This window comes from Nocardioides sp. Bht2, from assembly GCF_047308515.1.
Classification (GTDB): Bacteria; Actinomycetota; Actinomycetes; order Propionibacteriales; family Nocardioidaceae; genus Nocardioides.
The window spans coordinates 56,017-171,359 of sequence record NZ_JBLBWI010000002.1 but is presented as its reverse complement, the minus strand read 5'-3'; the positions used below and the strand labels follow the sequence as shown (position 1 = coordinate 171,359).

Here is a 115,343-nt window from a genome sequence, read left to right as displayed (position 1 = left end):
GAGGTGCGGGCCCGCCTTTCGTTGTGCTCCCTACCGCGCTATCGCGCTGGCTCGAACGGATGCCCGAGGGCCAGCGGTCGCTTCGACCGTGCTCCCAGTACCGCCAGGGAGACCAGGGCCAGCAGATACGGCGAGGCTGCCAACAGCTCCGGCGACACCGAGTAACCGATGGCGGGCAGAGCAAGCTGGAGACCCTGCGCGATCCCGAACGCGAAGCAGGCTCCGATCAGTCCACGCAGCATCCAGCCACCGAAGATGACCGCGGCGATCACGATGTAGCCGCGCCCTGCAGTCATCCCCGAGGTGAACGAACCCGACTGATAGACCGACAGGTAGGCGCCACCGACGCCGGAGCAGACGCCACAGAACATCAGGGCGAGGCGCCGGCGGGCGTTGACGTCGATACCGGTCAGATCGCCTGCCACCGGGTCGTCGCCGGCCGCCCGGATCTCGAGGCCCAGGCGCGACCTGCGCACCCGCCAGATCCCGATCACCAACAGGGGCAGGAGATAGACGATCCAGGGGTGGATGAAGAACGCCTTGCCGACGATCGGAAGATCGGCGAGCAGCGGGATCCGCATGGTCCCCGTGGCGGGGATGTCCAGCACCGTCGTCGACAACATGTAGTTGGTGACGCCGAGCACCAGGATGTTGAGGGAGAGCCCCACGACATAGGTGTTCAACTGCAGTCGGTGACTCAGATTGGCGTGCACGAAGGCGACCGCCAATCCGGCCGCGATACCGCAGAGCAGTCCGACGATCGGCGACCCCGAGGCGGAGGCCCCGTAGGCGGCGGCGAAAGCACCGCTGAGCATCATCCCCTCCACCGACAGGTTGAAGGTGCCCGCGCGTTGTGCGACGTACTCCCCCAGGCCGGCGAAGAGCAACGGCACCGTCAGCGGCACCGACGCGGTGAGGATCGTCTCGAGGTCCATTGCGACGCTCATCTCAGGCCACCTCCACGGCACGACGGATCCGGCGCCGACGGACGGCGGCCAGTAGAACGGGCGGACACAACAGCGCGACGATGATCGAGCCGGTGATCACGTTGACGATGTCCACCGGGACACCGCTGCCACCGAGCAGACCGCCACCGGCGACCATGGCACCGAAGACCAGCGCCAGGAGCACACTGACCGCGGCGTTCGTGCGGGCGGCGAGGGCGATGAGCAGTCCGCTCCAGCCGATGCCGCTCGCCGTGGTCGGGTGCAGCTGGAAGGTCTGACCGAGCAGGATCACGGCACCCGCGGCACCCGCGAAGGCTCCGGAGGCAGCGATCGCCATCGTGCCCAGACGCGGGGCGCTGACACCGATGGTCCGCGCCACGACCGGGCTCTGCCCGAGGATCCGCAACCGGTAGCCGGCCTGGGTGGACCGGATGAACCAGGCCACCAGCACAGCCGCGACGATCGCCAGCAGGAAGGCCGCCGGCACGTCGACCCCGAGGATCTTGACCGACGGGAGGATCGCGTCCTCCGGCACGCGCGGCGACTGGGACGCCGTCCCCGCACCGAGCCCGCCGTCCCCCTTCTCGTGGAGCGGCCCGTTGCCGCTGATCAACCCGACCAGCAACTCCTCGGCAAGGAAGACCAACATCATCGAGGTGACCACGATGTCGACCCCGCGCCCGAACTTCAGCAAGGCGGAGATGCCGGCCCACAACGCTCCGGCAGCAGCGGCCGCCGCAAAGGCGAGCGGGATCACCGTCCAGGACGAGCCTTCGATGTTGAAGACCACGAAACCTGCGCCGATAGCACCGAGCGTGACCTGCCCCTCCTGGCCGATGTTGAACTGGCCGGCCCGCATGCAGATCACCGCACCGAGCGCGACCAGGATCAGCGGCGCTGCGGCGGTCAGGGTGTAGCCGATCGAGATGCTGTCGCCCAGGCTGCCCTCGAAGAGGTCGCCGAGGATCATCCCCGGCGAGTGCCCGGTGGCCCAGGCCAGCGCCAGCCCGACGCTCAACCCCAGGGAGAGGAACGCCAGGAAGGCAAGGACCTGCTCACCAGCGGGCACCGCGTTCGATCGCAGCGAACCGATCAGTCCGCCGACAGCACGGTCGACGCCCAGGCCGGCCCGCGGTGGATCAGGTCGATCCTCCACCTGCGGCGGCTCCGAGACTTCCGTTCTGCTCACGCGCTCACACCTCCCATCAGTAGTCCAAGTCGCTCGGGGTCGGCCTCCGCACGAGGCAGCACGCCCTGGATCCGGCCACGGTGCATCACCGCGATCCGGTCGGAGAGCTGCAGGATCTCGTTCAGGTCCGAGGAGATCAGCAGCACCGCGACCCCGGATGCAGCCGCGTCGCGCACCCGCTGGTGCAGGTCCGCCACCGCGCCGACGTCCAACCCGCGGGTCGGTTGCGCCAACACCAGGACCGCCGGCTCGGCCGACATCTCGCGCGCCAGGACGACCTTCTGCTGGTTGCCGCCGGAGAGCGAACGCATCGGCTGGTCGATCGAGGCGACCGCGATGTCGAACTCCTTGACCAGACCCTCAGCAAGCCGATTCAGCCGCCGCCGCGACACCACGCCCGCTCGCGACAGCGAGCCCAGCGCAGCCAGCGACAGGTTGTCGGCGACCGACATGTCCAGGATGCAGCCGGACTCCCGGCGATCCTCGGGGACAACGCCGATCCCGGCCGCCCGGGCAGACCCCGGGCGGCCAACGGCGACCCGGACGCCGTTGACCTGCACTTCGCCCTGGCGGGGCTTGAAGGCCCCAGCCAGCAGCGCCGACAGGCTCTGCTGGCCGTTGCCCTCGACCCCGGCGACGCCGACGATCTCACCAGGACGGATCTCCAGGCTGAGGTCATCGAGCGCCGCGGTTCCGTCGTGCGATCCGGAGACACCGACCACGCTGAGCACCGGGCGGGCCGAGGTCTCCGCCACGCTGCTCTCGGTCGACGCCTGCGCCGTCTCCATACCGATCACCGCAGCGATATCCGGCGTCGCCGGAAGATCGCGGCCGATCATGTGCCGGGCAAGGTCGGTTACCTCGGTCGTCTTGGGGACGACCTGGGAGACCACCCGGCCACCCCGCATCACGGTGGCACGGTCGGCCACCGCTTTGATCTCGGCGAGGTTGTGGCTGATCATCACCACCGAGCAGTTGTCCTGCGCGGTGAGGCTGGCCAGCATCCGGAACAGCGAGCGCGACTCCTGTCGGGTCAGCACCGCTGTCGGTTCGTCCAACACCAGCAGGCGCGGACGGTCCATCAAGCAGGTGACGAGCTCGACGCGTTGCTGCTCCCCCACGCTCAGGTCGCCGACCATCGCCGAGGCGTTGACCGCGAGGCCGAAGCGCTCGCTGACCTCCTCGATCTGGGTGATGGTCTTCTCCCTGTCCACCGCTCCGCTCGAGCTGAGCACTACGTTCTCCCACACCGTGAGCGTGGGAATCAGGCTGTAGTGCTGGTGCACCATGCGTACGCCCAGGTCCCGGGCATGGTTCGGGTCGCGGACCGTGACGAGCTCGCCCCCGAGGGCGACCTCTCCACGATCCGACCGGACCAGGCCGAGCAGGATGTTCATCAGCGTCGACTTGCCGGCGCCGTTCTGCCCGAGGAGACCGTGGATCTCCCCGGCGGCGACCTCGAAGTCCACATCCACGCAGGCCGGAGACCCGTTGAAGTGCTTGGTGATACCTGCCATGCGGAGCGTGGGCGCAGTCATCTCCACCTCTGGTTTCGAAACCGCACTCATCGCTTCCTCACTTGACTGACGCGAGAGCGAACAGGTCGACCTTGCCGCTGTTCACGTCCGCCTGAGCCTGGGTCACCGCGGCGGTCATCTCGTCCTCACCGGTGCCAAGGCCCTTGCAGGCGGAGACGGCCGGCACCGGGTCGACGCCCAAGCGCCAGTTCCGGGTGACGCCGAGCTCCAGCTTGCCGTCGGCGAAGGCGTCCAGCATCGGTGCCAGGTAGTAGCCGGGCGCGAAGATGACTTCACCGATGAACGAACCCTCGGAGCCGCCACAGAGACCCTTCGGCGAACCCAGAACCGGGATCTTCGCCTCGTTGGCCTTCTTCGCGACCGCGAGCCCCGGCGCACCGAAGTAGGGATAGATCGCACCGATCCCCTGCGACACCTGGGCGTTGAAGCCCTCGACAGCCTTACCGACGTCGATCTGGTTGCCGGTGTAGGTCTCGATCACCTTGGCGTCGGGCACCTGGGTCAGCACGCCCGCCTTGAAGACCGCACCGATCGTGGTGTTGAACGGAGCGGCGATGCCGGAGAGGAATCCGGTCTTCTCGATGTCGTTCGCCTTCATGTACGCGCCCATCGCCACGCCGGCCACGTAGGCGTAGCTGAGGCCGACGTCGTAGGACTGGGTGAAGGTCTCGTCCTGCTCCGGCGAACCGTAGCCGCCCTGCAGGTAGAAGAACGTGTCCTTGCAGAGCGGGTTGGAGGCCGCGGTGACCGCCTGGGCCAGCTGCCCGTCGCCGATCACGATCATGTCGGCCTTCTGCCGACATAGGTTCTCGGCAGCGGTGACCGCCTGGGTCAACGGCACCATGCCCTGCACGGTGTACTTCCAGTCGTGCTGGTCCGCGGCGAAGGCCACGGCGTCCGCAACGCTCTGGTAGTACGTGCCGTCGTTGGTGTCGCCTGAAGTGATGACGCCGATCGACACTTTGCCGTCGCCGTTCTGGTCCGGCTGTCCCTTCGGAACCGCACCAGTACCGGCCCATTGGGGCGCGGTAGCCGTACCCGGCTCGCCGATCGTTGCACCGCGTGCAACAGCGAACGGGTCCGGACCATCGAAGCCCTTGTCGGACTCCGCTGATGACGACGAGCCACAGGCCGCCGTCGTAAGCAATGCTGCGGCCAGTCCAGCCGCGTAGAACTTCTTGATTCGCATGTGTATCCGCCCTCGATCCGTTCGAGTGTTTGACGTGATTTGCGGGTTCTACCGAGCAACTCCGAGTGCCTGTCGGCCGATCCCCGGACCGGCTCAGCATGCACCAGCCCGTATCGCAATGCAATACATCATCTTGACTTAGGAGATTCAACGGGTCGAAAATGTTCCTGTGAACCCCCTTGAGACGACCTCCGCAGTAGCAGCGCCAACGGGCGATCACCCCGGCACTTTCGTCGGTGGCGAATGGCTCGACCAAGGTCCTGCGTTCCCCTCGATCGATCCCGCTACCGGCGAGACCTACGGCCAGATCCAGGCCAGCACCGTCGACGACGTCGACCGTGCCGTCGCCGAGGCACGGAAGGCCGCGCGCCAGTGGGCGCGGACCTCCCCGTCCGAACGAGGAGCCATCCTCGGGCGCTGGGCCGGCCTGATCTTCCAGCACGCGCATCGACTTGCTGCGATCGAAGCCCGCAACGTCGGCAAGCCGCTCTCCGCAGGCCTGTTGAACGTCCACATCGCCGGATCGATCATGCAGTACACGGCCGGCGCCGCCGACAAACTCACCGGCGCGACGCTGCCGGTCCGCGATCCCGCCTACTTCGGCTTCACCCAGCGCGAGCCGCACGGCGTCTGCGCGATCGTGCTCCCCTGGAACGTGCCCGCCGTCCTCTGCGCCGCGAACCTCGCGCCCGCACTGGCAGCCGGCAACACCGTCATCCTCAAGCCGTCGGAAGTCGCTCCACTGGTCATCCACGCGCTGGTCGAGCTCGGCGTGGAGGCGGGTATTCCGCCCGGCGTGGTCAACGTTCTGACCGGCGTCGGCGCCGAACTCGGCTCCACCCTGGTCAGTCACCGCGGCGTGAACCACATCAGCTTCGTCGGTTCGGTGGCCACCGGGCGCCTGGTGATGCAGGCAGCTGCCCAGAACCTCACGCCGCTCAAGGTCGAACTCGGCGGCAAGTCGCCGAACATCGTCTTCGCCGACGCCGACCTCGACGTCGCGGTGCCCGCGATCGTCCGCTCGATCACCGAGAACGCCGGCCAGAACTGCAACGCCGGCTCGCGCCTGCTCGTGCACGCCGACGTCGCCGACGAGGTCCGCACCCGAGTGGTCGACTCGATGGCCGCGCTGCGGATCGGCGCCTGGCACGAGGACCTCGACATGGGGCCCCTGGTCAGCCAGCTCCAACACGACCGGGTCAGCCAGCTGATCGACTCCGCACTCGGCGACGGCGTCGACCTGCTGCTCGGCGGCAGCCGACCCGGCGGCCGCGACGAGGGCCACTTCCTCTCCCCCACGGTGCTGGCCGTCTCCGACCGCAACGCACCCATCGTGGCCCAGGAGATCTTCGGCCCGGTGCTCACCGTGGAGACCTTCACCGACGAGGCCGATGCCCTCGCCCTGGCCAACGGAACCGACTTCGGGCTCCTGGCCTGCCTCTGGACCAACGACGTCTCCCGAGCGCTGCGGATGTCGTCGGAGATCGGGGCCGGCCAGATCTCCGTCAACCAGTTCTCCGACGCCGGCGTGATCGGTCTGCCGTTCAACATGTACAAGCACAGCGGTTTCTCCTCCGGCAACGGCTACCGCGGCCTCTACGAGTTCACCCGCGAGAAGGCTGTCGCGATCAAGCTCCTGGGCTGAGCCCCAACCTGCGCCGATAGCCCGAACCTGCAGCAACTGCCGCAAGTTCGGGCTTTCGGCGATTGAGCCTGTCGAGATCAAGACCGCACTGCCAACGGTCTCGACAAGCTCGACCAACAGGCGAGCGGCGATAGTCACGACACGCCCAAGCCACCGGCGATCGAGCCTGTCGAGATCAAGACCGCGATAGCCGACACGCCCGGGCCACCGGCGATCGAGCCTGTCGAGATCAAGACCGCGATGGTCTCGACAAGCTCGACCAACAGGCGAGCCGCAATGGCCACGACACGCCCGGGCCACCGGCGATCGAGCCTGTCGAGATCAAGACCGCGATGGCCACGACACGTTCGGGCTATCGGCGATCGAGCCTGTCGAGATCGAGGCCCCACTGCCAATGGCCACGACAAGCTCGACCAACGGACTATCGGCCTGGGACTTTTGGGGACGCCGTACGGTCAAAGCCCCCACCCCCACGCAACTAGGACGTCACGCGGGGGTGGGGGCTTGCGGAAAGGTCAGCCGCAGCTGTGCGGGTTACTACCGCCGACGGCGGCCTCGACCTGCTCCAGGATCGGGCGGACCTCCTCGAACTTGGCCAGGCGGGCCGGCAGGGTGGTCCAGATCCGCTCGGCGATCTCGGCAGCCTCGGCCCGGATCGCCGACTCGTCGACCGTGGTCGCCTTGCGGTCCCGGAGCAGCGCCTTGCCGTCGACGTAGACGTCGCGGACGCTCATCCCCAGCTCGCCGTAGGCCAACTGCTGGCGCAGCTGCTCGGCGGGGGCGGGCCAGATCCAGCCCTTGTCGAGGACAGTGACGTCGCCACGCGCACCGGCGGCGAGGCGGCCGATGTCGGCACCCATCGCGGCAGCACCGTTGGTCCAGCACATGGAGAGCCCGTCCATCGCCGTCGGCCAGGTCTCCTGCGGGCCGTGCACCCGGTGCAGGATCGTGGAGAGCTTCAGCGTCTCGAACATGTTCTGGGTGTCGTTGCTGCTCGCGCCATCGGCGCCGATGGCGACCTTCGCCCCGGCCTTCAACAGCTTCGGGATCGGCGCCACGCCGGCACCCAGTTTGAGGTTGCTGGCCGGGTTGTGCACGGCCACCGCGTCGGTCTGGGCGAACAGGTCGATCTCGACGTCGTCCAACCAGATCGCGTGGGCGAACGACGCCCAGTCCTCCAGAGCGCCCATCTTGTCGAGGAACTCGACGGTCCGCATGCCGTAGCGGTGCTGTGCCATCTCGATCTGCGACGCCGCGGAGAGCAGGTGCGTCTGCAGCCGGACGCCGCGACTCTTCGCCAGCTCCACACTCGCCTCGAACAGCTCCGTGGAGCACCGCGGCAATGAGGAGGGGCCGAGGATCGCCTGGACCCTGGCGTCCCCGCCCGGCCAGCGGTCCACGAACCGGTTGGCTGCCGCGAGCACCTTGTCCGGGGTGTTGACCGGGGGCTTGCGCAGCGCCTCGCCACCCTCGACGAGGTGGATCGGGATCGAGGTGAAGAAGTCGAGGTCGGAGTACTGGATCGCGACGTTGGCGCGCATCCCCAGATCCACGTAGGCCTGCATGATCGCGTCCATGCCTTCGTCGACCCACTCCACGTCAGCACGCGAGCAGTCCAGCACCGCGGTAGCGCCGCTGCGGATCATCTCCAGGCCGCCCACCATCGCCGAGACGTAGAGGTCGCGCGGCGAGAGCCGAGCGCCGGCACCGCCGTAGCTGGCCAGGACCATCCAGGCGTCCAACGGCAGGGCGTCGCAGAGCCCCTTCTCGATGGTCTGGTTGGAGTGGGTGTGGGAGTTGATCAGGCCCGGGACCACGATGTCACCGGCAACGTCCACCTCCTCCACTCCGGGACCGGCGACCGCACCGGCCAGGAAGCGATCGCCCGCTCCGGGTCCGACATCGGTGATGGTGCCGTCGACGATCACGACATCGCCGATCTCCCCGCCGAGCTCGGTGTCCAGCAGTCTGCCGTTACGCACAATCAAGGTACTCATTTGCCCGTCCTCTTCTTCTCCCAGTCGGCCAGCTCGCGCTGGAACAGCACCTTCGCCTCGGCACCCGAGTGCTCTCCTGGCCCGCCATAGGGCGAGGCCTCCTCGTCGACCTGCGCGACCAGCACGGCGGGCGCCGGGCCGTCGAGCAGGTCGCGCACGGCAGCGGCCACCTCCTCGTCGCTGGCGTCAGCAGCCAGGTTCAGCGTCCGCGGCCAACCGGCGCCGGCCGCGATCGCGGCCAGGTCAGCCCGCGCCGCGCCGGCCAGCGGCTGACCGCCGCCGGTCTCGTAGCGGCCGTTGTTGAAGACCACCATCCGCAGGTTGTCCGGTGCCGCATCGGCGATCGCCAACAGCGACCCCAGGTTCATCACCAGGTCGCCGTCGCCCTCGAGCAGCACGAACTCCAGGTCCGGGCGGGCCAACGCAGCGCCCAGGGCGAGCCCCGGCGCCGCGCCCATCGGGTCAGAACCGTAGAAGGTGGGGTTGTCGCCACCGAAGTCACGCCAGGCCCGTCCCGCGGTGCCCAGGCTGGTGATCACCACATGTTCCGGCGCCGCGGCGGCGATCGCCTCCGCGAGGATCCGGCGCTTCATGCCGCGCTCCCGAGTAGGGCGTCACGGGAGCAGAGCAGCACCACCGGACGGCGTTGCAGCCAAGCCTGTTCACTGGCGCGTTCGAAGAGCCAGTCATCCTCGGGACCGTTCACGTGGTGCACGGTGAGCCCGATCGCCGCAGCGACGTCGGCGCTGACCTGCCCCTTGTACATCTGGTAGTAGAAGCCGTCGTTCGCCTCACCTCGGGCCGCGGCCACGATCACCAACGGCAACTGGTGGTGCAGTGCGAACGCAGCAAGCACATTGGCGCTGAGCAGCATGCCCGCGTTCTGACAGAGCACCGCCGCCCGCTTGCCCATCAGAGCTGCCCCGCCGGCCACCGCCATCGCATCGTCCTCACGGCTGACCCGGACATGGGTGATCGCGGGATCATCGATGACCTGATCGATCAACGGCGTCAGCCAGCTGTCCGGCAGGTATGCGGCGACTTCGACTCCACCAGCGCGGAGCCGGTCGGTGATCGCCCGAGCACGCTCACTCATGACCGGCCTCCAGCACCCGGCCGGTGACCCGCGCGGCCATACCGACGGCGGCGTCCAACTTCCAACGGTTTCCAGGCAAAGGATGTGCCTCCCATTCAAGTTCCTTGTCGAGCAGATGCGTGACCTCATCCGGGCTCGGGCGTCGTCCCACCACGCCGGAGTTGAGGTTCTCCGAGGTCCACGGCCGGGCGGACAGGCCGCCGAAGGTGTAGCGCGCCGAGGCCCAACCGCCCTCGGCGTCGGGCCGCACGACCAACGCCACCGAGACCAGGGCGAAGTCGCCCTCGGTCTGCTGCAGCTTGTCGAAGGCACCGACAACGCCGGCGACGTCGGCGGGCAGGACCACCGCCTCGATCACCTCGCCCACGCGCAGGTCGAGCTCCCCCGGCCCGGAGTAGAGCTCCGCGACGGTGACCTCGCGGGCCCCGCTGGGCGAGACCAACCGGATCCTCGCTTGAAGCGCGTCGAAGACGGTGGCCAGGTCGGACGGGGTGACCGCCTGACACCGGTGCGCCCCGATCACGGCATGGTGCAAGCGGTGATCGCCCTCGATCGCGTAACAGGGACAGCTGACGCCACCCCGCTTGTAGCAGTCGAAGTTGTTGCGGAAGAACCAGCACCGCTTCTCCTGCCCCAGGTTCCCGGCGACCGTGGCGACCTGCCGGATCTGGGCGGAGGCGATGGTGGCGACCGCGGTCGCCAGGATCGGCACCCGGCCCTCGGCCCAGTCGGCCAGTTCGGTCATGGTCACTGCCGCGCCGATCTCGGTGCGCCCACCGTCGATCTCCCGGATCTGGCGCATCGAGACGACCTTGCTGGTGCCGATCACGAACAGCGGAGCCTTCAGGCCCTGGTCCCGCTGTGCCATCAGGTCGGTGCCGCCACCGATCACCGCGACGTCGGCCGCAGGCTGCGCGGCGGCCTGAGCAACAAGGTCAGCGACAGTCTCGGGCAGCGTCACGCTGGCGATCTCGCGAGGCGCGACCCGGCGCGCCCAACGGACCCCGAACTGGTGCAGCAACCGGTGGATGCCCCACGGGTAGAGCCGGCGGAACGCCTCGATCTGCCACCGCGAAGGACGACGGGCGAGGTGGTGGCGCCGTGGCTGTTCGCCCGCCTTCTCCCGCAAGGCCGCCAGCACGACGTCGGGGCTCAACGGCAACGACCGGAACCGAATCCCGGTGGCGTCGTAGACAGCGTTCAGCAGGGCCGGCGCGGCTGGGATCAACGCGATCTCGCCGACGCTCTTGGCGTCGAACGGACCGGCGGGTTCCGGGCCCTCGATCAGCTCCACCTCGAAGACCGGAACCGTGGTGGAGCGCGGCATCGGGTAGTGCAGGTAGGAGGGGTTGACCACCTGACCGCCCTCCAGATGAAGGCTCTCCCCCAGCGCGGCTCCCAACCCCTGCAGGGCTCCGCCGATGATCTGGCCCTCCACCATGGCGGGGTTGATGGCGCGACCGATGTCATGGACCGCGGCGTACTTGACCACCTTGATCACCCCGGTGACCGGGTCGACCTCGACCTCCAGCGCATGCGCACCGTAGGCGTAGGTAGCGGAGATGTTGGGACGCTCGATCCCGGTCCAGTAGGGCTGCATCTTGGGCTCGACGTACTCGGTGTCGATCCGCAGCGAACCGCCCTCGGCCTCGGCTGCAGCGGCGACGAGCTCGCCGATCTTCACCCCGCCCGACGGCGAGGAGACGGTTCCGTCGGTGAGCGTGACGTCGACCGAGCCCAGGTGCTCAGCTCCCAGCTCCAGCAGGCGCGCGGCCATCGCCTCGGCACCTGTCCGGGCAGCCTGGCCGCCCATATGGGTGCCGCGGCTCGACCAGGCGCCCATGTCCGGCGGCGTCTGGTCCCAGTCGGTCATGATCACGCTGACCCGATCGAAGTCGACGTCGAGGACCTCGGCGACGATCTGGCCCAGGATGGTGCGCTGACCGGTCCCTGCGTCCGCACCACCGAAGCGGACGACGACGTCGCCGTTCTCCTTCACCTCGACCCCGCAGGCGCTGGTGTTGCCGCCCGGGTAGGCATACGAGCCGGAGGCGTGCATCCCCGACGAGACCCCGACCCCACGGAGCAGCCCATCTGCCTGTGGGCCTCGGACCGACGAGCGGCGGGTGTCCCATTCGATCTTCCCGCGGACGGCGGCCAGACATTCACGTAGTCGGTTGGAGCCGATCTGGGAGCCGGAGAGCTGCGTGGTGTCGGGCAGGCCGGAGTTCTGGATCCGGAACTCGATCGGGTCGACCCCGCACTGCTCGGCCAGTTCGTCCATCAGGGTCTCCAGCCCGATCGCCGTCTGCGGCTGGCCGTAGCCGCGGAACTGGCCGCCGGGCGTCAGGTTGGTGTCCACCAACCGCGCGTCCCAACGCACCGCGTCGGGGCGGTACATCGAGCCCAGCTGCTTGATCCCGGCCCGCATCACCGAAGGGCCGTAGTGGTTGTAGGCGCCGTTGTCGACGTCGACCTTGGCGTCCAGGAAGCACAACCGGCCCGCGGCATCCGCGTGGGCGCTGAGCGTGGTGGTGAAGGCGTGCCGGGGTTTCGTGAAGGCGAACTCCTCGGCGCGGGTCAGTTCGATCAGGACGGGCAGGCCGCACTGCATCGAGAGCCGGGCAGCCAGGGCCTCGTGCTCGCTGATCTTCGACTTGGAGCCGAAGCCACCACCGACCGAGACGTCGCGACAGACCACCTGGTCGACCTCCAGGCCGAAGAGCTGCGCCAGCTCGTGCACCACGAAGTGCGGCGCCTGCGAGGAGGTCCACATCTCCAGGCGGTTCTCGTGCCACCAGGCGACGGTCGTGTTCTGCTCCATGCAGACGTGGGTCGACTTGGGGTAGTGGAAGGTGCCACCGGCCCGGTAGCGGCTGTTGGCGTTGGCCAGCTTCACATCGCCCCAGGCGTCAGCGGTGGCGACGGCGACGTTGCCGCCGTGCTCCCGCTCGTGCAGTTGGGGCGCTCCGGGTCGCAGGGCGTCGGGGACGCTCAGTACCGGCTTCAGCCGGCGGTATCGGACCTTGATCGCAGCGATCCCGGCCTCAGCCGCCTGGACGGTGTCGGCGGCGACAGCCGCGACTTCGTGGCCGACGTAGAGGACCCGGTCCACCGCCATCGGCGGACGATCCGAGTAGGGCGCGCCGGAGTGTTCGTAGAGCCGTCCCGGCTCGAAGTCGGCGGCGGTGATCACGGCCCGCACCCCGGGCACCTTCCAAGCACCCGAGACGTCGATCGAGCGGATCCGCGCATGGGGCAACGGCGAACGGAGCACCTTGGCCACCAGAGTGTCGGCCGGAGCCTGATCGGCGGCGTATCGAGCCGTGCCGGTGGTTTTCTCGACCCAGTCCAACGGTCGTACGGACCGCCCGATCGCACTCATTGGTCCACCTCGTCGCGTCCCGTCGGGCAACCGGTACCGGCCGCCGAGCAGCGCTGTGCCGCCACGTCGCAGACGGCGTCGATGATCTGCCGATACCCGGTGCAGCGGCAGATGTTGCCGGCCATCGCCGCGATGATCTCCTCGCGGCTACGGGCCGGGTTCTCACGTAGGACGGCTTCGGCCCGGACCACCTGGCCCGGAGTACAGAACCCGCATTGGAAGCCGAGCCGGTCGGCGAACGCCTGACGCAGGTCGTCGGAGCCGGGCAGGCCGGCCGCCGTGGTCACCGGTTCGGTAACCAGGGCCGCCAGCATGGTGCAGCTCATCACTGCGGCGTCCCCGACCAGGACCGTGCAGGCACCACACTCGCCCCGGCGACAGGCCCCTTTCGGAGCCTCGTGGCCGGAGCCCCGGAGCACCTCGAGCAAGGTGGCTCCGGGACTCGGAACGGCAAGGGTGGCGCCGTCGGCCGTGATGGTGCCCTCGCTGCTAGCCATCGAGGGCGGCGGTCAACCCGTTCAGGTCGGTCACGACTCCGTGGAACCGCTCGATGCTCGCCAGGGTCGCGGCATGGGCGGCGTCGTCGGAGTCGGCGACGCAGTCGGCCGGCACCACGACGTCGAAGTCCCGGGCGTAGGCATCCCGGATCGTCGAGTCGACGCAGAAGCTGGTCGTCGTGCCGAGCACGACGAGCACCTGGACGTCGCGCATCCGGAGCTCACCTTCCAGCGTGGTCTGGAAGAACGCGCTGGAACGGTGCTTGACGACGACCTCGTCGCGATCCTCTTTGATCGCCTTCATCTCGTCGAGCAGCTCGGCGTCCCAGGTGCCTCGGCGGCACAGCTCCAGCTTCACGCCACGGCGCTCGAGGTGCGACGGGATCCGGCGGCGGCCGCGGGTGACGTCCTCGTTGTAGTGCACCTGCTGGGTGAACCACACCGGGATGTCGAGGCGGTGCGCCAGGTCGACGGCGCCGAGCACCGACGGGATGATCGCCCGCGGGTTCGCGACGGAGTCGGGGCCGAAGGCCTGACCGCGCGAGCCTTCGGGGTGGCAGAAGCCGTTCTGCATGTCGACCACCAGGACCCCCACATCACGGGGGTCGAGCTTCACATCAAGCGGCATGCCAGTTCCTCTCCTTGTTCTCGGGCTCGGGCTTGGTGACCACCTGGCCACTGCCTGGTTCGGCGAGCACTTCGCCGTCTCGGTAGATCACGTCACCGCGCCGCATGGTCAGCGTCGGCCAACCCCGCAGCGGGACGCCTTCGAAGGCGCTGACGAACTCGCTCTGGGTGACGTCGGGGCCGACGACCTTCTCGGTCTCCATGTCGACGATGACCAGATCCGCATCGGCACCGACCTGCAGAGCGCCCTTGCGTGGGGCCAGACCGAAGAGTCGCGCCGGGTTGTAGCACATCGTCTCGACGACCTTCTCGATCTCGATCCGCCCCTTGAGGACGCCCTCGGTCAGGACGACGGGGAGCATGGTGGCCAGACCGGCGAAACCGGGAGCCTCCTCCCAGATCCCCTTGCCAGACTTGGGAATCGGCACGTGGTCCGATCCGATCGTCGCGATCCAGCCTTCGCGCAGTCCACGCCAGAGCTCCGCCTGGTGCTCGGCGTTGCGCAGTGCCGGGGCGACCTTGCCGACGCCGGAGCCGGCAAGGCGGGCGTCGTCAGCGGTCAGGGCCAGGTAGTGCGGGCAGGTCTCCAGCACCACGACCCGGCCCTTACGGCGCGACTCGGCGGCGGCGTCGACCGCCATCCCCACGGTGGTGTGCGGAACGTAGAGCGGGCAGTCCTGGAGGTCGGCGAGCCAGATCGCGCGGAGCAGGTCCTGCTCCTCGACGAAGTCGGGCCGGGACGCCGAGTAGGCGGCCAGGTCGTTGCCGCCGGCCTCCTTCACCTTGTGGGTCAGGTGGCAGACCAACGAGTCGTCCTCGCAGTGCACCATCGTCCAGGCGTGCGGCCCGAGTTCGCGGATCTTCTCCATCGCCGCGTAGAGCACGGCGTCGTTGACGGAGACCAGCCCGATCGGGTTCCCCGGCTCGTAGCCACCCATGTAGAACTTGAAGCTGGTGACGCCGAACTCCTTGGCGATCCGCGGGATCTCCTCCACCTGCTCCATCGTGGAGATGATGAAGTGGAACTGGGTGTCGACCAGCATCCGGGTCTTGGCCAGCTCGAGTTCCGCAGGGAACGTGTCGAAGAAACTCGACGGGGAGCGACGGTACTGGAGCACCGTGGTCACCCCACCCACCGCCGCGCAGGCGGTCTCCGAAGCGAAGATCTCGCCCAGCGGCCGTCCGCCGCCGAGGTGTACGTGCGGGTCCACGATGCCGGGCAGCACGTACTTGCCGCCGGCGTCGATCCGCTGGTCCGCCTCGGGGAGCACGTCCTCGTCGGCGATCGCCACGATCCGGCCGTCCTTGACCGCGATCGCTGCGTCGGTGACCCCACTGGGGCTGACGATCCGTCCTCCGACGACGATGGTGTCCACGCGCATATCGCCTCCGCATCTCCGCTCTCGATGGAGCGATCCTGGCCTCACTGGACACACTGCGAGCGGCAACGGGTGGCTGTCGGCGCACACCCGGCGCACAGTGCGTCAGGGTTGTCATCCCTCCCCTTTCGGGAGTGATGCCGACCACACGATGCTAGGTTGATCGCGTCACCCTGGTCAATAGATTGTGAGATGACATCTTGCAATGCAAGATGCCTAATTCATCCCTCAGTGGTCGTGAACGTGCTCGTGGAGGTCGTCTCCACTGAGCAGCAGCTCATAGAGCCGCTGGTAGCGAGCGAGCACCGCCAGGTCCACCACGTCACGCCGCGGGTCGACCGCACTCCGCTCGCTCTGCGGGCCCACCCGGACGGTGTCGATGCCGTACTCACGCAGCACCACGCCGTCGGTCGATCCGGTCCACCCGACGATGTCGAGGGGCGCCTCGTCGAAGACGTGGGCCCAGGCATGCTCGGCGGCCTTGACGATCGGCGCCCGCTCCTCGGTCACCTGCGCGTCATGCAACCACTCCACCTCCACATGCGCCGAGCAACCCTCCAACGGCCCTCCGGCAAGAACTGCGTGCAACGTGGCGGTCAGCTCGGTCGCCAACCGGGAGCCACGCTCACCGGGCACCGTGATCACATAGAGATCGAGCAGGAGCTCGGCGGGCAGCAGGTCAGGCTTCTCGGTCCAACCGGCGCGGATCGCCCCGACTCCCGCCTGGGCGCCCACCCTGCCGAACGGCGCCCGGCTGGCCAGGTACCGCTCCCGCCAGGTCTCGACGGCGTCCAGCACCAGGCCGGCGTGACGCACGATCCCGCCGACCGGCACCGCCGTCGCCGGCAGCATCGCCACCCCGGGCCGACCGGTGATCCGGACCTTGAGGAAGGCCGCACCGGGCTCCTCGGTGATCAGCGCCGGCGGACCGCCCTTGGCCACGATCGCCGCCGGCGGCAGGCTCGGCGCCGAGGCCAGGTACGCCCGCACACCCTCGCCATGACCTCCGCGACGATGAGTACCACTGCCCGCGATCAGCAACGTGCCCTGCCGGGCGTTGGCGAAGGCGGCCACCGCTGCCGCCACCGGAGCCCGGGCCACACCGAGGCAGAATCCCTCGGCGACGCCATCGGTGACCACCAGCGGGCCGGGCGCGTCCTCGCGGCCGGTCACCTCGGGTGCGGCGCGTCCATCCCCGTCCAGGGAGGTGTCCAAGTGCGAGTAGAGCAGCGGCCCCGGACCGCACGTCGCCACCAGATTGGCGCCCTCGGCACCGTAGGGCTGGACCTTCCACTCGATCTCCGGCCATCGGGCCGAGCAGAACGCCGCCAGGCCCGTGGCCGCGAGAAGTTCGCGGCCACGGGGAGCTGGCGTCTGGTCGAGCACGCCCAGGAGCTCGACCAGGTCCTCGGTCAGAAACGACCCCAGTCGTCCGAGGCGGGACGCCAGACGTCGATGTTGCGGGGGTCGGCGGGCATCTTGCGCGCCCGGTGGGTCTCGTGCTCCTCCGGGGTGAAGACCCGGTGGCTGTCACAGAGCTCGAAGCGCGGACCGAACTTCGTGTCGTGCAGGTAGAACGCGATCGACGTCGACGCCGAGTGGTTCACGATGTCGGAGGCGATCGGCGCTCCCTTGTAGAGGGCCCGGGCGCGCATCCGCATCACGTGGTCGAGGCTCTTCATCGCGAAGCAGAGGTGCGCCACGTAGTGCTCGTCGTTCTTCTGGATCGCCAGGCTGTGGTGGTACCGGTCCTCGCAGCGCAGGAAGGTGGCCGACCCGACGATGTGGTCCGAGGCGATGAAGCCCAGGACGTCACCGTAGAAGGCGAGCATCTCTTCGTAGCGGGTGGTGGCGAGGAACGGGTGCACCAGGTCCAGCGGACGGATCTCGATCGACGGCGGCTCGGCGTACTCCTGGAAACCGGTGATCAGCTCCACGATCAGACCGTCGGGGTCCTTGACCGCGAATCCGTTGTCGCACAGGGCCGCCTGGCGCTCCTGGAGCGGAAGGACCTCGATCCCGGCCGCGACGACGCGGGCACGGATCTGCTCGAGCACCTCCTCGCTCTCCACGCTGAAACCGATCGCCGTGGTCCAGCCGTCCTCGCGCTCGGGGGCGCTGATCAGCTCGATCGCGTGGTGCTCGATGTCCGAACGCAGGTAGGCGTACTCGTCGGTGCGCTGCTCCAACTGCAGACCGACGTGGTACTCGAGGAAGTCGATGGTCGCCTGCATGTCCGGAACTTCGATCCGGGCGTACTCCATGCCGTACGGCCCGCGCGGGCGCTGGTTCTGCACGATCTGTCCTTCCCCTCCATCAGCGGCCGACGGCCGTGGCGTGTACTCGTAGGCGACGATCGACTGCTCGGCGATCACCGGCCTCCACTTCTCGCGCACGAACTGCTCGTGCGTGTCGCTGTTCAGGTAGCTGAGCAGCGCCTCTTCGTCCTCGAAATCGATCGACATCCCGTGACTCAGCCGCTGGTCGCGGCTGGACACGTTGGTACCCAACGACCAGTTCTGCATCTGTGGGTAGACGTCGGGGAAGGTCTTCAGCTCTGCGAGGATCGCTTCGCGGGCCGTCTCTGAGACGTCGCCCTTGAACGCGAACAGCAGGGTGTGTCGGATCATCTGCCGTCCTCCCCTCAGAGAATGAAGCTGAGTCGGGCGCCCAACTGCAACGCCTCGTGCACCAGCACGGTGCGCCGCAGCCGGAACTTGAAGCCGCCGTCGCCGGCCACCAGGACGTGCTCGTAGCGACCCATGTAGGAGTCGAAGTGCCCGTCGCGGGCCCGGGAGACGATGAAGTTGGCCGCCACGTTGAGCGTGCCCTCCTCCTCGCCGGGGCTGAGGCGCACGTTGGAGATCATCCGGTGGGTACGCGAGTGCGGGTTCTCGGCGTGCGCCTTGCGCGACTTGAGTCGCTTGACGCGCGCCTGGATCAGCTCCCAGTCGTCGTCCACGAAGGATCCGGCCCGGTGCAGCGACCATCCGGCGTAGTCCGTGGTGGGGATCTCATAGCGGGCCCCCTCCTCGAACAGAGCCAGCCAGCCGTCGTAGTCCCAGACGTCCAGAATGGCGGCCTCGGCGTAGAGGAAGTCCTCCACCTCGGGGCGGGTCACCGTGCTCAGGTCACGGCCGAGGTTCTGTGCGGTGGCGCTCACGGCATCTCACGTCCTTCCAGGAACGTCGCGGGGCGTTCGCCGGTGACCTCCAGGCCGGCGTCGAGCACCTGCTCCCAGTGCCGCCAGAAACCACGCATGGCGCCCTCATCGATGGAGCGCCCCTGGACGCCCTTGACCTCGTCGGTCAGGCCACGCGACATGTCGCTGTAGTCGAGGTCTCCGGCACCGCGAGTGGCCTCGATGCCACGCTGCACCGCCTCGTACGCCTCGATGTCGTCAGGAGTGGCCAGGCCACCGGGGCCGACGAAGCTGACCACGGTCTTCATCCGCAGGGCGGTGGACTCGGGGTCCTCCTCGCGCGGCACCAGCTGCCACGCCCGCACGTCGGTATGACCGGGGGCGACCGGCTCGAGCTGACGGATCGAGAGACCCTCGATGTCGAAGAGCAGCAGGTTGGGGAAGACGAAGAGGATGTGGCTCTCGTCGGCTACATAGTGGGCGCGCTTCTCGCCGAGCCGCTCCACCATCTCGGCACGGTGCGCCTCGGTGCGAGCCTTCTCGGCCTCGCCGAAACGGGGCTCCCAGATCATGCTGATCCGGCCGCCGTGTCCGGTGAGGACCAGCAGGGAGTGGCCGTTGCCGAGGTTGTAGGCGTACTGACCCTCGTCGGTGACCGCGAAACCGTTCTCGCGCAGGTAGCCCACGAAGGTGTTGTGGGTGGGGCTGAAGTGGTAGCCGTCCATGGCGTTCTCGACGGCCAGCTTCCAGTTGCCGCGGACGCTGTACTTCTGGATGCCCGGGAGCGTGGTGACGCCGCTGGCGTGCTGCTCCTCGATCATCGTCATGTAGTCGGCGGCCTCGCCCAGGTGCTCCAACAACGGCGGCACGTCGGCACTGAAGGAGACGAAGACGTAGCCTTCGTGGATCTCCATCCGCGCCACCGACCGCAGGTTCATGCTGCGGCGCATCTCTTCGACGTCCTGGTAGGCCTCGTCGTCGGGGATGGCGGCCACCGAGCCGTCGTTGTTGAACGTCCAGGCGTGGTAGAAGCACTGGAACCGGCGCTGACTGCCCTCGTTCTCCCGGCACAGCACCGTGCCGCGGTGCGGGCAGGAGTTCAGCCACACCCGGATCTCACCCTCGGTGTCGCGGCAGAAGATCAGCGGGCGACCGGCCAGGGTGCGCACCTTGAAGTCGTTCTTCTCGGGGATCTCGGTGACGTGGCCCAGGTAGAGCCAGGTCTTCAACCAGATGTTGACACGTTCCTTGGCGAACATCTCGGGAGAGCGATATGCCTCCCGGTTCACCCGGAACGTGAGACGCTCCCAGTCCTCGACGAGCATGGGGGCCACCCGTTCGGACGTTTCGCTTGCCATGCCGTTGCTCCTCATCACACGATTTGATGCGCCTGCTAGTAGCGCTATGCGATACGGCGTCTCGCATTGCGATGAATGCTTCCGTCAATCCGGATCCCTGTCAAGGGTTCACTGTGACTCCCCCCACAGCCTTGACAGCTGGTTCGGCCCTGTCTCATTCTGATCACGTATTACGAGATGGTCTCTTGCAATGTGAACCGAAGGAGTGGGTCGTGCCCTATGTGGTGACCGCCGCGTGCATCGACGTGATGGACAAGGCTTGTGTTGAGGAATGTCCGGTCGACTCCATCTACGAGGGCGATCGGATGCTCTACATCCAACCCGACGAGTGCGTGGAGTGCGCACGCTGCGAACCTGTCTGTCCGTCGGTCTCGATCTATCACCACGAGGACCTACCCCCCGAATCTCGCGACTACGAGCGGATCAACGCCGAGTTCTTCGCCGAGCTCGGCTCCCCCGGTGGCGCCCGCAAGGTCGGCCGCACCGGCACCGACCACCCGGACGTGCCATGACCAGCCCGACCACCCACCACGAGGTGGACCTGGCCATCGTCGGCGCCGGACCCTCCGGCCTCTACGCCACCTACTACGCCGGCTTCCGTGAGCTCTCGGTGGCCCTCATCGACGCCCTCCCCCAGGTCGGCGGCCAGGTGGCCGCGCTCTATCCCGAGAAGGCGATCCACGACGTCGCCGCGGTGCCGGGCATCCGCGGCCAGCAGATGATCGACGCCCTGGCCGAGCAGGCCGCCAGCGCCGATCCGGTGATGCTGCTGGGCCGCTCGGCCCTCACCTTGGTCGAGGACGACGAGTCGGTGACGCTGACCCTGGACACCGGCGAGACGGTGCGCGCGAAGGCGTTGCTGATCACCGCCGGCATCGGCAGCTTCACCCCACGGGAGCTGCCGGTCGGCTCGGAGTACCTCGACCGCGGCCTGCGCTACTTCGTGCCGCGGCTGGCCGAACTCGCCGACCAGGACGTGCTGGTCGTCGGCGGCGGCGACTCCGCCCTGGACTGGGCACTCGGACTCGAGCCGATCGCCCGCAGCGTCACCTTGGCCCACCGGCGTCCGCAGTTCCGGGCCCACGAGCGCAGCGTCGCCGATCTTGGCACCTCCTCTGTCGAGGTGCTGACCCCCTTCGAAGTGGTCGAGATCAACGGCGACGACGTGATCGAGGACGTCGTCGTGGAGTCGAAGGACGGCGAACGTCGCACTCTGAAGGTGCAGGCCGTGGTGGCCGCATTGGGATTCATCGCCGACCTCGGACCGATGGACGACTGGGGACTGGAGCAGCAGCGTCGCCGCATCCTGGTGGACCGCACCATGCGCACCAACCGGAAACGGGTCTTCGCTGCCGGTGACCTCGCGCATTACGAGGGGAAGGTACAGCTGATCTCCATCGGGTTCGGCGAAGCCGCCCTGGCCGTCAACCACATCACCGCCCTGGTCCGACCGGGTTCGGCACTCACTCCGGGCCACTCGTCCGACCAGTGATCTGCCCCTCCCGCTCGTCGTGACACACCCACGCGCGGTCGCCGCCCGTGCGATACTCCCGTGAGCACCCGTGCCGATTCGAGGTCAGATGAGTCCCAGCAAGAGTTCCAGCAATGAGCCTGGCGAGGCGGCAGCAACACCCACCATCCAGACGGTGGAACGCGCAGCCGCTGTTCTCGCTTCGTTCACGGTCACCAAGCCGTACCTGAGTCTCAACGAGCTCACCGCGTCGTTGGGCACCAGCAAGGCGACCGCCCACCGCTACACCAAGGCACTCCGCGCCGCCCATCTGCTGCGCTACGACGAGAGGGCCGCGCTCTACTCGCTCGGCCCCCAGGTGCTGACCCTCGCCGCGACGGCGCGAGCCGGCCTGCCGATCGTTGCGGCCGCCGAGCCGTACATGGAGTCGCTGTTGCACGAGGTCGACGAGACCGTCGTCCTCAGTGTCTGGGACGGCGAGACCCCGACGGTGGTGCGTTCGGTGGACAACACCGACCACATCATCCGGATCAGCGTCCGCGCCGGCGCGCGGCTGGATCTGGTCGACTCGGCGCAGGGGCGGGTCTTCTGCGCCTTCCTCCCGCCGGAGCAGATCCCGGGCCTGAAGGGGATCCTGCGCCGCTCCCCCGAGCTGGCCGAGGAGTTCGAGACGATCCGCAGCACGGGGTTGTCCTTGAACTCGCCCGACATCAACGGCGTGCGTACCATCGCCGCGCCGATCATGGAGGGTGGTTCGATCGTCGCCGCGATGGCGATCGTCGGCACCGCGGTCTCCGTCTCCGCCGACGTCGACAACCCGATGGCGGGCGCACTGCTGCGCACCACCCGGGAGCTCTCCCAGGGCCTCGGCGGCCCTAACTGACCGCTGACGGTCCGCCGGCGAGGAGGGCCTCGAAGCCCTCCTCGTCGAGGATAGTCAGACCGAGCTCGGCGGCCTTGTCGGCCTTCGACCCGGCGTTGTCGCCGACGACCACGAAGTCGGTCTTCTTCGAGACCGAGCCCGACGCCTTGCCGCCACGGACGATGATCGCTTCCTTGACCGAGTCGCGGGTGTAGTTCACCAGCGAGCCGGTGACCACCACGGTCAGGCCCTCCAACGTGCGCTCGATCCCTTCGTCGCGCTCGTCGGCCATCCGCACGCCCGACGCCGTCCACTTGTCGACGATCTCGCGGTGCCAGCCCGACTCCGGGCCGTCGAACCATTCACGCAGCGAGGTGGCGATCACGCCGCCCACTCCTTCGGTCGCCGCCAGGGCCTCGACGTCGGCCGCCCGGATCGCCTCCATCGAGCCGAAGGCGGTGGCGAGCGCACGGGCCGCGGACGGACCGACGTGGCGCACCGAGAGCGCGACCAGCACCCGCCAGAGCGGAACGTCCTTGCGGGTCTGGAGATTGGCCAACAACTTCTGGCCGTTCGCGGTCAGCTGTCGCCCCTCCTCCCCCTTCTTCGCGGCGCGGGTGAAGAGCGCGGTCTGGAGCAGGTCGTCCTCGGTGAGCGAGAAGATGTCGCCCTCGTCGCTCAGCACCCCGGCCTCCAGGAGTGCCGCAGCCGCTTCGCTACCCAGGCCTTCGATGTCGAACGCACCGCGCCCGGCGACGAAGAAGACCCGCTCCAACAACTGCGCCGGACAGGAGCGGTGGTTGGGGCAGCGGCGATCCTTGTCGCCCTCCTTCTGCTCCACCAACTCGGTGCCGCAGGAGGGGCAGTGCGTCGGCGCCTCCCACTCCGGCAGCCCCTCGGGTCGCAGATCCATCACTGCGCCGAGGATCTCCGGGATGACGTCGCCGGCCTTGCGCAGGATCACCGTGTCGCCGGGGCGGACATCCTTCCGCTTCACCTCGTAGAAGTTGTGCAGCGTGGCCCGCTCGACCGTGGATCCGGCCACCTTGGTCGGCTCCATCACGCCGAACGGGGTGACCCGCCCGGTCCGGCCGGTGTTGACCTCGATCGCCAAGAGCTTGGCGTTGACCTCTTCTGGTGGGTACTTGTACGCGATCGCCCACCGCGGGGCCCGACTCGTCGAGCCGAGCCGGCGCTGCAGGGTGACGTCGTCGACCTTGACCACGACCCCGTCGATCTCATGCTCGACGTCGTGCCGGTGCTCACCGTAGTACTCGATGAACTCCCGGACCTCGGCCAAGGAGGCCAGCACCTTGACCCGCTCGGAGGTGTGCAGACCCCAGGCCTGCAACGCCTGATAGGCCTGCGACTGCGACGCCGGCTCGAAGCCTTCGCGGAATCCGATGCCGTGACAGACCATGTCGAGCGCCCGGCTCGCGGTGATCTCCGCGTTCTTCTGACGCAACGAACCCGCTGCCGCGTTGCGCGGATTGGCGAAGACCGGCTTGCCGGCGTCGAGCTGCTGTTCGTTGAGCCGTTCGAAGGCCGCGACCGGAAGGTAGACCTCGCCGCGCACCTCCACTCGGGCCGGCACCGGGAACTCGGCGGTGGCGGCCAACTGGTGCGGGATCGAGGCGATCGTCTTCACGTTGGCGGTGACGTCCTCGCCGGTGGAACCGTCGCCGCGGGTGAGCGCCCGGACCAGGACGCCGTCCTCGTAGAGGATGTTGATCGCCAGGCCGTCGACCTTCAGCTCGCACAACAGTTCGGGGCGCTCGATCCCGTCACGGCCTAGCCGGGCGTACCAGGCATCGAGCTCGTCGTAGGAGAAGGCGTTGTCGAGGCTCTCCATCCGCTGCAGGTGGTCGAAGGAGGCGAACCCGGCAGCGACCACGCCACCGACCTTCTGAGTCGGCGAATCCGGGGTCCGCAGTTCGGGGAACTCCTCCTCCAGTGCTTCCAGCTCCCGCATCGCGGCGTCGAACTGCCCGTCGTCCATCGTCGGAGAATCGTCGCCGTAGTAGCGCTGACGCGCCTCCTCGATCCGCTGACTCAACTCCGCGTGCTGGCTACGAACCTCATCCGTCGCGGAGCGCACCTCGTCACTGCTCATGGCACTATCTTGCCGGTTGCCGCCGACAGCGGAACCGGTTGCCACCACTGACACAATCGCAGTGTGACCTCTGTCAGCCTGAACCGCCGCGACGTCGCGGGGCAACGCGCCCTGATCCTGATGCTCCACGGCGGCCAGGAGATCTCCCGCGATCCCGTCGAACAGTCCAGCGGACCCTGGCGACGGAGCCTGGTGATGCAGCACCAGATAACCCCCCAAGCCCATGCCGCCGGAGTCGGAACCTGGCTGCTCCGGTACCAGGAACGCGGCTGGAACGACGACGACGCGCCGTCCCCGGTACCGGACGCGCGCTGGGCACTCGATCAGGTTCGCCAGCAACTCGGCGAGCTCCCCGTCGTGCTGATCGGCCATTCGATGGGCGCTCGCACCTCGGTCCGGGTCGCCGACGACCCACTCGTCCAGGGCGTCGTGGCTCTCGCGCCGTGGCTCCCCGCCGAGGATCCCGTCACGCCCTTGGCCGGAAAGGTCCTGGCCGCCGCCCACGGAAGCACCGACAAGATCACGTCGGCGAAGGCGACCGCGCGCTTCGTCGATCGGGCCAGAACCGCAGGTGCGAAGGCCGGGTTCCACGACATGGGGCCGGTCGGCCACTACATGCTGCGTCGGGTCCGCGCCTGGAACAGGTTCGCGATCAGCCGCGCGCTGGAGATGGTCCCGACCTAAAGCGGATACGTCTGGTCCAGTCGCGGGCCTGCGCAAAGGGATCCAGATAGCACATGTTCCGCAAGCGCCGGTGACTCAGCGGGAAAAATTTGGCCTTCAGGCATTTCTAAACTTTGTTCATCTTCTGCCGATGGTGACGGCGACCGTCCACGTGTAGCTCGGAACACATCCACCCGGACGCCCGCTGTCCGCCTCCGAGGAGACCCCCGTTGCACCCGATCCGAACCATCGCCCGCGGCCTGGCCCTGACCCTGGCCGCCAGCGGTGCCGTCGCCGCACTTGCCACCAGCCCTACTGCCCAGGCGGCCGAAGCGCCGGGCGCCACCGGAACCAACATCGTCGAGAACTTCGACACCGTGCCGGCTCCCGGTTGGACGACCACCAACAACAGCACCCCGGTCGGCTCGATCTCGTGGTTCCAGGGAACCGCCACCGACGCCACACCGACGCCTGGCCCGTTCAACTCGCATGAGGGCGCGAACAACGCCTACATCGGCGCGAACTTCAACTCGACGGGCAGCACCGGAACTATCAGCAACTGGCTGATCACCCCGATGATCACCGGCCTCAGTGCTGGCGACACCTGGTCGTTCTACACCCGGAAGCCCACGGTCGGCGGCGGCCAGACCGACTACCCGGACCGCCTCGAGGTCCGACTGGCCAAGGGCGGCTCCTGCAACCCCGGCACCGGCGCAGCCTCGGTCGGCGACTTCACCACGCTCCTGGTCTCGGTCAACCCCACCCTGGTCGCCAACGTCTACCCGCAGTCCTGGACCCAGTACTCGGGTGTCATCCCTCAGGGTGCTCCTACCAGCGGCTGCCTGGCATTCCGCTACTTCGTGACCGGCGCCGGCTCGCTCGGCAGCAACAGCGACTACATCGGCATCGACACCTTCCGCTACACCCACGGCGAGGACCCCGTCGTCCCCGACACCACGATCACCGAGTTCACCGGCGCTCCCGGTGCCACCGTCAGCGCGAGCTTCACGGGCTCTCCCGACTACGCGATCTCCGGCTACGAGTGCCGACTCGACGGCGCCACGTGGGCAGCCTGCACCAGCCCCGTCACGTACCCCGATCTCGCCGAAGGGCCACACGAGTTCGCGGTCCGCGCCAAGGCCTACAGCGGGAACGTCGACACAAGTCCCGCCGTCCGGACGTTCACGGTCGACACCATCGCACCGAGCGCCGTCATCGACAGCGCACCTGTCGGCACGATCACCACGACCGAGGCATCTGTCTCCTTCTCCAGTGACGACGTGGACGCCACCTACGAGTGTCGTCTCGACGATGGTGGCTGGGAGGAGTGCGCCAGTCCGGCCAGCTTCACCGGCCTCCCCGACGGCGACCACACGATCGCGGTGCGCGCCACCGACACGGCGGGCAACCTCGGAGCCGCGGACAGCACCAGCTTCTCCGTGGACGTGACCGCACCCGAGCCGAGCATCACCCAGGCCCCGCTCAGCCCCAGCACCGATGGCAGCGCCACCCTCGAGTTCTCCAGTGACGACGAGGACGCCACCTACGAATGTCGCCTCGACGACGGCGACTGGGCCACCTGCACCAGCCCGGCCACCTTCACCGACCTCCCCGACGGCGACCACACCATCTCCATCCGCGCCACCGACCGCCACGGCAACACCAGCACCGCAACCAGCACCACCTTCACCGTCGAACGCCCCGTCGTCACCCCGACCGGACCGAAGCTGACCAAGATCAGGCTCACCGCACCCAAGAAGGTCCGCAGCACCAAGAAGTTCAAGGCCACCCTCACCGGCCTCGTCCCCGGCGCCAAGGTCACCGTCCGCTGGGCCGGAAAGACCAAACGGATCACCGTGCCCGCCGGTAGGACGAAACTGACCGTCACCCTCAAGGCCCCCAAGGTCAAGAAGAACAAGAAGGTGAAGCTCACCGCCACGGCCACGGCAAACGGCAAGAAGCTCACCGCCACCAAGAAGGTCAAGGTCCGCGCCAAGCGCTGACCAGACCTGGCACACCCGGCTGTGCGCCGCTCGGAAACCTCGAGCGGCGCACAGCTGATTTTTCAGCCAGCGACCGCACGCCCTCTCCGGCAAGGATCCCGAGAATTAGGGGTTGCTGCTCCGGCCCGCCTCGCCCTACCCTGTATGAAACGAAACCGTTTCGTTCTAATCAGAGCAGGAGCCATGTCACCCGCACCCGGTCAGTTCAGCAAGGCCCCTGCCACCCGTCCTCGGGTCGAGGGCGATCGGGAGCAGGAGATCCTGACCGCGACCCTGCAGGTGCTGGTCGACGTCGGCTACGACCGACTCACCATGGACGCCGTCGCCCAAGCCGCGAAGGCCTCCAAGGCGACGCTCTACCGACGCTGGGAGAGCAAGGCCACCCTGGTCATCGACGCGCTGTTGGCACAGAAGGGTGTCGAGCACTTCGAACCCGCCGACACCGGCAGTCTGCGCGGCGACCTGCTGGCGATGTTCTGTGGCTTCGGCGGTATCACCGACGAGCGGCCGATCGCCCTGCTGGCCGGCGTCCTCACCGCGATCCACCGCGACCAGGAGCTGGGCAGCCAGTTCCGCGAGCGGTTCATCGGCCCCAAGATCGCCGCCTCACACATCATCTACGAGCGAGCCCAAGCCCGCGGCGAGCTCCACGACGACATCGACCTCGACCTACTGGCGCCTGCTCTGGCCGGCATCGTCCTGCATCGCGTCTACCTCCTGGGCGACCGGCCCACTCCCGACCTGGTCGCCGCCGTCGTCGACCAGATCATCCTTCCCGCAGCACTGAAGCAACCTCGACAGGAACCCTGATGACCGAGAACCCCACCACCGAGCGGTCCAGCGCCGAGGGCACCCGCCTCGGCTGGGCCCTCGTACTGATCTGCGTGGCCCAACTGATGGTCGTGCTGGACGGCACCATCGCCAACATCGCCCTCCCCTACATCGGCGAGGACCTCCACTTCAGCGACTCCAGCCTGCAGTGGATCGTCACCGGCTACGCCCTCACCTTCGGCGGCATGCTGCTCCTGGGTGGCCGGCTCGGTGACCTGTACGGACGTCGGCTGATCTTCACCGTCGGCCTCACGGTCTTCGCCCTCGCGTCCCTGCTCGGCGGGGTCGCGGCCAACGAGGCGATGCTGCTCGGCTCCCGAGGCCTCCAGGGCCTCGGCGCAGCGATGGCCGCACCGTCCGCGCTGGCACTGATCACCACGACCTTCCCGGCCGGCCCCCAGCGCGGCCGGGCCTTCGCCGTCTACGCCGCGATGTCCGGCGTGGGTGCAGCCACCGGTCTGATCCTCGGCGGTTGGCTCACCGGCTCCGGCTTCGACGCCTTCGGCACCCACATCGACGGCTGGCGGTTGACCTTCCTGATCAACGTGCCGATCGGTGCCGCCGCGGCGCTGCTCGCCCCGCGGATCCTCAAGGAGTCCGAGCGGCACACCGGCTGGCTCGACGTCCCGGGCGCGGTCACCGCTACCTCGGGTCTGCTCGCCATCGTCTATGGTCTCTCCCGCGCCAGCGAGCCGGCCCACGGGTGGAGCGACACCTGGACCCGGACCAGCCTTGTCGTCGGTGTCCTGCTGCTGGTCGCCTTCGTCCTGATCGAACGTCGCCAGGAGCACCCGCTGCTGCCGTTCCGGGTGCTGGCCAACCGGACCCGCGCGACCAGTTTCGCCGCGATGTTCCTGCTGCCCTCGGCGATGTTCGCGATGTTCTTCTTCCTCAGCCTCTTCGTGCAGAACGTGATGGGCTACACGCCGATCAAGGCCGGTCTCGCCTTCCTGCCGTTCGCCTTCGCCATGGTCTTCGCCGCCGCCACCGCCTCGACCCTGGTGAACCGGATCGACCCGCGCTTCATCGCCGGCTCCGGCACCCTGCTGGCTGCTTTCTCGCTCTTCATGTTCTCCCGGATCGAGGTCAACGACGACGCCGGTCACCTCGCCAACGTCGCAGCAAGCGGTGGCACCCTCGGGGACGACGTGAACTACTGGACGTCGATCTTCCCGTGGGTGATCACCATGGCGCTGGGCATGGGTGCCACCTTCGTCACCGTCACCCTGACCGCGGTTCACCACCTCCGCGCCGAAGACTCCGGCATCGGCTCCGGCGTGCTCAACACCGTGCAGCAGGTGGGCGGCGCCCTGGGGCTCGCGGCGCTGAGCACGGTGGCGTTCCACGTCCGCAACGACTGGACGCCGAGCGGCGATGTCGGCGTCGGCGGGAACCTCGACCCCGCCATGCAGGAGCGGATGGGCCAGGTCTTCGGCCTCGCCGCCTTCACCGACGGCGCCACCACAGCGTTCCTCGTCGGCGCCGGGATGGCACTGGTCGGCTCCGTGATCATCTGGCTCTTCCTCAGCGTGAAGCACCAGGAACTCGCTGCCGACGGCCCGCCGGTGGCTGGCGGCCACTGAGCCCCACCGGTCCGCTGGCAGTCCACCCTCCCCCGGCCTGATCGGCCGTCGTGCGGGGTGCACTGCCAGCGGATACGTAACCGGCCGTCGACACGCGTCGTTGACCGTCCATGCGTCGGATCGCCGTCACCCTGCTGACCCTGCTCGCTCTGCTACTCGGGCTCACCTCGAGCCCCGCTGTCGCCGAGGAGAAGCTGCCCGTTCCCTGGAGCTTCCTACCCACCGCGGTCACCGGCGGCGCGTCCCTGAGCTTCAGTGCGCCGGGCACCAACGACTGGTCCTGCAAGCCGAGCAAGGCGCACCCCCGCCCGGTGGTACTGGTCCACGGCACCTTCGGCAACGGCAACACCAACTGGCAGACCTACGGCCCGCTGCTGAAGAACGCGGGCTACTGCGTCTACGCGCTGACCTACGGCCAACTCAGCAAGGCCCTGCCGCTCAGCATCCTCGGTGGCTTCGGCAGCATGAAGGCCTCCGCACGCCAGCTCAAGCGGTTCGTGGCCAAGGTCCGCCGCCACACCGGCGCCGCCAAGGTCGACCTGGTCGGCCACTCCCAGGGCACGCTGATGCCCCAGTACTGGGTGCGCTACCTGGGCGGGCGCAAGCACGTGCGCAACTACGTCTCCCTGGCTCCGCTGTGGCACGGCACCCAGGTCGCCGACGTCACCGCTCTGCTCAACCCGGTCTTCGGCGGCGAGGACTCGTTCCCGGCCTGCACCGCCTGTGCTCAGTTCGGCACCGGCTCGGCGTTCATGAAGAAGATCCGTAAGGGCAAGGTCGCCAGCAAGGGCATCCGCTACACCAATATCATGACGCGCTACGACGAGTTGGTGATCCCGTACAGCAGCGGCCGCCAGAAGGGGATGCGCAACCTGGTCGTCCAGGACTACTGCGCCACCGACTTCTCCGAACACTTCGAGATCGCCGCCGACCCGATCGCAGCTCGGTTGGTGCTCAACACACTCGACCCGAAGCGCGCCAAGAAGGTCGGCTGCACGGTGGTGCTGCCGTTCATCGGCCCGCTCGGCGCCAACGCCGAGTAGCCGCTCAATGTGACCTCAGCGCTCGCGACACGGAGTGTCGCGAGCGCTGAGGTCACATTGAGCTAGAAGGTTGCGGCGGCCTCGCGGCAGGCCCGGAGCGACTCACGGACCCAGGTCGGGTCGGCTCCGGCCAACCCGCAGGTCGGCGTGATCGCCATCGATTCGATCGGGTCCAGGCCGAGCATGTCCAGGAACCGGCTGACCCGCTCCACCGCTTGGCTCTTGGTCGCGGCAGGGCCGGTCGAGGTGGAACCGACGGCGCCGAGCAGCACCCGCTCCCCTGCCTCGATCGCCTCGGCGACCTGGTCGGCGCGGACGGCGTCCAGCTGGGTCAGGTCGACGGCGACACCGCGAGCTCCCGCACCCCGGACCAACTCGACCGGGAACTCGGGCGCACAGCAGTGCACGATCGGCACCGCTCCCGCGGCCGAGACGGCGCCCAGTACCTGCTCCAGCGCGGCCGACGCCTCCGGCGGATGAACCGCCCGGTGCCGGCCGTAGCCGGACGCTGTCGGGATCTGCCCGGCCAGCACCGCGGGCAGCGCCGGCTCGTCGATCTGCACGATCAGCTCACGCGCCGACGGCAGCCGACGACGCAGGTCGGCGACGTGGTCGGTCAACCCCTCGGCCAAGGACTCGGCGAGCTCGCGCCGCGCGCCGTGGTCGGAGAGCACCTTGTCGCCGCGAGGCTTCTCCACGGTGGCAGCAAGCGTCCACGGGCCGATCAGCTGGACCTTGAAGGCACCGTCATAGTCCTGGGCGAGCTCCTCCAGGATGTCGAGGTCGCGCGCCAACAACGATCGGGCCCGGCGCTGGTCGATGCCGGGGCTGGAGGTCAACCGCCAGCCGGCCGGCTGCAGATCGGCAGCCAGCTCCGCCAGCACGGCAACCCCACGGCCGGTCATCGAGGCGATCGCGCCACGACCGGGAAGCTCGGGAAGGTGCGCCAGGTCGGGCAACTCCCCCAGGACCACCCGCAACGCCTCGGTGAACGCGACCGCGTTCTCCTCCTCCGCGGCCAGCGGCTCACCGCCCGGCATCGATCCGATACCGGTCGCCACCACCAGGCTCACCCCAGTGCCTCGCTCCGCGCCGTTGCCGAGATCGTCGCCGATCCGACCACCCGGGTGCCGTCGTAGATGACCGCGGCCTGGCCAGGGGCGATCCCTTCGGCCGGGTCGAGCAGCTCGATCTCCACGGTGCCGGCCCCGGCGTCGGTCACGGTGACCTTCGCCCGGTGCTCGTCGCCATGGGCACGGAGCTGGACGGTGCCGGTCAGCACCTCGGGAACGGTGCCGCACCAGCGGGCGCGGATGCCACTGATCCGGTCGATCCGCAACGCCTCGCGCGGCCCGACCGCGATCGTCCCGGAGACCGGTTCGATGGAGAGCACGAAGCGCGGCTTGCCGTCCGGAGCCGGACGGCCGATCGCCAACCCCTTGCGCTGTCCGATCGTGTAGGCCGTGGTTCCGCGGTGGGTGCCCAGCACCTCGCCGCTCTCGGCGTCGACGATGTCGCCGCTGTGGTTCGGCATCCGCTCGCCCAGCTTCTCCTCCAGCCAACCGGCGTTGTCGCCGTCGGCGATGAAACAGATGTCGTGCGAGTCCGGCTTGTTCGCCACCATCAGGCCTCGGCGCTCGGCCTCGGCGCGGATCTCCGGCTTGGTGGTGTCGCCCAGCGGGAAGAGCGAGTGGGCCAACTGCGCCTGGCTCAACACGCCGAGCACGTAGGACTGGTCCTTACCGTGATCGATGCCGCGGTGCATCTCGATCAAGCCGTCGTCGCCGGTGCTCAACTGGGCGTAGTGACCGGTCACCACGGCGTCGAAGCCCAGTGCCAAAGCCTTGTCCAGGACAGCGGCGAACTTGATCTTCTCGTTGCAGCGCAGGCACGGGTTCGGGGTACGCCCGGCGGCGTACTCGCTCATGAAGTCCTCGACCACGTCGTCGTGGAAGCGGTCGCTGAAGTCCCATACGTAGAAGGGAATCCCGATCACGTCGGCAGCACGTCGTGCGTCGTTGCTGTCCTCGATGGTGCAGCAGCCGCGGGCGCCGGTCCGGTACGACTTCGGGTTGCGCGACAGCGCCAGGTGGATGCCGGTGACGTCGTGACCGGCATCGACCGCACGGGCCGCGGCGACCGCTGAGTCGACGCCGCCCGACATCGCAGCGAGAACGCGCATCACCAACCACCCATCGCGCCACGGGCCTCGCTGGCGGCACGGGCCCGCTCCACGACCGGCACGATCGCCTCTACCAACGCGTCGACGTCGGCAGCCGTGGTGGTGTGCCCGAGGCTGAACCGCAGGGAGCTGCGAGCGTCGGCCTCGGTGCAGCCCATCGCCAACAGCACATGGGAGGCCTGCGGGACACCTGCGTTGCAGGCCGACCCTGTGGAGCACTCGACGCCGCGGGCATCCAGCAGCATCAACAGCGAATCCCCTTCGCAGCCCGGGAAACGCAGGTGCGCGTGGCCGGGCAGGAGCTCGGCGTCACGCCCACTGACCTCGACGTTGGGAACGGCGGCGACGACGCGCTGAACCAGGTCGTCGCGGAGTGCCGCGATCCGGGCGGCGTAGTCGGCCTGGGTCTTGACGCTCTCCTCGACCGCGACCGCGAAGCCCACGATGGCGGGGGTGTCGATGGTGCCGCTGCGCACATCGCGCTCCTGGCCACCTCCGTGCAGCACCGGCGTCACCGACAGCTCACGGCGGACCACCAGCGCACCGACACCGAAGGGGCCACCGACCTTGTGACCGGTCAGCGTGAGTGCGTCCACGCCACTCGTCGCGAAGTCGACCGGGACCGCGCCGATCGCCTGGACGGCGTCGGTGTGGACCGGGATGCCGTATTCGGCAGCGAGTGCCACGACCTCGTCGATCGGCTGCAGGGTGCCGACCTCGTTGTTGGCCCACATCACCGAGATCAGGCTGACCGACTCGGGATCGCGCTCGACAGCAGATCGCAGCGCGGCGACGTCGAGGCGGCAGCTGCTGTCGACCGGCAGCAACTCGACCTCGGCACCGCGTTCGGTGAGCCAGTGCAGGGGGTCCAGGACGGCGTGGTGCTCGACGCTGGTGGAGAGGATTCGACGGCGCCGCGGGTCGGCGTCGGATCGGGCCCAGTGGATCCCCTTGATCGCCAGGTTGTCGGCCTCGGTCCCGCCCGAGGTGAAGACGACCTCACCAGGACGGCAGTTCAGCGCTGCGGCGAGCCGCTCTCGCGACTCCTCCACCAGACGGCGTGCATCGCGCCCCGAGGCGTGCAGCGACGACGGGTTACCCACCCGAACCAGTTGAGCGGTGAGGGCGGAGACCGCCGCCGGCAACATCGGAGTGGTTGCGGCGTGGTCGAGGTACACCCGGGCAGAGTCGGTCATGACAGCCTCAAGCCTACGTCGTGGCAGGTGCAGCGGAACCCGGGCAGTCCGGCCACGGGCTCACAGCAACATCAGGTCGTCGCGGTGGACGACCTCACGCTCGTAGGCCTCGCCGAACTCGGCGGCCAGCTCGTGCGAGGACCGCCCGACCAGCTTGGGGATCTCCTCGGCGTCGAAGTTCACCAGACCGCGGGCGATCAACGCACCGTCCGGCCCGACGACGTCGACCGGGTCACCGGCATGGAACGCGCCGTCGGCTCCGGTCACCCCGGCCGCGAGCAGCGATGCACCGCGTTCGCGGAGCGCCTTCACCGCACCGGCGTCGACCTGCAACGTGCCAACTCCCTCGGTGGCGTGGGCGAGCCAGAGCAGCCGCGCGGAACGCCGCTTGCCGGTGGGGTGGAACAGGGTGCCCACCGACTCCCCCGCCAGGGCGGAGCCGGCGCTGTCGGCGCTGGTCAGGACGACCGGGATCCCTGCCTCGACCGCGATCCGGGCGGCGCCGACCTTGGTCACCATGCCGCCGGTGCCGACAGCGGAGCCGACGCTGCCGATGTCGACGCCGTCCAAGTCCGCAGCACTCCGCACCTCGGTCAGCTGACGCGCGCCCGGCGCACCGGGCTTCGCGGTGTAGAGGCCGTCGACGTCGGAGAGCAGCACGAGCAGGTCGGCGTGGACCAGATGCGCCACCAACGCGGCGAGACGGTCGTTGTCGCCGAACCGGATCTCCGAGGTGGCGACCGTGTCGTTCTCGTTGACGATCGGGAGCGCACCGAACTCCAACAGCTTGTCGAAGGTCTGCGAGGCGTTGCGGTAGTGGGCCCGTCGGGTGACGTCGTCCACGGTGAGCAGCACCTGGCCGGTGGTGATCCGGTGGCGCGCCAACTCTTCGGTGTAGCGGTGCACCAGCAGGCCCTGGCCGACCGAGGCGGCAGCCTGCTGCGCCGCCAACCCGCGCGGCCGGTGGCTCAGCCCGAGCGGAGCCAGGCCCGCAGCGATCGCACCGGAGGAGACCAGGACCACTTCGGCACCCCGACCACGGACCTCGGCCAGCACGTCGGCCAGCACCCGGATCCGCTCGGGGTCGATCCCACCGGAGGCCGTGGTCAGCGACGAGGAGCCGATCTTGACCACGATCCGGCGGGCACCGGTGACCTCCGCGCGCAGTTGGGTGCTCACCGCTGAGCGTCCGGGTCGCTCTCGTTCCAATCCGGGTCCTCGGCCGAGCCGATCTCGTAGGCCATCGGACCGGTCGGCTCGGGCCGGCCCTCCGCCAGGCGCCGCGCCACGTCGGCCCGGGTCTCACCCTCGCCGCGCTCGTCCATCGCACCCTGGATCTTGCGGCGCCGCTCAGCGGCGGGCCGCTTCTCGTCGAAGCGCTGGTCCTCGCCGCGGCGTCCGAGCATCTCGACACCGGCGTCGATGCCGGGCTTGAAGTCGAAGACCACCGAGTTGTCCGGGTGACCGATCAGGACGGCGTCGCCCTCCTCGGCACCCAGCTGGATCAGGCGGGTCTCGATACCCAGTCGGTTGAGCCGGTCGGCGAGGAAGCCGACGGCCTCGTCGTTGCTGAAGTCGGTCTGGCGCACCCAACGCTCGGGCTTGACGCCACGGACGCGCCATCCCTCGTTGGTCTCGGTGATGGTGAACTCCTCCGAGCCTGCGGGGCCGGTCGGCCGCAGCACGATCCGCTGTGCGTCGACCTGGGGCTTCTCGGCCCGCGCGGCGGAGACCAGCTGGGCCATCGCGAAGATCAGCTCCTTGAGCCCCTCACCGGAGGCGGCACTGATCTCGAAGACCTCGAGGCCGCGGGCACGCAGGTCCTCGACGACGAAGGAGGCGATGTCGCGGCCGTCGGGCACGTCGACCTTGTTCAGGGCGACCAGGCGGGGGCGATCCTCGAGACCGCCGTAGCGGGCGAGCTCGCCCTCCATGATCTCCAGGTCGTCGATCGGGTTGCGGCCCGGCTCGATAGAGGCGGTGTCGACGACGTGCAGCAGGGCGGCGCAGCGCTCGATGTGACGCAGGAAGTCGTGGCCCAGTCCGCGTCCCTCGGCCGCACCCTCGATCAGGCCGGGCACGTCCGCGACGGTGAAGGTGGTGTCACCGGCCCGGACGACGCCGAGATTGGGGACCAACGTGGTGAACGGGTAGTCGGCGATCTTCGGCCGGGCCCGCGAGATCGCGGCGATCAGCGACGACTTTCCGGCGCTCGGGAAGCCGACCAGACCGATGTCGGCGACGACCTTCAGCTCCAGGACGACGTCGAGCTCCTCGCCGGGCTCGCCGAGCAGCGCGAAGCCGGGTGCCTTCCGCTTGGCCGACGCCAGGGCGGCGTTGCCGAGTCCACCGCGACCACCCTGGGCGATCACCATCTCGGTACCCAGGCCGACCAGGTCGGCGAGGACGTTGCCCTCGGTGTCGGAGACGACGGTGCCGTCAGGCACGGAGAGCACCAGATCGGAACCGTGGGCACCGTTGCGGTGCGCGCCGGCACCGTGGCCGCCGTGCTCCGCGCGACGCTTGGCGTTGTGGTGGTAGTCGATCAGCGTGGTGACGTCGCCGTCCACGCGCAGGATCACCGAGCCACCCGGTCCACCGTTACCGCCGTCCGGACCTCCGAGCGGCTTGAACTTCTCGCGGTGCACCGAGGCCACACCGTTGCCGCCGCGGCCCGCAGCGATGTGCAACCGGACTTGATCGACGAAGGTGGGAACGGCCATGAGGTGATCCTTTCTGGTGGCGGCTACCGGGGCGGTGCCGCCACAAACGCGAAGGCGCCCCTAGATTCTAGGGACGCCTTCGACAAGTACTGAACGTGCTGGAGGCTCAGGCCTCCGGGACCACGTTGATGACCTTGCGGCCACGACGGGTACCGAACTCGACCGCACCGGCGGCGAGGGCGAAGAGCGTGTCGTCGCCACCGCGACCGACGTTGGTGCCGGGGTGGAAGTGCGTGCCACGCTGGCGGACGATGATCTCGCCTGCGTTGACGGCCTGACCACCGAAGCGCTTCACACCGAGGCGCTGGGAGTTCGAGTCGCGGCCGTTCTTGGTAGAAGCTGCACCCTTCTTGTGTGCCATGTCTTCAGTCCTGTTCTGTCTGGAGTGAGTTCGCCGAAGTCCGCAATCAGGCGGAGATCGCGGTGACCTTCACCTGGGTGTACTTCTGGCGGTGACCCTGGCGCTTCTTGTAACCGGTCTTGTTCTTGTACTTCTGGATGATGATCTTGGGGCCCTTGGTGGCACCGAGAACCTCAACGGTGACGCTGGCCTTGTCGAGCTTGGCGGCGTCGGCGGTGATGCTCTCGCCGTCGACCAGCAGCACGACCGGAAGATCAACCGACTCACCAACCGCAGTGGTCACCTTGTCGATCTCGATGACGTCGCCCACGGCAACCTTCTGCTGAGTGGCGCCTGCGCGCACGATCGCGTACACCGCGGTCTCCTTCGTCGAATCATGGCAAGAAACTCTTGGTCTGCGGCCGACAGCCCTTGCGGGCCGAGCCATGCAGAGATGGACGTGAATTCACACGCCGACGTTCAATAGTAAGGGCACGCCAGCACTGAGGCAAAACGAGGACACTCCCCCTGGCCGGAGCCAGGGACGCTCAACTCAGGAACGCGCGCACCTGATCATGGTAGCCCGGCGACTCGAGTAGGAACGAGTCGTGGCCGTGCGGCGAGGAGAGCTCGTCGAACTCGACCTCCACCCCGTGCTCACGCAGCCCGTCCACCATCCGCTGCGACTGCGCCGTGTCGAAGCGCCAATCGCTGTCGAAGGAGAGCACCCGGAACCGGGTCCGGGTCGCCGCCAGCGCGGCCGGCGTCGACTCCTCCACGAACGGGTCGAAGTAGTCCAGCAGCCTGGAGAGCGAGAGATAGGAGAGCGCGTCGAACCGATCCAGGAAGGCGTTCCCCTGGTGCTGCAGGTAGTGCTCGACCTCGAAATCGGGGGTCATCCGCATGTCCGGGCCCTCGGTGTCACGGCGACGCCCGAACTTGGCGGCCAGCGCCTGCGGCGAGACGTAGGTGATATGCGCCATCATCCGGGCCACCTTGAGCCCGTGCGCCGGGATCACGCCGTGCTCGCGGTAGCGGCCACCGTGGAACTGTGGGTCGTTCATGATCGCTTCACGGGCGACGGTGGAGAACGCGATGTTCTCGGTGCTCAGCTGGGAGGTTGCGGCCACCACGACCGCCCGTTCGATCTGCTCGGGAGCGTCCAGCACCCACTGCAGGACCTGCATCCCCCCGAGCGAGCCGCCGACCGCGGCGTAGAGACGCTTGACGCCCAGGCGCGCGACGAGGCGGCGATGGACCGCCACGACGTCGCTCATGTGCAGCAGCGGGAACTCCGGCCCGTAGGCACGTCCGGTCGCCGGATCGGTGGACTGCGGGCCCGTCGTCCCGGAGCAGCCACCCAGCATGTTGGCGCAGATCACGAAGAACCGGTCGGTGTCGATCGGCTTCCCGCGCCCGATCATGTTGTCCCACCAACCGCGCTTCTTCTCCCCCATCCGCAGCCCCGACGCGTGGGCGTCGCCGGTCAGCGCATGGCAGATGACGATGGCGTTGTCGCCCGCGGGCGACAACTCGCCGTAGGTCTCGTAGGCGACCTCGACGTCGTGGAGTTCTGCACCGCTACGCAGCCGCAGCGGGTCGCCCTCAGGGAAGAGGACGGCCCGCTGCGTCTCGACGTAGCCCAAGGAGTGGGTCACGTTGGTGAAGTCACCTACTGTCCGTTCACTTGCTCGCCGCGAGGGCCTGCTCGAGGTCGGCGATCAGGTCGTCGACGTTCTCGATACCGATGCTCAGGCGGACCAGGTCCTCGGGGACGCCGGCCGCCTCGAGCTCTGCGGGGGTGAGCTGGGAGTGCGTGGTGGTGGCGTTGTGCACGGCGAGCGACTTCGCGTCACCGATGTTCACCAGGTGGCTGAAGAGGTTCAGCGCCTCGATGAACTTCTTGCCGCCCTCACGACCCGACTTCAGGCCGAACGAGAGCAGACCGCCGTAGCCGCGACCGGTGGAGATCCGGTCGTAGACCGCCTTGTCGGAGCTCGACTCGAGACCCGGGTAGGAGACCCAGGCGACGGAGTCGTGGTTCTCCAGCCACTGGGCGATCGCCAGGGCGTTGGTCGAGTGGCGCTCCAGGCGCAGGTGCAGGGTCTCCAGGCCCTGCAGGAAGAGCCAGGAGTTGTGCGGCGTGATCGCGGCACCGGTGTTGCGCAGCAGCACCGTGCGCGCCCGGATGATGTAGGCGAGGTTGCCGACGGCCTCGGTCCAGACGACGCCGTGGTACGCCTGGTCGGGGCCGGTCAGGCCCGGGAACCGCTCGGAGTGCGCGGCCCAGTCGAAGTTGCCGGAGTCGACGATGATGCCGCCGATGGAGGTGCCGTGGCCGCCGATGTACTTGGTGGCCGAGTGAACGACGACGTCGACGCCGTGCTCGAACGGACGGACCAGGTACGGCGTCGAGGCGGTGGCGTCGACGATGAACGGCAGGCCCTGTGCGTGCGCCGCCTCGGACCAGGCGTCGAGGTCGGCGACGTTGATCTTCGGGTTGCCGACGGTCTCGCCGAAGACCAGCTTGGTCTTCTCGTCGACGTGCTTGGCCAGATCCTCGGGCTTGTTCGGGTCGACGAAGCGGACCTCGATGCCGAACTGCGGCAGGGTGTGCGCGAAGAGCGCGTAGGTGCCGCCGTAGAGGGTGGAGAGCGCGACGATGTTGTCGCCGGCGTAGGTCAGGTTGAGCACCGCGTAGGTGATCGCGGCCGAGCCGGACGCCACGGCCAGCGCACCGACGCCACCCTCGAGCTGGTTGATCCGGTCCTCGAAGACGGACTGGGTCGGGTTCATGATCCGGGTGTAGATGTTGCCCGGCTCGGCCAGCGCGAAGAGGTTCGCGGCGTGCTCGGTGTCGTTGAAGACGTACGAGGTGGTCTGGTAGATCGGCACCGCGCGGGAGTTGGTAGCCGGGTCGGGCTGCTCCTGGCCTGCGTGGACGGCGAGGGTCTCGGGACGGTAGGTCACGACTCAACCTTTCATGCCCGACGACCGGGCAAAAGACTAGTGATCCAGTAGAGAATGAGCTAAGCCTAGTGAGTGCGCCAAGGCGCCGTGGAGAAATCCCACATGATGGCGACTTCGTCCCGCGGAGGACTTGTGAGTTAGGGCTGATGCGGGGCCGTTGACCGGCCCCGCCGATTCAGCCTCAGCGCTTGCGCGAGCCCTTCTTCTTGATCGGGACGTGCAGCTCAGCCTGGTCGCCGGCCGTCTCCTCAGCCGGGGCCTCGACGGCGCGGCGACCGCGGGTGCGCGTGGTCACCGTCGGCGGAGCCACCGGAGCGGCAGCCACCTCGACCGGTGCCGGGGCGGCCACCACGATCGGCTCGGAGGCCTTCGGGGTGATCACGCCGGCGCTCCGGGCACCGCGACGGGTCCGGGTGACCTGGGTGGTGGTCACCGTGGTCGTCGGCGCGCTGGGTGCCTCGTTGCTGGGTGCCTCGCTGCTGGGTGCCTCGTTGCTCACGGGAGGCTGCTCCACCGGTGCGGCGTCAGCCTCGGGCCGCGCCGTGTTGGCGGCGTTGTCAGCCGAGCGGTTCCGACGCGAGCGGCGCGACGAACGGCTCGACGTCTGCACCACCGGCGCCTCGGCCGTCTCGACCGTCTCAGCGGCGGGAGTCGGCTCGACGGCGTCAGCCGCCTCGACGACAACCTGCTCGTGGTCGTGCTCGTGGTCGTGACGGGCAGCAGCGGCGACGTCCTTCGGCGACGGCGGCTTCGGAGCCTGCTGCCGACCGGAGTCGTTGTGCTGGTCGTTGCGACCCTGGTCGTTGCGACCCTGGTCGCCCTCGCCCTTGCCCTTGCGGCTACGACGGTTGCCGCGCTTGGCGTCGTCGTCGGCCTTCTTCGGCTCGATCGGCATGTCGTGCAGCGTCAGGCCACGCCCGTTGCAGTGCTCGCAGTTCTCGCTGAACGCCTCCAGCAGACCGGTGCCGATCCGCTTGCGGGTCATCTGGACAAGGCCGAGCGAGGTGACCTCGGCGACCTGGTGCCGGGTGCGGTCGCGACCCAGGCACTCGACCATCCGACGCAGCACCAGATCGCGGTTGCTCTCCAGGACCATGTCGATGAAGTCGACGACGATGATGCCGCCGATGTCACGCAGGCGCAGCTGGCGGACGATCTCCTCAGCGGCCTCCAGGTTGTTCTTGGTGACGGTCTCTTCGAGGTTGCCGCCCGACCCGGTGAACTTGCCCGTGTTGACGTCGACCACGGTCATCGCTTCGGTGCGGTCGATGATCAGCGAACCACCCGAGGGCAGCCAGACCTTGCGGTCCAGGCCCTTGGCGATCTGCTCGTCGATCCGATACGCGGCGAACGCGTCACCGCTGGTCTCGGTGGCCTGGTAGCGCTCCAGACGCTCCTCGAGGTCCGGGGCGATGTGCGAGACGTAGCCCTGCACGGTCTCCCAGGCGTCGTCGCCGTCGATGACCAGCTTCGCGAAGTCCTCGGTGAAGAGGTCGCGGACGACCTTCAGGGTGAGGTCGGGCTCACCGTAGAGCAGCTTCGGTGCGCTGCCCTGCTTCGACTTCGCCTCGATGTCCTCCCAGCGAGCCTTGAGCCGCTCGACATCCTGGGTGAGCTCCTCCTCCGAGGCGCCCTCCGCGGCAGTCCGCACGATCACTCCGGCGGAGTCCGGGACGATCTCCTTGAGCAGCGTCTTGAGACGGGCACGCTCGGTGTCAGGCAGCTTCCGCGAGATGCCCGAGGTGGTGCCGTCCGGGACGTAGACCAGGAACCGACCGGCCAGGCTGATCTGGCTGGTCAACCGGGCGCCCTTGTGACCGACCGGGTCCTTACTGACCTGGACCAGCACGGACTGACCGCTGGAGAGGACCGACTCGATCTTCCGCGGCTGACCCTCACGGTGGCCGAGCGCCGACCAGTTGACCTCACCGGCGTACAGGACCGCGTTGCGCCCCTTGCCGATGTCGACGAACGCAGCCTCCATCGACGGGAGCACGTTCTGCACCCGGCCGACATAGACGTTGCCGATCATGGAGTTCTGCGACTCGCGCGAGACGTAGTGCTCGACGAGGACCTTGTCCTCCAGCACACCGATCTGGGTCAGCTCACCGCGCTGGCGGATCACCATCACCCGCTCGACCGACTCGCGGCGGGCCAGGAACTCGGCCTCGCTCACGATCGGGGCGCGGCGGCGTCCGGCCTCACGGCCCTCACGACGGCGCTGCTTCTTCGCCTCCAGTCGGGTGGAGCCGGAGACGGCGGTGATCTGGTCCTCACCGGTACGGCTCTGCCGGACCCGAGTGACGGTGTTGGCAGGGTCGTCCGAGCTGTCGCCACTGCCCTCGCCAGCGCGGCGACGGCGACGGCGACGACGCGAACTGGTGCCTTCGCCCTGCTCGTCCTCGTCGCCCGACTCGGTCTCGTCGCCCTCGGCGTTCTCGCTGTGGTCAGCGTTGTCGGTCGCATCGCCGGGTTCGGCGGAGTCGGTGGAGTCGGTGGAGTCACTGGACTTACGGCGACGACGGCCACCGCGGCGACGGCGGCGACGGGTGGTGCCGGCGTTGCCCTCCTCGGAGTCGTCGTCCTCGTGCTCTCCGTCGGCGGCGTCGCTGTCCGAAGCCTCCTCGGCGTCGGCGGTTGCTTCGGCGTTCTCCGCCTCAACCACCTCAGCCTGTGCCTCGTCGCCCTCTTCGGCGTCCGGCTCGACGGTGGCCTCGTCGACCTCGACGACCGGCTCCACGACCTCGGCCTTGGGCTTGCGGGCGGCGCGCTTGCGGGCGGGCTTCTTCGGCGCCTCGGCGACCTCGCCCTCAGCAACCTCGGGGGTGGCCTCGACGGCAGGCTCAGCGGCCGCCTCGGCGGTGGCCTCGGTCTCGGCCGGGGCAGCGACCGCCTTCTTGCGGCTCCGGGTCCGGCGCACGGGAGCGGCCTCGGGCGCCAGGAAGAGCGGCACCTCGGCGGCCGCAGCCTCAGTAGCAGCGCTCTCGGCGACGGCGGGTTCAGCAGCAGCCTCGGGGGCGGTCTCGACGACCGGTGCCGTCTCGGCGACCGGCGCCGCAGCCTTCTTCGCGGCCTTCTTCGCCGGAGCCTTCTTGGCAGCCGCCTTCTTCGCTGCGGCCTTCTTCGCCGGAGCCGGGGCGGCCTCGGCAGGTGCGGTGTCCGCGCTCTCCGGCTCGGCGATCAGCTCGCCCTGGGCGGCGTCGGCAGCAGCGGCCTTCTTCGTGGTCTTCTTGGCGGCGGTCTTCTTCGCCGCGGCCTTCTTGGCGGGCGCCTTCTTGGCCGCCTTCTTCGCTACCGGGGCGTCCTCGGTAGCGGGAGCAGCATCGGTTGCCGATGCGTCGGTGGGCTCGGCAGCAGCCTCGGTCGCCTTGGCGGCGGCCTTCTTGGTGGTCCGCTTGGCGGGAGCTTTGCGCGCCGCCTTCTTCGCCGGAGCCGCCGACTCCGGTGGCACGGCGGCCACCTCGTCCGAGTTGGTGGGTGCAGTGGTGGTGTCGTCGTCGAGCATCTGCTCTCCTCGGTGCCGCGACCTCGGTCGCCTCACCTGGTCATTGCCGGCGGGCGTACGCCTACCGGACTCAAGCCTTCGGGTGGCGGCGACATCCCCCGCCATGCGTCACGCGTCGGGCCGGGGGAATAACCGCGGTCGCTGGGCCCCAGGTGGCGCTGCTGTCACCAGCACCGGGCCGCGTCGCGGTCAGTTACCTCTGCTCGGCGTGCGTGCCGGACCTGGCTGGTCCGACGGGAACGTCGTCGGGTCTGTGCGCGGCAAGCCGCACAACTATGACCTGATGGGGAGTATCGCACACCGGTTGGTGAACCGGATCATTCTCAGAAACTCAGCGGGTCGCCCACGGTGCCGTCGTCGTGCAGCGGTCCCTGAGCAGCACGGGTGAGCAGAACCTGCCCTCCGAGCTCCAGTTCGGCGACCTTCCGCAGACCGGAGAGGACGTCGTCGGGACGCACACTGGGCACCCCGTGGCGCAGCACCAGGTCCAGGCGGAGGCCCGGCCGGACCGGCGCGTCGGCGTCGCCCTGCTCAGGAGCGACGACGGCGAGGCTGACCACCGCAGCGCGGCAGTCGAAGGTCCGCATCCCCTTCTTGGTCATCCGTTCCACCTCGACCGACTCGGCGGTCAGGAAGGCGGCGACGGCCGCCTCGGTCGCCGCCGGGTCCGCAGCGACGTCGAGCAGCCAGTGACTCGCCTCCAGGCGGTCGCTCAGCGAACCACCGGGCGACTCCACGACGTCCAGGACGTCGAGACCGGGCGGCAGCGCCTCCCCCAACTGGGTGGCGACGGCGGCCGGGTCCACGACCTCGGCCAGCGCGATCTCCAGGTACTCCGCCTCACTGGCCGAGCCGGTCGGAGCGGCGCCCGCATACGAGATCCGCGGGTGCGGGTTGAAGCCAGACGAGTAGGCCATCGGGATCCGCGCCCGGAAGACGGCACGCTCGAAGGCCCGACTGAAATCGCGGTGGCTGGTGAACCGGAGACGTCCACGCTTGGCGTACCGGATCCTCAGCCGTTGGACGGGCGGGGCCTGCTGCTCGGGTTGTTCACGCACCCGCGAACGATACCGAGCCTGAGCCGCTACCGCGCCTTCGCCGCCTCCGCCATCGCCGGCGAGACCCAGATCGAGGAGATCCGGACCCCCTCACACCAGGCGGTCAACCGCTCCGCCTCGGCTTGCAACGCACGCTGAGCCCAGCTCTCGACCGGGTCGTCGAGGTGGACCGAGACGACCCCGTCGGCGTCCTGGATCCAGGTGCCGACCACCCGGCCGTCGACCCAGGCGGTCGCTCCCCCGTTGCCCACCGAGTCGAAGTACCGCGGCTGGCGGCCGGCGAGATAGAAGTCGCGGCCCTTCCAGCCCATCGTGGTCGGGTCCAGCGAAGGCAGCAGGGCCACCCAGGGTTCGACCTCGTCCGAGGTGTCGAGGTCGTCGGGCAGCACCCAGCCGCGCGCGCCGCCGTCCAGGGTCACCTCGACCGCCTCGACGTCGGCGAGCGCGCGTCGCGCCGCCGCCTTCGTCGAGCCGAGCCACCAGACCAGGTCCTCCTCGGTACCGGGGCCGAAGCGGCGCAGCCAGGCGGCGACCAGCTCGGCATAGCCGGCTGCGGAGTCGAGTGGCTCCAAAGGTTCACCGAGCCAGCTCTCCATCGCCTGCCAGGTCGGCTTGTTCAGCCGCCAGTGGTGGGTCTGGCGGGCCCGGACGATCACGCCCGCTGCGCTCATCGCGGTGAAGATCCGAGGCGCCAACGGTTGCGCTCCGCCGTAGCTCTTGTGCGGTGCGTAGTCGATCGTGCCGTCGAGCTCGGGGAGCTCGTCACGGAGCTGGCGCGTGGTGAACGCTCCCCCATCGGCCAGCCGACGTGCCACGGCAGCCTCCGCCGCGGCCACCCACGCGATGCCGTCCGCGCTGATCTGCGCCTTCTCGACGTCGCGGGCGATCGCCCGGCGCTGCTGCTCGGCGATCCGCTGCCCGGCACTCCCCACCGCGGCCGGCAACAGCTCCCGGGGCACCCCGAAGATCGTGCGGCGCATCGCCATCTGCCGGACCACCGAACGCTCCTCGTAGAGCGCGTGGTCGACGTCGGCCGGCTTCAGGCCGGTGACCCGGGCCCAGAGGGCCAGATAGATCGTCGAGCTGTCGGTGGCGTGCAGCACCGCCACCGCCCGCGTCGCCTCCTCGACCGACGCCGCCCGACCGCTCGGGGTCAGCGCGTGCCGCAGCGCCAATCGCGCCCGTCGTTCCTGATCATCGATATGCACCACGTCCCACAGCATGCCGCAGCGCAGCGGTAACCTGCACACTGTCGCCGTCCACCTGCTGGGCCCGTCCAGCGGTGGGCACAGTCGGGAAGAAGGGGGTCGTGCGATGGCGCAGCAGCCACCCCTTCCGCCGCCCGGCTCCAACCCCTACGGCGACCCGCTGCCCGGCCCGCCCGTTCCGCAGCCGTTGCCGCCGGTCTCCCAGCCGCTCTGGCAGGGGCAGCAGGCGCCCATCGAGGGACAGCCGTGGCCTGCTCCCGATGCCGCCACCCCGCGACGTCGCCGGGCCTGGTTCTGGCCGGCCGTGAGCCTTGGCGTGCTGTTGGTCATCGCTCTCGGGGTCGCCGTCGGCGTGCTGGTGGCCCGCGATGACGCGCCGGAACCGTTGCGCGTCGACGACCTCACGGTCGGTGACTGCCTGATCTCGGCCGCCATCGCCGAGGGCGACGCCACGATCTCCGACCTTGCGCTCACCTCCTGCTCGGGCGCCCACCACGGCGAGGTCTTCGCCACCTTCACCGCCGGCCCCGACGTAGCAGACCTGGACGACGCCGGACGACGGTGCAGCAGCGAGCTGGACGCGGCCCAGCGCAGCTTGGCCGAGATCACCGCGGCGGGCCTGGAGGTGCGGCCCTTGGCGGCCGACGACTCGTTCGACGAGGAGACCTACGTGGCCTGCTTCCTGCGGCGCAGCGACGGCGGCACCATCACCGCGGTCGCGCCCGAATCTCCGATTTCCGGTTCCACCAGCTCAGAACAGCAGTAACAGTTACGTTTACCGACCCGACCAGTTTCGAGGACTGACATGACCCAACCGCCTTCCTACCCGGGTTCGGGCGACGGCAACGACGGCCAGCCGAACGACCCCTGGGGCAACACCCAGCCGACCGGCGGCGAGCCCGCTCAGCCGGGCCAGCCCGAGCAGCCCGCCGGCGAGCAGCCGTGGGCACAGCCCGGCCAGCCCGAGCAGTACGGCCAGGGCCAGTACGGCGCGGGTCAGTACGGCCAGGGGCAGTACGGGCAGCCGGGCCAGTACGGTCAGCCCGGTCAGTACGGCTCCGGTCAGTACCCGGCCGGTCAGCAGTACCAGGGCTGGCAGGGCGGCAACGACGCCCAGGCCGGCAACGACGGTGTCTCGATCACCGCATTCGTGCTCAGCCTCACCTGCTGCCTGTCGCCGATCGGTTTCATCCTCGCCTTCTTCGGGCTGTCGCGGACCAAGGGCGGCAAGCGCCGGGCCCGTTGGGCCGCGATCGCCGCGATCCCGATCAGCATCCTCGGCACCGCGCTGCTGGTCGGTGCGATCGCGCTCGGCTTCTGGGGCTGGAACCAGGTCGTCGACATCGACGACGTCAAGGTCGGCCAGTGCGTCAACGTCGATGAGGACACCTCCGACGGCGAGACCACCGTGCTGATGACCAAGAGCGACTGCGGCGACTCGCACGACGCTCAGATCGTCTGGGTCGGCACCGTGCAGGAGTTCGCCGTCGGCATGAACGAGGTCGGCAGCGCCGAAGACGCCGAGGTCTGCCGCAGCTTGGTCGACCCCGCCCTGAGCGCTGCGATCGACGACTCGTTCACGTGGAGCTCGGTCAGCGAGGACACCGACGAGCCGGAGCCCGACGACACCGTCGCCTGCTACGTCAAGAACGCCAACGGTGACGATCTGAAGAGCAAGATCGGCTGACCCGATCACACGCCGATAATGGGGCGGGGAGACCATGGACCTTGTGTCCAGCTCCCCGTCCCTTCGCAATTCCGACAGTTCACGCACCGAGTCGATCCTGATCCTGATCGGAATCCTGACCGTCTCGCTCAACCTTCGCCCGGCCGCCGTATCGGTAGGCCCGGTCCTGGAAGAGGTCACCGCTGGACTGGGGATGTCCCACACCGTCGCAGGTCTGCTGACCTCGCTGCCGGTGATCGCCTTCGCCGGCTTCGGTGCCCTAGCCCCCGCCGCGGCCAGCCGCTGGGGCGTCCACCGGGTCACCCTGTTCGCGCTGGTCGGCGTCGCCGTCGGGCTGGCCGGCCGGGCGCTGGTCGGCTCGACCGCCCCGTTCCTGGCACTCTCCATGCTGGCGCTGGCCGGGATGGCCGCCGCCAACGTGCTGATGCCCTCCCTGGTCAAGCTGCACTTCCCGCACCGGGTCGGTCTACTCACCGCGGCCTACACGACGTCGATGGCGATCGGGCTCACCGGCTCGTTGATGCTGACGGTGCCGATCGCCGAGAACTTCGGGGGCTGGCGCGCCGGGATCGGGATCTGGGCCGCCCTCGCCGCGATCTGCGCCTTGCCGTGGCTCTTCCTGCTCCGCCACGACGCGGCGCCCGGTGAGGCCCGGCGTGGGATCCGGCTCGCCGACGTAGCCAGGACCCGTCTCGGCCTGGCGATGGCGCTCTTCTTCGGCTTCCAGTCGCTCCAGGCCTACGCGATCTTCGGATGGTTCGCCCAGCTCTGGCGCGACTCCGGGTACTCGGCGACCGCCGCCGGCGCCCTGGTCGGCCTGCTTGCCGCCGTCAGCGTGCCGTTGTCGCTGTGGATCCCGGCTGCCGCCGCCCGGCGGACCAGCCAGCAGGGCATCTTCGCGATGATCATGGTCTGCTACCCGATCGGCTACATCGGTCTGATGATCGCGCCGCACTCGCTGGCCATCCTGTGGGCCGTGGTGATCGGCATCGGCGCCTGCACCTTCCCGCTGATCCTGACCATGATCGGGCTCCGCAGCCGGACGCCGGCGGGCACCGCCGCGCTCTCCGGCTTCACCCAGTCGGCCGGCTACCTGTTGGCCGCGGTCGGACCGTTCGCCGTCGGCGCGATCTACGACGCCACCGGTGGCTGGACCGCGCCGCTCTGGTTCCTGCTGGCGATCGCCGTCCCGCAGTTCGTCTTCGGCATGTACGCGGCGCGGCCGCAGTACATCGAAGACCACCTCAATGTGACCTGAGCGCGCACTTTTTGGTCGATTCCCCGCGCTGAGGTCACATTGAACGGCGGCCTACGATGACGTGCATGCCGAGTCTGACCTTCCGCAACGCCGACCTCGACGACGTCGCGGCGGTGGTGGCGCTGGTGGAGTCGGCGTACCGGGGCGATGCGAGCCGGGCAGGTTGGACCACCGAGGCGGACCTCCTGCACGGCCAACGGACCGACGCCGACGACGTCCGCGCGGCGATCCAGCTCCCCGGCAGCGTGTTGCTGGCCGGTTTCGACGGTGGCGATCTGGTCACCTGCTGCAACCTGCAGCACCGCGAGGACCGCGCCTACTTCGGGATGTTCGCCGTCTCCCCCACCCGCCAGGGCGACGGCATCGGCCGCCAGGTCCTCGCCCACGCCGAGACGTTCGCCCGCTCCACCTGGGCAGCGACCCACCTCGAGATGACCGTGATCCGGCAACGGACCGACCTGATCGCGTACTACGAGCGTCGCGGCTACCGCGACACCCGGCAGCGCTCGCCCTTCCCCTACGGCGACGAACGCTTCGGCATCCCGCAGCGGGCCGACCTGGAGTTCACCCTCCTGGAGAAGCCGCTCCACCGCTGATCGAGCCTGTCAACCGCTGATCGAGCCTGTCGAGATCAATCTCCGAAACCTACGAGCCCCTCAGCGCCACGGTCTCGACAAGCTCGACCTCCGCAGCGGCCTCAGACAACGCTCAGCGGGAGCAGCTTCTGGCCGGTCGGGCCGATCTGGATCTCGGTCGACATCTCCGGGCAGACGCCACAGTCGTAGCACGGGGTCCAGCGGCAGTCCTCGACCTCGATGTCCTCACCGTCGGCGGCGGCGAGAGCGTCTTCCCAGTCGCCCCACAGCCAGTCCTTGTCGAGGCCCGAGTCCAGGTGGTCCCAGGGCAGGACCTCGTCGTACTCGCGGTCGCGGGTGGTGAACCACTCCAGGTCGACGCCGGTGCCGGCGAGCGCGCGCTGGCTCGACTCGACCCAACGGTCGAAGGAGAAGTGCTCGCTCCAGCCGTCGAAACGGCCGCCGTCGCGCCACACCTCTTCGATGATCGCGCCGACCCGGCGGTCGCCGCGCGAGAGCAGGCCTTCGATCATGCCGGGCTTGCCGTCGTGGTACCGGAAACCGATCGCTCGGCCGAACCGCTTGTCCGCGCGGACAGCGTCACGCAGCTTCTTCAGCCGCGCGTCGGTGGTCTCGTGGTCGAGCTGGGCGGCCCACTGGAACGGGGTGTGCGGCTTCGGCACGAAGCCACCGATCGAGACGGTGCAACGGATGTCGTTGTGACCCGACACCTCGCGGCCCTTGGCGATCACCTTCTTCGCGAGCTCCGCGATCTGCATGACGTCGTCGTCGGTCTCGGTAGGCAGACCACACATGAAGTAGAGCTTCACCTGACGCCAGCCGTGCGAGTACGCGGTGGAGACCGTGCGGATCAGATCCTCCTCGGTGACCATCTTGTTGATCACCTTCCGCATCCGCTCCGAACCACCCTCGGGAGCGAAGGTCAGGCCCGAGCGTCGCCCGTTGCGGGAGAACTCGTTGGCGAGCGAGATGTTGAAGGCATCGACGCGGGTCGACGGCAGCGACAGCGAGATGCTGGTGCCCTCGTACCGGTCGGCCAACCCCTTGGCGACGTCACCGATCTCGGTGTGGTCCGCGCTGGAGAGCGAAAGCAGACCGACCTCGTCGAAGCCGGACTTACGGATGCCGTTCTCGACCATGTCACCGATGGTGTTGATCGACCGCTCCCGCACCGGGCGGGTGATCATCCCGGCCTGGCAGAAACGGCAGCCACGGGTGCAGCCACGGAAGATCTCCACCGAGAACCGCTCGTGGACGGTCTCCGCCAACGGCACCAGCGGCTTGGCCGGGTACGGCCAGGCGTCGAGGTCCATCAGCGTGTGCTTGCGGATCCGGGCCGGGACACCGGGCCGGTTCGGCTCGACCGAAGCGATCTGACCGGTCGCCTCGTCGTAGCTGACGTCGTAGAACTTGGGCACGTAGACGGCGCCGCTCGAGGCGAGCCGGAAGAGCAGCTCGTCGCGCGGGGTCCGGTCACCGAAGTCGGCGCCTGCAGCGAGCTCGCTCTTCCACTCGCGGGCGACCTCGGAGATCCGCAGCACGATCTCCTCGCCGTCACCGAGCACGGCGGCGTCGATGAAGTCGGCGATCGGCTCCGGGTTGAACGAGGCGTGGCCGCCGGAGAGGACGATCGGATCGGCCTCGGTGCGGTCGACGGCGTGCAACGGGATGCCCGCCAGGTCGAGCGCGTTGAGCATGTTGGTGTAGCCCAGCTCGGTGGAGAAGCTGAGGCCGAAGAAGTCGAAGTCGCGTACCGACCGGTGGGCGTCGACGGTGAACTGCGGGATCGGGCCGAGCTCGTCGCCCTCGCGCAGCACCTTCTCCATGTCGGGCCAGACCGAGTAGGTCCGCTCGGCGACGATCCAGTCACGCTCGTTGAGCACTTCGTAGAGGATCTGGACACCCTGATTGGGCAGACCGACCTCGTAGGCGTCCGGGTACATCAGGGCCCAGCGCACGGTAGGCCCGCCGTGGCCCGAGGTCTCGGCACAGTTCCAGTCCTTGACCGTCGAATTGAGCTCGCCACCGACGTACTGGATCGGCTTCTGCACGCTCGCCAGACGCGGCTCCAAGCGGGCGAAGAGCGACGGCGAAGCAGAGCGGGAGTCGTTACCGGTCGTGGTCACGAAGAGACACCTCGAGGCTGGGGAGTGCAAGACAACAGCCAAGACTACGTCGCCGGGAAGGGGCCTCAAGAATCCAAGGAGCCGTGGCCTACGGTGGACGTCGTGTCTCAGCCTCACATCCCTGCTCTGGACGGCCTCCGAACCGTTGCGGTCTACCTGGTTCTGGTGTTCCACGCGGGGGTCGCCACCTTCGACGGCGGGTTCGTCGGAGTGGACCTCTTCTTCGTGCTCTCCGGCTTCCTGGTCACCGGCCTGATCCTGGCCGAGGTCGAGGAACGCGGAGGGCTGCGGCTCGGACACTTCTACGCTCGGCGGGTCCGCCGGTTGCTGCCTGCCGCGTTGGTGGTCATCGTGGCCACCTCGGCGATCTTCATGATGGTCGCCTCCAGCGTGCAGCGGGTGCCCTGGACCGGCGACGCCCAGAGCGCGCTGCTCTATGTCGCCAACTGGCGTTTCATCGGCCAGGAGGGCGACTACTTCGGGGCCGACGTCGACAAGTCCCCGTTCCTGCACTTCTGGTCGCTCGCGATCGAGGAGCAGTTCTACCTGGTCTTCCCGCTCGTGGTGATCGTTCTGGTCTGGCTCCGCAAGCGGTGGCGCCCGGCCCTCGCCGTGGGGCTGGCCGTGCTCTTCCTCGCCTCCTTCGCCGCCCAGTTGTACTGGGCACAGAACGACACCTCGCACGCCTACTACGGCACCGACGCCCGCCTCTACCAACTGCTGGCCGGCTCGCTGGCCGCGCTCAGTCTGCGGGCGGTGCGCAGCAGGCGGGACGCCGACGCCCCCAGCCGTCTGCGGCCTGGAGTGGGGTGGGTCTTCCTGGCGATCCTGCTGGTGGCCGCGACCGACCTGGTCGACTTCACCCCCAGCACCCGCGGCATCCTGGCCACCCTGGCCACCACCGGTCTGGTCCTGACCCTCGCCGAGCAGAAGGACCAGAGCCTGGCCTGGTTCCTGGGACGACCCACCGTCGTCTATCTCGGCCGGATCTCCTACGGCACCTACCTGTGGCACTGGCCGGTGATCCTGCTGATCCCCTACTTCCTCGACCTCCCCGCGTGGGGCCTGGCCCTGGTCACCTTCGCGGTGGCCAGCGGGTTGGCCGCGCTGAGCTTCGAGATCTTCGAACACCCACTCCGTACCGGGCGCTGGGTCCGCCGCTTCGGCTGGCGCACGGTCGTTGTCGGGGTCGGCGCCTCCGTGCTGCTCGCCGTCACCGCCGTGCCACCGATGCTGGGATCGGACCGCTCCCCCGCCGTCGCCTCGTCGGAACGCCCGTCGCTGGCGCTGCCCACTGCAGGTGACGAACCGATCCCGCCCGGCCTCGACTGGGCCGCCTACACCCGCGAGACCGGTCCTGCCAACGCCTACTGCACCGTGCAGGAGACCGACTCCTGCACCGCCTACGAGGCGCCCAGCGGACCGCGGGTCCTGATCGCCGGTGACTCGCATTCGTTGATGCTCACCCCGGCGTTGACCCAACTCGCGAAGAAGCACGGCTTCAGCCTGTACCGCAGTTCGGTCGGCGGCTGCTCGTGGCAGCGCGGCGTCACCAAGCCGGTTCACACCGCGGCCAAGCGGGAGAACTGCGCCACCGCGCGCGATGCGCTGTACGGCGGCCTGATCGACGCTCTCGACATCGACACGGTGCTGTTGACCCAGCTTCCTCGGGGCAACGATCTCGCCGATATGACCGACGCCGAACTTGTCGGCGACGCGCTGATCGAACGGTCGGTCCGCGACAGCTTGGACTACTTCGTCTCCGAAGGCGTCAAGGTCGTGGTGCTGGCGTCGGCCCTGACGCCGAAGAACGCGCTCGGCGACCCCCTGGAGTGCCTGGCCACCTCGAAGCTGATCAGCCAGTGCCGGGTCCCCGCACCCACCTCGCCACCGTTGATCGACTCCTTCTACCGGACCGCCGACGTCCGCTCGGATGCGGTCGACGTCGTCGACATCAACCCCGTGATGTGTACTCACTGGCCGATCTGCGACGCGATCGACGCGGACGGTGACCCGGTCTGGCGTGATGGGCTGCACTTCCTCCCCAGCACTCTCACCAAGCACAGCACGGAGATCTGGGAACTCCTCCAAGAGACAGGCGCCTTCACCGAGGGGTAGGCCGAGCCGCTCCGTAACCCGACGATGACAGCATCGTTGTCACAGTACTTCTGTCGTCGTTCTCGCGAGGTGACGCGCTATGTCCTCGATCGACTCATCCCTGCCACCCGTATCCCGCCGCGGCGTCCTGGCCGGCTCCGGGGTCGCGGCAGGCACCCTGGCCCTCTCCGGATCCCCGGCCTTCGCCGCCAGGCCCGGCCGGAAGGTAGCGGTGCTGGGCGGCGGCATGGCCGGTCTCACAGCTGCTCACGAACTCGTCGAGCGCGGTTTCAAGGTCACCGTCTTCGAACCCAGCGCCTGGGGCGGCAAGGCCCGCAGCATCCCCGTGCCGAACACCGCCAGGGGCGGACGCCGGGACCTGCCCGGTGAGCACGGCTTCCGGTTCTTCCCCGGCTTTTACCACCACGTGCCGAACACGATGCGCCGCATCCCGTTCGGCAAGGGAACCGTCGGCGACCACCTCGCCGACGCCACCGGTGGCAAGTTCTACCGGGCCGGCGATCGCGCCGACGGCTTCATCTTCGGACTCGGGCCGGACCCCGAGCAGGTGCTGACCGTCGACGGGATGCGCCGCTTCCTGATGGACACCCTCGGCGGCAACTCGGTACCTCCGCAGGAGCTCGCCTGGTTCGTCACCCGTCTCCTGGTCTTCCTGACCAGCTGCGAGGGACGCCGTTTCAAGCAGTGGGAACACCTCAGCTGGTGGGACTTCGTCGGCGCCAACACCCGCTCGAAGGAGTACCAGACGATCCTCGCCTCCGGGCTGACCCGGAGCCTGGTGGCAGCACGCGCCGACGTCGCCAGCACCCGCACCATCGGCAATATGGGCGAGGCGTTCATCATGAACATGATGGGCCGCGGCAACGACGGCGCCCTCGACCGCGTGCTCGACCTGCCGACCAACGAGGCCTGGATCAACCCGTGGATGCGGCACCTTCGCCGCCTCGGGGTGAAGTTCGTGGGCGGTCACCGGTTGGTCCGCTACGAGGTGAACAAGGGCCGGATCGAGGCCGCGATCCTCCGCGACCGCCGCAACCGCCGTCACCGTTTCGAGGCCGACTGGTTCGTCAGCGCGATGCCGGTCGAGCGGGCCCGCGAGACCCTGACCTCCGCCGTCCTGAAGCACGCCCCGCACCTGCGCCGCCTGGACGCGTTGAAGCCCGACTGGATGGTCGGCATCCAGTACTTCCTGCGCGAGCCGATCAAGCTCACCCACGGGCACATCAGCTTCATCGACTCCCCGTGGGCACTCACCGCGCTCACCCAGGGTCAGTTCTGGAAGGACCGCAAGATCAGCCGTGACTACGGCGACGGGAAGGTCCGCGACATCCTGTCGGTCGACATCTCGAACTGGAGCACGCCGGGGATCCTCTACAACAAGCCGGCCAAGCAGTGCTCGCCGGCACAGATCGCCCGCGAGGTGCTGGCGCAGATCCGCGCTCACGAGACGGCCGGGGCCCAACTGCCGGACAAGATCATCCATTCCTGGTTCCTCGACCCCGGGGTCGCCTGGAACCCCAAGCGGAAGCGGAACACCAACGCCACTCCCCTGCTGATCAACACCGTCGGCTCCTGGGACGACCGCCCCGAGGCCCGCAGCGGCATCCCGAACCTGCTGCTCAGCGGTGACTACGTACGGACCAACATCGACCTGGCCACGATGGAAGGCGCCAACGAGTCGGCCCGTGCCGCCGTCAACGCGATCCTCGACGAGCGGGGATCGCGGGCCTCGCGGGCCGAGATGTTCACGCTCTACAAGCCGGCCGAGTTCGAGGCGTTGAAGATGGTCGACGAGCAGCTCTACAAGCTGGGGCTGCCGAACGCGCTCGACCTGCCGCTGTAGCTCGACGGCGACGCTCCAACTCGCGACTTCGTGTCGCCAACTCCACGCTGACGAACGTTCGGCCCCTGAATTCGCCGAATTCAGGGGCCGAACGTCAGGGACTATCGGGTGGGCGGCGTCAGCCAGGGACTATCGGGTGGGCGGCGTCAGCCGCGGACCAGGTGGCGGGTCGGGGTGGTGAAGGCGGTCGGGGTCGAGGACGACGACCGCAGGTGGATGTTCTGCAGCACGCCGACGGCGAGCATCGCGGCGAACATCGAGGTGCCGCCGTAGGAGACGAACGGCAGCGGTACCCCGGTGACCGGCATGATGCCCAGGCACATGCCGATGTTCTGGAACGCCTGGAAGCCGATCCAGCAGGCGATCCCCGCGGCGGCGACCCGACCGAACATGTCTTCGGCACGGACCGCGATCGCCAGCGCCCGCCAGACGATCACACCGAGCAGTGCGATCAGCAGACCCGCCCCGAGCAGGCCGAGCTCCTCACCGGCGACGGTGAAGATGAAGTCGGTGTGCTGCTCAGGGACGAAGCCGGACTTGGTCTGGGAACCGTCGAAGAGGCCCTGGCCGAAGATGCCGCCGTTGCCGACCGCGATCCGGGCCTGCTCGGTGTTGTAGCCAGCTCCCCGCGGGTCGAGTGCCGGGTTGGTGAACGCCATGAACCGGTCGATCTGGTACTGCTTCAAGACCCCCGCCGAGATCGCCAGCGCAGCGGCCGCGACGCCGGCGGCGAGGAGGCCACCCACCCAGCGGCGGGGTACCCCGGCGACGGCCAGCATGCCGAAGACCGTGGCGCTGAGAACCAGCATGGTGCCGAGATCCGGTTGGAGCAGGATCAAGGCGGCGGGGACTCCCGCCACCGCCAGCATGGCGACGACGTCGACGGCGCCGACCGGCCGCGACCAGGCGGCCCGCTCGGAGACCAGAAGCGCCATCCCGACGACGACCGCCAGCTTCGCGAACTCGGACGGTTGGATCGACATGCCGCCGATCATCAGCCACGACTTCGAGCCGTTGATGGTGCTGCCCATCACCAGGACCAGGAGCAGTCCGAGGACCGAGGCGGCGTAGATCGCCGGTACGAGGATCCGCAGCCACCGGTGGTCGGTGGCCATCACCATCACCATCAGCACGACGCCGATCGCGACGTTGACCAACTGCTTGGCGAGGAAGGCGGTCGAGTCTCCCCCGGTCAGCGCCTCGCGACTGCTCGTCGCAGACCAGACCAGCAAGGTGCCGAGGAGGACGAGAACGGCGACCGCGCCCATCAGGATCCAGTCGAGTCCATGGCGCCGGGTCATCGCTTGCTCCCCTTCTTCCGCTGCGGCGGGAGGATCGCGCCGTCCGGGGCGAAGACCGGCAGTTGATCGCCGGCGACGACGCCGGGGATCGCTGCGTTCTTGAAGTTCGCCTCGGTGCCGTTGACCCCGTAGAGCGACTCCCAGATCTTCCGGATCGCCGGGCCCGAGGTGCCCGACCCGGTACCGCCCTGGGTCACCATCATCACCACGACGTAGTCGTCGGAGTAGGAGGCCACCCAGGAGGTCGACTGCTTGCCGTAGACCTCGGCCGAGCCCGTCTTCGACCGGATCGGCACCTGCTGCAGCGGGAAGCCGGTCATCCGCCACGACATCGTGCCGCGCGAGGTGACCCCCTTCAGCGCGGTGTCGATGTAGTCGAGCACCGACTTAGGCAGCTTCACATTGCTCTGCTTCTTGGGCTTGATCTCCTTGACCACCTCGCCCTCCGGGTCGACGATCGCCTTCCCGATCCGCGGCTCCCAGAGCGTCCCCCCGTTGGCGAACGCCGCATAGGCGCGCGCCAACTGCAGCGGGGTGACGATCGTGTCGCCCTGGCCGATCGCGAAGTTCACCGCGTCACCGGCCCGGTAGGCGTATCCCTCGATGCAGAACTCCCGGGCGAAACGGCGCAGGAAGTCGCTGGCGTCGGCCGGCGGCTTCTCGCTGATCCCGCAGTAGTAGTCCTTCTGCGACTCGTAGTAGGCCCGCTTCCACTTCCGGTCCGCGATCCGGCCCGACGCCTCCCCGGGCAGGTCGATCCCGGTCTTCTTGCCGAAGCCGAACTTCTTCGCCTCGGCGACCAACGGGTCCTTGGCGTTGACGTCGCTGACGTCGCTGCCCAGCCGCTGCCAGAAGCCGTAGCCGATCCGGTAGAAGAAGGTGTTGCAGGAGACCTCCAGGGCCCGGTCGAAACCGATCGAGCCGTACGCCCCGGACTCGTAGTTCTTGAACGCCCGGTTGCCGACCTGGAAGGCGGATGAGCAGTCCAGCCGGCTCGCCGGCGTGTAGCCGTTGGTCAGAGCACCGGCGGTCATCACCGGCTTCCACGTGGAGCCCGGCGCGAACTGGCCCTGGGTGGCCCGCGACAGCAACGGCGTGCCGGCCTTCTCCGAGTAGAGCTGCGACAGCTGTTTCTGGGTGATCCCACCGGACCAGATGTCGGCGTCATAGGTGGGCGCGCTGGCCATCGCCACGATCCGCCCGGTGTCGACCTCCATCACCAACGCGGCACCCGAGTCGGCGACGTAGTTGCGACCTGTCACCGTGTCGTGGGTGGCCCGGGCGGTGGCGATGGTCCCGGCCAGCTGGTCCTCCACCACCGACTGCACCTTGGCGTCGATCGAGGTGACCAGGGTGCTCCCTGGGCGGCCGGCGTCGACGCTGTTCTCGCGCATCACCTCGCCGACCGAGTTGACCTCGACCCGCTGGTAGCCGGGCATCCCTCGTAGCCACTTGTCGTACTGCTTCTCGACGCCGGAGCGGCCGACCTGGGAGGCACCGTTGAGGGAGGTGTCGGCCTCCTTCTCGGCGAGGTCGAACTCTTCCTCGGTGATCGGGCTCAGGTAGCCCAGCAGGTGCGCTGCGTTGATCCCGTACGGCGACGGGTACGCCCGGACCGACCGCTGTTGGACGACGATGCCCGGGTAGTCCTCAGGCTGCTCCTTGAGGCGCAGCGCGACCTCTTGGTCGACGTCCTCGGCGACCGGCACCGGCTGGTAGGGCGAGCCGTTCCAGCAGGTTCCGGAGACCGCGCCCTCGGTGCCGCAGTTCAGCAGCCGGGCGCGGAGCTTGGCGACCTTGACCTTGAGGATCTTCGAGACCGACTTGAGCAGTTGCTCGCCCTGGTCCTCGGGCAGCTTGCCGAGCGTGGTCCGGTCCATCGAGACGACCCAGATGTTCCGGTTCGCGACCAGCGACCGGCCCTGGGCGTCGACGATCAGGCCGCGGTCGGGTTGCAGGACGACCTCACGGACCGACTGCGACTGTGCCTTGGCCTGGTAGACCTCGCCGCCGGCGACCTGGAGGTACCAGAGCCGAACCAGCAAGGTGGCGAAGAGACTCACCACCAGGGCCTGGATCACGATCAGTCGCAGCCTGCTGCGCTGGGCGCCGGCGCTCACCATGTCGCGAACCGGGGCGGGTCGATGCGACGGAACAGCGCCATCGTCAGCGGCAGGAGCAGCGGGGTGAGGGCAACGTCCCAGACCATGCCGATGCCGATCACCTGGAGCATCTCCACGACGCCGACCGTGCCGTCGTCGAGGATCAGTCCGGAGATGGCGAAGATCGAGGTGCCGACGAACGAGGCCGCGGCCACCGTGCCCAGCGCCATCGGCACGGTGATCCGGGACTCCTGACGGACCAGCCCGGCCATGAAGCCGACGATGACCAGAGCCAGCGCCCAGCGTCCGGCGAGGTGGTCGGCCGGTGGGGCGAGATCGACCAGGACGCCTGCGGCGAAGCCGACCAATGCCCCGAACTGTGGGCCGCGCACCAGCGCAGCGGCAACCACGACCAGCAGCGCGACATTGGGCACCACGCCGTCCCAGGCCAGGTGGGAGAAGACCGTCACCTGGAGCACGACGGCGACCACGACCGCGATCGCTGCGCCGCCTGCGCGGACCAGGCTCATCGCTTCCCCTCCGCCTCGAAGATCGCCCGATCGCTGCTGGTGCCGCCCGGCACCACCACACCGACCAGGTCGAGCGAACTGAAGTCGACGAGCGGTTCGATCCGGGCCACCCGGCTCGTCTCGCGAGGGCTGCTGATCACCGAGACCACCTTGCCGATCGGAACTCCGGCCACATACGGTGCGCCGTCCTTGCTGCCCCAGGTGGTGACGACGTCGCCCTTGGTGGCGATCACCGTGTCGTCGATCAGATCGAGGTCGAGGAGCGCGTCGTCACCGATCTCGCCGCGCCCCTTGAGGAAGCCGATCTCCATGCTGGAGGCGAGCCGGCCACCGACCACGGAGTCGGTGTCGAGGATCAGCAGCACCGTTGCGGTGGTCCGGGTCACCCGGATCACCCGGCCGACCAGCCCTCGGGAGTTCACCACGGTCAGGTCGCTGGTCAGCCCCGACGAGCTGCCGGCGTCGATGGTCACCGTCTGGGAGAACGACTGCCGCGGGCCGACGCCGATCACCTTGGCCGGGAGCAGCGAGTAGCCGATGTCGGTGGCCGCTTTGGCCAGCCCGTCGTACTCGGCGAGCCGGTTGCGATCGAGGTCCGCGGTGTTCGCCTCGCTGTGCAGGCGGTCGTTCTCCGCCTGCAGCTCACGGACCTCGTCGCGCAGGTCGGAGCGACTGCGGAAGTAGTCGCCGATCGAGGCGAACGGCTCCACGACCGCATCGCCGAAGCTCTCGGCGGGACCGATCACCTCACCGACACCGCGGCGGGCGGCGTCCATCGGCCCGTCGACACCCTGCTGGTCGAGGACCATCATGGTGACGCTGGCGAGGACCAGGGCGATCAGCACCGAACGGGCGGAACGGTCGCGTTCGCTGCCCTCGGAGTCCCGCTTCCAGCGTCGCTCACGCATGGGGCCGGGCATCAGAACCGCCGAGCGTCGGAGACCAACACCTGCTGCAGGGCTTCGAACTCCTCGACGCAGCGGCCGGCGCCGAGCGCCACCGAGCTCAACGGCTCCTCGGCCACGTGGACCGGCATCCCGGTCTCGTGGCGGAGCCGCTCGTCGAGGCCCTTGAGCAGCGCGCCACCACCGGTGAGCACGATGCCGCGGTCCATGATGTCGCCGGCGAGCTCGGGCGGGGTCTGGTCCAAGGTGGCGCGGACGGCGTCCACGATGTTGTGCAGCGGCTCCTCGAGCGCTTGCCGGACCTCGGCGCTGGAGACCACGACGGTGCGCGGCAGTCCGGAGATCATGTCGCGGCCGCGGACCTCGGCCTCAGGCTCCGTGGGCAGCGGGAACGCGGAGCCGAGCGTCATCTTGATCTCTTCGGCGGTCCTCTCCCCCAGCATCAGGGAGTACTCCTTCTTCATCCAGGCGATGATCGCCTGGTCGAGGTCGTCGCCTGCGGTCCGGATCGAGAGCGAGGTGACGATGCCGCCGAGCGAGATGACGGCGACCTCGGTCGTCCCGCCACCGACGTCGACGACCATGTTGCCGGTCGCCTCGTCGACCGGGAGCCCGGCGCCGATCGCGGCAGCCATCGGCTCCTCGACGATGTAGACCCGACGTGCCCCCGCCTGGTACCCGGCCTCCTTGACGGCGCGCTGCTCGACGGCGGTGATCCCGCTGGGCACGCAGATCACCACACGCGGCTTGGCCAGATACCCACGACGGTGCACCTGACGGATGAAGTGGCGAAGCATCGCTTCACAGCTGTCGAAGTCGGCGATCACGCCGTCCTTGAGCGGACGGATCGCGGTGATGTTGTCGGGGGTACGGCCGAGCATCCGCTTCGCCTCGTGGCCGACCGCCAGGATCTCGCCGGTCTTGGTGTTCATCGCCACCACGGAGGGTTCGTCCACCAGGACACCCTTGCCGCGGACATAGACCAGCGTATTTGCGGTGCCGAGATCGACGGCCATGTCTCGACCGATGATGCTGTTCGCCATCGAAAATGTTGCCCTTGCTCGTACGTCGTGGGGGAAGGTCACGCAGCGCCGCACCCCGAGGTACAGGTCGCCATCTCCGAGGTTAGAAGGGCGCCCACCCAGATTCGGGAGGACACGCCCACGCCCTCATGTGGGACGTCATACGCCCCGAGGACCCGCTTCCGCGCAACGTATGACGTCCGCGCGGGTCACCAGGGGCAGTGTTGCTCCGCGCCCGCCAGGACGGCGTCCCGGTCGAGGCGGAGCACCGCCGGGATCGTCTCCTCGTCGGGGTCGAGGAAGTACCGGGCGCCCGCCTCACTGACGGTCCAGATGCTGCGTCCGACGAACTCGACGTCCTCGGCGCCGGGCACGAAGGAGAGCCTGCGCCCCTCGGACGTGTGCAGTTCGGCGCAGTGGGTTCCGGTACTGGTGAACCAGATCCCGCCCGGCCCGGTCGCGATCCCCTGCAACCGGCGTGGCACCGGGCGCCAACGGAGCGGGTCCGGAAGCTCCCCCGAGGTAGCGAGGATCTCGGGGATCGAGAACCACGCCATCCGTGCCGAGCGGTCGATCCGGAACCGGCCGATCCCCATCCGGGAGCCGTCGATGACCAGGGCCGACCCTTTGACGTTGGGCGGCAGCGTCCAGACCCGGCGGACCGGGTCGCCGTCGAAGAGATGGTCGGGGTCGAGGAGCCAGAGCCGGTTCGACTCGACCAACCAGAGCCCGGAGTCGTCCGCCTCCATCCCGCCGGAGTGGCGGCAGAAGGTGGGCTCACTGCTGTAGACCGGGGCCTCCCAACGCGCCAGGAAGCCGACGGTGCGCCCGGTCTTCGGATCGAGTTCCAGCAACTGGCAGGGGTGGTTGCCGAGTCGCGGGCTCTTCCGTTGGTAGCCGGCGACCAGGACCCGCGAGCCGATCAGCTCGATCGACTGCGGGATGAACCAGTCGTCCAGCCCGTCGACCCAATAGGCGGCGCAGACCGCTGCGGCCACCGGGTAGCTCCGCATGGTGTGCGGCCCGTACCCGGGTTCGCGGCCCTTCACCTCGGACCGGGTGACGCCGTCGCAACGTCCGGCGGCCACCGGCTTGGGCTCCGCCGTCGACGGGCCGGAGGTGGAACCGCTGCTGGCGCAGCCGGCCAGCAGCGCCGTCACCAGGAGTGCTGCCAGCAGGCGCCAGCCGACGTCATCCGTTCCGCGCAGGCGGGTGCTCGCAACGGATGACGTCACCGGTGTGCTCAGAGAGCCGGGAACCAGATCCCGATCTCGCGCTCGGCGGACTCGGTGGAGTCGGAGCCGTGGACCAGGTTCTCGCGGTTCGACATCGACAGGTCGCCGCGGATCGTGCCGGGCGCGGCCTTGCGTCCGTCGGTAGCACCGTTGAGCAGGCGAACGACCTCGATCGCCTCGTCGCCCTCGAGGACCGCGACCACCAGCGGGCCGGAGGTGACGAAGGTGCGCAGCGGCGGGTAGAAGTCCCGCTCGACGTGCTCGGCGTAGTGCCGGTCGGCCATCTCGCCGTCGATGGTGCGGTGCTCAAGTGCCACGATCGCGAGACCCTTGGCCTCGTAGCGGGACAGGATGTTGCCGACCAGGCCCCGGCGGACGGCGTCGGGCTTGAGGATCACCAAAGTGCGCTGCGTCATGCCTCAGACCCTACCGAGCCGCGCCCATGCCCACCGGCGCGGGTCGGCTCACTCGGCGGGTGAACTCGCGGCCGGCGGCACCAGGTTCTTGTCCGGCTCGCTCCGCGATCCCCAAGCTTCCCGGTCCCCCTCCGGGACGTCGACGCACGAGCCCGCGAAGGAGACCAACGCGAAGGAGTCGTCCGGGTAGATCCGCAGCCCGGCCGCCAACTCCTTGCGGACGCCGTCCGCGCCGGGTTCGCCGTCCGCCTCAGGGGTGCTGACCTCGAACCCCTCGTCGCGGAGTACCCCCTGCAGCGTCGTCAACGAGTCGGCGGAGAGCCCGGTGGCGTCGATCCGGCCCGCGACCCGGTACTTGAAGTTCCGATAGGTCCACTGGTCGGCGCTGGTGCACCCCGCCCAGCTGCCACGCAGGAAGGTGAGGGTGCCGGAGACGGAGTCGGCCAGCGCCGGCGCCACCTGGAGCGCCAGCTCGCGCACCGCGTCGCGCTGCTCCTCCAACCGCTGCTCGGCGGCGGCCGGGTCTCCCCCGCCCCCGGTGCTCGACCCGTCGTCACCGCACGCCGTCATCACGCTCCCTGCCACGATCATCAGTGCCGCCCACCAGGCGCCTCGTCGTCTCACTGCCCGCCTCCTCTGGTGCTCTCGGTCTCGGGCGTCCGATCCCATTCGGGATCGACCGGCCCGCTGTACCAGGGGTCGTACTTGTGCTCCGCGAGTTCGACCTCGTCATAGTCACCATTGAGGATCTGGGCCAGGTTGTCGAGCGACTCGCTGTCGTGGTCGAAGTACTTCGAGTGGTCGTTGAGCGGGTTGAGCCCCTCGCCACGATCGACCGCCTCGGCCTCGAACCGGTTCGCCCCGAAGTCGTCCTCGGCCGGATCGCGGCCCAGACCGAGCTCGATGTTGCCCTTGTTCACCCACCCCTTGTCGCCGAGGTCGGCGACCGGGTCGCGGCTGTTGCTGCCCACCCAGACGTGGTCCTCACCGACCCCGAGGTCGGAGGCATGCTCCGCACTGTCGCCAGGGCCGGGGCTGCCGAGCAGGACGACGTCACCGACGTCGAGACCTTCATCGGTGGCGGCGGTACCGGTGGTGGTGGAGCCGTAGCTGTGACCGACGGCGACCAGGTGCGGATCGTCGGTGCGGATCGCGTTGATCCCGTCGAAGGTGTCGGCCAACCGCTCGCCGCCGTTCTCCGCCATCGACTCGAACGCCACGCCGCCGCTGTCCCAGTCGTCGGGGGCGTCGTATCCCATCCAGGCCATCACCGCGGTGCTCTGGCTCGGGTCGTCGGCACGGGCCGCCTCGTAGAGGTTGAGCGCGCTCGAGGTGTTGCCCGGGATCTTGGTGGCGTCGTTGGTCAGCCCCGGCGTGATCACCGCGATGTTGTCGGCGGTGTCGAGGTCACCGGCGACGACCGCGACCCGGCCATCGCCGTCGAACGCCGTGGGGTCGTAGATGTAGAGCTGGCTCTGCACCGGCTCACCGGTCACCGGGTCGTCACGGTCCGCGACCCGCTGGATCGCGTCGCGGGTGGCCCGGGCGTTGTTGAGGTGGTCGCGCTCGTCCCCGGTCAGCTGCCCCCGCGACTCCAAGAGCTCCAGCATCGCCAGGTCCCGTTCCAGCGCCGTGGTGTTCGCCTGATCACGGACCCCTGCCGGGATCCCGTCGAGGTTGCCGATCGATCCCGGGGAGGCGGCCAGGATCGCGAACTGCTCGGACTCGCTGAGGCTCTCCCACCACTGCCGGACCGCATCCGGACCAGCGCCCGGTCCCGGCTTGCGGGCCAGCGCCGCGTCGGCCGGATCGGCCACCCCCTGATAGCGCTGAGTGACCTGACGCAGCGTCTGCAGGCCCTCGAAGGCCGCGACCATCTCGCTCTCCTCCGCGGCGATCGCCTCGACCAGCGTGGCGACGTCCTCGTCGAAGACACCGATCTGGACGCCGAGCCGGTCGCAATCGTCCTGGAAGTCCGCGACCTGATCCGCGGGCACCATCGGCGCGGAGAGCCGGAGTCCGTTGAGTTCACCGATCAAGGAGCCCCGCCGGCTGGTCAGTTCGACCCGGCTGTCGACGAAGCCCTGCATCTCGACGGCATGGGTCGAGGTACGGCGCGAGATCTGCCGCAGCGCCAACGACATCGCGTCCGCCCGCTCCCCCAACGGACGGATCGCCGCGTGATAGCTGACCGCGTCGTCACCGGTCCAGTCGGCGATCGGAGCGGTGCCGGGCACGAAGGTGCCGAGGTCGTCGACCTGGGTGGAGGCGGTGAGCAGGTCGGCTGCGAACCCCTCGATCCCGGCCGGATCGCAGGTCAGCGTGGGGATGGTGCGCGGCTCGGCCGGCAGGGTGATCACCGTCATCGCTGCTCCGTCAAGGCGGCGAAGAGGTTCTGCGCGTCGACGTCGTAGAGCAGCGCATCGGTGGCGGCGGTGTCGGAGTCGAACCAGGCCTGGATGGTGCCGCGCAGGTCGTCGGCGAAGCCCTCGGCGTCGGCGGCCAGGGCATCGATATGTCCGTGCCAGGCGGTGGTGAAGGCGGCTGCCGCGCTCCGCACCGGGCTACTGAAGCCGGCGCTCACCGCGCTCGAGACGACCTGACCGGCCGAGGTCAGGTCGACGTTCTGCTGATCCCATTGCCCGGCCCGCTCCCCGACGGCGACCGGAACGGTGGGCATCAGGACCGTCCGAGAAGTCGGGCGGCGAGTTCCTCGCCGACCCGCAGCGCCGGGGAGGTGAAACGGACCACCAGGATCTCGGTCTCCCGAGCCCAGGTGGCCCGCAACCGGAGCAGGTCGAACGCCGCCCGCAGGGTGACCACTTCGCCGTCGCGGCTCTCCGCATGGTCAGCGTGCTGTGCCATCGCGGCCAGCGTCTGCAGACCGTCCGCGTCCCGCTGGCTGTACTTGAGCCGCACCTCGACGGAGTCCGGGCTCGGCCCGGGGACGACCTCGGCATGCGGGGGTTCCGCGCCGTCCCACCCGTCCTGGGGCCGTTGGCTTTCGAGCGCCTCCGCGATCGCGGCCACGTGGGCCGCATCGGCGTCCACGATCGGGGTCGAGAGGTCAGGCTCGTCGCCCGGGACCAGCACGATCTCCAGCTCAGGGTGGCGACGCGCGACCACCGACCAGAAGGGGTCTGCAAGCAGTTGGGTCCGAGAGTCCATGACCGGGACCTACCCAGCCCGGGGGTTCGCAAACCCGGAGAGCTGCGGCTGTGGAGAGAGCCGCAGGGTTCAGCTCACTGCTCGGCTGCCCACTCCGCCCAGGCCGCGCCACGCTCACGCTCGATCTTGCGGCCGAGGTAGTAGGCGCTGCCCCAGAGCAGAGCGAAGAGCCCGCCCAGGAAGAACATGATCGGCACCACGAAGCCGAGCGCGACCGCCGCTACCTGGATCGCGGTACCGGCCCAGTAGGCCCACTCGGCGCGGAGCATGCCCGCGACCAGGAAGCAGAGCACGCAGAGGCCGAGCCCGATACTCAGTGCAACGGCCGGCGCCACGTCGGCCAGGGAGATCATCACCGCGGAGCTGAGGCCGAGCATGATCGCCTCCAGCGAGAGGATCGCCGCACACATCGCCCGACGTGGCGACTTCTGGGCCTCGGCGGGGAGTTCGGTGGTCGCCGGGTCTGCCGGCTGCTCGGTGCTCATCGGTCATTGCCCTTCAGGTCGGTGCGCAGCGGGTCGCGCCCCTTCAACATTTCGCGTGCCTCGCCCACCGTGATCACCGAACCGGTGACCAGGACGCCGCCGCCGCCGATCGACTCGCCGAACGACTGGCCCTCCTCGGCCAGGGTGACGGCGAGGTCGAGGGCGTCGGCCAACGAGTCGACGACGGTCACCCGGTCCTCGCCGAAGATCTCCCGGGCCAGCACGCCCAACTGCTCGGCCGGCAGTGAGCGCGGGGTCGAGTTACGGGTGGCGATCAGGTGGGTCATCTCGGGCTCGAAGGCGGCAAGCACCCCTTCGACGTCCTTGTCACCCATCACGCCCATCACGCCGATCAACGGCGAGAAGGCGAACGACTCGGTGAGGCTGGCTGCCGTGGCCGCAGCCCCGGCCGGGTTGTGCGCGGCGTCCAGGACCACGGCTGGGCTCCTGCGCACGACCTCGAGGCGACCCGGCGAGTCGACGCGTGCGAACGCTTCGCGGACCAGATCGTCGTCGAGCGGGTCACCGCCACCGAACGCCTCGACCGCGGCCAGGGCGACAGCGGCGTTCTGGGCCTGGTGCGCCCCGTAGAGCGGAAGGAAGAGGTCGTCGTAGCGAGCGTTGAGGCCCTGCAGACTGATCGACTGGCCGCCGACGGCGGGGGTGCGGCCGACGACGCCGAACTCGACGCCTTCACGGACCACCGTCGCGCCGACCTCTGCGGCCCGGGCGAGCAGTACGGCGGCCGCTTCCTCCGGCTGCTGGGCCATCACCAGTCGGGCACCGGGCTTGATGATCCCGGCCTTCTCGCCGGCGATCGCGCCCACCGTATCGCCCAGGTACTGAGCGTGGTCGAGACCGATCGGCAGGACCACCGCGACATCGCCGTCCGCCACGTTGGTGGCGTCCCACGAACCGCCCATCCCGACCTCGATCACCGCCACGTCGACCGGCGCGTCGGCGAAGGCGGCGAAGGCCATCCCGACCACGGTCTCGAAGAAGGAGAGCGGGTGCGGCTGGTCGGCGTCGACCAGCAGCGTGTACGGCGCGACCTCGTTGAAGACCCGGACGAAGGTCTCGTCGTCGACCGGCTCGCCGTCGATGCTGATCCGCTCGCTCATCTTCTCCACGTGCGGACTGGTGAACCGGCCGGTGCGCAGGTCCTGCGCGCGCAGCAGCGAGTCGATCATCCGCGAGGTGGAGGTCTTGCCGTTGGTCCCGGTCAGGTGGATCACCCGGTAGCTGCGCTGTGGGTCGCCGAGGAGTTCGGTGAACGCGGCGATCCGGTCGAGCGACGGCTCGAGCCGGGTCTCGGGCCAACGGGAGAGCAGGGCGTCCTCGGCCTCAGCGAAGGTGAGCGCGGGGCGGCCCTGGGCGGAGAACGCGGGGAAGTTTTCAGTCATGACGCTTTGAGTCTAGTTGCCCCCAATACGATGACAGTAACGCTGTCATGGTCCTAGATTGCCTCCATGACGCAGATCACCGACCGCTTCACCCGGCTGCGGGACGCCGCCTCGGTCCGTACCGACGAACTGGACGACCTCTGGGACCAGCTCGCCACGGTCGCCGTGCCCGAGATCCTCGGCCACTGGCGTGGCGGCGACTTCGCCACCGGGCACCCCGTCTCCACGGTGCTGGAGAAGGCACGCTGGCACGGCAAGTGGTTCGACACCGCACTCGACGTCACCCCGATCGTCTGCCGCGATGCCGACGGCGCCCTGTACGCCAACGAGAAGGCGGCCGGCGGTGGCGCGGCGAGCCTGTGGGAGGTGGCGTTCCGCGGCGAGGTGACCGCCACGATGGTCTACGACAAGGTTCCCGTCTTCGACCACTTCAAGCGGGTCGACGAGACCACCCTGATGGGGATCATGAACGGCAAGCTGGAGAGCACCTACGGCATCACCGACCTCTACTACTTCTGGCTGGAGCGTGACCAGTGAAGACGATCGCCGCCCTCTCCCCCGCCCCCGGCTCCGACTTCGAACTCACCGAGGTGGAGCTGACCGAACCGCAGGCCGCCGAGATCGTGGTCAAGATCGCCGCCACCGGCCTGTGTCATACCGACCTCTCGGTCCGCGACACCCTGCCCGCCGAGATGTTCCCGAGGGTCTTCGGCCATGAGGGTGCGGGCGTCGTCGAGTGGGTCGGCGACGACGTCTCCGGCGTCGCCGTCGGCGACCACGTGGTGCTCTCGTTCCGCGCCTGCCGCTCCTGCGGGCAGTGCCACCGCCAGGGCGTGGGCTACTGCGAGTCCACGGTGCTGCTCAACTACCTCGGCACCAGGATGGACGGCTCCACCACCTACCTCCACGACGGCGCCCCACTCTTCGGCTCCTTCTTCGGCCAGTCCAGCTTCGCCCAACACGTGATCGCCTACGCCGACAACGCGGTCGTCGTCGATCCGACCTATGACCTCAGCCGGATCGGCCCCTTCGGCTGCGGCTTCCAGACCGGCGCCGGCACCGTCCTCAACGTCTTGGCGCCCGGTGCCGACGACGCCCTGGTGGTCTACGGCGCCGGAGCGGTCGGTCTGGCCGCGATCGCCGCCGCCCGCGGCGCGGGGGTCGCCACCGTGGTCGCCGTCGACCTGATGACTTCGCGACTGGAGACCGCTGCCAGCTACGGCGCCACGGTCCTGAACCCGGCTGAGCTCGATGCGGGCTCGATCGTCAGTCAGATCAAGGAGCTCACCAACGGCGGAGCCACCCACGCGCTCGACACCACCGGCGTCGCCGGAGTGATCCGGGACGGCGTCGCCGCGCTGCGCCCACGCGGGGAGCTCGCCGTCCTCGGCCTCGGTGCTCCCGAGATCACCCTGGATGCGATCGACGTGATGATGAACGGCAAGGTCGTGCGTGGGTCGGTGGAGGGCGACAGCGACCCCCAGCAGATGGTGCCCCGGCTCCTCGAACTCGCCGCCGCCGGCCACTTCGACGTGGACCGCCTGATCAGCAGCTACCGCTTCGACCAGATCGGTGCCGCGATCGCCGACTCGGCCTCCGGCGTCGCCGTCAAGCCGGTCCTCACCTGGTGAGGAGGAACCGGGTTTCTTGGACGCCCAACTACGCCAATAGAATCGTCCTATGACTGATACCCCTGCCCAGAACGACCTGTCCGCGACGACGCCCACGCGCGACGTCGTCGTACCGGACAAGCCGGCTCTGGAGGGCCTGGAGACGAAGTGGGCCGAGACGTGGAAGGCCAACCAGACCTACCGCTTCGACCGGACCCAGCCGCGGGCGAACGTCTACTCGATCGACACCCCGCCGCCGACCGTCTCCGGTTCGCTGCACGTCGGCCACGTCTTCTCCTACACCCACACCGATGTGATCGCCCGCTACCAGCGGATGACCGGCAAGACCGTCTTCTACCCGATGGGTTGGGACGACAACGGCCTGCCGACCGAGCGTCGGGTGCAGAACTACTACGGCGTGCGCTGCGACCCGTCGCTGCCGTTCGACCCCGAGTTCACTCCCCCGGCCAAGCCGGACCCCAAGAAGCAGATCCCGATCAGCCGGCCCAACTTCATCGCGCTCTGTGAAGAGCTGGTGAAGGAGGACGAGAAGGCGTTCGAGTCGCTGTGGCGCACCGTCGGTCTCTCCGTGGACTGGGCCGAGCACTACACGACGATCGGCGAGAAGGCCCAGACCGTCAGCCAGCGGGCGTTCCTGCGCAACTTCGCCCGCGGCGAGGCCTACCTGCAGGAGGCCCCCACCCTGTGGGACGTCACCTTCCAGAGCGCCGTCGCACAGGCCGAGCTGGAGGCCCGCGAGTACGCCGGTGCCTACCACCGGGTCGCCTTCACCAAGCCCGACGGCTCGCCGATCCACATCGAGACCACCCGTCCCGAGCTGATCCCGGCCGTGGTCGCCCTGATCGCGCACCCCGACGACGAGCGCTACGCCGAGCTCTTCGGCACCACGGTCACCTCGCCGATCTTCGGCGTCGAGATCCCCGTTCTGGCGCACCCCGCCGCCGAGCCCGACAAGGGTGCCGGGATCGCGATGTGCTGCACCTTCGGCGACCTGACCGACGTGATGTGGTGGCGCGAGCTCCAGCTGCCGGTGCGGACCGTGATCGGTCGCGACGGCCGCCTGCTCCGCGAGACCCCGGAGTGGCTGGCCGCCGAGCAGGCTGCAGGCGCCTACGCCGAACTCGCCGGCAAGACCACCTTCAGCGCCCGTGAGGCCGTGGTCGCCAAGCTCCGCGAGACCGGCGCTCTGGACGGCGAGCCCAAGGCCACCACCCGGATGACGAACTTCTTCGAGAAGGGCGACAAGCCGCTCGAGATCGTCGCCACCCGGCAGTGGTACATCCGCAACGGTGGCCGCGACGCCGACCTGCGCGCGGCGCTGGTCGCCGACGGTGAGCAGATCACCTGGGTGCCGAGCCACATGAAGCACCGCTACGACAACTGGGTCGGCGGCCTGAACGGTGACTGGCTGATCTCGCGGCAGCGCTTCTTCGGTATCCCGTTCCCGGTCTGGTACGCACTCGACGCCGAGGGCGAGCCGAACTACGCCGCACCGTTGCTGCCGACCGAGGAGCAGCTGCCGATCGATCCGTCGACCGACGCCCCCGCCGGCTTCACCGAGGCACAGCGGGGCAAGCCCGGCGGCTTCATCGGCGACCCGGACGTGATGGACACCTGGGCGACCTCTTCGCTGACCCCGCACATCGCCGGCGGTTGGGAGAGCGACAACGACCTGTTCGAGCGGGTCTTCCCGATGGACCTGGCCACCCAGGCACACGACATCATCCGGACGTGGCTCTTCTCCCGGGTGGTCCGTGCCCACCACGAGAACGGCGTCGTGCCGTGGACGCACGCGCTGATCTCCGGCTTCGTGGTCGACCCGGACCGGAAGAAGATGAGCAAGTCCAAGGGCAACGTGGTCGTCCCCACCGAGATCCTGGACAAGTTCGGCGCCGACGCCGTCCGCTGGCGCGCCGCGATGGCCCGCCCGGGCCTGGACTCACCCTTCGACGAGACCCAGATGAAGGTCGGACGCCGGCTCGCGATGAAGGTGCTCAACGCCTCCAAGTTCGTGCTCGGCAGCGTCGGTGCGACCACGGTCTCCCCCGCGCTGATCGCGAAGCCCGTCGACACCGCGTTGATGGGTCGGCTCGCCCAGGTGGTCACCGAGGCCACCGACGCCTTCAACGCCTACGACTACACGTCGGCCCTCGAGGTCACCGAGCGCTTCTTCTGGGAGTTCTGCGACGACTACCTGGAGCTGGTCAAGGAGCGCGCCTACGACGAGGACGGCGGCATCGGTACCGAGTCCGCTCGGGCCACCCTGGCCACCGCGTTGCACACCGTCCTGCGGCTGCTCGCGCCGTTCCTGCCCTACGTCACCGAAGAGGTCTGGTCGTGGTGGCAGGAGGGCTCGATCCACACCGCACCGTGGCCGCGGGCGACCGAGCTGGGCTCGGCCGCTGCCAGTGACCCGGCGCTGCTGGACACGGTCGCCGCCGCACTGGCCGGCCTCCGCGGCGCCAAGTCGCAGGCCAAGGTCTCGATGAAGACCGAGCTCAGCCGCGCCGAGTTCGTCGGTAGCCCGGCACAGGTGACCGCGATCGGCCACGCCGAGGGCGACCTGCGCAACGCCGGCAAGGTGGTCGGTGACTTCGTGCTGACGCCGGCCGAGGATGCGGTCGAGATCAGCGTGAGCGTGGAGTTCGTGCCCACCGAGGAGTGACCTGAGAAGTAGCAGCGGCCCCGTGCTGCACCGAGCGGAAGCCGGTGCGGGACGGGGCCTGACTGTTTCTACGGGCGCCTGGCGGCGTGGCGAAGGTGAGGGCTCTGCGGACCGTCAGCGACGGCCGTGACGCTTGCCCTTGTTGTGGCCGCGGTTCTTCTGCTTGCTGTGGCCGCGGTTCTTGTCCTTGCTGTGGCCGCGGTTCTTGTCCTTGCTGTGGCCGCGATTCTTACCGTGCCCCTGGGAGCTGTGGCTGGACGAACTGTGGCTGTGCGACGAACTGTGGCTGTGCGAGCTGTGACTCGACGAGTTGTGCTGGGAGTGCCTCGGCTTGCGGTTCTTCCGCTCCCACTTGCGACGGTCCTTATCAGCCCTCTTGTCGGCCTTCTCAGCCTGCTGAGCGGCCTTCTTGGCCTCCTGCGCAGCCTTCTTGGCTTCGTGGTCAGCCTTCTTCGTCTCGTCCTTCGTCGACTCCTCGGCCGGCTCGGTCGCCGTCGGAGACTGAGCGCCCTTGGGCCCACGGATCCGCTGCTTCTTGGTGACTGCCGGGCCGTCGGATTCCTTGCGGTCGTTGGCGGCGCGACGTGCCCGCGGGTGGTCCCCGGACGGACCCAGCACACTCGGATCGGTGGTCGAGCCGGAAGCGGGGTCGCCGAGCCCGGAGATCAGACCGTCGAAGAAGCCGTTCTGGCCCGCAGGACGGCTCGGCGCGGCGTCGTCGCGCGCCTGGCCGCCGTTGATCAGGATCACGCTGGAGGAGGCGACGTCGTCCGAACTCGACTGGTCCGGGGCACCGAGCGACTGAGCGACGAAGACGCTGACGCCCACAGCAAGCAGAACAAAGGCCGCAAGCGGTCGCTTCTGCGCAGTGCTCATCGTCTCCCTAGCGTGATCCGGTACCCGTGACACTCACGGGTGGCAGGCCCCAAGATATCCCGAACCCTGAGGCGCGCAGCGAGCCCATCCGGGAATACCCCCCAGATGGGCTACGCCGAACGAACTGATCAGACCGAACGGATCAGGCAGAGCGCTTCTTCTTGGGCTCTTCCTCGCGGACGATCAACGTGGGGCTCACGTCGTCCTCCACGGTCTCCCGGGTGACGACCACCTTGGCGATGTCTCCGCGGGACGGAACGTCGTACATGACGTGGAGCAGCACCTCTTCGATGATCGCGCGCAGACCTCGAGCACCAGTGCCGCGCTCCATCGCCCGGTCGGCGATCGCGACGATCGCCTCGTCGGTGAACTCAAGCTCGACGCCGTCGATCTCGAACAGCTTCTGATACTGCTTGACCAGCGCGTTCTTCGGCTCGGTGAGGATCTGCACCAACGCCTCGTTGTCGAGCTTGTTGACGCTCGCGATCAGCGGCAGTCGGCCGATGAACTCGGGGATCAGGCCGAACTTAGTGAGGTCCTCGGGACGCACCTGGTTGAGCAGGGCCTCCTCATCGCGCTCCGCGGCGCCACGAACCTCGGCGGTGAAGCCCAGGCTCTTCTTGCCGACCCGCTGCTCGATGATGTTCTCCAGCCCGGCGAAGGCGCCGCCGACGATGAACAGGATGTTCGTCGTGTCGATCTGGATGAACTCCTGGTGCGGGTGCTTACGACCGCCCTGCGGCGGTACCGAGGCGGTGGTGCCCTCCAGGATCTTCAGCAGGGCCTGCTGCACACCCTCACCGGAGACGTCACGAGTGATCGAGGGGTTCTCGGCCTTCCTCGCCACCTTGTCGATCTCGTCGATGTAGATGATCCCGGTCTCGGCCTTCTTGACGTCGTAGTCGGCGGCCTGGATCAGCTTGAGCAGGATGTTCTCGACATCCTCACCGACATAACCGGCCTCGGTGAGCGCCGTGGCGTCCGCGATCGCGAAGGGCACGTTGAGCATCCGGGCCAAGGTCTGCGCCAGGTACGTCTTGCCACAGCCGGTCGGACCGACGACGAGGATGTTGGACTTGGCCACCTCGACGGCGTCAGCGTGCTTGGTGCCGGCCGCCAGGCCGGACTGGACGCGCTTGTAGTGGTTGTAGACGGCGACCGCGAGAGACTTCTTCGCCGTCTCCTGGCCGATCACGTAGGAGTTCAGGAACTCGAAGATCTCCTTGGGCTTCGGCAGCTCCTCGAGACCGACCTCGGAACGCTCGGAGAGCTCCTCCTCGATGATCTCGTTACAGAGGTCGATGCACTCGTCGCAGATGTAGACGCCGGGGCCGGCGATCAGCTTCTTGACCTGCTTCTGGCTCTTCCCGCAGAACGAGCACTTCAGCAGGTCACCTCCGTCACCAATGCGTGCCACGGACGGACTTCCTTCCCTCGAACATCAACTTCTCGAACCTACCCCGCGCCGACCGTTTTGGGCGGCCGACACGGGGTGTCGACCGGTCAGACCAGCGCTGCCTTGCGCGACTCGATCATCGAGTCGATCAGGCCGTAGTCGACGGCCTGCTGTGCGGTGAGGATCTTGTCGCGTTCGATGTCGCGGCTCACTTCCTCGATCGACTTGCCCGAAGCGTCGGCGAGCATCTTCTCGAGCAGCTCACGCATCCGGATGATCTCGTTGGCCTGGATCTCCAGGTCCGAGATCTGACCGCCCTGGCCCTCGGTGTAGGGCTGGTGGATCAGGATCCGGGCGTTGGGCAGGGCCAACCGCTTGCCGGGGGCACCGGCAGCCAGCAGGACCGCAGCTGCGGAAGCCGCCTGACCGATGCAGACGGTCTGCACATCGGGCTTGATGAAGCGCATGGTGTCGTAGATCGCCGTCAACGCGGTGAACGAACCACCGGGGCTGTTGATGTAGATCTGGATGTCCTGGTCGGGGTTCATCGACTCCAGGCACATCAGCTGCGCGATCACCGCGTTGGCGACGTCGTCGCTGATCGGGGTGCCCAGGTAGATGATCCGGTCCTCGAAGAGCTTCGCGTACGGGTCGATCCGACGGAAGCCGTAGGAGGTCCGCTCTTCCCACTGCGGGATGTAGTAGTTCATGCTCAGTCCTTCTTGTGGGCCGGGCGACCCTCGTCAGAGGTCTCGCGGGCGCTGGTGATCACCTTGTCGATGAGGCCGTACTCGAGGGCCTGGTGAGGCGTGAACCAACGGTCGCGGTCGGAGTCGCGCTCGATCTCCTCGACGGTGCGGCCGGTGTGCTCGGCGATCAGCTCGCCCAGCTGCTTCTTGAGCAGCAGGCTCTGCTGGGCCTGGATCTTGATGTCGGAGGCCGAGCCGCCGATGCCGCCGGACGGCTGGTGCATCATGATCCGCGCGTGCGGCAGGGCGTAACGCTTGCCCTTGGCGCCGGCGCAGAGCAGGAACTGACCCATCGAAGCGGCCAGGCCCATCGCCACGGTGGCGACGTCGTTGGGGATGTAGTTCATGGTGTCGTAGATCGCCATACCGGCGTCGACCGAACCACCCGGGCTGTTGATGTGCAGGAAGATGTCAGCCTCGGGGTCTTCCGCCGACAGCAGCAACAACTGGGCGCAGATCGCGTTGGCGTTCTGGTCGCGGACCTCCGAGCCGAGGAAGACGATCCGCTCACGCAGCAGGCGCTGGTAGACGTTGTCGTCGAGCCCGTACGACGGGAGGCCACCGTTCATCTGGGGACTGGGAATCTGGTTCACGGGACCGACACTAGACCGCGGCACCGACAAAACCACGGGCTCTGGGCCGGTGTTCGCCCACAGCGGATTCGCTGAGGGCTCAACGCCGATCTGCAGTCGCCTCCACCCGGGCCCTGACCCCGGCCAGCGTGCGGGCCATCCCCGCCTCCAACTCGTCGGCGTGCGACGCAGCCCCGCCCAGCAGCGCGCCGGCGAAGACCTTGCTCAGCAGGGTCAGTCTGCGCGGGACCGGACGCCGGTGCACCAGACGGGTTCCGCTCGGCTCCGCATGCAACTCGAAGATCCATCGCGCGCCGCTGGACGCGGTGTCCCAGACCAGCTCGCGCTGGGGAACCACCACGGCGACGACGTTGCGGGTCGGCCACCAGACCCACCCGCGCCGGTTGATCCCCAGGTACCACTGCCCGACCCGCATCCCGCCACGCTTGAGCGGCAGCATCCGGACGGTCTCCGGGCTCCCCTCCGCCATCGCGGCGACGTCGCTGATCACCTGCCACACCGCCACCGGCGGGGCCGCGATCAGCTCTTCGACACGCAACTCACGATCAGGACTCATACCAACCACCTCAGCAGTGCATCTTGGACTTCGGGATGGGCCGCCAGCGACTGCTTGGCGTCACCGACGTGGTGCACCGCAGCGCTGGGGAAGAGTTCCCGGGCCTGGCGCGGGCGGCGGCGGCTCCGTTCGCGCCACCAGACCAGCGATCCCAACAACGAGCCGATCGGGTTGCCCTCCACCCGGGCACGGCGGGTGATCAGGGTGTACCGGGCCGACAGCTCGGGCACGTCCGGCCGCGCCCGCTCCTCGTCGACCACACCGGCCAGTTCGGCCTCCAGACCACGGCCCAACGGCGAGCTGCCTGCGGTGGTCGGCACCACCAGATGCGGTGTCCCGAGGAGGACGACGTCGGTGGTCAACCGCTGCCACGCCTGAGGATCGACGGTGGCCACAGCGCCGGCGGACCGGAGCGCCAAGCCACCGTCACCGGAGGCGAGGACCGCGATCCGGCTCACCGGCGTCGGCCAGCCGTCCACGAGGTTCTGCAACAACGCGCTGAGCTCGACCCCGACGGCCGCGCCGCCGTCGCCGCTCGGCGCCGGGACCCGGATCTGGACCGGCGTCCAGCCGAGCAGCCGCTCCAACCTGTCGGCGTACCCCGAGTCGTCACCGTCCCAGACGGTCTCGGACTGCGACGGGTCCGGGAGCAGCAGCAACAGCCGGTCGGTCGCGTCCCGATAGGCACCTCGCAACTCCTCGGCACGCACCGCGATATCGACGCCGCGGCGCCGCAGCCGGACCGGCGCCGCGTTGACCGTCGTGGCCCGGGCGAAAGCCAAGGCACGTGGGGTCTGCCGAACCACCAACCGCCAACCCAGACCGCTGGCGGTACGGACCAGGCGCGCGCCCAGCCGGAACGCCACCGCCGGGAGGCCGATCTGCTCGGTCGAAGCACCCGGATGCGGGCCGCTGGAGGAACTCACCCCGCAGAGTCTGGCCCCGAACGCAGTCGGCAGCAACCGAAACGCCACAACCCGTTCTCAGTAACGCCGAACGCCGCCCGGCAGAGCCGGGCGGCGTTCGGTTCAAGCGTTCAGGGACGACTCACTCGGAGTCGGTCTCCGCGGCGTCAGCCTCGGCGACCTCGGCCTCCGGCTCACCGATGGTGCCGTCGGGACGGAGGTTCTTCAGCTCGACAGCGTTGCCCGAGGCATCCTTGACGACAGCGGTCTCCACGATCGTGGCGAGCGCCTTGCCGCGCAGGATCTCCTGGACCAGGTCCGGGATGTGGTTGTGCTCGAACATGTGGTTCGCGAACTCCTGCGGGTCCTGACCGGACTGCTGGGCGCGACGCACCAGGTGCTGGGAGAGCTCGTTCTGGTCGACACCGAGCTCCTCGGCCTTGGCGACCTTGTCCAGGATGAACTGGGCAGCGACGGCGTCACGCACGCGGCGGTCGAGGTCAGCCTCGAACTCCTCGACGGTCTGGCCCTCGTCCTCGAGGTACTTCTCCATGGTCATCCCGGCGAACATGAGCTGCTGCTCGATGTTCTGGCGGCGAGCGTTGAGCTCATCGGTGACCAGCGAGTCGGGAAGCGGGATCGAGACCTTCTCCAGCAGCACCTCGAGCACGGCGTCGCGGGCAGCAGCGGCCTGCTCCAGACGCTTGCCGCGGCCGAGACGCTCGCGGACATCGTCGTTCAGCTCGGCGGCGGTGTCGAACTCCGAGGCCAGCTGGGCGAACTCGTCGTCGAACTCCGGAAGCTCCTGCTCCTGGACCTGGGTCACGGTGACCTCGACGTCGACGTCCTGGCCGACCAGGTCGCCGCCCACGAGCTGCGAGGTGAAGTTCTTGGTGTCGCCGGCGCTCATGCCGACAAGAGCCTCGTCGAGGCCGTCCAGCATGCCGCCGCGACCGACCTTGTAGGACATGCCGGAGACCTCGGCGCCGTCGAGCACCTCGCCGTCCTGGCGGGCGGCCAGGTCGATGGTGACGAAATCGCCCTCAGCAGCCGCACGCTCGACGACCTTCAGGGTGGCGAACCGCTCACGCAGCGCCTCGACCTGCTCGGTGACGTCCTCGTCGGTGATGGTGATGTCCTCGACCGAGGCCTCGATGCCGTCGTAGGCAGGCATCTCGAAGTCGGGCTTGATGTCCACCTCGGCGGTGAACTCCAAGACGTCGTTGTCCTCGAGCTTGGTCACGTCGATCTCGGGCTGGCCGAGCGGCTCCAGCTCGTTCTCCTGCAGCGCCTCGAAGTACTTCTGGGGCAGGACGTCGTTGATCGCCTGGTCGAGGACCGCGCCACGGCCGACCTGGCGGTCGATCACAGCAGCCGGAACCTTGCCGCGACGGAAGCCCGGCACGTTGATCTGCTGAGCGATCTTCTTGTACGCCGCGTCGAGGCTCGGCTTGAGCTCCTCGAAGGGCACCTCGACGGTCAGCTTGGCCCGGGTCGGGCTCAAGGTCTCGACGGCGCTCTTCACAGGTGTTCTCCTCATGCTTGTGGGGTTTCTCTGAGTCGGGGCGACAGGACTCGAACCTGCGGTCTCCTGCTCCCAAAGCAGGCGCGCTAGCCACTACGCTACGCCCCGCCAAAAGTGCCCAGGCGGGCTCTTAGAGCGGATGACGGGAATCGAACCCGCGTAATCAGTTTGGAAGACTGAGGCTCTACCATTGAGCTACATCCGCGCTTTTTGTTGCGCGCCCATGCTGCCACATCACAACGCCATGCCTGCAATCAGGCCCGCAGTTGTCTCACCACGCAGGCTCAGCGCCGATGGATCAGCAGCAGCGCTCGGTCGTCATCGGGGGCAGCGATCCGATCGATCAGCCGCCGCGCGCCGTGGTCGAACCCTTCCTGGAGCAACTTCTCGCCCTCGCCCGCCAGCCGATCGATGCCCGCGGTGAGGTCGTTGGTCGGGCTCTCCACGAGGCCGTCGGTGTAGAGCATGATCGCGTCACCCGAGTTCAGACGTCCGCGGTAGACCTCGAACTCCGCGCCGTCGAAGAGGCCCAGGATCGGGCCGTCCGTCTCGTGGGCGCCCCAGCGGCCGGTACCCGCGTCCAGATGCAGGGCCGGCGGGTGGCCGGCGGTGCGCACCTCGAAGTCACCACTCTCCAGGTCGACACTCAGGTGGACGGCGGTGGCGAACCCCTCGTCCCAGTCCTGGCGGAGCAGGTACCGGTTGGCGGCGGGCAGGAACTCCTCGGCGCTCACCGCCGTCAGCAGCCCGCTGAACGCACCCGAGAGCAGGAGCGAGCGGGTACCGGCGTCGACGCCCTTGCCGGAGACGTCGGCAACGACCAGGTCGAGGCGTGGGCCACTCCCCTGCCGGTAGGCCACTACGAAGTCGCCGGCGAACGAGGTGCCCCCGGCCGAACGGAGCGCCGACTCGGCGTACCAGTCCGCGGGCAGCGCGGGCAGTTTGCCCTGGCTGAGGATCCGGTCGCGGAGGTCCACCAGCATCGACTCGCCGCGCAGGCCACCGACCCCGAGCTCGGTACGCCGGAACGACGCCAGCATCACGATCAGGCCGACGCCGAAGATGACCACCACGCCGGCCACGATCCGCGGACTCATCTCGGGCTGCCGGGTCAACGCGAGCGCCAGCATCGTGAGCACCGCGATCACGAACCAGGGCAGGTGCCGGGGCCCGAGCAGGACGCTGCCCAGCACCAACGGGAGCGCCAGCACCGTCAGCGGCCACCAGGTGGGCCAGACGAAGTAGATCGAGCCGATCGCCAAGGTCAGCAGATAGAGCAGGGAGAGGACATAGGTGTCCCCCTCACCGAAGCGTCGTCTCAGCCGTTCGAACGATGACCGACGCGAGCGGCTCCGCTGCACCACGTGGTCTCCTGTCCTCGACGTTCGCGCCTACTGTAGATGAGCCCGTGAGCGGAAGACCGGCTGACAACCGGGGCACCAGAACGAGTTCCGTCCGGCCAGCGTCTCGATCCGGATCGGCTTCGTGCAGAGCAGACAGGGTTGACCGGTGCGCCGGTAGACATAGACCTCACCGCCGTGGTCGTCCTTGCGGGGTTCCCGCCCCATCGCCTCGGGGGTGTGCTCGGGACGGACCGTGTCGATCCGGCCGGTGCGGACGCCGTCGCGCATCAGGTCGACGAGGTCGTCCCAGATCGCCTGGAACTGGTTGCGGCGCAGCGTCCTTCCGGGCCGCAGCGGGTGCATCTTGTGCCGGAAGAGGACCTCGGCGCGGTAGACGTTGCCGACACCGGCCAGCACCGCCTGGTCCATCAACAGGTCGCCGATGCTCCGGTCGCTACGCGAGATCTTGCGCCAGGCCCGCTCCGGATCGCTGTCCGGTCGCAACGGATCGGGGCCGAGCGAGGCGATCACCTTCTCCCGCTGCGCCACCCCGACCAGGTCGCAACGGGTCGCGCCCCGCAGGTCCGCATAGGCCGAATGGTCGGCAGCGACCAGGCGCAGCCGCACCGCTCCGACCGGGGCCGGCGCGATCCCCGTAGCGAGATCGAACCGACCGATCAGACCGAGATGGATGTGCACGATCCGCTCGTCGTCGAACTCGATGAAGAGGTGTTTGCCCGCGGCGTCGGCTTCGAGCAGGGTCGCTCCGTTGAGCAGCGCCGCATCCGCGGCGAACCGGCCCTGCGGCGAGCTGACGCCGACCCGTTGTCCGGCGAAGGCGTCACTCAGCAACCCGGCCAAGCGGCGCAGGGTGTGACCTTCAGGCATCCTCGTCGCCGGCGTCGCCCACGGTGCCCTGGAGCGCCGAGGCGGGGAGCTCGGGCAGCAGGCCCTCGGTCTCGTAGACGCTCAACTGGTTGATCCGCCGCACGTGGCGCTCGTCGCCGGGGAACGGCGTGGCCAAGAAGAGCTCGATGAACCGGGTCATCTCCTCCACCGTGTGCATCCGGCCACCGACCGAGATCACGTTGGCGTCGTTGTGCTCACGGGCAAGAGTCGCGGTCTCCTCCGACCAGACCAGGGCGGAGCGGATCCCGGCGACCTTGTTCGCCGCGATCTGCTCGCCGTTGCCGGAGCCACCGATCACGACGCCCAGGCTGTCGAGGCCCTCGGCCCGCTCCGCGGCGACGCCTTCGGCGGCACGCAGGCAGAAGACCGGGTAGTCGTCGAGGGCGTCGTAGACGAACGGGCCGTGGTCGACCACTTCGTGGCCGGCGTCGATGAGCCAGTTGAGCAGGTGGTCCTTGAGTTCGAGGCCGGCATGGTCGGAGCCGAGGTGCACGCGCATGGAGCAAGTTTCTCAGGCCGCGGCCAGCTTGGCCACGACGGGGCACCGCGGCGAGACGGCCGCGGCGGGCCGCGCACGGGGATCAGTCCCGCTCGAGCACCATCTGCACGAAACCGGCCGCCTGGCGCTGCACGCCGTCGGCTGCGTCGAAGACGTCCGGGTGCCGCCAGAAGCCGTGGATCTGGCCGAGCGCCCGGCTCCCGTGTACCTCCACCCCGGCCTCGGCGAGGAGCTGCACCAGGTATTCGCCCTCGTCGCGTAGCGGGTCGTGTTCGGCGGTGACCACCAGGGTCGGCGGCAACGTCGCCAACCGGTCCGACCGCAGCGGCGCCAGATCCGGGTTGTGCAGATCGTCCGACGTTGCGGCGTACTGCTGCCAGTACCAGGCCGCCTCAGCAGCGTCGAAACCCTCGGCCGCGCTCTGGTAGGAGTCGAAGTTCGCCTCGGGGTCGAGGAAGGGGTAGATCAGGACGACCCCGGCGAAGAGGCCCGGGTTGCGGAGCGCGGCGACCAGGGCAAGGTTGCCGCCGGCGCTGTCGCCGTGGGCGAAGAGCCGCCCGACGTCGCCCAGGCCACCGCGCCGCACCCAGCCGATCACCGTGTCGACGTCGTCGGGGGCGGCGGGGAACTTGTCCTCGGGCGGTCGCCGATAGTCCACCGAGAGCATCGGGATACCGACCAGCCGGGCGAACCGTCGCACCGCGGCGTCGTGCACCTCGACGTCGTTGAAGACGAAGCCGCCGCCGTGCAGGTGGATCAACAGCGCGTCGGTGCGTTCTCCCGGCCGGTAGTAGCGACAGGGGACGCCGCCCGCGTCGACATCGCGCACCTCGGCCAACTCCACCCGCGGCACTGCTGCCGCCTTCTCCCGCGCTTGACGCCGACTGTCGTCGATGTCGAAGCCGGGATCGGTCACCTTCTGCTCGGTCGCGTAATCGGCGACGGCGGCACGCGCCTGCGGGTGGAGGGCCATCACCTCACCTCAGCGCGACATCAGGGCGTCGAGGCCCACCGTCACCGAAGCCGCCACACGCCAGTCGATCCGCTGGTCCGGCACCGTGACGACGTAGCGGTCGCGCAGGGTGGCCCGTCGGTCCACGGAGAAGAGGGGCTGCCCGGTGGCACCGTCGACGAAGTCGAAGTGGAACCGGAAGGGCAGCTCCACGAAGCGGCGCAGGACCGCCACCGCCTGGTTCCGCTCGGCGCCGCTACCGGCGTAGCCGGGGCCCTCGATCAGGAAGGTGGAGCGCAGCAGACTCGCCTTGAAGTCCTTCTTGAAGAAGCCGAGCGGCGCGCCGCCGCCGTCCATCACGTCGTAGCCCGATGCCAGGTCGATCGCCTTGCGGGCCGCGAAACCGAAGACCGGGGTGGTCATCTGCTCCTCGGCGAAGAAGGTGACCTTCTCCTTGAACGCCATCCGCTTCTGGTGGGCGAATGCCATCAAGGCACCCTCGGTCCCGTCCGGGTTGGCGGCCAGGACCCGGTAACGGTTGGCCGTCATCGCCAGCTTCTGCGCGACGTAGAACATCGGCACGTGCTGGATCTGTGGTGTCTGCATGGGGTCAGTATCACGGGAGGGACCTCGCCAACCCGTCGTCGGGCCGCTCCCGATCACCGGACGACGGCACCCCGACGGCCGCGCCGCGCTCCTACCCTGACCACGGCCAGGTGGCCGGCGTCACCCGCGCGCACCCGCGCGAGCGCCCCGATGGAGGAGTGAGCATGAGACTGGACGGCAAGGTCGCGATCGTCACCGGCGGCGCGAAGGGCATCGGCAAGGCGATCGTCGGCGCGTTCGTCGACGAGGGCGCCAAGGTACTGATCGTCGACGTCGACGAGCAGGCCGGCCAGGCCCTCCAGGCCGAGCTGGGCGACGCCACCGCGTTCCTCTCCGCGGACCTGTCGGTCGAGGCGAACGCCGCCGTGATCGTGGCGACGGCGGTGGAGACCTTCGGCGGTCTCCACGTGCTGGTCAACAACGCGCACGCCTCGCAGCAGGCTCCGCTGCTGCAGACCACCCAGGCCATGTTCGACCTCTCTCTGGGCACCGGTTTCTGGCCGGTCTTCTGGCTGATGCGCGAGGCGCACCCGCACCTGGCGGCGACCCAGGGCTCGATCATCAACTTCGCCTCCGGCGCCGGCCTGAACGGCAACCCGACCCAAGGTGCCTACGCGGCAGCGAAGGAGGCCGTGCGTGGCATCAGTAGGGTGGCGGCCCGGGAGTGGGCGGTGGACGGGATCAACGTCAACCTGATCTCTCCGTTGGCCCGCACCGAGGGTGTCGACGCGTTCATCAAGGCGCACCCCGAGCAGGAGAAGGTGCTCTCCTCGGGCAACCCGATGCGGCGCCTCGGCGACCCGCGCGCCGACATCGCCCCGGTCGCGGTCTTCCTGGCCAGCGACGACGCCCGGTACATGACCGGTCAGACCCTGATGGCCGACGGCGGCGGGATCATGCTCCGCTGACTCCCGAGGGGCTATTGGTGCGCCCTCGGGTCAGCTGGTGAGGCCGAGGCGGCCCAACTCCTCATCGACGATCGCCGGGTCGAGCTTGGTGAAGACCGGGCTCGGCTTGGCGATCGGGGTGCCGACCTTGATCTCACTCCGGCCCCAGGCGCGGGCGCCGCTGTAGTCGCCGGTGATGATCGGGTAGCCGGGGCCACCGTCCAGGTCGTCGGCCTCCACGATCTGCGGCATCGGCTGCAGGTCCCCGGCACCGCCCAGGATCACGTCGATCTGGTTGGCGGTGAACGGCAGGAACGGGCTGAGCAGCGTGTTGAGGTCGCTGACGCACTGCGCCATCACGTGCAGGATCGTGCCCAGGCGTTCGCGTTCCGACTCCTCCTTGAGCTTCCACGGCTCGGAGTCGGTGACGTACTTGTTCACCTCGCCCACCGCACGCATCGCCTCGCCGATCGACTGACGCATCTTGTTGCGCCCGATCAGTTCGCCGACCTCGGCGAAGGCCTGCTCGGTGGTCGCCAGCACCGCGCGGTCGGCGTCGCTGAGTTCGCCGGCGGGCGGAAGCTCACCGAAGTTCTTGGCGATCAGGGTCGCGGTACGGCTGACCAGGTTGCCCCAGCCGGCGACCAGCTCGGAGTTGGTCCGGGTGACGAACTCGCCCCAGGAGAAGTCGGAGTCCTGGTTCTCGGGTCCGGCTGCGGCCACGAAGTACCGGAACGCATCGGCCTGGTAGCGACTGAGCAGGTCGGCCACGTAGATGACGACCTTCTTGGAGGAGGAGAACTTGCGTCCCTCCATCGTCAAGAACTCCGAGGAGACGACCTCGGTGGGCAGGTTCAGCTGGCCCAGGCTGTGCTCCGAGCCCCCGTTGCTGCCCTTGCCGTTGTAGGCCAACAACTCGGCCGGCCAGATCTGGCTGTGGAACGTGATGTTGTCCTTGCCCATGAAGTAGTAGGAGAGCGCCTCGGGCTCGTTCCACCACTTGCGCCAGGCGTCGGCGTCGCCGCTGCGCCGGGCCCACTCGATCGACGCCGACAGGTAACCGATGACGGCGTCGAACCAGACGTACAGCTTCTTGGTCGGGTTCTCACGCCAGCCCTCGAGCGGCACCGCGATCCCCCAGTCGATGTCGCGGGTCATCGCGCGCGGCTTGATCTCGGCGAGGATGTTCTTGGAGAACTTGATGACGTTGGGGCGCCAGGTGCCGGACGCCTCGCGCTCGTCGAGCCATTCGCCCAACGCCTCGGCCAGGGCCGGCAGGTCGAGCAGGAAGTGCTGGGTCTCGATGAACTCCGGCTTCTCGCCGTTGATCCGGCTGACCGGGTTGATCAGGTCGTGTGGGTCGAGCTGATTGCCACAGTTGTCGCACTGGTCGCCACGGGCGCCGTCGGCACCACAGATCGGGCAGGTGCCCTCGATGTAGCGGTCCGGCAGGGTGCGGCCGGTCGACGGCGAGATCGCACCGAAGGTGGTCTGCTCGACGAAGTAACCGTTCTCGTAGACCCCGGTGAAGAGCTCCTGGACGACGGCGTGGTGGTTGCGCGTCGTGGTCCGGGTATAGAGGTCGTAGGAGATCCCCAGCCCGGCCAGGTCCTCGATGATCAGTCGGTGGTTGCGGTCCACCATCTGCTGCGGCGTCAGGCCGGCCTCGTCGGCGGCGATCAGGATCGGGGTGCCGTGCTCGTCGGAGCCGGAGACCATCAGCACCTCGTGGCCGGCCATCCGCATGTAGCGGCTGAAGACGTCGGAGGGCACACCGAAACCGGCGACGTGGCCGATGTGACGGGGCCCGTTGGCGTACGGCCAGGCAACTGCAGAAAGGACGCGACTCATGGGCTCGATCTTAGTGCGGGCGACCCGCGGGCCCGGCAGAGGATCGGCGTCACCACGACGGCGGCCGACCGGGTTCGGTCGACCGCCGTCACGGAGAGCTACTTCAGGACCTTCACCGTGGTGGCCCGGCCCGAGGTCAGGTACGGGCCGGTGTCCAGGAACCGGACCTGCACCTTGCGGGTGCCGACCGGCACCGACGTGAAGACCACGCGCACCCAACCGTTGACCAGGCGCACCTCCTGCAGCTTCGCGCCGACCCGGATCCGGACCAGCCCATTGATCGGCGGAGCCCCCGGCGCCGACACCTTGACCTTGACGACGGCACGCTTCCGCTTCCCCACGGTGGCCACCTTCGTCGTCGGCTTCACGGTGACCGGCGCAGCGAGCGCCACCTCTTCACGCGTGGCCCGGTACTTGGCGCGGCTGAGGTCGGTCCGCAACGAGACGACCTTGCCCAGATCGGCGGCACCGAGGGTGTAGCTGGGTCCGGTGCCGACGACCACGCCGTTGCGCAACCAGGTGTGGACCGCGGTCGCGTCCGCCGGGCTGTAGGTCCCCGGCGTCGCCTTGAGCGTGGTGCCCAACGTCGGCTTCCCGGTCAGCTTGGCCGGCTGCTCGACCTCGATCACGCCGGCCAGCACCTTGGCGGTCGGCGCTGTGGTCGTGGTGACGAGTCGGTACCCGTAGACCTTTGCGGTCACCCGCGCGCTGAGCTGGGCGTCGATCTGTTCCTGAGCGACCGGCAGCTCCCAGCCGGTGGCGCCTGCGATCTCCTTGCCGTCGGCGAGCCACTGGACGGTCGAGGCACTGGGCGCGGGCGCCCAGGTCCCCGGATCGACGCTGAGCACCTCGTCGACCTCGGGCAGGCCGGTGATCTCCGGCGGCTTGACAGCCTCGAACTGACCGAAGGCGACGGCGGCCGTGGCAGCGCTGGTCGCGGTCGTGGTCTTGTAACCCGGGCGGGTTGCGGTGACCTGGAGGGTGAGCTTCTTGGTACGCACGTCAGGGGTGACGACGTAGGTCGACTTCGTCGCCCCGGCGATCGGGGCACCGTCAGCGAACCACTGGGCCGCATAGGCGGTGGGCGAGTTCGCCCACCGGCCGTAGTTGGCGGCCAGCGTCTGACCCACCTGCAGTGTGCCGTTGATCGACGGCGCGGTGGTGTTGGTCAGCGGGAGGTCGAGGAAGTGGATGAAGCCGGTGGGCCAGCGGTTGCTGGCGGTGGTGATCCGGCGCCACGAGAAGTCGCCGCCCCAGCTGTCCTCGGAGATGATGATCTCAGTGGGCGACACCACGCGTTCGACGTAGGCGACGTGGCCGGCGCTGCCGACGCCGGGCGAGTTCGCCTTCCACCACGCGACCGCACCGACAACGGGGGTCTTGTTGGTGATCGACTTCATCGCCACGCCCCAGTTGGTGGCGTTGCCCGAGCCGGTCCACGGCCGCTTCGAGGAGTAGCCGGCCTGCACCATCCGGTAGGCGGCGTAGTTCGTGCAGTTGTGGCCCGAGTACATCTGCCACCACATCTTGGAGCCGGCCGTCTTGTAACCGGCGTGGCTGTAGCCCGCCTTGGCGCAGCTGTCGTAGCCCATGCACAAGTAGACGTTGGTCGCTGACGCCGGTTGGGAGGTGGCCGGCAGCAGCACGGCAAGCAAGATCCCAACAAGCACACTTGGTAACACACGTAACATCTGCCTCACGAGGCGTCAGTATGCCCATGTCAAGCACCGACACGCTATGGCGGGGCACTAATTTCAACCATGTAGTTTCATGATATCCGCGCAAACGGCGTGTCGGTGCTTGCATTCCAGGCGAAAAGTTCGCCCGGGAGTCAGGAGAAGTCGAGTCCCCCGGTCCGGCTCCGCTTCAGCTCGAAGAAGGTCGGGTAGGAGGCGAGTGCGACGGCTCCGTCCCACAGACCGCCGGCGGTCTCACCGCGCGGAATGCTGCCCAGAACCGGGCCGAAGAAGCCGACGCCGTTGACGTGGATCGTCGGAGTGCCGACGTCGTCGCCGACCTTGTCCATCCCCTCATGGTGCGAACGGGCCACCGCCTCGTCCAGGCTGGTGTCGTCCATCGCGTCGACCAGGTCGTCAGGGAGCCCGACCTCGGCGACAGCCTCGGCGATCAGCTCTCGATCGATGTTGCGACGCTCCGGCTGGTGGATCCGCTCACCCAGGGCGGTGTACAGCGGCAACAACACCTTCTCGCCATGCGCCTGCTCGGCGGCGATCAGCACCCGGACCGGGCCCCACGCAGCGGTCAACATCTCCCGGTAGGCCTCCGGGACGTCCTTGTCCTTGTTCAGGTAGCCGAGGCTCATCACGTGCCAGTGCACCTCGACGTCTCGGACCTGCTCGACCTCCAGCATCCAGCGGGAGGTGATCCAGGCGAAGGGACACGACGGGTCGAACCAGAAATCGGCGCGATTCTTCTCAGTGGTCATAGCATCACCTAACCACCCGGCGACGCCGCTTGTTCCTGTCCCAGCCCTCAGCCGAGACCACAGAGCAGGCCGATCAGGGCGCCGGCCGCGATCAGCCAGGCGCTGTTCAGGGAGGTCCAGCGCAAGGCCGCCAGGGCGCCGAGGGCCAGCAGCACGGTGACCGGATCGACCAGGGCACCCCGGCCGAGCTGCCAGGTGACGCCGACCATCAGCGCGAACGCCGCCGCGTTCAACCCGTCCAGGGCCCGCGCCGTCCAGGTCCGGCTCCGCAGATGGTCGGTGATCCTGGTCAGCAGCCCGACGAAGACGAACGACGGCGCGAAGATCGCCACCGTCGCCACGAAGGCACCTGGCACCCCGGCGACCAGGTAGCCGATGAAGGTGGCAGTGGTGAAGAGCGGACCGGGAGTCACCTGACCGATCGCGACGGCGTCGAGCAACTGCTGCTGGCTGATCCAACCGAGCCGGTCGACGAAGTCTCCCTCCAGGAAGGCCAGCAGGACGTAGCCGCTGCCGTAGAGCACCGCACCTATCTTCAGCATCGTCCAGAAGAGCTGGGACAGCTGACCGGTGTCACCGCCGAACCATGCCAACGGCACCACCAACGCGGAGGTCGAGCCCCGGACCCGGAGTGTGCTGACTCCGGCCACCGCTCCCCCGACGGCCAGGATCAACAACTCGTTGACGCCGACGAAGAAGGCGACCAGAGCCGCGACGGCCAGCAGCACCCGCCAGGCCTCGGCGAACACGGTCGGTACCAGGGAGACCAGCGCATGCGCGACGATGCCCAGCACCACCGGCACCACGCCATAGAGCAGTGCGGTGAACGACGGCGTGGTCCCGTACCGGACATAGATCCAGGCCAGGAAGGTGACGATCGTGGCGGCCGGCAGGATGAAGCAGAGCCCCGCTGCGAGCAGGCCTCGCCACCCGGCCCGCTCATGTCCCAGGTGCATCGCGAGCTCGGTCGAGTTCGGCCCAGGGATCAGGTTCGTGGCGCCCATCAGGTCGACGAACCGTTGGTCGTCCACCCATCCGCGACGCCGGACCAGCTCCTCACGCATCATCGCGATGTGCGCGACCGGGCCGCCGAACGCGATGACGCCCAGCCGCGCGAAGACGCTGATCGTCTCACGCAGGTCTCCGCTCGGCATGGGCGTCAGTGTGCCTTCTCGCGCCGGGTCAGCGCTTGAGGGCGACCTTCTGCTTGGCGCGGGTGACGGCGTAGCCCTCGTCGTCGGCCAGCAGGGTCAGCGCGACCGATGCCTTCTTCGGTCCACCCTTCCTGGCGAGCTTCCCGAGCTTGACGGTGACCGTCTTGCCAGCGGTCACCTTGACCGACTTCAGCCGCGTGGTCGCACCGTGGGTGAGCACGATCTGCACCCGGCCGGTGACGTCGGCGCGCACCTTGACGGTGGCCACCTTGCCCCGCTTGAGATTCGCCTTCGCCACCGTGATCGTGGCCTTGCGCTTGCTCACCTGGATGCGCGAGGCGTCACTGTGCACGGTCTTGGAGCCGTTGCTGACCGCGACCCGGTACTCGTAGCGGGCGGTGGCGGGGGTGACGTGCTCGAGCAGCAGGCTGGCCTCGTCCTCCCGACGGAGGTCCTGCCAGGTGCCACCGGCGAGCGGACGGCGCTGCCATGCGTAGGTGAGCTCGCCGTCGGCCTGCGCGGCCACCGTCAGCGTGACGTCGTCGCCGTGGGTCGCCTTGACGAGCGCCTTCGGCTGCGTGGTGAGCTCGGGGGTCTGGGACAGGTCCTCGAACTCCGGGGCGGCCATCTCGGCCTCCTGGACGGCCTTGCGCCCGTCGTCGGTCTTGTAGACGGTGAACTCGTCCCACAGGTCGCCGACCTCGAACTGCGCCGCATCGAGCAGCTGGCCGTTGCGGTAGTAGGTGCCGGAGTCGTTGATCTCCGCGATGTAGGAGCGGTAGGTCAGCTTGTCCTTGCTGACGTCGATCACCTGGTAGGTGGTGACGTCCTGAGCCTTCTGGACCTGGGTAGCGCCGTTGTTGATCCACACGTTCTTGGCGTCGGTCTCCAGGTCGTAGTGCTTGGCACCGGAGTTGGAGACGATATAGACCGGTCCGTCGGTACGGCCCGGAACGTCGGTGGCGGTGGTGTTCTTGTAGCCGCGGGCGTAGGTGTGGTCGTGGCCCATCTGCACGAGGTCGATGTCGTGCTTCTCGAAGACCGGCACCCAGTAGTCGCGCAGCACCTTCTCGTCACGACCGGCAGAGGTCGAGTAGACCGGCTGGTGGAAGGTGACCACGTTCCACTTCGACTCGGAGTTGGCGAGCACGTAGTCGAGCCACTGCGCCTGGTACTGGGTCCACAGCGCAGAGATGTTCGCGGCCGGGCAGTCGGCGGCCGCGCAGGCCGGCAGGCTGTCCGGGGTCAGGAACGTCGAGTCCCGGGTGGCGTTGACGGTGATGAACCGGACGCCCTGGTAGTCGGTGAAGTAGACGGTCTCGGCGGCGAAGTCGCTCCAGTGGTCGAAGAAGGCGCGGTACTGCTTCGCGGTCGGGGTGTCCCCCACCGCCCGCAGAGCGAGGTCGCCGATGGTCGACTCGTTCGGGTTGTTGTGCGGATACTCGAAGTGCGCCTTCCACGAGGTCAGCAGCTTGTCGCCGGAGTACTCGTGGTTACCGGGCGCGGCCATCACGTTGGTGGTCGCGGCGGCGGTCTTCATGCCGGCGAACCAGTCCTGCCACTGGGCGTCGTTGCCGCCGGTGTCGATCAGGTCGCCGGCGTGCACGGAGCCGACGGCGTCGGGGGCCTTGGCCAGCGCCTGCTGGACCACCTTCGGCCAGGTGGTGTTGAGACCGATCTGCGCGTCGCCGTAGTAGAGGTAGGAGAAGTCGGTGGCGTTCGGGTCTTCGGTGGTGAACTGCTGCCACTCGCTCCACACGCCGTCGGCAGCGACCCGGTACTGGTAGTCGGTCGCCGGCTTGAGGCCGGTCAGGGTGCCGGAGAAGTGGCCGTAGTCGTTGCTGGCCGCCTTCGGCTGGATCGGCGCGTTGACGGCGCGGATCGGCCCGCCCTCGGTGCGGAACTGGATCCTGCCCCGCACGTCGTCCGGCTCGCCGCCCTGGAAAGTGACGTTCTGGCTGGTGGACGGGTCCTCGGTCGGCGTCAGGATGATCCGGGTCGGAGCGAGGCCGGCCTCGTCGGCGCCGAACGCCTCGAGGGAGTCGAGGCCGAACCAGATGTCGGAACTGCTGTCGCGATCGTTGTGGACTCGACGGCGATCGTGTTGGTGCCCGGCACCAGCACGTCGGGACCGAAGGCGAGGTTCAGGCTGTCCATGCTGGTCGTGCCGCCGGGAGCGTAGTTCAACCCCTCCTGGCCCACTGCGACGTCGTGGCGACCGACCTCCTGGCCGTTCACGTAGACGACGGCGCCGTCGTCGAAACTCAGCTTCCCGCGGACCACCGCGATGTCGGCGATCTGCTGCGGGCTCAGCTCGAAGTCGGCGCGGAAGAAGTAGGTGCGGACGCGGGTGCTGGCACCTGGTGCGTTCATCTCCAGCTGGTTGGTCGCGGTGTTGGCGGCGTCGTAGACCGGCGACTGGACGCCGCTACTGATCTTGCCGCCGAAGGTGCCGCGGCCGCTCAACCACGCGGCGTCGTCGAACTGCGGCAGGGTCCACGACAACGGCTCGGCGCCGCCCGGGAAGGTGTCGTTCTGCAGGTAGCGCCACGACGTCGTGGCCCCCACCAGTGGGACGTCGTCGGCCGCGGTGGCCGGCGCGCTGATGGCGAGGCCGGTCAACGCGCCACCGCCCACCAGCAGGCAGAGGCCGAGCACGGCGGAGTTACGGGTCTTCATCAGGGTCAGCTCCCAGAGGATTCGGATCGACAGCTCGGGCTGTCCTCACGACGCCGATCCGATCAACCGCAGGCGTGCGGGCGGCAAGCGTCCGGTGAGCCGAGAGCGAGCACGACGCGGACGGGAGATGAACGATCGCGGCGTGAATTCACCAACCGTAACGATTGGATCACCTCCCACCCCGGTGACAGGATGCAAGACATGCCTGGAACCAATCTCACTCGCGAAGAGGCGCAGACCCGCGCCGCCCTACTCGACGTCGCCAGTTACACCATCGACCTGGACCTGACGACGTCCGAGACCACCTTCGCCTCGACGACCACGATCCGGTTCACCAGCCGTGAGGCAGGCGCCTCCACCTTCGCCGACCTGGTCGGCGCGGAGGTGCACGCGGTGACGTTGAACGGCCGCAGCCTGGACCCCGCGACGGTCTACGCCGACAGCCGGATCCAGCTCGACGGCCTGGAGCTGGAGAACGAGCTCGTCGTGCGCGCCGACTGCACCTACAGCCACTCCGGCGAGGGCCTGCACCGGTTCGTCGACCCGGCCGACGACCGGGTCTACCTCTACTCTCAGTTCGAGGTGCCGGACGCGCGTCGTGTCTACACCACCTTCGAGCAGCCCGACCTGAAGAGCGTCTTCACCTTCAACGTGATCGCTCCCGAAGCGTGGAAGGTCGTCTCCAACGCCCCCACCCCGCAGCCGACCCAGCTCGGCGACGGCAAGGCGCAGTGGAACTTCCCGCCCACCAAGAAGATGTCGACCTACATCACCGCGCTCGTCGCCGGTGAGTACCACGAGGTCCAGGACGTCTACGAGGGCAAGTACGGCACCATTCCGCTCGGCCACTTCTGCCGCCAGTCGCTGGTCGAGTTCCTCGACCGCGACGAGCTGGTCAAGCTGACCCGGGCCGGCTTCGAGTTCTTCGAGGAGACCTTCGACTTCCCGTACCCGTTCGAGAAGTACGACCAGCTCTACGTCCCCGAATACAACATGGGTGCGATGGAGAACGCCGGCTGTGTCACCCTGCGCGACGAGTACCTGCCGCGCTCCCGTCAGCCGCGCTCGTTCTACGAGTTCCGCTGCTCGGTGATCCTGCACGAGATGGCGCACATGTGGTTCGGCGACCTGGTCACCATGCAGTGGTGGGACGACCTCTGGCTCAACGAGTCCTTCGCCGAGTGGGCCTGCTACCACGCCGAGGTCGAGGCGACCGAGTACACCGACTCGTGGACCGGCTTCGCCAACGCGCGCAAGCAGACCGGCTACCGCCAGGACCAGATGCCGTCGACCCACCCGATCGCGGCCGACAACTACGACCTCCAGGCCGTCGAGGTCAACTTCGACATGATCACCTACGCCAAGGGCGCCTCGGTGCTCAAGCAGCTGGTCGCCTGGGTCGGCCTCGACCCGTTCATCGCGGGTCTGCGTGCGTACTTCAAGGAGTTCGCCTACGCCAACGCCACCTTCTCCGACCTGCTCGCCGCGCTGGAGAAGTCATCGGGCCGCGAGCTCAAGGGCTGGGCGGCCGAGTGGCTGCAGACGGCCGGCGTGAACACCCTCTCGCCGTCGTTCGCACTCGACACAGACGGCAACTACGCCTCGTTCGCGGTCAACCAGAGCGCCCACCCCGACTGGCCCACGCTGCGCCGTCACCGCCTCGGCATCGGCCTCTACGACGAGGTCGACGGCAAGCTGGTCCGCCGTGAGTACCTCGAGGTCGACGTCGAGGGCGAGCGCACCGAGATCGCCGAGCTGGTCGGCAAGCAGCAGCCCGCGCTGCTGCTGCTCAACGACAACGACCTCGCCTACGCCAAGATCCGCCTCGACGAGCGGTCGCTGGCCACTGTGGTCGCCGGCCTTTCCACGCTGGAGGACTCGCTGGCCCGGGCGCTGTGCTGGGGTGCCGCCTGGGACATGACCCGCGACGCCGAGATGACGGCCACCGACTTCGTCCACCTGGTCCTCGCCAACATCGGCTCCGAGACCGACGCCTGGGGCGTCACCCGGATCCCGGTCTCCGCCGCCCAGGCCGTGAACATGATGGCCGCCCCCGGCAACCGGGCCGCCTTGAAGGCGGAGTGGGAGGAGGGCCTGCGGGCGCTGCTGCTCGACGCCGAGGGTGGCAGCGACCACCAGCTCACCTTCGCCCGCTCCTTCGCCGCGGCCGCGCACAGCGACGCCGCACTCGGCGATCTGGAGGCGATCCTCGACGGCGGCCTGGTGATCGAGGGCCTCAGCATCGACCAGGACCTGCGCTGGACGCTGATCTCCGGTCTGGCCCGCAACAACCGGGCAGGCGGTCGCATCGACGCCGAGCTGGCGGCCGACAACACCATCTCCGGTAAGGAGCACGCGGCGGCGGCCCGGGCCCTGCAGCCGACCGCTGAGGCCAAGGCTGAGGCGTGGGAGGCGGGCTTCGTCCGGACCGACACCCCGAACGAGACCCACCGCTCGATCATCTTCGCCTTCGCCCCGTCCGGCCAGGACGACGTCCTGGCGCCGTACGTGGACCGCTACCTCGAGGCCGCCGACACCCTCTGGGAGCACCTCGGCACCCACAAGGCGTCGACCGCTCTGGAGTTCGCCTTCCCGCGGGCACTGGCGAGCAACGAGCTGCTGGCCAAGCTGGACGCCTGGCTGGAGCGGACCCCGGCTCCCCCGGCAGCCAAGCGGTACGTGACCGAGGGTCGCGCCGACGTCATCCGCTTCCTGGCCGCCCAGGACAAGGACGCCGCGGACGCCTGATCCCACCCACCCCCCGCGGGCGTCATACGTTGCGAGGACCCGCTTCCTCCGCACGTATGACGCCCCGCTGGGGGCCGGGGGCGCGCCTGGGATGTGACACAAAATGAGAGATGGCCTGTCCCCTCAAGGGACAGGCCATCTCTTCGTTGGCTCAGGCTGGTGAGCGGTGCTCGGCCAGCATGGTGATCCCGCGACGCAGGCCACCGGCCAGATCGCCGGCCGCGAAGGCCGACCGCATCTCCAGGACGACCAGGTCGACCTCGGCGTCGGCCACCTCGCGGCGCACCTCGCCACCGGTGACGATCTCGATGGTGCGGGCCTCCGGGTCCAGCGCGATCATGATCGAGCGCGCCGGTGCGACCAGGCGGTTGTGCAGTTGGGTGGCGAAGGCACGCGCGTCGGCGCCCTCCGTCTGACCCACGAAGACCGAGAACTCGAACCTGCTGGCGAGCTCGGCCTGGTGGATCGTCTTGTGGATCGCTAGACGATCGGCAGTGGAGAAATACTCACCACTGGCCACTTGCGCCTCCGGCCTTGGAGTCGGCCGAGTCGGGGGCGGGCAGTTCGTCGGTGCCCGAACGCGGGCCGCCGAACCATTCACTGTCGGGTGCGGCGTTGCTGTGCGCGAACTTGTCGCCACGGATCAGGCCCGGGGTGATCACGGTCAGGATGATCACGACGGCCATCGCCAGCGGGATGAAGAAGACGAGCGACAGGAAGAACATCGGGTCGACCGACTCAGGGTCGCTCCAGCCCTCCGGAACATTGGCGTTGGCCGGAACGGCAACAGCCACCAGGCCGAGCGCCAGACCAGCGACGGCGGCGCGCATGACACGACGGAACCAAACGGTGGAGTTCATCACAATAGACAATGATATCGGCTCCTCGTTTGGCTCGATCACCCACTGCCCGTAGCCTCCGTCACATGTCGTTGGTCCCCACGTACGACGAGTGCGATCCCGATCAGTCCTATGCCTGCCGGACGGTGTTCCGGCTCACCGACAACGAGTCTTTGGCCGATGTCGCGGTCTGGCTGATCGGCAAGCCGCTGTCTGTCGCTCTGCTCTTCGTCCTCGGTTTCGCCGCCCGCTGGTTGATCCACCGGTTCGTCGACCGGATGGTCCGCCAGGCCGAAGAGGGGTCGATGGCCTCGCGGGTCTCGAAGATGACCGTCGGTGGTCGCGGCCAGTCCCGGGAGACCTCCGCGCTCGACGCCGCAAGCCGTCGACTGCAGCGGGCCCGGACGATGGGCTCGCTGCTCAAGAGCATCGCTACCGGCCTGATCACCACGGTCGTGGTGATGATGGCGATCGCCGAACTGGGCTACAACGTGGCACCGCTGCTGGCCAGCGCCGGCATCGTCGGTGTCGCCCTCGGTTTCGGTGCCCAGAGCCTGGTCAAGGACTTCCTCTCCGGGATCTTCATGATCTTCGAGGACCAGTACGGCGTCGGCGACGTCGTCGACCTTGGCGAGGCCTCCGGCACCATCGAGTCGGTCAGCCTGCGGGTCACCCGGCTCCGCGACACCGAAGGCACCGTCTGGTACGTCCGCAACGGCGAGATCCTCCGGGTCGGCAACATGAGCCAGAACTGGGCGCGCTCGGTGCTGGACGTCGCCGTCGCCTACAGCGAGGACCTGGTCAAGGTCCGTCGGGTGCTGCGCGAAGTCGCCCACGCGATGTGGGAGGACGACGAGTTCCGCGGCATCGTGATCGAGGAGCCGGAGGTCTGGGGCGTGCAGTCGATGGGTCCCGACGGCGTGGTGCTGCGGGTCGCGGTGAAGACCGCCCCGCAACAGCAGTGGGCGGTCAGCCGCGAACTGCGGCAACGGATCAAGGCCCGCTTCGACTACGAAGGGATCGAGGTCCCCTATCCCGAATGGGTGACCCGCCAACCCGGCCAGCCGACGTCGCGCGGCGCGGCGATGGACCCGGGTCCCGACGCCGGTGGACCCCGGACGCCGAACGACGAGTGACGCCGCCGTCCGGCCGTAGCCACCGGCTGGGCACAATGGGAGCGTGGCGACTCAGAACACGGCAGCATCCTTCTACGACGAGATCGGCGGCGAGCCGACGATCCGGACCATCGTGGACACCTTCTACGCCGGCGTCGCCGACGACGAGCTGCTACGCCCGATGTATCCCGAGGAGGACCTCGGCCCCGCAGCCGAGCGGTTCACGCTCTTCCTGATGCAGTACTGGGGCGGGCCGACCACCTACGGCGAGCAGCGCGGCCACCCGCGGCTGCGGATGCGGCACGCGCCGTTCGAGGTCACCCCGGCTGCGGCCGAGCGCTGGCTGCACCACTTCCGCGCGGGCCTGGACGAGGCGAAGCTGACGCCCGAACAGGACGAGCAGTTCTGGGCCTACGCGACCCACGCCGCACAGTTCATGGTGAACACGCCCGGCTGAGGCCGGACGCCACCCGCGCTCAGGCCCGGGCGGCCTTGTCGAACTGCTCCTGGAACAGTTGCCGGACCCGCTCCGGAGCGGGTACCGCACTCTGGGTCTTCGAGTCGAAGGTCACCATCACCACGCGTGCCCGGCTGAGCATCACGTCGCCGTCGAGGATCACCGACTCCATCACGAACGACGACCGGCCGACGTGCGAGACCCAGGACTGCACCACGTAGGGCTCGCCGCGGAAGAGGATCGGCGTCTTGTAGTCGACGTCGCACTGGGCCACGACGAACTGGACACCGATATCGGATCCATCGTGCGCAACGTGCGTGATGTAGCCGATCCGCGCCTCTTGGAAGTACTCGAAGTACTTGACGTTGTTGACGTGCCCGTAGGCGTCGACGTCGCTGAACCGAACCTGCAGGTCGTAGCGCCCCTCGGGAACCAGCCGGGTCGCACCGATCGGCACCGATGGGCCGAGTGGCGACGCCTCGACGAAGCGCCGCAACACCTCCTTCTCGTCGGCGCGGAGCCGGCGCGGGCGCTCCTCGGCGAAGACGAAGGGGGCCAACACCGTGGTGGCGCGGAGGTAGACGATCCGCCCGGTGGGGGTCTCGTCGAAGATCTCGTAGGCCATCGTGAAGGAGCCCGCTCGGATCTCGGTGACCCAACATTCGATGGAGACCGGCTCAGCGCGGAACATCAACGGCGCCGCGAACTGCACCTCGTGGCGGACCACGACCAGGCCCTCCCCCACGTCGGTCGCCCGGATCTCCGGGGCGTGGGTGCGGAGCATGTCGATCCGCGCCTCTTGGAGGTAGTCGACGTAGATGACGTTGTTGACGTGACCGAGCATGTCGAGGTCGGCCCAACGGATCGGGCATCGGTACAGATGGCGCACGCGGTCATGCTCCCATGGGCCCGACGCCGGGCTCCACGAGGCGTAGGCCACATCGCAGACCGACTCGACCTCTCCAGGGCTACTGTGAGCGGGACTTGATCGATCGTTCTGTCGATGGAAACGGAGTTCCTCCATGCCCGAAGCTGTCATCGTCTCGCTCGCCCGCTCGCCGATCGGCCGCGCCAACAAGGGGTCGCTGAAGGACATCCGTCCTGACGACCTGGCGGCGACCATCATCAAGGCGGCGCTCGACAAGATCCCCGCGCTGGATCCCAACACCGTCGACGACCTCTATCTCGGCAACGGCCTGCCGGGTGGCGAGTCCGGCTTCAACATGGCGAAGATCGTCAACACCATCAACAACATGGACGCCGTCCCCGGCGCCACCGTGACCCGCTACTGCGCCTCCTCGGTGCAGACCACCCGGATGGCGTTCCACGCGATCAAGGCCGGCGAGGGCGACATCTTCATCTCGGCCGGTGTCGAGGCCGTCTCCCGGTTCAAGAACGGCACCTCCGACCACATCCCGAACACCAAGAACCCGCTCTTCGCCGACGCGATGGCACGGACCGAGGCCAACGCCAAGGGCGACGGCGTCACCACCCCCGTCTGGCACGACCCGCGCCAAGACGGTCTGCTCCCCGACGCCTACATCGCGATGGGCCAGACGGCGGAGAACGTCGCCAAGGTGCGTGGCCTAGACCGCCGCGAGCTCGACGAGTTCGCGGTGCGCTCGCAGAACCTGGCGGAGAAGGCGATCGCCGACGGCTTCTGGGCCCGCGAGATCACTCCGATCACCACCCCGGACGGCACCGTCGTCACCGCCGACGACGGCCCGCGCGCCGGCGTCACGTACGAGGCGATCGCCGGGCTGGACCCGGTCTTCCGTCCCGACGGCGTGGTCACCGCGGGCAACTGTTGCCCGCTCAACGACGGCGCAGCAGCGGTCGTGCTGATGTCCGACACCAAGGCCGCGGAACTCGGCCTGAAGCCGCTGGCGCGGATCGTCTCCACCGGCGTCTCCGGCCTCTCCCCCGAGATCATGGGCCTAGGTCCGGTCGAGGCCACCAAGCGGGCGCTGGCCAACGCCAGGATGAGCATCGGCGACATCGACCTGGTCGAGATCAACGAGGCCTTCGCGGCCCAGGTGGTGCCCTCCTACCAGGACCTCGGCATCGACATCGACCGGCTCAACGTCAACGGCGGCGCGATCGCCGTCGGCCACCCGTTCGGGATGACCGGTGCCCGGTTGCAGAACACCTTGGTCAACTCGTTGCAGTGGCACGACAAGAGCACCGGACTGATCACGATGTGTGTGGGTGGTGGACAGGGCATGGCGCTGATCCTCGAGCGCCTCTGAAATCCAGAACAACGGGTCGCGGCGGGTTAGGGTCGCTGATGTGAACGAGCCCCTACCTGAGCCGCGGTGGCTCGACCAGGACCAACAGCATGCGTGGCGTGCCTACATCAGCGGCACCACCTTGCTGTTGGACCGACTCGACGAGGAGCTCCGTCGCTCACACGAGATCGGGCTCAACGAGTACGAGGTCCTGGTCCGGCTCTCCGAGTTGCCGGACCACCGGATGCGGATGTCCTCGTTGGCCGATGCGATGCGGTTCAGCCGAAGCCGGATCACACACACCATCAAGCGGATGGAGAAGGCCGGCCTGGTGGAGCGGACCCAGTCGGTCGACGACGGCCGCGGCGTGATCGCGCAGCTGACCCCGCAGGGCTACGCCCGCCTGGTCGACGCCGCACCCACCCATGTGACAGGCGTGCGCGAGCACATCGTCGACCTGGCCGCCGGCCCGGACTTCGCGGCGATGGGCCGGGTCTTCGACGCCGTGGTCGACTCACTCGGACACGACAGCCCGGAGACCGACATCCGGTAGCCACCGATCACCATAGAAATGCCGAAAGCCCCGGCCTGGCCGGGGCTTTCGTCGTTGCTACGGGTGTTGCTCGCTCAGTCGCGGGTCAGCTTGCGGTGCGTGACCCGGTGCGGACGAGCGGCCTCGATACCCAGGCGTTCGATCTTGTTCTCCTCGTACGAGGCGAAGTTGCCCTCGAACCAGAACCACTTGCCGCTGTCCTCGGCGTCGCCCTCCCAGGCCAGGATGTGGGTGGCGATCCGGTCGAGGAACCACCGGTCGTGGGAGGTGACCACGGCGCAACCCGGGAAGTCGAGGAGCGCATCCTCCAGCGAGGAGAGCGTCTCGACGTCCAGGTCGTTGGTGGGCTCATCGAGCAGCAGCATGTTGCCGCCCTGCTTGAGGGTGAGCGCCAGGTTGAGGCGGTTGCGCTCACCACCGGAGAGCACACCTGCCTTCTTCTGCTGGTCCGGGCCCTTGAAGCCGAACGAGGCGACGTAGGCGCGGGAGTTCATCTCGAAGTTGGCGACCTTGATGAAGTCCAGGCCGTCGGAGACGACCTCCCAGACGTTCTTGTTCGGGTCGATTCCGCCACGGCTCTGGTCGGCGTAGGAGATCTTCACGGTCTGGCCGACCTTGAGCTCGCCGGTGTCCGGCTTCTCGCTGCCGGTGATCATCCGGAACAGGGTCGTCTTACCGACACCGTTCGGGCCGACGATGCCGACGATGCCGGCACGCGGCAGCGTGAACGAGACGTCGTTCCACAGCACCTTGCCCTCGAACGCCTTGGAGAGGTGGTCGGCCTCGAGGACGACGTCACCGAGCCGCGGGCCGGGCGGGATGTTGATGTCGGCGGTGTCGATCTTGCGCGCCTTGTCGGCCTCGGCTGCCAACTCCTCGTAGCGGGCCAGACGGGACTTGCTCTTGGTCTGGCGGGCCTTGGCGTTGGAGCGCACCCACTCGAGTTCCTTCTCAAGCATCTTGGCGCGCTTGGCGTCCTTCTGGCCTTCGATCTTGAGGCGGTCCTTCTTGGTCTCCAGGTAGGTGGAGTAGTTGCCCTCGTAGCCGTGGATCGAGCCGCGGTCGACCTCGGCGATCCACTCGGCGACGTTGTCGAGGAAGTACCGGTCGTGGGTGATCGCCAGGACGGCGCCCGGGTAGGTCTTGAGGTGACCTTCCAGCCACTGCACGGACTCGGCGTCCAAGTGGTTGGTGGGCTCGTCGAGGAGCAGCAGGTCGGGCTGCTGGAGCAGCAGCTTGCAGAGCGCGACCCGGCGGCGCTCACCACCGGAGAGGTTGTCGACGAGGACCTCGGGCGGCGGGCAGCGCAGGGCGTCCATCGCCTGGTCGAGGCGGCTGTCGAGGTCCCACGCGTTGGCGTGGTCCAGGTCGGTCTGCAGGTCGCCCATCTCGGCGAGCAGCGTGTCGAAGTCTGCGTCCGGGCTCGCCATCTCTTCCGAGATCGCGTTGTAGCGGTCCAGCTTGCCCTTGATCTCCGCGACGGCCTCTTCGACGTTCTCCAGGACCGTCTTGCCCTCGGTCAGCGGCGGCTCCTGCTGGAGCATCCCGACGGTGGCCTCGGGGTCCTTGATCGCGTCGCCGTTGTTGGGCTGGTCGAGACCCGCCATGATCTTGAGCAGCGAGGACTTGCCGGCACCGTTCGGGCCGACGACACCGATCTTGGCGCCGTGCAGGAAGGACAGGGTCACGTTGTCAAGGACAACCTTGTCACCGTGCGCCTTACGGACGTTGCGCAGCGTGAACACATACTCAGCCATAGCACGGCAGCCTACGGCCCGGAGGCTGCTCGGAGCCAACCGGGCCGCCGCTGCGGAGCCGGTCAGCCGGTCGTGGCCAGGCTCGTCTCGCCGACGAGTTCCTCGATCGTCTCGCCGTCGCTGCTGACCTGGCCACCGCCCACTCCGTAGCCACTGTTGATCTCGGCCAACGCACGCTCGTCGATGCCTTCGACGACGGTCCGTTCGAAGCTGCTGCGACCGCGGTTGAGGTCGTGCCCGATCACGGCGGCGTCGACCACCATCACCGGACGCGAGGCCCCGTCAGCAGCCGTCCAGACCTGGGTGGTGAGCTTGCCGTAGAGGGCGACCGCGTCGCCCTTCTGCAACGACTCGGCACAGTTACGACCGAGCTGGCGCCACGCGTTGACGGTGTACCAGTTGGTCTCGGCGTCCATCCAGGTCCGATCCCGGTTGCTCCACCGGCGCGGCGTGGAGGCGACCCGGAAGGTGGCCACGGTGACGCCGTCACCGAGGACCCTGGTCTCGACGTCGGTCCCGATGAAGCCGGAGATGTTGATGTAGTTCTCGTTCATGACTGTCCTTCGCATCGTCGAATGATTCGAAGGCCAGCCTGCGCGCCGGCCAACCGGCCGGCGGCGGGCCGAGTCAGCGCTGTGGAGAGTCACCCGGCAGGCGGGTTGTGGAGGAGAGCCGGGCCCGAGCACCGACCCGGCCGACTCAGCGGAGCGCTTCGCTGAGCCCGGTCCGAACCGCCTCGTAGGAGGCGAGCTCGGTCTCGATCGGCTGCACGACCAGCTCGTCACAGACCGCACGGATGCCGCTACGCAGCGTCCGGTCCGCCTCCCGAGCCTTCGCCCGAGCGGCGAGCGAGACCAGCACCCGCGAGAGCAGGGCCAGCACGATCCCGATCAGCACTCCCCCGCCGAGCAGGAGCCATGGCAGGCCGAAACCGGCCACCTCGGGCGGGTCGGGCAGGTCGCTGCCCGAGCCGTTGGCGACCAGCAACGCGGCCAACCAGCCGCCCCCGGCCACCGCCGCGATGATCAACAACCACTGCACGATCCGGACCAGATGGACCCAGGCCGGCAACGACGACGTCTTGAGGTCGCTGTCGCGCAGCACCTTGTCGAGGGCATCCGAGACCTGAGCGCTGCGGCTCAGCGAGGCCTGCCGGATGGCGGTCCGCCACGGCGGCGTCATCAGGGCGCTGACCTCGTCGGCCAGGCTGCGGATCGCGCTGTCCACCCGCGCCCGCTGAACCTGGGTCGGCTGCGGGACCGCGGAGCGCTGCCGCCCGCTGAACGCCTTGGCGTTCTCACCGAGGTCGAGCTCCAGCTTCCGTAACGGGTCGGGACGCAGCCGTGAGGTCCACGAGGTCAGCGGCCACCCCGTGGCGCGCTGTGCCCGGAGTCGGGTCGAATCCGCGATCGCCTCGACGACGACCGGAACCCCGGCTGCTTCGGCGCAGGCCTCTTCGAGTTCGTCGAGCCGTTCCCGCGGCGGGGCCTGCGGGCGACCGGTGCCGGACTCGGCGGCGAGCGCACCGGCGGCGGCGCGCACGTCGGCCTCCAACCGGGTCCGGGTCGCCTTCTTCGACGCCACGCGGCTGGCGAGCTCGTCCTTCAACTCGTCCATGCCTTGGCCGAAACGGGCGCTGATCGGCATCACCGGGACGTCGGCGAGCCCGTCGCTGTCCATCAACCGGCGCAGGTCGGCCAGCATCGCGTCGCGCTGCTCGGCGGGCACGGTGTCGATGTGGTTGAGCGCGACCACCATCACGTCGCTGTGCCGGGCCAGCTTCCGCAGGTAACGGTCATGCAGTGCCGCGTCGGCGTACTTCTGCGGGTCCACGATCCAGACCAGGACGTCGGCCAGCTTCACCAGCCGGTCCACCTCGAGGTGGTGCGACAGCTCGGTCGAGTCGTGGTCGGGCAGGTCGAGCAGGACCGTGCCGTGGAATCGGCGGTCCTCGCGGCCGGTGTCGAGCATCGAGTCGCGGGTGGTCTGGTGACGGGCCGCGATGCCGAGGAACTCGAGCAGTTCGGTGGCGCCTTCGTCACCCCACACGCAGGCGGTCGCCCACGAGGTCGTCGGGCGACGCACGCCGACCGCGGAGAGCTCCAGGCCGGTGATCGCGTTGAAGGTCGAGGACTTGCCGGAGCCGGTGGCACCGGCGATCGCGATCACGGTGTGCTCGGCCGACAGACGCAACCGGGCACGGGTTCGGGCGATCATCTCCTCCGCGGAGTCGATCAGGACGTCGTCGAGACGGCCCCGGGCGTGGGCGACAGCGGTCTCCAACCCCGAGACGCGTGGGCCGAGTTCGGCACCCAACGTAGACAGGCTCTGGGACCCGTCGAGAACGGACGTCATCTTCTCCCTTTGGGATGGTGCTAGGTCGATGGTGGGTCTCACTCTAGGCCGAGTGGTCGCCACCCTGTCGCTGATGGTGGGCAAAGCGCTCGTCGGTGACCCGTCGCGCTGCGGCGCGGAGCCGGTCGGGACCGCCGACGGCGACGCCGAGCGTGTCGATCCGAGCGACGTAGCGCGCCTTGTCAGCCTCGAAGAGCTCCGCCACCCGACGCTCCAGATCGGCCCGGGCCCGCTGCGTCAACGAGCGCACGGCCTGGTCGCCGAAGACCGCCTCGAGCAGCTTCTGGCCGAGCACCGCGCTCCCGCCGGCGATGCCGGCTTCGGCGCCTGCCAGACCACCGGTGTGCGCGAAGGCGACCACCATCAGGCTGACCCCGAGACCGTTGACGCCGAACGCCAGGAACCGTGCGGTGCCGCGCTTGTCGGCACCCTCGGTCCGGACCATCTCGAAGACACCCTGCTGCCACTCGCGGACCGCCTGCTCGGCGTTGCGCCGGAACTCGCGCGAAGCACGGCTGAGGTCGACGTCGCCCTCAGCGAGCAGCGCCTTGCCCTGGGCGGTCGAGCGCCAGGAGGCGGCAGCCTTCTCGGCAGCGGTCTCCGCGTGCTCGACGAGCAGGGTCTCCAAGCCGGCCTCGACGGCGACCTGGACCCGCTGTGCCTGCTGGGGCTTGCCCTTGACCGCGTTCACCAGGCGGTCGCGGATCCGACCGACCTGGGCCTCCAGGGAACGGAGCAGTTCACCGGTGCCGACGAACTCCTGCCAACGGGCCAGTACCTCGCCGCGCAGCATGGTGCCGTCGGCGGTCGCTTCGTGGACCGCTGCCAGCGCCCCGGCGTAGGCGTTCTCGACGTCGCTACGCAGCCCGCCGACCGAGCTCTCCTGTTCCGCGGCGGCGTTGGCCACGGCGTAGGCGCGCTCGGAGACGCTGCGGATCGCGCCGTTCAAGGTCTGCTGGACGACGGCCGCGCGGGCCTCGTTGTCGGCAGCCAGCGACTGCAGCCAGCCCCGGATGTCGGCGACGTTGGCCGGGGGCAACAGTCCGTTCTCGTCGACCGGACCCTCGTGGACGATGAAGAGCGGGGAATCCTTGAGGCCGCGGCTGGCCATCATCCGGGCCAGGTGGGTGGCCACGGTCTCGACCGCTTCGGCGGGCGTCCGGTCCAGCACCACCGCGACTGCCGCGTTCCGGTCGGCAGCCTGCTTGAGGAACTCCCACGGCACCTGGTCGGCGTAGCGGGCGGCCGAGGTGACGAAGAGCCACAGGTCGGCGGCGGCCAGCAGTTGGGCCGACAGGTTGCGGTTGCGCTCCTCGACCGAGTCGACGTCGGGGGCGTCGACGATCGCCAGTCCGCGCGGCACGTTCTGGGACGGGACCAACTGGATCGTGTAGGGCGCGTTGGTAGCGGTGGTGGTGCGGGTGAAGTCCGGCAGGATCCGGTCCTGGCCGAACCAGTGGCCGTCGTCGGGGTGGTGGACCAGCACCGGCGACATGGTGGTGGGCCGGAGCAGTCCGGCGAGGGTGACCTGCTGGCCGACCATCGAGTTGACCAGGGTCGACTTGCCGGCGCCGGTGGAGCCGCCCACCACCGCCAGCAAAGGGGCGTCGATGGTGGTCAGCCGCGGGATCATGTAGTCCTCGAGCTGGGCGATCATCTCGGTCCGCGACTCGCGCTGCGCCTCGGCGTCCGGAAGGTCCAGGGGCAGCGGAACCTCCTGGAGCGCGCTGCGCAACTGGATCAGCGCGGTCAGCATCCGGTTCGACTCACTCATCGGTGGCCCCCTCCTGAGGGCGTGGCAGGGAAGGCGATCCGGGACCGGGCGACGAACATCCGGTCCACGAAAACCTGCCCACGGGCTAGGTGATTCGGGGGTGCCGTGCCACGCAGCACCCGATGGTGAAGGTATCCCAGCTCCACTGCTGCCTGTTGATAGTCCCTCATCTGGGCCAACCCCTCAGCACCGCCATGGGCGCGGGCGAAGGCTCGGGCCCGGCGCCGGGAGGCCAGATCGACGACGTGTGGGATGTCGGCCGGCGCGATCAGCCCGCGTCGCGCGGCGTCGTCGAGGGCGACCCCGAGCAGGGTCCGTTCCCGCGACCGGACCCAGATCGCCAGGGCGACCATCAGACCGAAGACCGGCACCATCATCAGCGGGTAGACGAGCAGGAATCCGCCACCCTCGAAGAGCAGGGTGGAGCCGTTCCAGGCCGCGTGCATACCGACGGCGAGCAGGTAGCCCACCAGCGGCGCCAGCGCCTTGACCCAGCGCGAGCGGCTCGCCACCGCGAGGCCCAGACCGATCCCGGTGAAGGCGGTGAAGAGCGGATGCGCGAAGGGGCTGGCCAGGCAACGGAGCACGAAGAGGACACCGACCTCGGCGAGCCCGCCGGGGTTCTCGCCGTCGGTACCGGAGTAGGCAGCCGCCAGGTAGAGGATGTTCTCGGTGTAGGCGAAACCGATGCCCACCATGCCGGCGTACACCAGACCGTCGAGGACGCCGTCGAACTCGTGACGGCGCCACCACAGCAGCATCAGGATGAAGAAGCCCTTCGTGGCCTCCTCCACCACCGGCGCCACCACGACGAGTGAGAACTGGTCGGTCCAACCGACCACGAACCCGCCGATCCCCTGGACCACGATCGCGCCCAGGGTGGCGACGAACGCACCCCAGGCAAGGCCCGCGGCGAGCAGGCTCCGGGGCTCGGGCTCATAACGATCGAGCCACAGATAGCAGGCCAGCAACGGCCCCACCGGCACGAATGCCAACAGGGCCGCGAGCACCAAGGTGCTGGGCTCGCCGGAGAGCGCCAGGACGACCGCGATCGCCACGGCAGCAAGGGCCGTGATCACCGCGACCACGACCGTGAACACGATGCTGTCGAGCCGGCGTGAACGCATGGGGCGAAGCGTATCGGGCTCCGAGGCCGGAGCGTATGGTGGAACGATGAGTGAGCAGCAGAGTACTCGGACCGAAGCCGCAGCAACGCCCCGCACGGAGTCCCACGATCAGGCCGTTCCCGAAGCCTGGTCGGCGTTCATGCGCCAGGGGTGGGCAGACCACGACGAACCCCTCCCCGCGCTCCCGATCGCGGCCCAGACGGCGGCCCGGCGGCGCCGTCTCGCGGAGAGTTTCCCCGGTGAGCAGCTAGTTCTCCCCGCCGGTGGCTACAAGGTGCGGGCCAACGACACCGACTACCGGTTCCGCCCGGACACTGCGCACACCTACTACTCGGGCAACCAGACCTCGGACGCCGTGCTGGTGATCGAGCCGAGCGGCGAGGCCGTCCTCTACGCCCGCCCGCGGTCGAGCCGCGACACCGACGAGTTCTTCCGCGACCGTCAGTACGGCGCGCTCTGGGCCGGCGAGCGGGCCTCGCTGCTGGAGCTGTCGTCGTCACTGGGCATCGAGTGCCGCCACGTCGACTCGCTCGCCGACGCGATCGGTGGGGTCGGCAAGACCCGGGTGATGCGCGGCATCGACTCCCGGATCGACCACCTGGTCACCGCCGACACCGGCCGTGACGCCGAGCTGAACCGGGTGGCCTCGGAGCAGCGGTTGATCAAGGACCAGTGGGAGATCGACGAGCTCGCCGCCGCCTGTGACGCCACCACCCTGGGCTTCGAGGACTCCGTGCGCGAGTGGGCCAACGTGCTGAAGTACGGCGAGCGTTGGATCGAAGGCACCTTCTTCCGCCGGGCCCGGGCGATGGGCAACGACATCGGCTACGACTCGATCGTGGGCGGCGGTTCGCACGCCACCACGCTGCACTGGATCGACAACAACGGCGCCATCACGCCCGGTGAGCTCGTGCTGCTCGACATGGGCGTCGAGGGTCACAACCTCTACACCGCCGACGTCACCCGGACCCTGCCGGTCAACGGCACCTTCTCGCCGCTGCAGCGCGACCTCTACACCCTGGTCTACAACGCCCAGGAGGCCGGGATCGCCGCGGTCAAGCCGGGTGCTGCCTACCTGGCCGCCCACCACGCCGCGATGGAGGTGTTGGCGCACGGTCTCGGCGACCTCGGTCTGCTGCCGGTCTCCGTCGAGGAAGCACTGGACCCGAACTCCAAGGTCTACTCCCGGTGGACCCTGCACGGCACCAGCCACATGCTCGGCATGGACGTCCACGACTGTGGCGCCGCCGCCCCGGAGGCGTACACCCGCGCGGACCTTCGGGCCGGCATGGTGCTCACCGTCGAGCCCGGTCTCTACTTCCAGGCCGACGACCTCCTGGTCCCCGAAGAACTGCGCGGCATCGGGATCCGGATCGAGGACGACATCGTGGTCACCGCCGACGGTTCGACCAACCTCTCGGCCGCTCTCCCCCGCTCCGCCGACGACGTCGAGGCCTGGATGGGCCAGCACATCGGCTGAGGCACCTGCGTCACTCGCAACGAACAGCACGAGGCCCGCTCCCCGAAGGGAGCGGGCCTCGTCGCGTCGAGCGGCAGGCAGATCAGCCCTGCGCACCCTGCGAACGCCAGTAGTCGTTGATCGCACCGTTGGTCTTCACGAACCAGACGATGGAGCCGATCAGTGGCAGCAGGTTCCACAGACCGGTAAGGCCGCTGACCTTCTTCTCCAGGCCACGACGCTCACGGAGGTTGCCGACCTCGGCGGGGGTCAGGAAGATCATCACGAAGCCGACGAAGAAGCCGAGCAGCAGGGCGACGCCGCCGCCGATCCCCTGGCCGGAGTGACGCTTCATCTCCTCGTGCACCTTGTAGTACCAGTACAGGCTGTAGATGCCGAGGGTCACGATGAAGAGCAGGATCGCGACGCCGGTGCTGCGGATCTGGCCCAGTTCACCGGTTCCCGGCTGCTGGTAGGGCTGCACCGGGGCGTACTGCGCGTTCGGGTCGACGGGGTAGGCCGACGTCGGAGCGCCCTCGTTCGGCTGCCAAGCCGGGGGTGCCTGGTTGGGGTCGGTCATGGTGATGCTCCTTGTTCCATCGGTGGGGCCGGGAGGATTCCGCGACTCCCTCGTTGCTGCCTGCTTACCCCACTTCATCATCCGCCACACTTGTATTCATGAAGTTCTCCGAGAACGAGATGACCGTCGCCGTGGACGCTGCCGCTCGCCACCTGTTTCTCGCTCGGCAGATGCCCTGGCGACGTAGAGGCGCGCTAGACCGGTGGGAGAAGATGGCGCCCTTCGCCAAGTACCAGCTGCGGGCCACGGCCGGTGAGATGGTGCTGCCCACGCTGACCGCACTCCCGGAGCGTCCGGTCGAGTCCGGGCGCCCGGCGTTTACCGCGGCGGAGGTCACCGAGGCCGCCGAGGGCGGCGCCCGCGGCCTGCTGAACCACCGCGATCCCGAGGCCTGGGAGAAGCTCGGCGCCCGGCGCCGCAAGGCGATGCTGCACCTGACCAGCATGGTCACCCGGCTCGCGCTGGCCGCCATGCCCGAGCGGACCGCGCCGCCTGCGGCGTCCGGCGACCAGGAGCCGCCGACCGTTCCAGACACCCCCGAGGGCCTGATGTGAGCAGCAGCGAATCCGGGCCGGCCGCCGCGCTCGCTGCCGAGCGCGAGGAGCTGGCGGCCGCGCGAGCAGCGCTCGCTGCCGAGCGGGAGGCGCTGGACGCCGACCGCGCCCGCCTCAACGCCGACCGCGCCACGCTGGCGACCGACCGTGCCCGGCACGACGCGGAGCGGATGGCGCTGGCGGAGTCGGCACGGGTCGCCGCAGCTCGCGCCGAACAGGCGAAGAGCGCGGCTGCCGGCAGCATCCCGACCGTGAGTGCGTCATCGCACAGAATGGCACCCGCGACGTCCCACGCAGTGGCCGCCGCCGTCTGGCGCCAGCAGGAGTCCGGCTGCTATACCTGCGTCGTCGGCAACGCCGCAACCCGGGGCGAGCACGAGTTGCTGATGCAGCCCTGGCCCGAAGGCTGGCTGGTCGTTGCCGGTCTGGAGGTGACCGACCGAACTCGTAGCCGTGAGGTGGACGCGCTGGTGATCGCGCCGCACGGCCTGCTCGTGATCGAGCAGAAGGACACCTCCGCACGTGGCTCGCTGCTCTTCGCACCCAACGGTCCGCCGCTGCTGGATGGCATCGCGCTCGACCCGCTCTCCGGGGCCCTCCGTCAGGCACGACTCCCAGCGCAGATGCTCGGAACGAGCCTGAGCGAAGCCGGCATCCGCGCTGGCTACGTCGCGGCCCTGCTGGCGATCCGCGGCCAGGTCCGGGTAAGCCCGGATCGGGTCGGCGCTACTCATCTGGCCGTCACCCGCGACGCCGTCAGGGTGGCCCGTAGCCTGCTCGATCGCGACCATGACGAGGAGCGGCTCACTGCCGGCACCGTGCTTGCCGTGCTCAGCCATCTGGCGCTGCCACTGCGCGGGCTCCCCTCACTGCAGGACGTCGGCTTCGCCGACTCGTCCTGGTAGCCGGACCCGCTCACCGCCGCGGAGGAGTGAGCACGCCCTTGCGCACCTGAGGTCGGAATTCTCTGCCGGGCTGCGAGGCACTGACGGTACGAGCCGGGGCGGCGAGGACACATCACTGGAATCGGGCGAGCGCCCGCGCTGCCGGGGCGCTGACGGCGCTGATGCGTGAGCTTCGAGCGTTGTCTCCCGTTGCGCCGCCGAATACTGGTCTCTGCGCATTTCCGGGACTCCCGCGCCGAGGAGGTGGCGCCGCCACTAGTCTTCGCAACGCTGGCTCTCGGGGTCGGCCACTCGCCCCCTATCCTAGGAGTCGCCCCGATGTCTCGTGCCCTAGCCGCCGCACGCACGCAGGTCCTCGCCGTCCTCGGCCTCCTGCTGGTCGCCACCGGCCTCCAGGTCGCCACCACCGCACCGGCGGTGGCCAACCCCGCCGGTACCCACCTGGTGATCAACGAGTACTCGGGGGGCAACGGCACTGGAACGGCAGCCACCGACGAGTACATCGAGCTCTACAACCCGACGTCGGAGACGATCACCTTCACCGGCACGATCCAGTACAAGTCGGCGTCCGGGTCGACCTACACCGCGGTGAGCCCGGTCACGAACTTCGTGGTCCCGGCCTACGGCTACTGGCTGGTGGCCGGCATCAACTACAGCGGCGTGGCCGCGCCCGACTCGCGCTACAGCTTTGACGGGTCGGCATCCACGACCGGAGGCGGCCACATCGCCCTGACCGGCGCCACGACCGGGGTCACCACCCCGGCCGCCGACCCCCTGCGGGTCGACCTGCTCGGCTTCGGCACGGCCAACACGCCCGAGGGCACGGCGGCACCGAACCACCCGCCGGCCGGCGGGTCGCTGCGGCGCACCAACGCCCGCGACACCGACAACAACAGCGTCGACTTCATCCAGTCCTCCACCCGCTCGCCGCGCAGCTCGACCTCACCCGCCACCACCATGACCGACCCCGGCGCCCAGAGCTTCGCGGTCGACACCGCCATCACCCCGTTCTCCGTGACCGCGTCGGGCGGCCGGGCGCCGTACACCTACGCCGTCTCCGCAGGCTCCCTGCCGGACGGGCTCTCGATCTTGTCGACGATCGGCGAGATCAGCGGCACGCCGACCGCGGCCCGTGCCGCCGCCGCCGTCACCGTACGCGCCACCGACGCCAACGGCGACCCGTCCTTCCGGACTTTCTCGATCGAGGTCACCGACGAAGCGCCCGACCCGGTCACGGTGACCTCCCCGGGCAGCCGGAGCCTCACCGTCGGGACCGAGATCACGCCGTTCTCTCTCGCGACCTCCGGCGGCACAGCGCCGTACACCTACGCGGTCACCGGCGGCTCCCTGCCGGACGGCCTCACGATCTCGCCGTCGACCGGGGAGATCAGCGGCACGCCGACCACGGCCCGCGCCGCAGCAGACGTCACGGTGACCGCGACCGACGACGAGGGCAGCACCGGCTCGACGACGTTCTCGGTGTCGGTCGCCCGCGGCACACTCAGTACGGCGACGCCCACGATCGATGACACCGAGCCGGCCGTCGGCGACGTCCTGACCGCCAGCCCCGGCGAGTGGGGACCTGCCCCCGTCCAGCTCGTCTACCAGTGGCTGGCCGACGATGCGGCGATCGACGACGCGACCTCCGCATCGCTCACGGTCACCACCTCGTTGGTAGGCGCGAGGCTCGCGGTCCGGGTCACGGGCAGCCGCGCGGAGTACGACACCACGTCGGTCGACTCGCTCGCGACGTCCGCCGTCGTGGCGAGCGCCGTCCGCTTCACGACATCACCAGTCGTCGCCGGAACGCTCGTCGTCGGGGGGAGCCTCACTGCCGACCCCGGAACCACGGTCCCGGTCGCCGAGGGGGTCGCCTACCAGTGGCGACGCGACGGCGCACCGATCACCGACGCCACCGATGCGACCTACACCCTGGTCGCGGCGGACCTCGACGCCGACATCTCGGTGACCGTCTCGGCCTCCCACACCGGGTACGACGACGGCTCGGAGACCTCGCCCGCCCGCGGCCCGGTCGCGGCCGCCACCTTCACCACCGGCCCCACCGCCACCATCACCGGCACCCCCGTCGTCGGCGGCACCCTCACCGGCCACCCCGGCACCACCACCCCCACCGCCGACTCCTTCACCTACACCTGGACCGTCGACGGCGACACCGTCGCCACCACCAACACCCTCGACCTCACCCCCGCCATGCTCGGCGAAACCGTCACCCTCACCATCACCGCCCAACGCCACGGCTACACCAACGCCACCAACACCTCCGACCCCACCAACCCCATCGCGGCCGCCACCTTCACCACCGGCCCCACCGCCACCATCACCGGCACCGCCCGGATCGGCCAGGTCCTGACGGCGTCGGCCGGATCCCCGGTCCCGACCCCCGATTCCCTCTCCTACCGCTGGTACGCCGACGAGACGCCTATCGCCGACGCCAACACCCCCACGTTGGCCCTGACCAGGGCACACGCGGGGCGGCGGATCGCGGTCGAGGTCGTCGCTCTCCGCACCGGCTTCGCCGAGGCGGTCTCTCGCTCGTCTGCGACCGCTGCGGTCGCAGACGACCCGGCGCCGAGCCTGACCCTGAGCGTGTCCGGACCGAACGGCCAAGCACCCAGCACCTCCACCACAGCTCACCGCGGCGCCAAGGTCGTCGTGCGGTGGTCCTCTACGGGAGGCGACCTGCGCGCCACCGGCAAGCTGCGCAAGGTCTTCAAGAAGCGGTTGGGCGCGGGCCCGATCCCGCGCAGCGGGCGCATCAGCGTCAGGCTCCAGCAGCCCCGCAAGCATTGGCTGCGGCTCTCCGCGACCAATGCCTCCGGTACGACGACAGCCAGCGCCGCGGTGTCGGTCATCCGAGTTCCGAAGCGCCTCCACGTGGATGCCCCGATGACGGCCAAGCCTGGCGCAACGATCGTCGTACGGGCACGCGGCCTCGGCCTGGGCGAGCGCTACTCGATCACGGTGTCTGGGGCTGCTCTCCCTCGGCAAGTGCTCATCGGTCGCACACGGCCCAACCAGATCGTTGTCCGAAGAATCTCGGTGCCTGAGTCCGCAGTCTCCGGCAAGCGCTTCCGGATCACCGTCACCGGGAGCACCGTGCGCCGGACCGGAAGCGCGGTCGTCCGGGTTCGCTGACGAGCCCCCGTTGGCGCAGAACGTCCGCGACGGCGCCGGGGGCTGGCGGCGTCGCGGGCGGAATGACGCGACGGTCCTCAGGCTTGGTCCGTCGTGTCGCAGGACCACGGGGCAGGAAGGTCCCGCGCACGGTTTGTGGCACCAGGGCGCACGACTGAGGAACGACCTCAGCACCGACTGCCGCGTGCCGACCGCTTCCCCATCTACCGCCTCCGTAGCTCAGCTGGACAGGGTGAGGATCTGCGCCACCGTTCCCACCGGTCCCTGGAGATCGTGGATGACCGAGCTGGTCAGGCCGACGCCGCCGCGACCGAAGGTGACCCGCGTCTCGAAGCCGACCCAGTCGCCGGTCGGGATGCGGTGCAGGTGCGCGGTCAGGTCGACGTTCGGGAAGGCGACAGCCTCGGGGCGGGCACGCACCGCCATTCCGTTGGCGACGTCGAAGAGCAACGCCGCGCGGGCCAGGTCACTGACCGGCTCCTCGGTCAGGAGCACGTCGGTGGCCCGCAGCCAGTAGACGGCGGCACCGAGTTCGAGTTCACGACGGCGCACCTCGATGCTGGCGATGAAGTCGCCGGCCCATAGCGTGCTCGGATCGAACGGCGCCAGGTCAGCCCGCGCCGGGAGCGGGCCGATCGGGGTGCCGGCGATCGCCGAGGTCTCGCTGGTCCGGAGCAGCCAGGCGCGGAGCCGCAGCGCCGACCGACCGTTGTGGCTGAGCACTGCTTCGACCAGTTCGACCGAGCGCCCCGGCCGGAGCACCGCCACCTCGGTGGTCATCGGTTCGATCGGGATCGGGCCCAGGATGTCGTAGCTGAGCCGACCGACCCGCAGATCGTCGCGGCCACGCGCCTGACGGTCGGTCTCGACCACGTGGGCGAGCAGCCCGATCGAGGGCGCGATGTGCTGTTCCTTGATGTTCCACGCACCCGCGGTCTGTTGGCTGGGCGTGTACTCACGTTCCCCGGTCCGCTCGAAATACGCCATCTGCTTGCTACCTCCCAGAGCTGAAGATCAAGCCACGCGGACCTGCGCCGGCGGCTCGGACTCCCCGGATTCGGACTGTACGGCCCGACGCCGGGCACGGGCCGTCCAGCTTCTCGTCCGCCCGTCCCGATGTAGCCCAGGTCACCTCCGAGCGCCGATGTAGCAAGCCGTGGGAATCCGAGCCGGGCTGGACAGAAGTGGGGAGAAACCGGGGGGAAGCGGCGGATTTCTGGAGGGAGTTCTGTGGATCTGGCCTCCGTAGCGTTTCTGTCATCCCCCAGACCGGTTCTCACCACGGGAACCGCACGAAACAGGAGTCCCCCATCATGGCTGCAACCTCGATCAAGATCCTCCTCCCGCTGGCCACCGTTGCCGCGGCCGGCGCCGTCGCCATCGGCTCGGGTGCCACCTTCACCTCCACCACCGGCAACACGATCAGCGCCGTCACCTCGGGCTCGCTCAAGCACACGAACTCCAAGGACAACGCCGCGATCTTCAACCTGACCAACATCAAGCCGGGCGACACCATCAACGGCTCGCTGACGATCACCAACACCGGTTCCCTGCCGGCCGCGTTCAGCCTCACCGAGAC

General features: G+C 68.8%; 99 protein-coding genes and 2 tRNA genes (1 of these 101 running past the window's edge). 29 read left to right on the top strand and 72 right to left on the bottom strand.

What is annotated here, in order from left to right:
• Positions 1-38: 38 nt before the first annotated feature.
• From ACLM5J_RS05990 to ACLM5J_RS05975, 4 genes are read right to left on the bottom strand one after another with little or no spacing between them, the layout of a single operon-like run.
• Entirely contained in the window at positions 39-947 is a 909-nt protein-coding gene (locus ACLM5J_RS05990; RefSeq protein ID WP_413655155.1) for an ABC transporter permease, read from the bottom strand.
• A 1-nt stretch (position 948) separates the two neighbouring features.
• Positions 949-2,136 carry an ABC transporter permease gene (locus ACLM5J_RS05985; protein WP_413655154.1) on the bottom strand — a complete coding sequence of 396 codons (1,188 nt, stop codon included), beginning with the start codon at positions 2,134-2,136 and terminating at the stop codon, positions 949-951.
• Complete coding sequence (locus ACLM5J_RS05980) at positions 2,133-3,653, bottom strand: ABC transporter ATP-binding protein (RefSeq protein WP_413655153.1); 1,521 nt, start codon at positions 3,651-3,653, stop codon at positions 2,133-2,135. The genes ACLM5J_RS05985 and ACLM5J_RS05980 overlap by 4 nt, the downstream gene beginning before the upstream one ends.
• 58 nt (positions 3,654-3,711) lie before the next feature.
• Entirely contained in the window at positions 3,712-4,863 is a 1,152-nt protein-coding gene (locus ACLM5J_RS05975) for a BMP family ABC transporter substrate-binding protein (protein WP_413655152.1), read from the bottom strand.
• Between the two features lie 169 nt (positions 4,864-5,032).
• On the opposite strand from ACLM5J_RS05975, the gene ACLM5J_RS05970 reads away from it, so the two are divergent.
• Complete coding sequence (locus ACLM5J_RS05970; RefSeq protein WP_413655151.1) at positions 5,033-6,508, top strand: aldehyde dehydrogenase family protein; 1,476 nt, start codon at positions 5,033-5,035, stop codon at positions 6,506-6,508.
• 515 nt (positions 6,509-7,023) lie between these two features.
• Here ACLM5J_RS05970 and ACLM5J_RS05965 read toward each other — a convergent pair.
• From ACLM5J_RS05965 to ACLM5J_RS05915, 11 genes are all read right to left on the bottom strand, one after another.
• Positions 7,024-8,505, bottom strand: a complete 1,482-nt coding sequence (locus ACLM5J_RS05965; protein WP_413655150.1) for an amidohydrolase family protein — start codon at positions 8,503-8,505, stop codon at positions 7,024-7,026.
• Positions 8,502-9,098, bottom strand: a complete 597-nt coding sequence (locus ACLM5J_RS05960; protein ID WP_413655149.1) for a thiamine pyrophosphate-dependent enzyme — start codon at positions 9,096-9,098, stop codon at positions 8,502-8,504. Before ACLM5J_RS05960 ends, ACLM5J_RS05965 begins: the two co-directional genes overlap by 4 nt.
• The gene (locus ACLM5J_RS05955; protein ID WP_413655148.1) at positions 9,095-9,601 is read right to left on the bottom strand and encodes a thiamine pyrophosphate-binding protein; all 507 of its coding nucleotides are present in this window, start codon (positions 9,599-9,601) and stop codon (positions 9,095-9,097) included. Before ACLM5J_RS05955 ends, ACLM5J_RS05960 begins: the two co-directional genes overlap by 4 nt.
• Positions 9,594-12,986 (bottom strand): molybdopterin cofactor-binding domain-containing protein, encoded by a 3,393-nt coding sequence (locus ACLM5J_RS05950; protein ID WP_413655147.1) that lies wholly within the window; start codon positions 12,984-12,986, stop codon positions 9,594-9,596. Before ACLM5J_RS05950 ends, ACLM5J_RS05955 begins: the two co-directional genes overlap by 8 nt.
• On the bottom strand, positions 12,983-13,483 hold the full coding sequence (locus tag ACLM5J_RS05945) for a (2Fe-2S)-binding protein (protein WP_413655146.1): 501 nt from the start codon (positions 13,481-13,483) through the stop codon (positions 12,983-12,985). The genes ACLM5J_RS05950 and ACLM5J_RS05945 overlap by 4 nt, the downstream gene beginning before the upstream one ends.
• Positions 13,476-14,111 carry a cysteine hydrolase family protein gene (locus tag ACLM5J_RS05940; protein WP_413655145.1) on the bottom strand — a complete coding sequence of 212 codons (636 nt, stop codon included), beginning with the start codon at positions 14,109-14,111 and terminating at the stop codon, positions 13,476-13,478. The genes ACLM5J_RS05945 and ACLM5J_RS05940 overlap by 8 nt, the downstream gene beginning before the upstream one ends.
• A complete protein-coding gene (locus tag ACLM5J_RS05935; RefSeq protein ID WP_413655144.1) occupies positions 14,101-15,492 on the bottom strand; it encodes a dihydroorotase in 1,392 nt (463 codons plus the stop codon). Before ACLM5J_RS05935 ends, ACLM5J_RS05940 begins: the two co-directional genes overlap by 11 nt.
• A gap of 225 nt (positions 15,493-15,717) precedes the next feature.
• Positions 15,718-16,875 carry a hypothetical protein gene (locus ACLM5J_RS05930; RefSeq protein WP_413655143.1) on the bottom strand — a complete coding sequence of 386 codons (1,158 nt, stop codon included), beginning with the start codon at positions 16,873-16,875 and terminating at the stop codon, positions 15,718-15,720.
• Between the two features lie 26 nt (positions 16,876-16,901).
• Positions 16,902-18,119 carry a Dabb family protein gene (locus ACLM5J_RS05925; RefSeq protein WP_413655142.1) on the bottom strand — a complete coding sequence of 406 codons (1,218 nt, stop codon included), beginning with the start codon at positions 18,117-18,119 and terminating at the stop codon, positions 16,902-16,904.
• A gap of 14 nt (positions 18,120-18,133) precedes the next feature.
• Complete coding sequence (locus ACLM5J_RS05920; RefSeq protein ID WP_413655141.1) at positions 18,134-18,652, bottom strand: aromatic-ring-hydroxylating dioxygenase subunit beta; 519 nt, start codon at positions 18,650-18,652, stop codon at positions 18,134-18,136.
• Positions 18,649-19,989, bottom strand: coding sequence for an aromatic ring-hydroxylating oxygenase subunit alpha (locus ACLM5J_RS05915; RefSeq protein WP_413655140.1), 1,341 nt, complete (start codon positions 19,987-19,989; stop codon positions 18,649-18,651). The genes ACLM5J_RS05920 and ACLM5J_RS05915 overlap by 4 nt, the downstream gene beginning before the upstream one ends.
• 212 nt (positions 19,990-20,201) lie before the next feature.
• Between ACLM5J_RS05915 and fdxA the strand changes: the two genes are divergently transcribed.
• From fdxA to ACLM5J_RS05900, 3 genes are all read left to right on the top strand, one after another.
• Entirely contained in the window at positions 20,202-20,501 is a 300-nt protein-coding gene (gene fdxA, locus ACLM5J_RS05910; protein WP_413655139.1) for a ferredoxin, read from the top strand.
• The gene (locus tag ACLM5J_RS05905; protein ID WP_413655138.1) at positions 20,498-21,481 is read left to right on the top strand and encodes an NAD(P)/FAD-dependent oxidoreductase; all 984 of its coding nucleotides are present in this window, start codon (positions 20,498-20,500) and stop codon (positions 21,479-21,481) included. The genes fdxA and ACLM5J_RS05905 overlap by 4 nt, the downstream gene beginning before the upstream one ends.
• A gap of 88 nt (positions 21,482-21,569) precedes the next feature.
• On the top strand, positions 21,570-22,343 hold the full coding sequence (locus ACLM5J_RS05900) for an IclR family transcriptional regulator (RefSeq protein ID WP_413655137.1): 774 nt from the start codon (positions 21,570-21,572) through the stop codon (positions 22,341-22,343).
• Here the strand turns inward: ACLM5J_RS05900 and ligA are convergent.
• Entirely contained in the window at positions 22,336-24,435 is a 2,100-nt protein-coding gene (ligA, locus tag ACLM5J_RS05895; protein WP_413655136.1) for an NAD-dependent DNA ligase LigA, read from the bottom strand. The two genes, ACLM5J_RS05900 and ligA, sit on opposite strands and share 8 nt — an antisense overlap.
• A 63-nt stretch (positions 24,436-24,498) precedes the next feature.
• Between ligA and ACLM5J_RS05890 the strand changes: the two genes are divergently transcribed.
• From ACLM5J_RS05890 to ACLM5J_RS05870, 5 genes are all read left to right on the top strand, one after another.
• Positions 24,499-25,119 carry an alpha/beta hydrolase gene (locus tag ACLM5J_RS05890; protein WP_413655135.1) on the top strand — a complete coding sequence of 207 codons (621 nt, stop codon included), beginning with the start codon at positions 24,499-24,501 and terminating at the stop codon, positions 25,117-25,119.
• A 209-nt stretch (positions 25,120-25,328) separates the two neighbouring features.
• Positions 25,329-27,101: a choice-of-anchor J domain-containing protein gene (locus ACLM5J_RS05885; RefSeq protein ID WP_413655134.1), complete on the top strand. Its 1,773-nt coding sequence runs from the start codon at positions 25,329-25,331 to the stop codon at positions 27,099-27,101.
• Positions 27,102-27,284: 183 nt separating this feature from the next.
• Positions 27,285-27,911: a TetR/AcrR family transcriptional regulator gene (locus ACLM5J_RS05880; RefSeq protein WP_413655133.1), complete on the top strand. Its 627-nt coding sequence runs from the start codon at positions 27,285-27,287 to the stop codon at positions 27,909-27,911.
• The gene (locus tag ACLM5J_RS05875) at positions 27,911-29,515 is read left to right on the top strand and encodes an MFS transporter (RefSeq protein ID WP_413655132.1); all 1,605 of its coding nucleotides are present in this window, start codon (positions 27,911-27,913) and stop codon (positions 29,513-29,515) included. Before ACLM5J_RS05880 ends, ACLM5J_RS05875 begins: the two co-directional genes overlap by 1 nt.
• A gap of 110 nt (positions 29,516-29,625) precedes the next feature.
• Positions 29,626-30,558 (top strand): esterase/lipase family protein, encoded by a 933-nt coding sequence (locus ACLM5J_RS05870; RefSeq protein ID WP_413655131.1) that lies wholly within the window; start codon positions 29,626-29,628, stop codon positions 30,556-30,558.
• Between the two features lie 62 nt (positions 30,559-30,620).
• Here ACLM5J_RS05870 and ACLM5J_RS05865 read toward each other — a convergent pair whose 3' ends face one another.
• The 12 genes from ACLM5J_RS05865 to ACLM5J_RS05810 all read right to left on the bottom strand — a co-directional run bounded on the left by ACLM5J_RS05865 (position 30,621) and on the right by ACLM5J_RS05810 (position 45,743).
• The gene (locus ACLM5J_RS05865) at positions 30,621-31,631 is read right to left on the bottom strand and encodes a methionine synthase (protein ID WP_413655130.1); all 1,011 of its coding nucleotides are present in this window, start codon (positions 31,629-31,631) and stop codon (positions 30,621-30,623) included.
• Positions 31,628-32,740, bottom strand: coding sequence for a tRNA 2-thiouridine(34) synthase MnmA (gene mnmA, locus ACLM5J_RS05860; RefSeq protein WP_413655129.1), 1,113 nt, complete (start codon positions 32,738-32,740; stop codon positions 31,628-31,630). Before mnmA ends, ACLM5J_RS05865 begins: the two co-directional genes overlap by 4 nt.
• The gene (locus ACLM5J_RS05855; RefSeq protein ID WP_413655128.1) at positions 32,740-33,936 is read right to left on the bottom strand and encodes a cysteine desulfurase family protein; all 1,197 of its coding nucleotides are present in this window, start codon (positions 33,934-33,936) and stop codon (positions 32,740-32,742) included. Before ACLM5J_RS05855 ends, mnmA begins: the two co-directional genes overlap by 1 nt.
• 60 nt (positions 33,937-33,996) lie before the next feature.
• Positions 33,997-35,115 carry a glutamate 5-kinase gene (proB, locus tag ACLM5J_RS05850; protein ID WP_413655127.1) on the bottom strand — a complete coding sequence of 373 codons (1,119 nt, stop codon included), beginning with the start codon at positions 35,113-35,115 and terminating at the stop codon, positions 33,997-33,999.
• Positions 35,112-36,659 carry a GTPase ObgE gene (gene obgE, locus ACLM5J_RS05845; protein ID WP_413655126.1) on the bottom strand — a complete coding sequence of 516 codons (1,548 nt, stop codon included), beginning with the start codon at positions 36,657-36,659 and terminating at the stop codon, positions 35,112-35,114. Before obgE ends, proB begins: the two co-directional genes overlap by 4 nt.
• A gap of 106 nt (positions 36,660-36,765) precedes the next feature.
• Positions 36,766-37,020, bottom strand: a complete 255-nt coding sequence (gene rpmA, locus ACLM5J_RS05840; RefSeq protein WP_413655125.1) for a 50S ribosomal protein L27 — start codon at positions 37,018-37,020, stop codon at positions 36,766-36,768.
• Between the two features lie 46 nt (positions 37,021-37,066).
• Complete coding sequence (gene rplU / locus ACLM5J_RS05835) at positions 37,067-37,375, bottom strand: 50S ribosomal protein L21 (RefSeq protein WP_413655124.1); 309 nt, start codon at positions 37,373-37,375, stop codon at positions 37,067-37,069.
• A 172-nt stretch (positions 37,376-37,547) separates the two neighbouring features.
• Entirely contained in the window at positions 37,548-38,657 is a 1,110-nt protein-coding gene (metX, locus tag ACLM5J_RS05830) for a homoserine O-acetyltransferase MetX (RefSeq protein ID WP_413655123.1), read from the bottom strand.
• A gap of 25 nt (positions 38,658-38,682) precedes the next feature.
• Positions 38,683-39,969: an O-acetylhomoserine aminocarboxypropyltransferase/cysteine synthase family protein gene (locus tag ACLM5J_RS05825; protein ID WP_413655122.1), complete on the bottom strand. Its 1,287-nt coding sequence runs from the start codon at positions 39,967-39,969 to the stop codon at positions 38,683-38,685.
• A gap of 181 nt (positions 39,970-40,150) precedes the next feature.
• Positions 40,151-43,474 (bottom strand): Rne/Rng family ribonuclease, encoded by a 3,324-nt coding sequence (locus ACLM5J_RS05820; RefSeq protein WP_413655121.1) that lies wholly within the window; start codon positions 43,472-43,474, stop codon positions 40,151-40,153.
• A gap of 323 nt (positions 43,475-43,797) precedes the next feature.
• Positions 43,798-44,532, bottom strand: coding sequence for a TIGR03936 family radical SAM-associated protein (locus tag ACLM5J_RS05815; protein WP_413655120.1), 735 nt, complete (start codon positions 44,530-44,532; stop codon positions 43,798-43,800).
• A 26-nt stretch (positions 44,533-44,558) separates the two neighbouring features.
• Entirely contained in the window at positions 44,559-45,743 is a 1,185-nt protein-coding gene (locus tag ACLM5J_RS05810; protein WP_413655119.1) for a winged helix DNA-binding domain-containing protein, read from the bottom strand.
• Between the two features lie 103 nt (positions 45,744-45,846).
• Here ACLM5J_RS05810 and ACLM5J_RS05805 point away from each other — a divergent pair, with 103 nt between their 5' ends.
• From ACLM5J_RS05805 to ACLM5J_RS05790, 4 genes are all read left to right on the top strand, one after another.
• On the top strand, positions 45,847-46,506 hold the full coding sequence (locus tag ACLM5J_RS05805; RefSeq protein ID WP_413655118.1) for a hypothetical protein: 660 nt from the start codon (positions 45,847-45,849) through the stop codon (positions 46,504-46,506).
• 39 nt (positions 46,507-46,545) lie between these two features.
• Complete coding sequence (locus tag ACLM5J_RS05800; RefSeq protein ID WP_413655117.1) at positions 46,546-47,427, top strand: hypothetical protein; 882 nt, start codon at positions 46,546-46,548, stop codon at positions 47,425-47,427.
• A gap of 43 nt (positions 47,428-47,470) precedes the next feature.
• Positions 47,471-48,685, top strand: coding sequence for a CynX/NimT family MFS transporter (locus ACLM5J_RS05795; protein WP_413655116.1), 1,215 nt, complete (start codon positions 47,471-47,473; stop codon positions 48,683-48,685).
• A gap of 65 nt (positions 48,686-48,750) precedes the next feature.
• Positions 48,751-49,281, top strand: coding sequence for a GNAT family N-acetyltransferase (locus ACLM5J_RS05790; protein ID WP_413655115.1), 531 nt, complete (start codon positions 48,751-48,753; stop codon positions 49,279-49,281).
• Positions 49,282-49,382: 101 nt separating this feature from the next.
• Here the strand turns inward: ACLM5J_RS05790 and ACLM5J_RS05785 are convergent, their stop codons facing one another.
• On the bottom strand, positions 49,383-51,407 hold the full coding sequence (locus tag ACLM5J_RS05785; RefSeq protein ID WP_413655114.1) for a TIGR03960 family B12-binding radical SAM protein: 2,025 nt from the start codon (positions 51,405-51,407) through the stop codon (positions 49,383-49,385).
• A gap of 102 nt (positions 51,408-51,509) precedes the next feature.
• Between ACLM5J_RS05785 and ACLM5J_RS05780 the strand changes: the two genes are divergently transcribed.
• Positions 51,510-53,525, top strand: coding sequence for an acyltransferase family protein (locus tag ACLM5J_RS05780; protein ID WP_413655113.1), 2,016 nt, complete (start codon positions 51,510-51,512; stop codon positions 53,523-53,525).
• Positions 53,526-53,604: 79 nt separating this feature from the next.
• Positions 53,605-55,368 carry an FAD-dependent oxidoreductase gene (locus ACLM5J_RS05775; RefSeq protein ID WP_413655112.1) on the top strand — a complete coding sequence of 588 codons (1,764 nt, stop codon included), beginning with the start codon at positions 53,605-53,607 and terminating at the stop codon, positions 55,366-55,368.
• 146 nt (positions 55,369-55,514) lie between these two features.
• Here the strand turns inward: ACLM5J_RS05775 and rodA are convergent, their stop codons facing one another.
• The 13 genes from rodA to ACLM5J_RS05710 all read right to left on the bottom strand — a co-directional run bounded on the left by rodA (position 55,515) and on the right by ACLM5J_RS05710 (position 67,935).
• Positions 55,515-56,669: a rod shape-determining protein RodA gene (rodA, locus tag ACLM5J_RS05770; protein WP_413655111.1), complete on the bottom strand. Its 1,155-nt coding sequence runs from the start codon at positions 56,667-56,669 to the stop codon at positions 55,515-55,517.
• Positions 56,666-58,792, bottom strand: coding sequence for a penicillin-binding protein 2 (gene mrdA, locus ACLM5J_RS05765; protein WP_413655110.1), 2,127 nt, complete (start codon positions 58,790-58,792; stop codon positions 56,666-56,668). The genes rodA and mrdA overlap by 4 nt, the downstream gene beginning before the upstream one ends.
• Positions 58,786-59,301, bottom strand: coding sequence for a rod shape-determining protein MreD (mreD, locus tag ACLM5J_RS05760; protein ID WP_413655109.1), 516 nt, complete (start codon positions 59,299-59,301; stop codon positions 58,786-58,788). Before mreD ends, mrdA begins: the two co-directional genes overlap by 7 nt.
• Positions 59,298-60,209, bottom strand: a complete 912-nt coding sequence (mreC, locus tag ACLM5J_RS05755) for a rod shape-determining protein MreC (protein WP_413655108.1) — start codon at positions 60,207-60,209, stop codon at positions 59,298-59,300. The genes mreD and mreC overlap by 4 nt, the downstream gene beginning before the upstream one ends.
• An 11-nt stretch (positions 60,210-60,220) precedes the next feature.
• Positions 60,221-61,249, bottom strand: a complete 1,029-nt coding sequence (locus tag ACLM5J_RS05750; protein WP_413655107.1) for a rod shape-determining protein — start codon at positions 61,247-61,249, stop codon at positions 60,221-60,223.
• 188 nt (positions 61,250-61,437) lie between these two features.
• Positions 61,438-62,463, bottom strand: coding sequence for a hypothetical protein (locus tag ACLM5J_RS05745; RefSeq protein WP_413655106.1), 1,026 nt, complete (start codon positions 62,461-62,463; stop codon positions 61,438-61,440).
• Positions 62,464-62,471: 8 nt separating this feature from the next.
• Positions 62,472-62,879, bottom strand: a complete 408-nt coding sequence (ndk, locus tag ACLM5J_RS05740) for a nucleoside-diphosphate kinase (RefSeq protein ID WP_413655105.1) — start codon at positions 62,877-62,879, stop codon at positions 62,472-62,474.
• A gap of 48 nt (positions 62,880-62,927) precedes the next feature.
• Complete coding sequence (locus ACLM5J_RS05735) at positions 62,928-63,503, bottom strand: hypothetical protein (RefSeq protein ID WP_413655104.1); 576 nt, start codon at positions 63,501-63,503, stop codon at positions 62,928-62,930.
• Positions 63,500-65,245 carry an alpha/beta hydrolase gene (locus ACLM5J_RS05730; RefSeq protein WP_413655103.1) on the bottom strand — a complete coding sequence of 582 codons (1,746 nt, stop codon included), beginning with the start codon at positions 65,243-65,245 and terminating at the stop codon, positions 63,500-63,502. The genes ACLM5J_RS05735 and ACLM5J_RS05730 overlap by 4 nt, the downstream gene beginning before the upstream one ends.
• Positions 65,242-65,559 (bottom strand): hypothetical protein, encoded by a 318-nt coding sequence (locus ACLM5J_RS05725; RefSeq protein ID WP_413655102.1) that lies wholly within the window; start codon positions 65,557-65,559, stop codon positions 65,242-65,244. Before ACLM5J_RS05725 ends, ACLM5J_RS05730 begins: the two co-directional genes overlap by 4 nt.
• The gene (locus ACLM5J_RS05720) at positions 65,559-66,047 is read right to left on the bottom strand and encodes a hypothetical protein (RefSeq protein ID WP_413655101.1); all 489 of its coding nucleotides are present in this window, start codon (positions 66,045-66,047) and stop codon (positions 65,559-65,561) included. Before ACLM5J_RS05720 ends, ACLM5J_RS05725 begins: the two co-directional genes overlap by 1 nt.
• A gap of 74 nt (positions 66,048-66,121) precedes the next feature.
• Positions 66,122-66,532 (bottom strand): DUF4233 domain-containing protein, encoded by a 411-nt coding sequence (locus ACLM5J_RS05715; RefSeq protein ID WP_413655100.1) that lies wholly within the window; start codon positions 66,530-66,532, stop codon positions 66,122-66,124.
• Positions 66,529-67,935 (bottom strand): bifunctional folylpolyglutamate synthase/dihydrofolate synthase, encoded by a 1,407-nt coding sequence (locus ACLM5J_RS05710; RefSeq protein ID WP_413655099.1) that lies wholly within the window; start codon positions 67,933-67,935, stop codon positions 66,529-66,531. The genes ACLM5J_RS05715 and ACLM5J_RS05710 overlap by 4 nt, the downstream gene beginning before the upstream one ends.
• A 66-nt stretch (positions 67,936-68,001) precedes the next feature.
• On the opposite strand from ACLM5J_RS05710, the gene ACLM5J_RS05705 reads away from it, so the two are divergent.
• From ACLM5J_RS05705 to valS, 3 genes are read left to right on the top strand one after another with little or no spacing between them, the layout of a single operon-like run.
• Positions 68,002-68,472 (top strand): DUF4334 domain-containing protein, encoded by a 471-nt coding sequence (locus tag ACLM5J_RS05705; RefSeq protein ID WP_413655098.1) that lies wholly within the window; start codon positions 68,002-68,004, stop codon positions 68,470-68,472.
• The gene (locus tag ACLM5J_RS05700) at positions 68,469-69,566 is read left to right on the top strand and encodes an NAD(P)-dependent alcohol dehydrogenase (protein WP_413655097.1); all 1,098 of its coding nucleotides are present in this window, start codon (positions 68,469-68,471) and stop codon (positions 69,564-69,566) included. The genes ACLM5J_RS05705 and ACLM5J_RS05700 overlap by 4 nt, the downstream gene beginning before the upstream one ends.
• 49 nt (positions 69,567-69,615) lie before the next feature.
• Positions 69,616-72,231, top strand: coding sequence for a valine--tRNA ligase (valS, locus tag ACLM5J_RS05695; protein WP_413655096.1), 2,616 nt, complete (start codon positions 69,616-69,618; stop codon positions 72,229-72,231).
• A gap of 114 nt (positions 72,232-72,345) precedes the next feature.
• On the opposite strand, the gene ACLM5J_RS05690 is transcribed toward valS, so the two are convergent.
• From ACLM5J_RS05690 to ACLM5J_RS05625, 14 genes are all read right to left on the bottom strand, one after another.
• A complete protein-coding gene (locus tag ACLM5J_RS05690; protein ID WP_413655095.1) occupies positions 72,346-73,107 on the bottom strand; it encodes a hypothetical protein in 762 nt (253 codons plus the stop codon).
• A 142-nt stretch (positions 73,108-73,249) separates the two neighbouring features.
• Positions 73,250-74,524, bottom strand: a complete 1,275-nt coding sequence (clpX, locus tag ACLM5J_RS05685) for an ATP-dependent Clp protease ATP-binding subunit ClpX (protein ID WP_413655094.1) — start codon at positions 74,522-74,524, stop codon at positions 73,250-73,252.
• 86 nt (positions 74,525-74,610) lie between these two features.
• Positions 74,611-75,213 (bottom strand): ATP-dependent Clp protease proteolytic subunit, encoded by a 603-nt coding sequence (locus ACLM5J_RS05680; RefSeq protein ID WP_413655093.1) that lies wholly within the window; start codon positions 75,211-75,213, stop codon positions 74,611-74,613.
• 2 nt (positions 75,214-75,215) lie between these two features.
• On the bottom strand, positions 75,216-75,821 hold the full coding sequence (locus ACLM5J_RS05675) for an ATP-dependent Clp protease proteolytic subunit (protein WP_413655296.1): 606 nt from the start codon (positions 75,819-75,821) through the stop codon (positions 75,216-75,218).
• 103 nt (positions 75,822-75,924) lie between these two features.
• A complete protein-coding gene (locus tag ACLM5J_RS05670; RefSeq protein ID WP_413655092.1) occupies positions 75,925-76,401 on the bottom strand; it encodes an SRPBCC family protein in 477 nt (158 codons plus the stop codon).
• The gene (locus tag ACLM5J_RS05665) at positions 76,398-77,327 is read right to left on the bottom strand and encodes a hypothetical protein (RefSeq protein WP_413655091.1); all 930 of its coding nucleotides are present in this window, start codon (positions 77,325-77,327) and stop codon (positions 76,398-76,400) included. The genes ACLM5J_RS05670 and ACLM5J_RS05665 overlap by 4 nt, the downstream gene beginning before the upstream one ends.
• A 121-nt stretch (positions 77,328-77,448) precedes the next feature.
• Positions 77,449-78,831: a trigger factor gene (gene tig, locus ACLM5J_RS05660; protein ID WP_413655090.1), complete on the bottom strand. Its 1,383-nt coding sequence runs from the start codon at positions 78,829-78,831 to the stop codon at positions 77,449-77,451.
• Between the two features lie 35 nt (positions 78,832-78,866).
• Positions 78,867-78,939: transfer RNA gene (locus ACLM5J_RS05655), tRNA-Pro, on the bottom strand.
• 26 nt (positions 78,940-78,965) lie between these two features.
• Positions 78,966-79,036: transfer RNA gene (locus ACLM5J_RS05650), tRNA-Gly, on the bottom strand.
• 79 nt (positions 79,037-79,115) lie between these two features.
• Complete coding sequence (locus tag ACLM5J_RS05645) at positions 79,116-80,195, bottom strand: PP2C family protein-serine/threonine phosphatase (RefSeq protein WP_413655089.1); 1,080 nt, start codon at positions 80,193-80,195, stop codon at positions 79,116-79,118.
• Positions 80,196-80,222: 27 nt separating this feature from the next.
• A complete protein-coding gene (locus ACLM5J_RS05640) occupies positions 80,223-81,062 on the bottom strand; it encodes an Fpg/Nei family DNA glycosylase (RefSeq protein WP_413655088.1) in 840 nt (279 codons plus the stop codon).
• Positions 81,055-81,582: a ribose-5-phosphate isomerase gene (locus tag ACLM5J_RS05635; protein ID WP_413655087.1), complete on the bottom strand. Its 528-nt coding sequence runs from the start codon at positions 81,580-81,582 to the stop codon at positions 81,055-81,057. The genes ACLM5J_RS05640 and ACLM5J_RS05635 overlap by 8 nt, the downstream gene beginning before the upstream one ends.
• An 82-nt stretch (positions 81,583-81,664) precedes the next feature.
• Positions 81,665-82,555, bottom strand: coding sequence for an alpha/beta hydrolase (locus ACLM5J_RS05630; RefSeq protein ID WP_413655086.1), 891 nt, complete (start codon positions 82,553-82,555; stop codon positions 81,665-81,667).
• A 9-nt stretch (positions 82,556-82,564) separates the two neighbouring features.
• Positions 82,565-83,140 (bottom strand): hypothetical protein, encoded by a 576-nt coding sequence (locus tag ACLM5J_RS05625; RefSeq protein ID WP_413655085.1) that lies wholly within the window; start codon positions 83,138-83,140, stop codon positions 82,565-82,567.
• A 164-nt stretch (positions 83,141-83,304) separates the two neighbouring features.
• On the opposite strand from ACLM5J_RS05625, the gene ACLM5J_RS05620 reads away from it, so the two are divergent.
• Positions 83,305-84,048: an SDR family NAD(P)-dependent oxidoreductase gene (locus ACLM5J_RS05620; protein ID WP_413655084.1), complete on the top strand. Its 744-nt coding sequence runs from the start codon at positions 83,305-83,307 to the stop codon at positions 84,046-84,048.
• A 30-nt stretch (positions 84,049-84,078) separates the two neighbouring features.
• On the opposite strand, the gene metG is transcribed toward ACLM5J_RS05620, so the two are convergent.
• The 6 genes from metG to ACLM5J_RS05590 form a co-directional block, all read right to left on the bottom strand.
• On the bottom strand, positions 84,079-85,878 hold the full coding sequence (metG, locus tag ACLM5J_RS05615) for a methionine--tRNA ligase (RefSeq protein ID WP_413655083.1): 1,800 nt from the start codon (positions 85,876-85,878) through the stop codon (positions 84,079-84,081).
• A gap of 98 nt (positions 85,879-85,976) precedes the next feature.
• Positions 85,977-87,548 carry a CHAP domain-containing protein gene (locus ACLM5J_RS05610; RefSeq protein WP_413655082.1) on the bottom strand — a complete coding sequence of 524 codons (1,572 nt, stop codon included), beginning with the start codon at positions 87,546-87,548 and terminating at the stop codon, positions 85,977-85,979.
• 161 nt (positions 87,549-87,709) lie between these two features.
• Positions 87,710-88,324, bottom strand: coding sequence for a DsbA family protein (locus ACLM5J_RS05605; RefSeq protein WP_413655081.1), 615 nt, complete (start codon positions 88,322-88,324; stop codon positions 87,710-87,712).
• A gap of 47 nt (positions 88,325-88,371) precedes the next feature.
• Positions 88,372-89,478, bottom strand: coding sequence for a chromate efflux transporter (gene chrA / locus ACLM5J_RS05600; protein WP_413655080.1), 1,107 nt, complete (start codon positions 89,476-89,478; stop codon positions 88,372-88,374).
• A gap of 28 nt (positions 89,479-89,506) precedes the next feature.
• The gene (locus ACLM5J_RS05595) at positions 89,507-91,465 is read right to left on the bottom strand and encodes a fibronectin type III domain-containing protein (protein WP_413655295.1); all 1,959 of its coding nucleotides are present in this window, start codon (positions 91,463-91,465) and stop codon (positions 89,507-89,509) included.
• Complete coding sequence (locus tag ACLM5J_RS05590) at positions 91,462-92,157, bottom strand: hypothetical protein (RefSeq protein ID WP_413655079.1); 696 nt, start codon at positions 92,155-92,157, stop codon at positions 91,462-91,464. Before ACLM5J_RS05590 ends, ACLM5J_RS05595 begins: the two co-directional genes overlap by 4 nt.
• A gap of 201 nt (positions 92,158-92,358) precedes the next feature.
• Between ACLM5J_RS05590 and pepN the strand changes: the two genes are divergently transcribed.
• Positions 92,359-94,905, top strand: coding sequence for an aminopeptidase N (gene pepN / locus ACLM5J_RS05585; protein ID WP_413655078.1), 2,547 nt, complete (start codon positions 92,359-92,361; stop codon positions 94,903-94,905).
• Positions 94,906-95,056: 151 nt separating this feature from the next.
• On the opposite strand, the gene ACLM5J_RS05580 is transcribed toward pepN, so the two are convergent.
• Both ACLM5J_RS05580 and ACLM5J_RS05575 read right to left on the bottom strand, forming a co-directional pair.
• A complete protein-coding gene (locus ACLM5J_RS05580) occupies positions 95,057-95,425 on the bottom strand; it encodes a DUF5130 family protein (RefSeq protein ID WP_413655077.1) in 369 nt (122 codons plus the stop codon).
• A complete protein-coding gene (locus ACLM5J_RS05575) occupies positions 95,412-95,765 on the bottom strand; it encodes a hypothetical protein (RefSeq protein WP_413655076.1) in 354 nt (117 codons plus the stop codon). Before ACLM5J_RS05575 ends, ACLM5J_RS05580 begins: the two co-directional genes overlap by 14 nt.
• A gap of 65 nt (positions 95,766-95,830) precedes the next feature.
• Here ACLM5J_RS05575 and ACLM5J_RS05570 point away from each other — a divergent pair, with 65 nt between their 5' ends.
• Both ACLM5J_RS05570 and ACLM5J_RS05565 read left to right on the top strand, forming a co-directional pair.
• Positions 95,831-96,880: a mechanosensitive ion channel family protein gene (locus ACLM5J_RS05570; protein WP_413655075.1), complete on the top strand. Its 1,050-nt coding sequence runs from the start codon at positions 95,831-95,833 to the stop codon at positions 96,878-96,880.
• 43 nt (positions 96,881-96,923) lie between these two features.
• A complete protein-coding gene (locus ACLM5J_RS05565; RefSeq protein ID WP_413655074.1) occupies positions 96,924-97,316 on the top strand; it encodes a globin in 393 nt (130 codons plus the stop codon).
• Between the two features lie 19 nt (positions 97,317-97,335).
• On the opposite strand, the gene ACLM5J_RS05560 is transcribed toward ACLM5J_RS05565, so the two are convergent.
• A complete protein-coding gene (locus tag ACLM5J_RS05560) occupies positions 97,336-98,205 on the bottom strand; it encodes an acyl-CoA thioesterase (RefSeq protein WP_413655073.1) in 870 nt (289 codons plus the stop codon).
• A 133-nt stretch (positions 98,206-98,338) separates the two neighbouring features.
• On the opposite strand from ACLM5J_RS05560, the gene ACLM5J_RS05555 reads away from it, so the two are divergent.
• Positions 98,339-99,565 (top strand): acetyl-CoA C-acetyltransferase, encoded by a 1,227-nt coding sequence (locus ACLM5J_RS05555; protein WP_413655072.1) that lies wholly within the window; start codon positions 98,339-98,341, stop codon positions 99,563-99,565.
• A gap of 40 nt (positions 99,566-99,605) precedes the next feature.
• A complete protein-coding gene (locus tag ACLM5J_RS05550) occupies positions 99,606-100,097 on the top strand; it encodes a MarR family winged helix-turn-helix transcriptional regulator (protein WP_413655071.1) in 492 nt (163 codons plus the stop codon).
• A 74-nt stretch (positions 100,098-100,171) separates the two neighbouring features.
• On the opposite strand, the gene ettA is transcribed toward ACLM5J_RS05550, so the two are convergent.
• The 5 genes from ettA to ACLM5J_RS05525 all read right to left on the bottom strand — a co-directional run bounded on the left by ettA (position 100,172) and on the right by ACLM5J_RS05525 (position 107,110).
• Complete coding sequence (gene ettA, locus ACLM5J_RS05545) at positions 100,172-101,854, bottom strand: energy-dependent translational throttle protein EttA (protein WP_413655070.1); 1,683 nt, start codon at positions 101,852-101,854, stop codon at positions 100,172-100,174.
• Between the two features lie 62 nt (positions 101,855-101,916).
• Positions 101,917-102,408 carry a single-stranded DNA-binding protein gene (locus tag ACLM5J_RS05540; RefSeq protein WP_413655069.1) on the bottom strand — a complete coding sequence of 164 codons (492 nt, stop codon included), beginning with the start codon at positions 102,406-102,408 and terminating at the stop codon, positions 101,917-101,919.
• 145 nt (positions 102,409-102,553) lie between these two features.
• Positions 102,554-104,209, bottom strand: a complete 1,656-nt coding sequence (locus tag ACLM5J_RS05535) for a GTPase (protein ID WP_413655068.1) — start codon at positions 104,207-104,209, stop codon at positions 102,554-102,556.
• A 43-nt stretch (positions 104,210-104,252) separates the two neighbouring features.
• The gene (locus tag ACLM5J_RS05530; protein ID WP_413655067.1) at positions 104,253-105,983 is read right to left on the bottom strand and encodes an ABC transporter; all 1,731 of its coding nucleotides are present in this window, start codon (positions 105,981-105,983) and stop codon (positions 104,253-104,255) included.
• Positions 105,980-107,110 carry a PrsW family intramembrane metalloprotease gene (locus ACLM5J_RS05525; RefSeq protein ID WP_413655066.1) on the bottom strand — a complete coding sequence of 377 codons (1,131 nt, stop codon included), beginning with the start codon at positions 107,108-107,110 and terminating at the stop codon, positions 105,980-105,982. Before ACLM5J_RS05525 ends, ACLM5J_RS05530 begins: the two co-directional genes overlap by 4 nt.
• A 46-nt stretch (positions 107,111-107,156) precedes the next feature.
• Here ACLM5J_RS05525 and ACLM5J_RS05520 point away from each other — a divergent pair, with 46 nt between their 5' ends.
• Positions 107,157-108,590, top strand: coding sequence for an aminopeptidase P family protein (locus ACLM5J_RS05520; RefSeq protein ID WP_413655065.1), 1,434 nt, complete (start codon positions 107,157-107,159; stop codon positions 108,588-108,590).
• 82 nt (positions 108,591-108,672) lie between these two features.
• On the opposite strand, the gene ACLM5J_RS05515 is transcribed toward ACLM5J_RS05520, so the two are convergent.
• Complete coding sequence (locus tag ACLM5J_RS05515) at positions 108,673-109,149, bottom strand: DUF4234 domain-containing protein (RefSeq protein ID WP_413655064.1); 477 nt, start codon at positions 109,147-109,149, stop codon at positions 108,673-108,675.
• Between the two features lie 98 nt (positions 109,150-109,247).
• Between ACLM5J_RS05515 and ACLM5J_RS05510 the strand changes: the two genes are divergently transcribed.
• From ACLM5J_RS05510 to ACLM5J_RS05500, 3 genes are all read left to right on the top strand, one after another.
• A complete protein-coding gene (locus ACLM5J_RS05510) occupies positions 109,248-109,703 on the top strand; it encodes a hypothetical protein (protein WP_413655063.1) in 456 nt (151 codons plus the stop codon).
• On the top strand, positions 109,700-110,608 hold the full coding sequence (locus ACLM5J_RS05505; protein WP_413655062.1) for a nuclease-related domain-containing protein: 909 nt from the start codon (positions 109,700-109,702) through the stop codon (positions 110,606-110,608). Before ACLM5J_RS05510 ends, ACLM5J_RS05505 begins: the two co-directional genes overlap by 4 nt.
• Positions 110,609-110,926: 318 nt before the next feature.
• The gene (locus tag ACLM5J_RS05500; protein WP_413655061.1) at positions 110,927-113,764 is read left to right on the top strand and encodes a putative Ig domain-containing protein; all 2,838 of its coding nucleotides are present in this window, start codon (positions 110,927-110,929) and stop codon (positions 113,762-113,764) included.
• 219 nt (positions 113,765-113,983) lie between these two features.
• Here the strand turns inward: ACLM5J_RS05500 and ACLM5J_RS05495 are convergent, their stop codons facing one another.
• Positions 113,984-114,751 (bottom strand): thioesterase family protein, encoded by a 768-nt coding sequence (locus tag ACLM5J_RS05495; protein WP_413655060.1) that lies wholly within the window; start codon positions 114,749-114,751, stop codon positions 113,984-113,986.
• A gap of 326 nt (positions 114,752-115,077) precedes the next feature.
• Here ACLM5J_RS05495 and ACLM5J_RS05490 point away from each other — a divergent pair, with 326 nt between their 5' ends.
• On the top strand, positions 115,078-115,343 hold the beginning of the coding sequence (locus ACLM5J_RS05490; RefSeq protein ID WP_413655059.1) for a TasA family protein. 268 nt of this gene lie beyond the right edge of the window; the window shows 266 of its 534 coding nt (coding positions 1-266); it begins with the start codon at positions 115,078-115,080; its stop codon lies beyond the right edge, outside the window.

Excerpts from the sequence above, each read along its gene's own strand:
- ACLM5J_RS05975 (WP_413655152.1), bottom strand. The coding sequence starts at position 4,863 with ATGCGAATCAAGAAGTTCTACGCGGCTGGACTGGCCGCAGCATTGCTT.
- ACLM5J_RS05530 (WP_413655067.1), bottom strand. The coding sequence starts at position 105,983 with ATGAGTGAGTCGAACCGGATGCTGACCGCGCTGATCCAGTTGCGCAGC.
- ACLM5J_RS05710 (WP_413655099.1), bottom strand. The coding sequence starts at position 67,935 with ATGACTGAAAACTTCCCCGCGTTCTCCGCCCAGGGCCGCCCCGCGCTC.
- ACLM5J_RS05905 (WP_413655138.1), top strand. The coding sequence starts at position 20,498 with ATGACCAGCCCGACCACCCACCACGAGGTGGACCTGGCCATCGTCGGC.
- ACLM5J_RS05790 (WP_413655115.1), top strand. The coding sequence starts at position 48,751 with ATGCCGAGTCTGACCTTCCGCAACGCCGACCTCGACGACGTCGCGGCG.
- ACLM5J_RS05570 (WP_413655075.1), top strand. The coding sequence starts at position 95,831 with ATGTCGTTGGTCCCCACGTACGACGAGTGCGATCCCGATCAGTCCTAT.
- ACLM5J_RS05590 (WP_413655079.1), bottom strand. The coding sequence starts at position 92,157 with ATGAAGACCCGTAACTCCGCCGTGCTCGGCCTCTGCCTGCTGGTGGGC.
- ACLM5J_RS05870 (WP_413655131.1), top strand. The coding sequence starts at position 29,626 with ATGCGTCGGATCGCCGTCACCCTGCTGACCCTGCTCGCTCTGCTACTC.
- mreC (WP_413655108.1), bottom strand. The coding sequence starts at position 60,209 with ATGCGTGAGCGACGCTGGAAGCGGGACTCCGAGGGCAGCGAACGCGAC.
- ACLM5J_RS05540 (WP_413655069.1), bottom strand. The coding sequence starts at position 102,408 with ATGAACGAGAACTACATCAACATCTCCGGCTTCATCGGGACCGACGTC.
- ACLM5J_RS05805 (WP_413655118.1), top strand. The coding sequence starts at position 45,847 with ATGGCGCAGCAGCCACCCCTTCCGCCGCCCGGCTCCAACCCCTACGGC.
- ACLM5J_RS05990 (WP_413655155.1), bottom strand. The coding sequence starts at position 947 with ATGAGCGTCGCAATGGACCTCGAGACGATCCTCACCGCGTCGGTGCCG.
- ACLM5J_RS05680 (WP_413655093.1), bottom strand. The coding sequence starts at position 75,213 with ATGAACTACTACATCCCGCAGTGGGAAGAGCGGACCTCCTACGGCTTC.
- ACLM5J_RS05525 (WP_413655066.1), bottom strand. The coding sequence starts at position 107,110 with ATGCGTTCACGCCGGCTCGACAGCATCGTGTTCACGGTCGTGGTCGCG.
- ACLM5J_RS05625 (WP_413655085.1), bottom strand. The coding sequence starts at position 83,140 with ATGCAGACACCACAGATCCAGCACGTGCCGATGTTCTACGTCGCGCAG.
- ACLM5J_RS05875 (WP_413655132.1), top strand. The coding sequence starts at position 27,911 with ATGACCGAGAACCCCACCACCGAGCGGTCCAGCGCCGAGGGCACCCGC.
- ACLM5J_RS05750 (WP_413655107.1), bottom strand. The coding sequence starts at position 61,249 with ATGGCGAACAGCATCATCGGTCGAGACATGGCCGTCGATCTCGGCACC.
- ACLM5J_RS05925 (WP_413655142.1), bottom strand. The coding sequence starts at position 18,119 with ATGATCCGACACACCCTGCTGTTCGCGTTCAAGGGCGACGTCTCAGAG.
- pepN (WP_413655078.1), top strand. The coding sequence starts at position 92,359 with ATGCCTGGAACCAATCTCACTCGCGAAGAGGCGCAGACCCGCGCCGCC.
- rpmA (WP_413655125.1), bottom strand. The coding sequence starts at position 37,020 with ATGGCACACAAGAAGGGTGCAGCTTCTACCAAGAACGGCCGCGACTCG.
- ACLM5J_RS05575 (WP_413655076.1), bottom strand. The coding sequence starts at position 95,765 with ATGAACTCCACCGTTTGGTTCCGTCGTGTCATGCGCGCCGCCGTCGCT.
- ACLM5J_RS05620 (WP_413655084.1), top strand. The coding sequence starts at position 83,305 with ATGAGACTGGACGGCAAGGTCGCGATCGTCACCGGCGGCGCGAAGGGC.
- ndk (WP_413655105.1), bottom strand. The coding sequence starts at position 62,879 with ATGACGCAGCGCACTTTGGTGATCCTCAAGCCCGACGCCGTCCGCCGG.
- ACLM5J_RS05915 (WP_413655140.1), bottom strand. The coding sequence starts at position 19,989 with ATGGCAAGCGAAACGTCCGAACGGGTGGCCCCCATGCTCGTCGAGGAC.
- ACLM5J_RS05605 (WP_413655081.1), bottom strand. The coding sequence starts at position 88,324 with ATGACCACTGAGAAGAATCGCGCCGATTTCTGGTTCGACCCGTCGTGT.
- ACLM5J_RS05715 (WP_413655100.1), bottom strand. The coding sequence starts at position 66,532 with ATGAGCACCGAGCAGCCGGCAGACCCGGCGACCACCGAACTCCCCGCC.
- ACLM5J_RS05800 (WP_413655117.1), top strand. The coding sequence starts at position 46,546 with ATGACCCAACCGCCTTCCTACCCGGGTTCGGGCGACGGCAACGACGGC.
- ACLM5J_RS05935 (WP_413655144.1), bottom strand. The coding sequence starts at position 15,492 with ATGCGCGTGGACACCATCGTCGTCGGAGGACGGATCGTCAGCCCCAGT.
- mreD (WP_413655109.1), bottom strand. The coding sequence starts at position 59,301 with ATGAGCCTGGTCCGCGCAGGCGGCGCAGCGATCGCGGTCGTGGTCGCC.
- ACLM5J_RS05945 (WP_413655146.1), bottom strand. The coding sequence starts at position 13,483 with ATGGCTAGCAGCGAGGGCACCATCACGGCCGACGGCGCCACCCTTGCC.
- chrA (WP_413655080.1), bottom strand. The coding sequence starts at position 89,478 with ATGCCGAGCGGAGACCTGCGTGAGACGATCAGCGTCTTCGCGCGGCTG.
- ACLM5J_RS05500 (WP_413655061.1), top strand. The coding sequence starts at position 110,927 with ATGTCTCGTGCCCTAGCCGCCGCACGCACGCAGGTCCTCGCCGTCCTC.
- ACLM5J_RS05495 (WP_413655060.1), bottom strand. The coding sequence starts at position 114,751 with ATGGCGTATTTCGAGCGGACCGGGGAACGTGAGTACACGCCCAGCCAA.
- ACLM5J_RS05630 (WP_413655086.1), bottom strand. The coding sequence starts at position 82,555 with ATGGCCCTCCACCCGCAGGCGCGTGCCGCCGTCGCCGATTACGCGACC.
- ACLM5J_RS05705 (WP_413655098.1), top strand. The coding sequence starts at position 68,002 with ATGACGCAGATCACCGACCGCTTCACCCGGCTGCGGGACGCCGCCTCG.
- mnmA (WP_413655129.1), bottom strand. The coding sequence starts at position 32,740 with ATGCGCGTTCTCGCTGCGATGTCGGGCGGCGTCGACTCAGCGGTCGCC.
- ACLM5J_RS05635 (WP_413655087.1), bottom strand. The coding sequence starts at position 81,582 with ATGCGCGTGCACCTCGGCTCCGACCATGCCGGCCTCGAACTCAAGGAC.
- ACLM5J_RS05960 (WP_413655149.1), bottom strand. The coding sequence starts at position 9,098 with ATGAAGCGCCGGATCCTCGCGGAGGCGATCGCCGCCGCGGCGCCGGAA.
- ACLM5J_RS05965 (WP_413655150.1), bottom strand. The coding sequence starts at position 8,505 with ATGAGTACCTTGATTGTGCGTAACGGCAGACTGCTGGACACCGAGCTC.
- ACLM5J_RS05940 (WP_413655145.1), bottom strand. The coding sequence starts at position 14,111 with ATGCCGCTTGATGTGAAGCTCGACCCCCGTGATGTGGGGGTCCTGGTG.
- ACLM5J_RS05730 (WP_413655103.1), bottom strand. The coding sequence starts at position 65,245 with ATGACGGTGATCACCCTGCCGGCCGAGCCGCGCACCATCCCCACGCTG.
- mrdA (WP_413655110.1), bottom strand. The coding sequence starts at position 58,792 with ATGGTGAGCGCCGGCGCCCAGCGCAGCAGGCTGCGACTGATCGTGATC.
- ACLM5J_RS05515 (WP_413655064.1), bottom strand. The coding sequence starts at position 109,149 with ATGACCGACCCCAACCAGGCACCCCCGGCTTGGCAGCCGAACGAGGGC.
- ligA (WP_413655136.1), bottom strand. The coding sequence starts at position 24,435 with ATGAGCAGTGACGAGGTGCGCTCCGCGACGGATGAGGTTCGTAGCCAG.
- ACLM5J_RS05690 (WP_413655095.1), bottom strand. The coding sequence starts at position 73,107 with ATGAGCACTGCGCAGAAGCGACCGCTTGCGGCCTTTGTTCTGCTTGCT.
- metG (WP_413655083.1), bottom strand. The coding sequence starts at position 85,878 with ATGAGTCGCGTCCTTTCTGCAGTTGCCTGGCCGTACGCCAACGGGCCC.
- ACLM5J_RS05535 (WP_413655068.1), bottom strand. The coding sequence starts at position 104,209 with ATGACGTCCGTTCTCGACGGGTCCCAGAGCCTGTCTACGTTGGGTGCC.
- ACLM5J_RS05855 (WP_413655128.1), bottom strand. The coding sequence starts at position 33,936 with ATGACCGACTCTGCCCGGGTGTACCTCGACCACGCCGCAACCACTCCG.
- ACLM5J_RS05775 (WP_413655112.1), top strand. The coding sequence starts at position 53,605 with ATGTCCTCGATCGACTCATCCCTGCCACCCGTATCCCGCCGCGGCGTC.
- rodA (WP_413655111.1), bottom strand. The coding sequence starts at position 56,669 with ATGACCCGGCGCCATGGACTCGACTGGATCCTGATGGGCGCGGTCGCC.
- ACLM5J_RS05725 (WP_413655102.1), bottom strand. The coding sequence starts at position 65,559 with ATGCCCACCGTTCCGGTCGCCGTCGGGGAGCGGGCCGGGCAATGGGAT.
- ACLM5J_RS05675 (WP_413655296.1), bottom strand. The coding sequence starts at position 75,821 with ATGAACGGTGGCCTCCCGTCGTACGGGCTCGACGACAACGTCTACCAG.
- ACLM5J_RS05820 (WP_413655121.1), bottom strand. The coding sequence starts at position 43,474 with ATGCTCGACGACGACACCACCACTGCACCCACCAACTCGGACGAGGTG.
- obgE (WP_413655126.1), bottom strand. The coding sequence starts at position 36,659 with ATGGCCGTTCCCACCTTCGTCGATCAAGTCCGGTTGCACATCGCTGCG.
- ACLM5J_RS05900 (WP_413655137.1), top strand. The coding sequence starts at position 21,570 with ATGAGTCCCAGCAAGAGTTCCAGCAATGAGCCTGGCGAGGCGGCAGCA.
- ACLM5J_RS05520 (WP_413655065.1), top strand. The coding sequence starts at position 107,157 with ATGAGTGAGCAGCAGAGTACTCGGACCGAAGCCGCAGCAACGCCCCGC.
- ACLM5J_RS05980 (WP_413655153.1), bottom strand. The coding sequence starts at position 3,653 with ATGGCAGGTATCACCAAGCACTTCAACGGGTCTCCGGCCTGCGTGGAT.
- ACLM5J_RS05880 (WP_413655133.1), top strand. The coding sequence starts at position 27,285 with ATGTCACCCGCACCCGGTCAGTTCAGCAAGGCCCCTGCCACCCGTCCT.
- ACLM5J_RS05555 (WP_413655072.1), top strand. The coding sequence starts at position 98,339 with ATGCCCGAAGCTGTCATCGTCTCGCTCGCCCGCTCGCCGATCGGCCGC.
- ACLM5J_RS05510 (WP_413655063.1), top strand. The coding sequence starts at position 109,248 with ATGAAGTTCTCCGAGAACGAGATGACCGTCGCCGTGGACGCTGCCGCT.
- ACLM5J_RS05720 (WP_413655101.1), bottom strand. The coding sequence starts at position 66,047 with ATGGACTCTCGGACCCAACTGCTTGCAGACCCCTTCTGGTCGGTGGTC.
- ACLM5J_RS05670 (WP_413655092.1), bottom strand. The coding sequence starts at position 76,401 with ATGAGTCCTGATCGTGAGTTGCGTGTCGAAGAGCTGATCGCGGCCCCG.
- ettA (WP_413655070.1), bottom strand. The coding sequence starts at position 101,854 with ATGGCTGAGTATGTGTTCACGCTGCGCAACGTCCGTAAGGCGCACGGT.
- ACLM5J_RS05950 (WP_413655147.1), bottom strand. The coding sequence starts at position 12,986 with ATGAGTGCGATCGGGCGGTCCGTACGACCGTTGGACTGGGTCGAGAAA.
- valS (WP_413655096.1), top strand. The coding sequence starts at position 69,616 with ATGACTGATACCCCTGCCCAGAACGACCTGTCCGCGACGACGCCCACG.
- ACLM5J_RS05955 (WP_413655148.1), bottom strand. The coding sequence starts at position 9,601 with ATGAGTGAGCGTGCTCGGGCGATCACCGACCGGCTCCGCGCTGGTGGA.
- ACLM5J_RS05640 (WP_413655088.1), bottom strand. The coding sequence starts at position 81,062 with ATGCCTGAAGGTCACACCCTGCGCCGCTTGGCCGGGTTGCTGAGTGAC.